This is a genomic window from Echinicola strongylocentroti, from assembly GCF_003260975.1.
Taxonomy (GTDB): Bacteria; Bacteroidota; Bacteroidia; order Cytophagales; family Cyclobacteriaceae; genus Echinicola; species Echinicola strongylocentroti.
In genome coordinates, this window is sequence record NZ_CP030041.1 from 4,078,187 (window position 1) to 4,193,529 (window position 115,343).

The window sequence follows — 115,343 nt, forward strand, 5'->3', positions numbered from 1 at the left end:
CCTTGGATATGGTCTGTCACCAGCGTGATGGGCGGGCGTTTTTTGGGCCGATGCCCGACAGCACTTTTGTAGATGCCAGTGGAGGTTGGCACGATGCAGGAGACCAATTGAAATACTTGATCACTTCCAGTTATGCCACAGCCCATATGCTGATGACCTATGAAATGTACCCAAGCCGCTTTCAGGACAGGGTGAATGCCTTGGGTCAAAAAGGCTCCAATGGTATTCCTGACATCTTGGATGAGGCAAAATGGGGGCTGGACTGGATATTAAAAATGCACCCAGAGCCAGATCAGCTGTTTCACCAAGTAGCCGATGACCGTGATCATAAAGGCTACAAAATCCCCGATCAGGACAATTCCGATTATGGCTGGGGAGCCAACAGTTACCGGCCGGTTTATTTTGCCACTGGGGAGCCACAAGGTTTGCAAAAGTACAAGAGCGAAGCAACAGGCGTGGCCAATTTGGCAGGCAGGTGTGCTGCGGCAATGGCCTTGGCTGCTAGGATATGGGGGGAGGATTTGGAGGATCCGGTTTTAGCAGAAAAATACCGAAAGGCGGCATTGAGCCTTTATGCCTTGGGCAGAGAGCAAGAAGGCTACCAGCAGGGCAATTCCTATAGCGCTCCCTACCGGTACAATGAATCCACTTGGGCCGATGATATGGAATGGGGAGCAGCAGAACTATTCAAGACCACTGGTGATGGAGACTATTTGGCACAAGCCAAGGACTATGCCCTTAAGAGTAACACAGCAGATTCATGGACCATGGTGGATTCGGCGGATCATTACCGCTTGTATCCTTTTATCAATATGGGGCATTTTGTCCTTCATGATTTGGTGGATGACGACTTTCAGAAGCAATTGGAAAGCTATTACCAAGCGGGAATAGAATACACCCTTAAGCTGGCCCATAAAAATCCTTTTCAGGTGGGAGTGCCTTTTATCTGGTGCTCCAATAACCTGATGACAGGCCTGATCACCCAGATGATATTATACCAGAAAATGACCGGGAGCGATCAATACAGTGGTTATTTGGCACAACAAAGGGATTGGTTGTTTGGGCGGAACCCTTGGGGGACGTCCATGTTTACCGGAATGCCCGCCCATGGAGAATCTCCTGAGGCGGTACACACGAGCTTATATGTTTTGTTAGGGTTGAAGATCCCGGGAGGATTGGTAGATGGGCCGGTTTATACGACCATTTACAGCAATCTTCTCGGGCTTCATTTGCAGGAACCGGATGAATTTGCCGAATTTCAGAACGAGAAAGTGGTGTACCATGATGATTCGGGAGATTACAGCACCAATGAACCCACGATGGACGGTACTGCCGGAGCGATCCTGATGATGACGCATTGGGCTAAATGAGGTGGTAAGATTGAAAAAATGGAATATTGGGAGATTTTAAAATTCTTAATTTTGATTATAGGCTTTCTTGCCAGTAGATTTTATTTCTCACGGAAGGCACAGAACACCCAGAATGAATTATGGGACCTGTGTGTCGCGCTTCGACTCCGCTCAGGGTGACACGGTAGGCGGTTTGGATATTCGCCTTCGACTTGCACGGAGTCGATAATTATTAAACAAGAAAAGGACAAATTATACATAAACAATGAACTACCGATTACTAAAAAGCGGGTTGATGGTACTGGCCATGGTCAGTGGGCTGAGTATGGTCAATGCCCAGTCCGATGGTACGGACAGTAAAATCCCATTTTTGCAACAGAAAAGCACTTGGGCAGATTCTGTGTTCAAGACCATGAGCGAGGAAGAGCGCATTGCACAGCTCATCATGATTCCCGTTTACTCCAATAGGGACAAGGCGTATGAGGACTCCATTGCCCAGTTGGTGGAGCAATATAAAGTGGGCGGCCTGATCTTTTTTCAGGGAGGTCCCGGCAGGCAGGCCAGCATGACGAATCGGTACCAACAGATCAGCAATGTACCTCTGATGGTCTCCATAGATGCCGAATGGGGGCTTGGCATGCGGCTGGACAGCACGATGAGTTTTCCTTATCAAATGGCCCTTGGAGGCATAGCGGATGAGCAGCTAATCCATGAAATGGGAGCCGAGATCGCCCGTCAATGCAAGCGCATCGGTGTCAATGTAAACTTCGCCCCAGTGGTGGATATCAATAACAATGCAAATAATCCAGTGATCGGCTTCCGCTCTTTTGGAGAGGACAAGGAAGAGGTCACTTCCAAGGCCATGGCCTATATGAAGGGAATGCAGGACGAGCACGTGCTGGCCAATGCCAAGCACTTTCCCGGACATGGAGATACCGACGTGGATTCCCATGTTGGCCTTCCGTTGATCAGCTTTTCGAGGGAGCGGTTGGAAAGCACCGAGCTCTATCCATTCAGAAAATTGATGAACAACGGGCTTGGCAGCGTGATGGTGGCGCATATGAGCATCCCCGTGCTGGATGATACGCCCAATTTGGCCTCGACCCTTTCCAAGCCGATTGTGACGGATTTGCTAAAAGGAGAGATGGGCTATGAAGGACTGGTGTTTACCGATGCGCTGAACATGCAAGGGGTGGCAAAATTCTATCCTCCCGGAATCGTCGATGTGAAGGCGTTGCTAGCGGGGAATGATATGCTGCTGAACACCATGGACGTGAAAACCACCATCGTGGAAGTAAAGAAGGCCATAGCAAATGGTGAAATCACCCAAGAAGAGGTAGACAAACGTGTGATGAAAGTGTTGCGCGCAAAGGATTGGCAAGGCCTGAGTGATTGGCAGCCCGTAGCTATGGAGGGAATCCACGAAGACTTGAACAGTTCCAAAGCAAAATACCTGAACCGACAGCTAGTGGAGGCCTCCATTACGCTATTAAGAAATGAAGAGGAAATACTGCCCATAAAAAAACTTGCTGATGAAAAGCTCGCCTATGTGGCCCTTGGTACTGATGAGGAGACCACCTTTCAACGAGGCCTCAGCCGCTACGTGGAGGCCGACCATTTTTTTGTATCGAAGGAAACTTCTTTGTCAGCGCTTGAGGGTTTGCTCGAAGAGCTCCAAGGCTATTCCAAAGTGATCGTAGGGGTGCATCATTTGGGGCTGAAAGCCAGTGTGAAGAACTTCGGTATTACTGCTGAAATGAATGTAATGTTGAAAAAGCTGATCGCCGCCCAGCCGACAGTGGTGGCTGTCTTTGGCAATGTTTACAGCTTGGATAAGTTGGAGGATCTGGAGAAGGCGTCTGCGGTGATCGCTGCTTATCAGGAGTCGGAGCTGACCCAAGATGTGGCCTCCCAGCTTGTCTTCGGTGGAGTAGGCGCCAAAGGAAAATTGCCTGTGACCATCAATCGTCATTTTGCTATTGGCGACGGGCTAACCACTGCAGGAGGTTTTCGTTTTTCCTATGTAGAGCCTGAGGCAGTCGGTATAGCAAGGCAGGACCTGGACAGCATCCAAGGATTGGTGGAGCAGGCCATAGCCGAAAAGGCCATTCCCGGAGCTTCTGTATTGGTGGCCAAGGATGGTAAGGTCTTTTACCAACAGGCGTTTGGTCATCATACTTACGAGGAGAATGTGCCAGTGCAAATCACCGATCTCTATGACCTTGCTTCTGTGACAAAAATCAGTACTTCCCTTGCGGCGTTGATGGAATTACATGGCGAAGGGAAGTTTGATGAAAATAATACGCTTGGTGATTACCTCCCCATGGCGAGGGGAACCAATAAAGAAAACTTGGTTTACAAAGATATTCTGACCCATCAGGCTGGGCTGACCTCTTGGATTGCATTTTGGAAAAATACCGTGAGGAAAAATGGTTCTTTCAAGTGGTTTACTTTTAAGGACCACCAAAGCAAGCGGTTTCCCATCAAGGTGGCCGATAATCTTTACATCCACCGACACTATGCGGACAAGATCTATAAGGAAATCATGAAGTCCCCTGTTAGCTCAGAAAAGGAATACGTCTACAGTGATCTTTCTTTTATCCTGGCTCCTAAAGTGGTGGAAAATATTACGGGTATGCCCTTTATTGATTACTTGAATGAAACGATCTATGATCATCTCGGAGCAAGTACCTTGACCTTTAACCCCTATCAAAACTATCCTGTGGACAGGGTAGTACCTACGGAATATGACAGTCTTTTTAGGCGGCAATTGCTGCATGGGACCGTTCATGATGAGGGAGCGGCGATGTTGGGAGGAATCAGCGGTCATGCCGGGCTTTTTGGTGATGCCAATGACCTGGCCAAGCTGATGCAGCTGTACCTGAATGATGGTGAGTATGCCGGAGAAACGTTGATCAAAGGGAATACGGTAAGTGAATTTGGGAAATGCCAGTTTTGCCCTGAAAACTACCGTGCATTGGGATTTGACCGTCCGCGGAAGCCGGGTGATCCCAATGGTAATTCAGCGCCCAGCGCACCAGCGAGCAGCTTTGGCCATACAGGTTTTACGGGTACGTACGCTTGGGTGGATCCCGAAAACCGGTTGGTCTATATCTTCCTTTCCAATAGGGTCAATCCGACGAGGGAAAATACCCGGCTTTACCAGCTGAACACCCGTACCAATGTGCTGGAAGTGGTGTACCAGGCGATGAAGTGAGTGGGGAGTATTGAGACTTGAGATGTGAGACTTGAGACAATTGTATATCGAATTCTTGCCCGTGGCGGGCAGGTTAGGAGGGATTACTGGGTTGTGCTGGGGCTTTGCCCCATCACTGCGAAGTTTTGGGTTGCTGACTCTATTAAACTGTTCCTAACTCCTGTCCTGAGCAAGTGGAAGGGTGAAGTCAATATGTCGCGAGAATAAATAACTTAAACCCGGAATATGCATTAGCCTATCTGTTGCGACCTGAAACTGCTTCAAAATCAGCCGTTTCACTTTAGTTTTCGGCACAACCGTAGCGGTGCTACGCTAATGCCTCCAAACTAACTGATTTTCTTGCAATTTCAGCTCTCACTACGATTCCTAATGCATAATCCGGGTTAAATAACCAATAACCATTAACTAAGCTATGAAAAATTTACTGGCATTGCTTCTCGTGATGCAGTTCGGGGCAGTCTTTGGCCAACACTTTAAGTTTGCCTTTGTGACGGACACCCATATTGGCTCGCCCAATGGCGCTGCAGAGGAGGATTTGGAGAGAACGGTGGAGGATATTAATGCGCAAAGCAACTTGGAATTTGTACTGCTCACCGGAGATATTACGGAGATGGGTACGGATGAAGAAATAGCGCGTGCAAAAGACATTATTACCAAGCTGAACATTCCGTTTTATGTCATTCCCGGCAACCATGATACCGGCTGGTCTGAATCAGGCGGGGTGAGTTTTATCAAGGCTTTTGGGTATGATAAGTTTGTGTTTGAGCACGAGGGATACAAGTTTATCGGGACAGCTTCTGGGCCTTATGTGCGCATGTCTGATGGGCACATCCCGAGGGATGCGGTGGTGTGGATGGACTCGGTATTAGCGGCCACGCCAAAAGACCAACGGATCATCAATGTGAACCATTACCCTTTGGACAATAGCCTGGACAATTGGTTTGAACTTACGGACAGGTTGAAGCAATACAATACGCAGTTTTCAATCTGCGGACATGGTCACCGTAACAAACCTTATGACTTTGAAGGTATCCCCGGGGTGATGGGAAGGTCAAACCTGCGTGCAAAAGATGAAGTAGGCGGATATAATATCGTTACCATCACGCAGGATACCGCTTATTTTGCAGAGCGTACGCCCGGGGTGAAGACGGACGAACCATGGCGAAAAGTAGCACTAGGAGAGCGAAATTACCCATCCGATACGGCTTATGAAAGACCTGATTTTAGCCAGAATCACCAGTATGACCAAGTGACCGCAAAGTGGAGCTATCACTCCGATGCCAATGTGATCTCTACCCCCGTGGAAGCAAAGGGAAAAGTGGTTTTCGGGAACAGCGTAGGAAAAGTAGAAGCGCTGTCCACCCAAACGGGGGAGGTGCTCTGGGATTTTCAGACAGGTGCAGGGATATTTTCTTCTCCAGCAGTCCATGATGATTTGGTGATGTTGGGGTCAGGTGATGGGAATATCTATGCGCTGGACTTGAACAGCGGCGAGTTGGTATGGAAGACGCCAACGGGAGCTTCCGTTTTGGGGTCTCCCATTGTCCATAATGAGGTGGTTTATATTGGTGGCAGTGACGGTAAATTCCGCGCTTTGGATGCTACGGATGGGAATGTGTTATGGGAGTTTGCTGGACTGGAAGGGCCCGTGGTGAGCAAGCCGCTGCTGTATGAGGGGAAGGTGTATTTTGGGGCATGGGATAAGCACTTATATGCCTTGGAGAGTGATAGTGGAGAGCTGGCCTGGAAGTGGGACAATGGTTCTGCCAACCGGATGTATTCACCAGCGATGTGTATCCCCGTGGCCCATAAAGGAGTAGTGTATATAGTGGCGCCAGATAGGTACATGACAGCACTGGATGCGGGCACAGGAGCTGAGCTATGGAGGAGTAACGAGGCCACTGTAAGGGAATCGATTGGTATCTCCGCAGATGGAAAGTGGGTGTATGGGAAAACGATGAACGATGAAATTGTGGCTTTTGAGACAGGGCAAGAAGCAGCCAAACTTGCATGGCGGATGGACTGTGGCTTTGGCTATGAGCACGTGCCGTCGATGTTGATAGAGAAAGGTGGGGCAGTTTATTTTGGGACAAAAAACAGCACGGTTTACAGTGTTGACCCAGTTTCCAGAAATATCAATTGGGTACACAAAATCGATAATTCCATGGCCAATACAGTGAACGTGATCAGTGATCATTCCCTGATTATAGCGACCATGGACGGTAAGGTGGAGCTATTGGAGTTTTAGGTTTTCGTTGGGAAGTTACAGCGAGTTAAACAGTTAACAAATTTAAATTAGAAGGCATGAAAAAATATAGGTTAATGAAAGTGTTGTTGTTTGGTGCAGTAGTAGGACTGTTTTGCGGTGGCTGTGGCGGTAAAGGGACGGCAGAGAAAGAGAACCAAACAAGTGGCGAGGAGGATCCGTCCACTCGAGTAGTGATTGGGGCGGAAAGGTTATTGGAACCGGACTTTTTTCCATTGGTAAAGGATAAAAAAGTGGCACTTGTGGCCAATCATACCAGCTTATTGCCAAATGGCAGGCACTTAGTGGATGTGCTTTATGAAAACAAGGAAGTTGATTTGGCCTTGCTTTTTGGGCCAGAGCACGGGATTCGGGGAGAAGAAGATACACATGTAGCAGATGGAAAAGATAAAGGTACCGGTCTGCCAGTGGTCTCGCTCTATGGCGAGGTGCGCAAGCCCACTCCTGAAATGCTGGCGGGAATTGATGTGATACTTTTTGATATCCAGGATGTTGGAGCGCGGTTTTATACGTATATCGCCACCATGAACCATGTGCTGGAAGCGGCTGCTGAGCAAGGGATTCCCTACGTAGTGCTGGACAGACCAAATGCCATTGGAGGTGAATACGTGGATGGGCCAGTGGGTGATAAGCAGCTGGAGCCAGTTGTTGACGTGGACCAGCTTCCTGTGGTGCATGGGATGACGGTGGGAGAATTGGCGCAGATGTTCAACCAAGAGCGGGGAAAGGCAGGTATGGCAGAAGCTGATTTGATAGTAGTGGAGATGAAGCACTACGAGCGGCATATGTGGTATGATGAAACAGGGCTGCCATGGGTAAAGCCCTCCCCAAATATGCTGACGCTGACCACTGCGACACTTTATCCTATGACCTGTCTTTTGGAAGGAACCAATGTCTCTGAGGCGCGTGGGACCATGTATCCATTTGAGCATATTGGTGCTCCATGGATCGATGGAAAGGCTTTAAGTGATCAGCTTACTGCTTATGGATTAGCAGGAGTGACGTTTGGGCCAAGCAAGTATGTGCCAGGTAGGGTGGTGGATGGTATTGAGATCTACCCGCCAAAATTCCTTGGAGATACCTGCAATAGTGCCAGTATTCATGTTACGGACAGGAGTAGCTTTGAATCAGCCAAGGCGGCTGTCTATATGCTGGATGCACTTTTTAAGGGCTATCCAGATCAATTGGAGTGGAAAGAGAAACGGATGGATGGTTTGTGGAAGACATCGGCTATTCGAGAGCAGATCAAGGAGGGGAGATCACCAGAGGCAATTATTCAGGATTGGGAAGAAGGGTTGCGTTATTTTTCTGAGCGAAGGCCCGGTTATCTCCTGTATTAATTTCGGGATAATCGGCCGATTTTAGTATTCCCAAACGAAATTCAAACAAAAAACCATGCGAAAGACCGCATGGTTTTTTGTTGTTAGAGCTAGGTGGAAATATACCGTAGGAAGTCTTCTTGTCTTATTTTCATATATGAATTATTGTTTGTTTACCTGTATTAATTGTTTGTCCCTAATTATTGCTAGTATTTTTACAATTGTTTTTATTAGCTTGTTATTGAAAAATATCAACTTTAAATTTAAACTAATTGATATTAACAATGCTATAATTCACCATTTCACTTTTATTTATTGCAAAATAGTTTAGAAACTTAATCTGTGTAAAAATTAAGGTTCTTTATAATGTCAGAATGTTCAGTAATAAAACATTCAGTGCGAGCTTTCAGGAGAAAGCAGGTCCTCAATTGGGAGAGTTGTTATAAGCGAATTACCGTTTTATGAGATTGATTTTTGCATGTTCAAACTAGAAATTAAAATTATTTATGGCGATTAAATTAATTCCAGGAGGTGTTGATTCTGATGTCTTCATGGTAGGAAACAGGACCTTTACCAAGGGTAAATTTTTTCTTTACAGGAAAGGGGAGACCGTGTTGGTAAACAGTAATGAAATGGGGGCTGTGGTAGCTTTTGGACATTACACCGACTTTGAAGATGAGCAGGGGAATTCCTTCACTTCCGTAGACGAGTTGATGGAGTATCTAAATGGGATGATATTCGGGAAGAGTGGGGCTAACATGAACCGAAGTCAGCTTGATTATCAATATACAGAAGGAAGTGTGTTGCAATATGATAGGAAGAGGATGTTTGGTTCACAATCCAATCCCCTCTCTGGACAGATTACCGATTATAATGATGGTTCGATTGACTCTACCAGAGGTGAAGGAATCATTTTTCACAAAGACGAGGAAGAGCCGATCTACCCAAGTGGTTTTGTGAAAGGAGAGGGAAGTTATGCCAGTGGTGAGTTAAACCTGATTCGTTACCAGTATTTTACCAAGGGATTTAAGCTGTACACCATTGAGAGCCTTACCGAATATGATGGTGTAGATGTTTTTGATGGGCTTGTGCTCTATTATGATTTCAGCAAAGGCGGGGATATTGAGAATTCATTGCTTGATCAGAGTGGGTATAATAATAATGGATATTTGGAACACCCAGAAGATGCCATTTGGGATATGGATGCAGGTACGGTGACACTGGGGAATAATGAAGATACTGAATTAAGGAGTTATTTCAGGGTTCCGTTCACCAAGAGCTTGGGATTCTTAAAGCATCAATTTACCATTTTGGTTGATTTCGGAAAGAGGGGACAGTTCTCAGGGGTGATCTTTGGCACTTGTACTGCAGGAAGCGGAAACAATGGTATCAATATGGGGATAGTCAGTGATGGTAGAGTGGAGCTGGAAGTAAACGAAGAGTCTCTTGGTTCAGGAGGTAGAGGTAGGTCCTCTTCTCCGGCGCTTTATCCTACCGATGGAAGTACGGAGAAATTTGTAATTACCTATGATGGACGATATGTACGATTTTATTACAATGGTACGCTGAACAAATCCAATGAAGTGTCTGAAGGAGAGTATATATACAATGAAGAGGATTGGTATATAGGGAAGCAAAATGGTAAAACGGTAAGTTCAATAACTATATTTCGGCATTTTGCAGCATGGGACCGGGTGTTGTCTGATGAGGAAATCAAGAATGTCTGGAATCATTTCGGGAGCACGGAAAGAGAGGAATGTTGATCTTCCGTTGTCTTTTTTTAGTTTTTATCACTTAAAAAAAAATCTATGGCTATTCAAATATCACCGGGAGAGTTAGGCTCTGGTATTTTCTGGGTGGGAGACGAATCATATCCCGCAGGGCAATATTTTATTTATAGAATACAGGAAATTGTTCTGGTCAATAGCAATGAATTGGGAAAAACGGCTCTATATGGTCATTTTTCAGAATTTGTAGATGAACAGCAAAATCCATTTTCCTCTATAGAAGACTTCATTAGTTACCTGAACAAAGTTGTTTTTTTAGACGAGAGAGAAGTGTCTGAGGGGAATCCGTATGATCTCGAATATACTGAGGGAAATGAAATAGCTTATGATAGGCGTAGACGTTATGGGTCGCATACCAGTCCGTTGACAGGCAGTATTACTGAGGACCTATCTGATGATTACCTTCCGGGGCAAGGTGAAGGGTTTATTTTCCATAGGGCTTCGTCAAAACCCAAATTCCCTGAAAGCTTTGTGAAAGAGCATGGAGAATATGTCGAAAATCAGCTTAATGTCATTAAGTATCAGTTTATAAATAAAGGTTTTGTACTTTATGCAATCATGCCCACGACTGATTATGAGCCGAATGATATCCATGATGGGGTGGTTATCCATTATAACTTTAATCAGGATCCTGGGTATAGGGACTATATAGAAGATAAAAGTGGATATGCCAATCATGGAGATATTGTCAATCCAGATGACATAGAGTGGGAGTCTACAATTACCGGCTTTAAGGTAAATATGGGGAATAATGAAGATGCAGATTTGCGAAGTTATATAACCATACCTTTTTCTAAATCCCTGAGCTTTGTTAAGGAGAGGTTTACTGTGTTGATAGAGTATGGAAAGGTAGTGAAAACGGCCGGTTCCTTCTTTGGGACATACAGCTCGGGAAGCGGGAATAATGGCTTTCGTTTAGGTACTGTGGCGGATGGAAGAATGGAAATGGGGATTAATCCCGAAACCGAGGGGAGTAGTGGTAGAGGAAGGTCTACAGGGACTTCTGGTTCATACCCAACAGACGGTAGTACACTGCAGTGCATCATTACTTACGATGGTGAAAATATGCGCTTTTATACAGATGGAAAGCTCAATAAAAGCAATGATGTGACGGATGGGGTGAATGTCTATAACGAGGAGATGTGGACCCTAAATAAGCTGATGGGGTCCACCACAAGCTATAAAAGCGTCTTTAGTAGGTTTGCCGTATGGAACAGGGTACTTACGGAGGAAGAAATTTCCTCGATAGATGTTTATACCTTGGATAAAGAGGTGATTGATGTAATTAAATATTGTCCTTTTCAAGATATTATTGAAAACAGCGAAATGGATGCGGAAGGAGTCAGTGACTCATGGGTGCAGAGACAATGTTATAATGATCCGGACGACATCATGGTGAGCTCTGAATATGCCAGAGTCGGTACCACGGGGGGGCGGTTTTACCTGAGGAAAGGGTTGCGTTATCAGCTTGAAAAGCACAGGACAGAAGTTTTGTCCATGTCAGGGATGGAGACAGAAATGTCCAAGATGAAGAAATGGATGTCTTATTCCATTTATTTTCCTTCGGATTATTATATAGACCCTTCACATACCATTGCCGAGGTGATCCAGCAGCTCCATGTAGGATTTAGTCAATCGCCTCCGATCAGTATTCGGACTGAGCTGGATGGGTTTTATATGCAAGTTTGTTATGGGGAGTTTGACCGGAATGTTGAAGAGCAGGCAGAACTTAAGGATACCATGAGGAAATATTACAGGTTTAAGGGGATTACACCAGGTGAATGGCATGACTTTATCCTGTACTATGAATTAGATCCTACAGATGGAATTGCGAAATTATGGCTCAATAGAGAGTTGGTGGTGGACCATAAGGGCCCAACCATGTATTCCAATGACCTTGACTATCACTATTCTTGGAAAGTGGGCTTGTATTGTTCCCAGTGGGGTGCAGGTAGTCTTGAGACCATTCCTGAAGAACGTTTGCTGTACTATGACGAAGTCAGGATTGCTAATAATGTCGCTCCGGCCTATGTTATGTTTTCTAAAATGGACCCTGAAGGAAGAAGAGCCCTAAATGGTGTGGAATATCCGGGGCACTATTGGGAACGATTAATTGAGTGAGGAGATGAAAATCAAACAATAGGTAAAAAGAGATCGGTGTTAAGCCGATCTCTTTTTGTGATTACAAGAAGTTAGGTTTGTCCAGTTTTTGACCGATACGGTAGGCTGCATTCATCAGCCCGACATGGCTGTAAGCTTGGGGGAAGTTGCCCCATTGACTGCCTGTCTTATGGTCGACATCCTCTGAGAAGAGCTGGAGATGGTTACAGTACTTAGTGAGGGTCTCAAAACCTTCTACTGCCTCATCAAGACGGTTGACGCAGGCCAATGCCTCTATGTACCAAAAGGCACAGATGAGGAAGGTCGTTTCTGGCACGCCGAAATCATCCATGTGCTTGTAGCGGTAAAACAGGTAATCTTTGGCAAGGAGGTCTTTTTCAAGCATTTTTAAGTGGTTGTTGGCCCTTTCGGTATCATTGCCAAAGTATCCCATTGTGATAAGTTGCAGGGTGCTGGCGTCCATATTTTTGGTGCCTATGGCCTGAGCGTATGCCTTCATTTCTGGGACATAACATGCCTCGATTTTCTCAATGGCTTGCAATCGCAATCTTTCCGCTTTTTCTTTCATTGAGCTGTCTTCCAGACGGTCGGCGATTTTTATTGCTGCGCAGGAGCCTGCCCAATGGAAAATAAAGGTATAGCAGTGTTCCTGTGCCAAATTCCTAAACTCCCAAAGCCCCGCATCCTTTTCGTTCATAGTTTCCTCTATTTTATCCAATAGGTTGTGAATAAAAGGTGCCGAGTGACTCTTTTCAGATTCTATAAAACGCTTATCAGCATAGAGCGGTAAAAGACTTACCAGTACCTGTCCATAGAGGTCGTTTTGTATGTGGGTATAAGCTTGATTGCCAAACCGAACGGGCTGGTTGTCAAGGTATCCCGATAGATCACTGAGCTCTTCTTCCAATAGAGCAGAACCAGTAATGGAATAAAGCGGCTGGTAACGGCCATTGGCATTGGTAGGTAGGTTTTGGATGTATTCAAAGTACCTTTCCAGCTCTTGGAAGTGGCCAAGGGAGTTAAATACATTTAAGGTATAGTAACTGTCCCGTATCCAGCAGTAGCGGTAATCCCAGTTTCTGGTAGATCCAGGGGATTCAGGAAGGCTGGTAGTGGAAGCCGCAATGATGGCTCCGGTGTCTTCAAACTGGTGGATTTTTAGCGCCAGCGCAGATCTAACTACCAGTTTTTGGTAGAAGTGCGGTATGCTGGTGGATTTGATCCATTCCCGCCAGTACTGGGTGGTAGCCTGTAAGAAGCGCTCAGCAGTGCTTTCTACGGGGGCTTCCAAGGGCTGACCGTAGGTAAAAAACAAATAAATGGGACGCTGCAGTCTAAATGCGCGGTCTTCCATAATATAGTTAACGGAACAATTTGCCGTCAGTCTTACTTCCTGTTCAGCACCCAAAAATTCAATGTGGTTGCTGTTCATGCTAGGTCTGAGCTTCTTTTTTCCTCTGTTGGTGACCGGTTTACAGTTGATTTTGATCTTTGGTTCACCAGAGATGGGTTCTATTTTTCTGACCACCATCAGTGGTTTGTGGTACCGCTCAAAATTCATGAAGCGTGGTGCAAAATCCGTCACGGAGTACGCTTCTTCACCATTGTCCAGCTTAACGGTGGTTTTAAGGATATTGGTGTTTTCAAGGTATTCCTGCTGCGTGGAAAAAGCGTTGTCTTCTGGTAAGATGCTGAATTCCCCTCCTTTTTCCCTGTCCAGCATTCCCCCGAAAATAAAATCACTGTCAAAACGAGGAAAACAAAGCCAGCTGATATTTGTGTTTTTTTCTATGTGGGCGATATAAGCACAGTTTCCGATCAGCCCTGTACCATAAAGATGTCTTTTTGTCATATGTTTTTGGTTGAATGGTGTAAAAAAGTAGGCAACTTTGGGTTAGCGCTGAATATAGTAAAAAAAATGAAAAGGTAAGAAGGTTGGGCAGCTGAAATGTTATATGGTTTGAAAGTTGGCAGTGATCAATAATGATAAATCGATGACCAATTTCAGCTAAATATCCCCATTGCACTTCCAGTAGAGGGCCGTAAAGTTTGCTCTTGATAGGCTAGGTAATAGGGAACACTCCTACCATCTATAGCTGTTTTGATTAATAGCTACCAGCTACCTCCTGCTTTGTTCTCTGTTGTTTTCTATATGTTTGATACTACCTTTTGCCTTCGTAGGGAATGTAGATGACTTTTTTGGTTTCAAAAAATGGCTCTTTGAAATAGTCTTCTAGGTGATAGGTGACATAGGAGATAGGGAGCTCTTCCATTTCTTCGTCCACATCGCCTCCTTTGAGATAAAGGATGCCATTGGCAAATTCATTGAAATCTTCTTTTTTGAACTTGCCTTTTACCCAAGGGTAGAAATTGGCCATGCGTGTGACGGCCCTGCTTACAATGAAATCATATTTCCGCTGGAGTGATTCAGCCCTTGCTTGTTGGGCTTCCACATTGCTAAGTTTGAGCGTTTTGGCAACGTCCTTCACTACGGTGATCTTTTTGCCTATGGAATCTACCAAGTGAAAATTGGTTTCTGGAAACAGTATCGCTAATGGGATGCCCGGAAAACCACCTCCTGTGCCAATGTCAAGCACCCAAGTGCCGGGTTCGAAACGCATGACCTTGGCGATGCCCAAAGAGTGGAGCACATGATGGGTGTAGAATGCGTCCATGTCCTTCCTGCTAATGACATTTATCTTCTGGTTCCATTCTCGGTAGAGCTCTCCTAAAGCGGTGAACTGTTCCTTTTGCTGGTCAGAAAGTTCGGGAAAGTAATCGAGGATTAGCGCTAGTTCCTGGTTCATTTTTCTGTTATGGATAACTATTGAAATGGGTACAATTGATCGCAGCAAATTATGCTGGAGCGTTGTTTGGTTAAAGTCACCGTCTGGAGCTTTTGGCCCAGTATTAGGCGACAAAAGGCTAAATGTGTTTCTGTTTACCTTGGGCTATTTCATAAAGAAGCTCCCTGGATCGGTGCAGTTGGGCCTTTACGGTGCCCAATGGTTTGTCCAGTTCTTGGGCGATTTCATCATAGGACAGCTCATCAAAATACCTCAACTTAACTAGTTTTCGATATTTAGCGGGAAGTTTGTCCACAAAAATCCGTACCATTTCGATGCGTTGGCTTTTGATGAACTCATCCTGGGGATTGTTGTCATCATCTTCCACATCGATATTGACTGAATTGCCGCCGTCATCGGTCAGGGTGTTGTTTAGGCTCATGGTTTTGAGCTTTTTCTTTCGGATAAAGTCGATCGTATTGTTCGTGGCGATCCGAAAAAGCCACGTACTGAAGGTGTAGTCCTTCTTGAATTTATGGAGGTTTCGAAAAGCCTTCGCAAAGGCCTCCATAGTGAGGTCTTCCGCATCATCGGCGTCGCGGATCATTTTTAAGATCATAAAGTAGACGGCCTTTTTGTAACGCTTCATGAGCGTGGCATAGGCTTGCTGGTCTTTTTGGTCTACTGCCTGGTCTATTAAGTCAAAATCTTCTAGCGCTTTGTCTGAGAACCCTCTTTCGTTTATTTCCATCTAACTGTCTTTGATAGGTAACCTTTAGCCCCAATAATCCAAAAATAACTTAAATACATCAAATCGAAAAACATGATCCATAACACTTTCTTCTGACCTTCGATTTTTTTAATAGCTCTGTCAAATGTGGAGAACTGAAGCAATGCCCTTGTTACTATAATACTGACAATAACGACAATTGGTTCCCATTTTTGTGTAATACTGATCAAAGCTATGGCAGTAGCCCAAAAAAACAAATGACTTATTGCATAAAGTCCTATTTTGGCTTTGTCAGTGGTCTTGTAGTATTTGCCTGCCTGATAGTGCCTGGTTTTCTGAAGGTAATATTCTTTAAAAGTTGTTTTTGGAATCGACCGGGTGATTGCCTCTGGATGGATGACCACGGCGGTATTGTTTTTCTTTGCGTGTTTGTTTACATAGAGGTCGTCGTCTCCTCCCAATACCTGCCAAAGGTCCTTGAAGGCCTTCTGATCCATGAAATACTGGCGGCGATACGCAAGATTACGGCCGACACCCATAAAAGGAGCTTTCCATAGGGCAAAGGAAAAGTATTGGATTGCTGTAAACCAAGTTTCGTACTGGATCAGGGCGTTGAGAAAGCCTTTGGCCTTGTGGTAGCCTCCATATCCCAAGGAAAAGATCTTTTGGTTGTTTCTGATAGGGGAGGTCATGCGCATGGCCCAATTTTCCGAAACAGGGATACAGTCTGCATCAGTGAGCAGCAGTACGTCATATTTGGCGACTTTTATGCCTAGGGTAAGCGCATACTTTTTTGCAGTGACATGTTCAGGGGTGTACTCCACCGTTACGGTCCTTAGTGGTGGGAATTCTTTCATCAATTCCGCCAATAAGAGCCTTGTTCCATCAGTGGAGCGGTCATTGATGATAAGTACTTCGAATAAGGGGTAGTTTTGCTGGAATAGTAGCGGGATGAGTTTACGAAGGTTCTCCTCTTCATTGTGCGCAGCAATGATGATACTTACGCCTTCTTGATTATGGTCGAGAGTGGTTTTTCTGGTTTCACGATACTGGAAGCTAAGCTTGCCGTAGATAAACAATAAGTAAGTGATTTGTATAAATGTAGCAGCTCCTAAAATGAGCCAGAGCAAATCGATGATCATGTGCAGTTTGATTTCCCGACAAAGATAAAATCAAAAACAGCAACTCTTTTAAGTATAAGCTTATATTTTTGTGCTTAAATTGATAACTAAATCAGCACAAGGTCGTTTGATCTTGACTGAAAAGCATGATTGATGAAATTCATTCTAGAAAATACAGACCCTAAGAGCAAAGCGAGGACGGGAGTGGTCAAAACTGACCATGGCGATATCCAGACACCGATATTTATGCCAGTAGGTACCGCTGGATCGGTAAAGGCGGTTCATCAGCGGGAACTTACCTATGATGTCAAAGCCCAGATTATCCTAGGGAATACCTATCACCTGTACTTGCGCCCAGGCCTGGATGTGTTGGAAAAAGCAGGTGGCCTACATAAGTTTAACGGATGGAATAAGCCGATCCTCACTGATAGTGGTGGATATCAGGTGTTTTCACTTGCCGGCACACGGAAAATCACCGAGGAAGGAGTGCTGTTCAAATCGCATATTGATGGGTCTAAACATAAATTTACGCCTGAATATGTCATGGACATCCAGCGGAGCATTGGTGCGGATATTATCATGGCATTTGATGAGTGTACACCTTACCCCTGCGAATTTGGCTACGCCAGAAATTCCATGGAAATGACCCATCGCTGGCTGAAGCGGTGTATTGAACAAGTGGACAACACCTCTGGGAAATACGGATATAGCCAAGCGCTGTTCCCGATTGTGCAGGGAAGCGTTTACAAGGACCTGAGAAAACAGTCAGCCGAATTTGTGGCTTCTTGTGGTCGTGAAGGAAATGCCATCGGCGGGCTCTCCGTGGGTGAGCCAGCCGAAATGATGTACGAAATGACCGAGCTGGTGACTGATATCCTTCCAGGGGACAAGCCACGGTACCTTATGGGAGTGGGGACTCCTGCAAATATTCTGGAATGCATTGCCCTAGGAGTGGACATGTTTGACTGTGTGATGCCTACACGTAATGCACGGAATGGGATGCTTTTTACCTCTGAGGGAATCATGAACATGCGTAATGAGAAATGGAAGGATGACTTCTCACCGATTGACCCCAATATCAACAGTTACGTAAGCAGTTTCTATTCCAGGGCCTACCTTCGTCACCTCACCGTGAGCAAGGAGATTCTGGCTGCTCAGATTGCCAGTGTTCACAACCTTAGTTTTTACCTTTGGCTGGTGGCAGAGGCGAGGGAGAAAATCAAATCAGGGGAATTTGCCGCTTGGAAGGATGAGATGGTGAAAAAAGTAAGCACAAGGTTATGATAAAACTACTGGATAAACTGATCATTAAGGATTTCCTGAAGACCTACTTTTTTGTGGTCTTGATGCTGATCTTGATTGTATTGGTGTTGGATTTCACAGAGAAGAATGATGATTTTATCCGGAATGATGTGCCCACTGGCGAGATCGCCAAGTACATGTTTAACTATGGACTGTACCTGAACAACCTGCTAACGCCCATTACGGTGTTTATCTCCGTGATTTTTATTACTTCGCGTATGGCCGGTAGGACAGAGATCGTGGCGATATTGAGTAGCGGGGTGAGTTTTATGCGGATGTTAAGGCCTTTTTTGGTCGGGGCTTCCATGATTGCGTTGGCGAGTTTTCTCCTCAATGGCTGGGTGCTTCCAGGAGCCACCGCCGGGGTGTACAGTTTTAAAGTAGAATACCTAGAGGATGATGCTCAGTACAACTATCAGAATTTTCACGTTAAAGTAGCGCCTGATGTATATGCCTATATCAGCAAGTATTATACTGGCCCGAAAACAGGCTATACATTTACGCTGGAGCATATCGAAGACGGTAAACTAATATCCAAGCTTTCTGCTGATCGTATCGTCTGGGATACGGCTGTCAACGCTTGGGAGATGAGGAATTATAAAATCCGGACATTAGAGGATATGGGGGAAGCGTATCAAGTGGGAGAGGAGTTGGATACGGTACTTTCTATTACCCCAGCGGATTTTGACCTCCCGCCCAATCACCATGAAACCTTAAACTTGCCGGAATTGAGCAGGCAAATAAAAGTCTTGGAGGACCGTGGTGCCGATAATGTGAATTTCTATAAGATCGAGCGTTATGTGCGTTTTATGTCTCCATTTGCGGCCATTATTCTGACTTTTATTGGGGTGATTGTCTCTTCTAAGAAGACGCGTGGAGGATCAGGATTTAAGATAGCTATGGGCTTCTTATTGGCTTTTGTATATATCATTTTGTTTTTATTGTCCAGAACATTTGCAGAGGCGGGTACACCCTACCCGATACTGGCAGTCTGGTCACCCAATATCATTTTTGCGATTACGGGATTGATTATGTACAAAACGATTCCGAGATAGCCCTATGGCCAGCACCACTGCCAAAGATTATTTGATGCTTCACCTTACGGTGTTGATTTGGGGATTTACCGCTATTTTGGGGCTCTTGATCGTCATACCTGCCGTAGAAATCGTGTTTTATAGGACGCTTTTAGCTTCCTTGATTCTTGGCATTTTGTTTTTGATCCAAGGGAGAAAAGTGAGATTGCCATCGAAGGAACTGGCCAAAGTGCTGGGGACAGGGATGCTGATAGGGCTGCATTGGATCTTGTTTTTTGGTGCGGTAAGGGTGTCCACCGCTTCGGTCTGTCTGGCTGGTGTGGCCACTTGCTCCTTATGGACAGCATTCATTGAGCCTTGGGTAAACAAGACCAACATCAAATGGTATGAAGTGATGCTGGGAATAGTGGTCTTGGTGGGGCTGTATGTGATTTTTAGATTTGAGGTGGAGCACTGGAAGGGACTGGCCATGGCTGTTGGGGCTGCTTTTTTGGGAGCATGCTTCACGGTGAGCAACGGCCAGTTGACCAAAAAGCATTCTGCTTATGTGATTACGTTCTATGAAATGATGGGTGCCTGTTTGTTTTCGCTGTTATTTATGCCTGTTTATGTGAAGCTATGGGCCGGTGAAGAAGGTTTGCAGCTTATTCCAGCTCCCATGGATTGGTTTTGGCTTTTGCTGCTAGGCGGGGTGTGTACTGTTTATGCTTTTTCTGTTTCGGTGGAATTGATGAGGCGTTTGAGTGTTTTTGTGATTAACCTCACGGTAAATCTTGAGCCCGTTTATGGGATTGCTCTTGCGGTGCTGATTTTCGGAGAACAAGAAAAAATGACGCCAGGATTTTATATGGGCACACTGATCATATTGGCTTCAGTGATCATGTATCCTGTTTTTAATTTCCTATATAAAAGAAAAAAGAACAAGCAATTGTTAAGAATGCAGTGAGCCAGAGCAATGCTTTTGTAGGTGTTTTAATACGAACACTACAGTTTCCCAACAAAAGTAAAGTACCCCTCTGGCCATTTGCCCGGGTTGGTTTCTTCCTCAAAAAGCCCAAAGACAGTAGAACCAGAGCCCGACATGGCGGCATAAAAAGCACCCTTTTCGTAGAGCTTTTCTTTTATCTGTGTGATTTCTGGATGCTTTCCGAGTATGCTGGCTTCAAAATCATTGACCAACCGATCTTTCCATAGGCTGCGGTCAGCAATGGTCTCCCTGAGGTCAAATTCAGGGTGTTTGGGCGTTACGCCCGCATAGGCTTCCTTCGTGCCAATGTGGATGTTTGGGTTGATCAGGATGATATGGTAGCCTTTTAGATCGATGTTGATATCTTCCAATATTTCCCCTCTTCCTGTGGCGATCTTAGGGCTGTTTTCGATAAAAAACGGGCAATCGCTGCCGACCTGTGCGGCATAATCCTCCAAGAACCAGTTCTCCAAGTGGAGGTCAAACATGCTGTTCATCATGGTAAGTGCAAAAGCGGCATCAGCGGAGCCGCCTCCAAGGCCAGCGCCCATGGGGATGGCCTTGTGCAAATGAAAGTGTACATGGGGAAGATCATTAAAATCCTTCCTCATGAGCTTGAACGCTTTAAGGATAAGGTTGTCTTTTTCTTGGCCGGGGATAGGCAGACCGGTACTTTTGAAGCTGGTTTTATCGGCAAAAGTGATTTCCAAGGCGTCCTGAAGAGGGACAGGAACCATGCAAGTAGAGATGTCGTGGTAACCATCTTTTCGTTTTCCGGTGATGGATAAACCTAAGTTGATCTTGGCGTTTGGAAAATGTACCATGGCTTGATTGTTTTTTTATCTAGAATGGGTAAAGATAATAGCAGATGGAGAAAAAGTGTCAACAATAAGAAATAAAGCTCGTCAAAGTAGTTTAGGTAAATGTGTGTTCTGTCTAGAACAATAGATGTGAAACCATGAGAAAGTGCGTATTAATTTTTGCGAAATTTTTAAATTGTCATGAAAATGTTGGGGATTGATGTGAAAAAGGGGCTAAAAGTTGGTTTTACACCTCGATATTCGAGATTTTTTTAACAAAAATTTAATTTTTTTGGAAATCAGAAGAAAATTTCGAAAATTGAAAAAATATTTTTCTAAAAAAGCATAAAAAAGCGCATTACATAAAAAATTGGCCTAAAACTAAAGTGTTTTATTAGGTACGCAATAGTTTAATTTTTAATTCATTTTAAAAAAAGAAATAAAATATTGTAAGTCTCAAAATAGGGTTTTACTTTTGTTAAGCAATTAGAAAAAACGAAGATAAGATACCACTAAACACAAAAAACATGTTAAGAGTAGTCAGCGTCATTAACCTCATTGTCATTCTCATTTTCAACTGTAAATGAGGCGCTAGACTATTGTAAAACATCCATAAAACAATAAAGTGCCTCATATCGTGAGGCACTTTTTTTTATAAAGGAATAACAGAAGATCGTATATATAATGAGTAATTCTAAGAAATATAGTTGGGAAATCAGTGATAATGAGGAGAATCCGGCAGCCATGGCCATGTTATATGCCACGGGCATCACTGATAAAAAGATGAAGCAACCCTTTGTGGGGGTAGCAAGTTGTGGCTATGAAAGTAACCCGTGCAACATGCACTTGAACAGTTTTGCGGAGGATATCAAAGCATCCACAAATGAAGCAGACCTTTCAGGCTTTATTTTTAACACAATAGGTATTTCCGATGGTCAGTCCATGGGAACATCCGGGATGCAATACAGCCTTCCCTCCAGAGAGGTGATAGCAGACTCGATCGAGTCATTCATCTTGGGACATTCTTTTGACGGTGTGGTGACCATTCCTGGATGTGATAAGAACATGCCGGGTGTGGTGATGGGAATGCTTCGCGTAAACCGTCCGGGGATCATGGTCTTTGGCGGGACGATCAGGTCTGGAAACTATAAAGGGGAGAAACTGAACATTGTTTCGGCTTTTGAAGCATACGGTAAGCGGATCAATGGCCAGATTTCCGATGAGGATTATATGGGTGTGATCAAGAATGCCTGCCCAGGTGCTGGCGCATGTGGCGGCATGTACACTGCCAATACCATGTCCTCAGCGATTGAAGCCATGGGGCTGTCCCTGCCTTTCAGCTCATCCTATCCAGCTACTTCCAAAGAAAAGAGAGAAGAATGTAAGAATATAGGCAAATACATCAAGCAGCTATTGGCTTTGGATATCAAACCAAAAGATATCATCACCAAAAAGAGCCTTGAGAATGCCGTGAGAGTTACCGTAGCGCTTGGTGGTAGTACCAATGCTGCACTCCATATTCTGGCGATAGCCAGAACAGCAGAAATTGATTTTACCCTTGAGGACTTTAAGCGAATCAATGCTGAGACACCTGTGTTGGGGGACTTCAAGCCAAGTGGTAAATTCATGATGGAGGATCTTTACGAAATGGGCGGTTTGCCTGCATTCTTGAAGTACTTCCTGAACGAAGGATTGCTTCACGGCGATTGCTTGACCGTTACCGGTAAAACATTGGCCGAGAACCTTGCTGACATAGAGCCGGTAAATCCGTCCAAGGAAAGTGTGATCCACCCGCTGGACAATCCCATCAAAGAATCAGGGCATTTGTGCGTACTTCATGGTAACTTAGCTCCTGAAGGTGCCGTGGCCAAGATTTCCGGTAAAGAAGGAAAGTCCTTCACGGGAACCGCCAAGGTATTTGATGATGAGCCTTCTGCAAATGCAGCCATGAAAAACAAGGAAATCCAAAAAGGTGATGTGGTGGTCATTCGCTATGTCGGACCAAAAGGTGGACCTGGAATGCCAGAAATGTTGAAACCTACTTCCATTATTATCGGTGCAGGCCTAGGTTCGGATGTGGCGCTGATCACAGATGGTAGGTTCTCTGGAGGTACCCATGGTTTTGTAGTAGGACACGTAACGCCCGAGGCGTATGTGGGCGGCCCAATAGGCTTGATCCAGAATGGAGACAAGATTACTATTGATGCCGGAACGATGGAGATCAGGGTGGACGTAAGCGAAGCTGAATTTGCAGAGCGTAAGAAAAACTGGAAAAATAAAGACTTGAGCCATCTTCAAGGCACGTTAAAGAAATATGTCCAATTGGTGTCTACCGCATCTGAGGGTTGTGTTACTGACAAGCAGTGAGACAATAGACCAACCAAGATGAGACCTAAACCTCAAATATAATTTAGTTACACATGAAATCAAGCATGACGTCAACGACACGTAGAGAGGTGACATTATCATGGGAGATGCCATGTGATCTTTACAAATCAATTATAAACACATGAAAGATTCGAGAATCAGAGGAGCTGAGATCGTGATCAAATCCCTGGTAGCTGAAAATTGCGATTACATTTTCGGATACCCAGGAGGTGCTATCATGCCTGTGTATGATGCACTCTATGATTACGCGGACCAAATCAAACATGTACTGACGAGACATGAACAGGGAGCAATCCACGCTGCACAGGGGTATGCACGCGTCTCCGGAAAAGTCGGTGTATGCATGGCTACTTCTGGGCCTGGTGCGACTAACCTGATCACAGGTATAGCCGACGCCCAGATTGATAGCACTCCTCTGGTCTGCATCACTGGCCAAGTAGCCTCGCCGCTGTTAGGTACAGATGCTTTCCAAGAAACCGATGTAGTGGGTTTTTCTATGCCGGGGACCAAGTGGAACATCCAAGTAAGAAAAGCAGCGGATATAGCCCCAGCCATTGCAAAAGGCTTTCATATAGCGAGGTCGGGAAGACCGGGGCCTGTACTGATAGATATTACCAAGGATGCCCAGAATGAATTGTCAGAGTTTAATTATGTACCTTGCTTGGGCATCAGATCTTACCGTCCATATCCTATAGTGAAGGACAGTGAAATCACCGCAGCCGCTGAAGTCATCAATGCCGCCAAAAAACCTTATGTGCTTTTTGGGCAAGGTGTTGTAATCGGTAATGCTGAGGAAGAATTCAAGGCCTTTTTGGACAAGACAGGAATCCCCGCAGCTTGTACCTTGTTAGGGTCAGGAGCACTTTCTGAGGACCATCCACAATATGTAGGTAAGCTCGGAATGCACGGTAACTATGCTCCCAATCTGCTGACCAACCAATGTGACGTACTGATCGCGGTGGGGATGCGTTTTGATGATCGGGTGACCGGTGACCTGAAGCGATATGCCAAGCAGGCCAAAGTGGTCCACCTAGAGCTTGACAATGCAGAGATCGATAAAAACGTGAAGTGTGCAGTGTCTGTACTGGGGGATTGCAAAGAAAGTCTTCCAATGCTGACCGAAAAAGTCAACGAAGGAAAGCACGATGAGTGGTTGGCAGCGTTCAGGACATTGGAAGAAAAAGAGAAAAGTGCAGTGGTATCCCTTGACTTGCTTCCTACCAAAATCGGCCTGACTATGGGGGAAGTAATTCGATATATCAATGACTATAAGAAAGATGACGCTGTATTGGTCACCGATGTAGGACAGCACCAGATGATAGCATGGAGATATTTTAAATATAAAACTACCAGGACACAAGTGACTTCCGGTGGTCTGGGGACCATGGGCTTTAGCTTGCCTGCTGCCCTCGGAGCACAGTTGGCGGATCTAAGTCGACAAGTGGTCTGTGTGGTGGGTGATGGTGGTATCCAGATGACCATTCAGGAGCTGGGTACCATTATGCAGACCAAAGCACCGGTAAAAGTAGTCTTGTTGAACAATGACTTCCTCGGGATGGTACGGCAGTGGCAGCAGCTGTTCTTTGATAAGCGGTATTCGTTCACAGAACTGGACAATCCTGATTTTGTCAAAATTGCTGAAGCCTATAATATGAAGGCCACCAAGGTGACCGAAAGGGAAAATCTAAGTGATACAGTGGCAGAGATGATGATCCATGAAGGTCCTTATTTTCTTGAGGTAGTGGTAGAAAAAGAGGATAATGTATTCCCAATGATTCCGACAGGATGTTCTGTAGAGGAAGTCAGACTGAGCTAAGTGGTCATGACAGGCCTCCCGGATTCCGGGTGCCTGAATGGAGGATAGTCCAAAAACACCAGTTACTTGATACTAGATACTAGATACTAAATTATGAATCGATATACCGTATCCCTTTTTACCGAAAATTTCATTGGTATCCTGAATAGAGTTACCTTGATCTTTACCAGAAGGGGAGTGAATATAGATGCCCTTACCGCTTCGGAGAGTAAGGAAGATGGTGTGCACAGGATCACCATTGAGGTGACCACCACAGAAGATCAGGTCCTCCAGATCGTCAAGCAAACCGAGAAGATCATAGATGTGATCAAGTCGTTTTATTATAAAGATGACGAAGTGGTGTACCAGGAAATTGCCCTGTACAAAATACCGATCAGCAGTCTTGACCCGGGATTGGAGAAAGTGATCAGGCAATACAATGCCCGGATCATATCCGCCGAGAAAGAGTTTGTAGTGATCGAAATGACCGGTCATAAAGAAGACACCAAGGCCTTACTGGAGATTTTGAAGGATTTTAACATCCTCGAATTTGCCAGATCAGGTAGAGTGGCCGTGGCCAAACCAATGGGAACAATTGAACAATATTTGAATAATTAAATTTAGAAACAATGAAACTGAAATTCGGAACAGTTGAAGAAGATGTAGTAACAAGAGAAGAATTCCCTCTTGAGAAAGCCAGAGAAGTACTTAAAGACGAGGTGATTGCCGTACTTGGTTATGGTGTGCAAGGCCCAGGTCAAGCCCTGAACCTTAAGGACAACGGTTTTAATGTCATCGTCGGACAGCGTAAAAACTCCAAAACATGGGACAAGGCTGTCGCTGATGGCTGGGTTCCTGGCGAGACACTTTTTGAGCTTGAAGAAGCTTGTGAAAAAGGCACTATCCTTCAGTTCTTACTTTCTGATGCAGGTCAAATTGCATTGTGGCCAACTGTTAAGAAGCACCTTACTCCAGGGAAAGCCCTTTACTTCTCCCACGGATTTGGGGTGACATACAATGACCAGACAGGTATCGTGCCACCAGAAGACGTGGACGTGATCTTGGTAGCACCTAAAGGTTCTGGTACTTCCTTGAGAAGAATGTTTGTAGAAGGTAGAGGATTGAATTCTTCTTTTGCCATCTATCAGGATGCCACTGGCAAAGCACGAGAAAAAGTCATTGCGCTTGGTATCGGTGTAGGTTCAGGATATTTGTTTGAGACTGACTTCTACAGAGAAGTTACTTCTGACCTTACTGGCGAAAGAGGTACCTTGATGGGAGCTATCCAAGGGATTTTTGCTGCCCAGTACGAAGTGTTGAGGGAAAATGGTCACTCTCCATCTGAAGCATTTAACGAAACAGTGGAAGAATTGACGCAAAGCTTGATGCCACTTGTAGCCGAAAACGGCATGGATTGGATGTATGCCAACTGTTCTACTACTGCCCAAAGAGGTGCCCTTGACTGGTGGAAGCCTTTCAGAGATGCTTCCAAGCCAGTATTTGAGCAACTTTACAAAAGCGTAAAAGATGGCAAAGAAGCTGCTAAATCCATCGAGTCAAACAGTAAAGCAGACTACAGAGAGAAACTGGAAGAAGAACTCAGCGAATTGAGGGATTCTGAAATGTGGAAGGCCGGCGCTACTGTACGTCAGCTGAGACCAGAGAATAACTAATTTTAACTTGACGGAAAGTCTAACACTGGGAATTAAAATAAACTCCTATTGTGTTATGAATTATAGACTTTCCCAAAAGTGTACTTTTGGGAGGAATAGGTAAAAATTGGAGATGTTTTGTACCTGTTCCTCCCGAACTTTATGACGATTGACAACAGAAGCGATGGAAAAGAAAACATTATTTGACAAAGTATGGGACGAACACGTAGTCAAATCCGTTCCGGGTGGGCCTGATGTGTTTTTCATAGATAAGCATTTTATCCATGAAGTCACCAGTCCTGTGGCATTCCTAAACCTTGAAAACCGAGGTAACAACGTGCTCTTTCCTGAGCGCACGGTAGCCACTCCTGATCACAACGTACCGACCATCGATCAGGACAAAACCATTAAAGATAAGCTTTCCCGCATGCAGGTGGAAAAGCTACGCGAAAATTGTAGCAAATACGGAATTGAACTGCACGACCTGGGGACAAACCACCATGGTATCGTGCACGTTATTGGTCCAGAATTGGGGATTACCCAGCCGGGTATGACCATTGTGTGTGGAGATAGCCATACGTCTACGCACGGTGCTTTCGGGGCGATAGCCTTTGGGATAGGTACCAGTGAGGTGGAAATGGTGTTTGCTTCACAATGCATCATGCAGTCCAAGCCCAAGCGTATGCGGATTACCGTAAACGGTGAGCTTGGCAAGGGAGTGACCTCTAAAGATATTATCCTTTACATCATCTCAAAAATCTCTGCCAGCGGTGGTACGGGATATTTTATAGAATACGCAGGTTCGGCCATTCAAAGCCTCAGCATGGAAGCGAGAATGACCATCTGTAACATGAGTATCGAGATGGGTGCAAGGGGTGGACTGATCGCTCCGGATGAGGTAACTTTTAACTACCTTAAAGGAAAAGAGCATGCACCTAAAGGAGAAGATTGGGATAAGGCCTTAGCCTACTGGAAATCCCTGAAAACCGACGAGGGTGCTGAATTTGATTTGGAATATACCTATGATGCCGAGGACATCGAGCCGATGATCACTTATGGTACCAACCCTGGTATGGGCATCAAGATCAAAGATATCATTCCTACCACAGACGGTATGGAAGGCAGCAACAAAAAGACCTACCTGAAGTCATTGGATTACATGGGCTTTCAGCCTGGTGAGCCCATCAAAGGTAAAAAGATTGATTATGTCTTCGTGGGAAGCTGTACCAATGGCCGAATCGAAGATATCCGTGCAGTAGCGGAATTTGTGAAAGGAAAGAGAAAGGCGGACAATATCACAGCGTGGATCGTACCAGGATCTAGAGAGGTGGAAAACCAAGCCATTGAAGAAGGGCTGGTAACTATCCTTGAGGAAGCTGGTTTTAAATTGCGACAGCCTGGATGTTCTGCTTGTCTGGCCATGAACGACGACAAGATTCCTGCTGGTAAATACGCTGTATCTACCTCCAACAGGAACTTTGAAGGTCGTCAGGGACCAGGAGCAAGGACCTTGCTGGCGTCACCATTGACTGTAGCGGCTGTGGCCATTACCGGTGAAGTGGCAGATCCTCGTGAAGTTTAATTAAAAAATCGATCTAAAAATGGCTTACGATAAGTTCAATTTATTAAAAAGTACAGTGGTTCCGTTGCCTACCGAAAATGTGGATACGGACCAGATCATCCCTGCAAGGTTTTTGAAAGCTACCGAAAGGAAAGGTTTCGGAGAAAGCTTGTTCATGGATTGGAGATATGACAGTGATGGGAAGCCCAAAGCTGATTTTGTGCTGAATGACCCTACTTACTCCGGTAAAGTATTGGTAGCTGGCAAAAACTTTGGTTCAGGATCCAGCCGTGAGCATGCTGCTTGGGCGATATATGATTATGGATTTAGATGTGTGGTGTCCAGCTTCTTTGCGGATATCTTTAAAAACAACGCCCTGAATGTTGGTATTCTGCCAGTGACAATTACTCCAGCGTTTTTGGATGAGATTTTTGCGGAAGTGGAGAAAGATGCTTCTACGGAAGTGGAGATAGATATCGCCAAACAGACCATCACTCTTCTTAGTACCGGAAGTTCAGAATCTTTTGATATCAATTCTTACAAGAAACAAAACATGCAAAATGGTTTTGATGATATCGATTACTTGCTGAACATGAAAGATCAGATCGTTGAATTCGAAAAAACGAGAAAATAATAAGTCTAGCAATGTTTATTCAAGCCATGGTAACGTTTACCTTGGCTTGAATACCTTATTCGTCTAGCTATACTTGATTCCTCAATACTAGCTACTATTACATTATGCGTCTTGATAAGAAAATAGAAATCATGGATACCACGCTGCGGGATGGTGAACAGACCTCAGGCGTGTCCTTTTTGCCTTCTGAAAAACTCCAGATAGCTAAACTGCTGCTGGAGGAGCTGAAGGTGGACAGGATAGAGGTGGCATCCGCAAGGGTTTCTGAAGGAGAGCTTGAAGGGGTAAAGAAAATTACGCATTGGGCTGCTGAGAGAGGGTACTTGGACAAGGTAGAAGTGTTGGGTTTTGTGGACACGCCGGCATCGGTGGATTGGCTGACAGAAGCAGGTGCCAAAGTCCTTAACCTCTTGACCAAAGGTTCTCTCAATCACCTCACCCACCAGCTTAAGAAAACTCCAGAGGAGCATTTTGCCGATATCCAAAAGTGCATTGCTTATGCCAACGAGAAGGATATCGCTGTGAATGTCTACTTGGAAGACTGGAGTAGCGGAATGCGCCACTCCAGAGAATATACCTTAAAACTGATTGCATTTTTAGCAGGGCAAAAGGTAGAGAGGGTGATGCTACCGGATACATTGGGGATTTTGAAGCCTGCGGAAGTAGCGGAATTTGTGGGATTGGTAAGCAGTTCTTTTCCTGATGTGCACTTTGACTTTCATGCACATAATGACTATGACCTGTCTGTGGCCAATGTCATGGAGGCCATTACCAATGGGGCTTCTGGCGTCCATACGACTATAAATGGCCTTGGAGAGCGGGCAGGGAATGCTCCACTGGAGAGTATTGTAGCCACTATTACTGATTTTACAGGTGTAAAGCTGAATGTCCAAGAAAATAAAATCTACCGTATCAGTAAGTTGGTAGAGCAGTTTTCGGGACTTCATATTCCTTCCAATAAGCCGGTAGTGGGAGAAAATGTATTCACCCAGACCGCAGGAATACATGCCGATGGGGACAATAAGAAGAATCTTTATTTTAACGATCTCTTACCAGAACGTTTTGGCCGGACCAGAAAGTACGCCTTGGGCAAGACTTCGGGCAAGGCCAATATCCTCAAAAACCTGATGGAGCTGGGTATCGAACTGGAGCCGGAAGAGCTGAGCAAAGTCACCCAAAAGATCATCGAGCTGGGAGATCGTAAGGAACGAGTGACCACGGAGGACCTTCCTTATATCATTTCTGATGTGCTTCAGAACAACTCCATCAAGAAGGACATTAGCATAGAAGGGTACCACATGACGCATTCCAAAGGGCTTAAGCCCACGGTACAGCTGAAATTGAAATTTTATGACGAATTCTATGAGGCTCATGCTTCAGGCAATGGGCAGTTTGACTCATTTATGCTGGCCCTGCAAAGTATCTACAAGTCGCTCAATAAAAAACTTCCCAAGTTGACTGATTTTAGCGTAAGTATACCTCCAGGTGGCAAAACTGATGCCTTTGTGGAAACCGTTATCACCTGGGACTACGGAAGGATCATCAAGACCAAAGGACTGGACAGCGACCAGACTGTGGCTGCCATGATGGCCACAGAAAAAATGCTCAATATCATCGAACAAATCAATACAGGAAATCGAGCAAGACAAGAGCATCTCACGAAGGCTTGATTATCAAGCAAGCGAGATTCAGTGTGACCATAAGAATTATAGTACATTAAAACAAGAAAATAAAAATTTGTATGGAAATGAATATAGCGCTGCTACCAGGTGATGGTATCGGCCCCGAAGTGATCGAACAAGCGGTAAAAGTGGTCAAAGCTGTAGGAAAGAAATTTGGCCATACCATAACTTTTAAAGAAGCCATAGTCGGAGCGGCGGCCATTGATGCTACTGGAAACCCTTACCCTGACGAAACCCACGAGGTATGTCTACAGGCAGATGCGGTATTGTTCGGTGCCATTGGCGATCCAAAATACGATAATGACCCCAAGGCCAAAGTTAGGCCTGAACAAGGGCTGCTGGCCATGAGAAAGAAACTGGGACTTTTTTCCAACGTTCGGCCTACATTTACTTTTCCTTCATTGATCCATAAATCGCCATTGAAGAAAGAGCGAATTGAGGGTACTGATTTGGTGTTCTTGAGAGAGTTGACAGGTGGTATTTACTTTGGAGAGCCGAGAGGCCGTAATGAGCAAGGTACCAAGGCCTTCGATACCAATGTGTACACCAAAGAGGAAATCACCAGATTGGCACGAATGGGCTTTGAGTTTGCCCAAAAGAGAAGAAAATTATTGACCTGTGTGGATAAGGCCAACGTGCTAGCCACTTCCCGCCTGTGGAGAGAAACTGTACAGGAGCTGGAGCCAGAATATCCAGATGTAAAAGTGGAATATGAGTTTGTGGATGCCGTAGCCATGCGACTTGTCCAGTGGCCAAAGGCATATGATGTGTTGATTACCGAAAATCTCTTCGGGGACATCCTTACCGATGAGGCCAGTGTGATCAGCGGATCCATGGGATTGATGCCTTCAGCTTCTCTGGGGACTGATGTGAAGTTGTTTGAGCCGATCCACGGTTCTTATCCGCAGGCAGCTGGAAAAGACATTGCCAATCCATTGGCTACAGTACTTTCTGCTGCGATGATGTTTGAATATGCGTTTGACTTGAAAGACGAAGCGCAGGCCATCACTGATGTGGTGAACCGTTCACTGGCCGAAGGTGTGGTGACCGAAGATATCGCAGAAGAGAGCAAGCCTAGCAAAACCTCTGAAGTAGGTGATTGGCTGGCAGAGCAAATATTGAAGTAAAGGAGATTTAATTGATATGAATAGTGGAAAACGGAACTCATCTTTGGGTTCCGTTTTTTATTGATGGAAGGTTTTTGATGGTGCTTATGCTCGATCATGCGGAAAAGTTGCGGAATTGTGGTTGGTTCTAATAGTACGCTGATGACGCGGATTGATAAGATATGCACTGATTTTTTTATGGAGTTCCCTATTGCTAAAGATAAATACACTGACTAAACGGTATTGAACCCGATGGGTGTAATAGGAATTTTGCTGTTCGGGATTTGAAATCCCGAACCGTAATATATGGGGAATTGAAATTCGGATATGTGAAAAGCTTAGACAGGGATATGGAATTACATTTCCTTATATGTGGTGTTTGAAAGGGGCAAGCTTCGGTTTGTTTTCTGGCATCACTGCACCAAGTGTTGTCTGTTTTTTTACTAACTTCATCTTTATGACCAAAAACCTTATCAACACGATACAGTCACTGATTGACCTTGATGAGACAGGAATCAAGGGACTGAAAGCGATAAGTCAAATTAGGCGGTTTTCCAGTGGGGAGCACTGGATTAGAGAAGGGCAGGTGCCCCGCTCGTTTGGTTTTGTGGACAAGGGGCTGTTTCGGATATATTATGCAGATGCCGATGGTAATGAAGTCACCAAAGGCTTTTTTCAGGAGGGAAGTTTTCCTACCGCTTATACTTCTATGCAGACAGGAAAGCCTTCTTATTTTTTTATTCAAGCATTGGAAGATGCCCAATTAGTAACCATTGATTATGAAAGGTGGTTGGGGATGTACCGCGTCGATCCCGTTTGGAAGGATTTTTTGATTGCCATGCTGACGAAAGGGTACGCCAAAAAAGAAAAGCGGGAAAGGGAACTTTTGCAGCTTTCTGCGGAGGAGAGGTACCGAGGGTTTTTGGAGGAATATCCTGATTTGGAGAAAAGGATCAAGCAACATTTTATTGCCTCCTATCTCGGGATTACTCCTGTGGCGCTTAGTCGCATTAGGAGAAAAATGGGGCTCGTTAACCTAGGTTAATGTAAAGGTGGTCATGAAGGGCGAAATTGACGGAAAAATGATCCGTTATGAAACTTCACGACAACACGATTTTGATCACTGGGGGAAGCTCAGGAATAGGGCTAGAGTTGGCCAGTAGATTGTCCAAGAATAATAATATCTTGATTTGCGGTAGATCAAAAGAAAAGCTGGCTGCGGCCAAGCAAAAGATTCCCCTCATACAGGTCTTTTCCTGTAATCTCGCCATAGATGCAGATCGACAATCGCTTTTTGAATGGGTTCGCGATCACCATCCAGACTGTAATGTGCTGATCAATAACGCGGCATTGGTGCATAGGACAGGCTTTGGCAGTGACCCAGCGATGATCCAAAAATCAATACTAGAGATCCAAACCAACCTGGTTGCTCCTATAGTCCTTTCCAAGCTGTTTTTGCCCATTTTGGAACAACATCAAGACCCTGCGATTATCAACGTGACATCAGGTTTGGTATATGCCCCAAAAAGTGCTTATCCCATTTATAATGCCACTAAGGCAGCTCTCCACAGTTTTACCCAGACCATTAGGATGCAGCTTGATGATTCACCAGTAGCGATCAAGGAAGTGCTGTTGCCAGTAGTGGACACGCCTTGGCATGAAGGGAATGTCCCCAAGATGGCCATAAGCCCTGAAGAGGCGGTGAGCAAGATGCTTAGGGGATTGGAAAAGGGTAAGGGAGAAATCCGTGTAGGAAAGGTGAAGTTGCTCCACTTGATTTCACGGATCGCTCCTAGCTTGGCTTCCAAAATTATTAATCCCGGTTTATGCAATAGATAGGCTAGTGCATATTCCGGGTTTAATGCCGTTTAGCTTCTCAAATGGCGCATCATTTCTTGTACTCCTTCCAGGTACCTATCTGTTACATCAGTATCCGGTGTCGTGTCCCAGTTGTTGTTGATACCATTTCCTCCGAGCATGACTCCATCCTGGCGGGGGATAAAGTAAACACCTGACATGCTCGCTCGGTAGTTTAGCTCTGGCTGGGGCACAAGGAATGCGAGCTGACCAGAAATGGGCATAAGTTCCTCGTCACCAAATAGCTCCCGCGACCCCAGGCCTGTGCAATTGGCAATGCAGGATTGAGGTAGCGCATCAATATCTTCTTGGCGGCCAAATGCTCTGATTTCGATTTTTCCACCAGCCAAAAGGAAATCATCTCGCAACATTTTCATGTAAGTTGGGATGTTGAATATGGTGGTAGGGGAGCGATAAACAGTGGAGAGCTTAAATGGATTTTCCTTTTTGGCAAGTAACGTCGGTCGTGGATAAAAATCCATTGAGGGAGTATAGAGGTTGTTATGGAGCTCATGGTGGTTGTAGTTACCCACGGGCGGTTTCTCACTTCTGATGCTATAGCTTTCCATCCAATCCACCATGTGCTGGATTCCCAGAAGCCGCTGGAAGGTGTCGTAGGAATACTGACAGGCCGTCTGAAACATTTCGGCAAATTCTGGTGTGAGCTTTTCAGGATCCAATAACCTAGATGCCGGTGACCAAGTGCCTGTAGCTAATGCCGAGGTGACATTGGGGTATACCTCTTTGGTGTAAATGGTGACTTGATACCCTCGGTTTTGCAAGGTTCTGGCGGTGGATAGCCCGCTGATACCACAACCTATCACGGCGATATCTTGGGAGTTGGCCTTTTCGATGAGTTCTGTTGCCAGCATGGCCGTGCCCCAAGATAGTGACCAGCCACTACCTCCATGACCATAATTATGCACGATGGTTTTTTTGCCTAATTCCTGAAGTTCTACCCGAGGGCCACTCTGACGGAAAGGTCTTAATCCTACGGTTTCTTTGATGACCCGTTTTCTGGATACGACCACTTTGGGCAGTTTGGGATGGTTAATGTAAAAATTTGCAGTGGATCCAGATGGCAGGTAACGTGTACAAGCTCCTAAGCTTGTCGCCCCGATACCTAGCAAGGCTGTTTTTTTGAGAAAGTCTCTTCTGTGGTTTTTCATATAATTCCCCTTTGGTAAAGTAAATGGTAAGGTGATTAGTAATGGGGAATTCCTCAAGAAGATCGAAATGGGTATTGCTATGGATAGCAGCTACTAAGCTAGGGTTTTTATTCGAAAAATGTAAAAAGTATAAAATGTAACTAATGAGTTTTTGACTCAATAGTACAGACTTTGCTTATTCCTTTTGAAACCACCTTCTGGCCTGCAGGAAAAAAAGCTTAGTGCCTTAGCGATTTTGCAGTAAATTACCGATATCGCTAAGGCACTAAAGCATTGTTATTTATCAGCAAATTTTTCCATGATCTCTTCAGAGATACCCGTGTTGGAATACCCTCCATCGTGGAAGAGGTTCTGCATGGTGACCATTCTGGTGAAGTCAGAGAATAACGATACGATGTATTCTGCACAAGCTTCTGCGGACGCATTTCCCAGTGGAGATACGGAGTCAGCGAAGTTGTAGAATGCATCAAATCCACCGATTCCGGATCCTGCTGTGGTTACTGTAGGAGACTGGGAGATGGTGTTTACCCGTACTTTTTTGTTTTTGCCAAATCGGTAACCAAAGCCTCTGGCTATGCTTTCCAAAAGCGCTTTGGCGTCAGCCATGTCCGTATAAAAAGGAAATACACGCTGGGAAGCAATATAAGAAAGCCCTACGATCGATCCCCATTCGTTCATAATGTCTTTTTTCTCTGCCACTTGCATCATTTTATGAAAAGATACAGCAGAAACATCATAGGACTTCATCGCCCAATCATAGTTCAGGTCGCCGTAAGCTCGTCCTTTACGGATATTAGGAGACATTCCTATGGAATGCAATAGAAAGTCAAAGTTGCCTCCCAAGTATTCCTTGGCTTCATCATAAAGTTTTTCAAGGTCTTCTACAGAAGTGGCATCAGCCGGAATGACAATGGTGTCACATTCCTTGGCCAGTTCGTTGATGGCACCCATTCTCATGGCGATAGGGGCATTGGTCAGTACAAACTTGGCACCCTGCTCTTTGGCTTTCAGTGCAGTTTTCCAGGCAATGGAGTTTTCATCCAGCGCACCGGTGATGATTCCTTTTTTTCCTTTCAGTAGGTTCTCAGGCATGATTTATTTTTAAATTGATTATTCTCTAATTGCTAAGCGGTAAAATTAATTAAATTTTCTCCTTTTCTAACTGTAATGTGCTGAATATTGCCATTTTCGGGTTCCCTACACCGTTAATATCCCATTATCTAAGTAAATCCATGGCGCTTTGCACAGCGCTTTCAGAAGGATTGGCTCCTGCGATCATTTTGGCAATTTCCGTTATTCGTTCTTCCTGGTCCAAGGCACGGATTTTACTCATGGTTTTGGCGGCACTGTTGTCTTTGTATACGAAGTAGTGCTTATCCCCTTTGGCAGCGACTTGTGGAAGGTGACTGATGCAGATTACCTGGTGTCTTTTGGCAATTTCCTGCATCATCTTGACCATTTGAAGGGCTACTTCACCGGAGATTCCTGTGTCGATTTCATCAAAGATCAAGGTTGGCAAGGCGACCTTGTCGGCCATGATGTACTTGATGGCAAACATCAGTCTGGAGAATTCACCACCTGAAGCCACTTGACGGATGGGTTGGGGCTTCACGCCTTTATTGGCGGTGAAGAGGATTTCCACTTCATCCATGCCCGTGGCGATAGGATCCACTTTCCGGTGTGATATTTCAATAGTGGCGTTTTCCATGCCCAAATGGACCAATAGTCCCGTGATTTCCTTGGCAAATCCCGCAAAAGATTTTTGACGCTTTTGGGAGAGTTGTTCTGCTGCTTTGGTAAGTGTTTGCCAAGCGTTTTCTGTGTCAGATTTTAACTGCTCCAATTCCTCGTCGAGGTTGCCTATCTGAAAGGCTTTGTCCGCCAATTCTTTTTCCAAAGTCATCAGCTCTTCCACTGTTTGCACTCCATGCTTTTTTTGGAGTTGGTAGATTTTGCTGAGGCGTTCCCTGATTTCTTCCAGTTTGTCAAAATCTACCTCAACTTTGCTGTCCTCATCTTCCAGCGTGGCGGCGATATCGTTCACTTCAATGCATACGCTGTCAAATCGCTCTCTGAGCTCATTAAAGCGGTTACTGTACTTGGTCAGTTGCTGAAATCCTTGGTTGATCTGCATTAGTAGGGTGGAGACTCCTATCTCATCACCTTGGAGCAATTGGAGGTTTTCGTTGATTTTGGACTTGATTTCCTCGGCATTGTCCAATACTTCCTGATCGTTTTCCAGTGTTTCCTGTTCTCCATCCTGAAGTTGCAGCGCGGAGAGTTCCTCTAGCTGAAACTGATTGAAATCGGCTTCTTTACGTAATTCCCTTGCTTCATGAAGTAGCTTTTCGTACGCTTTCTTTAATTTTTTATAGGCTTTGAAGGCTGTCAAATAGCTTTCTTTTACCGCTTGGGTATTGGCAAAAGCATCAATCAGGCTCAGCTGGTACTCGCCAGCGGCCAATAGTAGGGTGTCATGCTGGGAATGAATGTCCATCAATGACTTGCCCAGGGATTTGAGAATATCCAGCTTTACGGGAGTGTCATTGACAAAGGCCCTTGATTTTCCCGAAGGGGTGATTTCCCTGCGAATGATGCATTGTGCTTCATAGTCTAGGTCTTCAGTCAGGAAGTAGCTTTCGAGGCCATAATTACCGATTTCGAACACCCCTTCAATAATGCATTTTTTTTCGTCATCGAAAAGTGCTTTGGTATCCGCCCTGTTTCCAAGGAGTAACCCAATAGCGCCTAGCATGATGGATTTACCAGCTCCGGTTTCTCCAGTAATCATGTTCAGCGCAGGGGAAGGTCCCATTTCCAGCGTTTCGATCAGCGCATAGTTAGTGATGCTCAGATTTTTTAGCATAAAATAGTGTCGGTTTTCAACTTAACGATGTAAAGTTACAAGGAATTTTATGGTTGTAAAGTTGAATGGTGGTAAGGTTGTAAAGTAGTCAAGGTTCACTACGGAATTTTAGTCTTATTGCTCCTTATTCCCACCTTCGTTAAGGGATGTTAACTCCGTTATATTCCTTTACAGGATGTCATTGTATTTTCTGGCATTGTTAGGATCTACCTGCAGGAGGTGTTCCACAGCTTGTTCCTGGATGTCCAAGGGAGCATTTTGGAGAATTTTGGAGATTTCATCCGATTTAGCATCCATAAAAGTAATGGTTAGTATGCTGTTGGGTTGGGTGTTATTGACCTCAGCGAGTTTTTCCAGTGCTTGAAGGATGTTTTTATAAGCGTCTTCTGGATTACTGGTGAGCTGGTCCAGACCTTTTCGGTGGTAGAGGTAGGAGGCTTCCCTGATGGCTCGGGTTACTTGCGAACTGTAGAGTTCGTCGATCAACCAATACCGGTTTCGTCGGTTACCAGGATCTTGGTCCCAGCCCGATCTTCCTGATTGTAAGGCGTTGGAAACGATGTTGTTGGCAATCTCGAAATAGGGTTCTCCTCCTTCCTGTGAAAAAGTATCATAGTCTAATCCTATGACAATGTGGGCATAATATGCCAATAGCGATGTGATTTCATTTAGGTAGGAGTACCTGTTAAACTCCATGGGCTGTGACTCCTTGAATTCAAAGTTCCAGTTTCTATCCACAAAATTAAAGGATAAGGTCTCGTAGCTGGTGCCATATACGGGCCGTACTGCTTGAATTTGGACAGTAGCCTCGAAATAGCCCACTTGTGGCATATCGTTTATGGTGACCAGGATATTGCCCTTAATCCTTTCACTTGCATCGTATTGATCGTTGGTCCAGCTTCGTCCATTGAGAAATTGCTCAAAGGAATTTTTCATCTGGTCAAAAATATCCTTGTTCTGCGTTCTCGCACGTTCGCTGTTGATAGTGACCGTAAAGTTGAGCTCCTGTGCTGTCACCTGAAATGTAACGCCTAAAAATAGAAAGAGTAAAAAGAGTCGATTTCCCATATGCGTTGAATGTTGCCTATAAATATAAAAAATAAAGTCGGAATGGTCTTTCCTCTAAAGGCCTTTTACAATGTTGTCTACTATCAAAGCAGCAATGTCCACTTTTGATAATAATGGAGAGGCTTCTTTTTCACCGGTTTTATGGTAGGTGGTGATTTTATTTGTGTCGTGTTTAAAACCCGCTCCTTCATCTTGCATGGAGTTGAGCACAATAAAATCAAAGTTTTTCTTTTTTAGCTTTGCCAAGGCATTTTCTTCCTCGTGATTGGTTTCTAAAGCAAATCCTACATGAAACTGATCAGGGGATTTTTGTTCTCCCAAGGACGCTGCTATATCAATGTTCTTTTTCAGCTGGATACTGAGCTCATTGGCGGATTTTTTGATTTTTTCCTTGGCTGGATTGGCAGGCGCGTAGTCTGCTACCGCTGCCGCAAAGACACAGATGTCTGTGGTGTGGTGTTCTTTTACAGCTGCATCGTACATTTCCTGGGCACTGGTTACAGGGATCGTAGTGATGGATGGATGCGCTGTTTTGATTTGGCTTGGTCCCATGATAAGTATAACCTTTGCCCCTCTTTTTGCCATGTTTTCGGCGATGGCTACGCCCATCTTTCCACTGGAATGGTTGCCTATGTAGCGTACGGGATCGATGGCTTCCTGTGTCGGGCCTGCAGTCACTAAAGCGGTTTTGCCAGTAAGGTCATGTGATTCATGAAAGTGCGCAATGGCCTTTTGCAGGATAAGCTCGGGCTCCATCATCCTTCCTTGTCCACTAAGACCACTTGCCAATTCTCCGCTTTCGGCATCCAAGAGGATATTACCGTAATTTTTGGCGATGGATAAGTTGCGGACTACCGATGGGTGCTGGTACATGTCCAGGTCCATGGCGGGAGCCATCATCACGGGACATCTAGCTGATAGGTAAGTGGCGGTAAGCAGGTTGTCTGAATTGCCATTGGCCAGCTTGGAAAGGGTGCTGGCACTTAAAGGGGCAATAATAAAAAGGTCTGCCCAAAGTCCTAATTCGACATGGTTGTTCCATTCACCTGTCTCTCCCTTGTGAAATTGGTGAAAGACGGGTTTTTTGGATAATGTCGAAAGGGTGAGAGGGGTAATAAAGTCAAGAGCAGAAGTACTCATGATGATCTGTACTTCTGCTCCTTCTTTGACCAATAATCTGGTCAGATGAGCTGCTTTGTAGGCGGCAATACTGCCTGTAATACCCAGTAATATGCGTTTGCCTTGCAGCTGCATGGATTATTATAGTTCGTCTTCGCTTTCCTCTTCAGGCTTTCTGAAGTGTACTTTGTCTTCCATGAACTCTTCCATGGCCAAAGTAGAAGGCTTAGGCATTCTTTCATAAAACTTGGAGATTTCGATTTGTTCTTTGTTTTCGAACACTTCCTCCAAGTTGTCCACAGTAGAAGCAAACTCGGACAGCTTAGTGTTGAGCTCTTCTTTAGTGGCCAAAGAGATTTGTTTTGCTCTTTGCGAAACGATGTGGATAGACTCATACAGGTTGCCGGCTTTTTCGGCTACTTTGTCCAAGTCTCTAGTGATGATTGAAGGATTAACTGCCATATAGTTCAACTGTTTATTTGCTCTTATTTATTGGAATTAACTCCTGTTTCTGGAGTAACGGCTTGCTCAAGATCTGGGTTTTCTTTTTCTTTCTGCTCTTGCTTTTCCCTTGCTTCTTGTTCCAGTTTTCTAAGCTCGTCGTATTGTTTCTTTGTTTTTTGATGAGCATCCAGTTCTTCTTGAGTCTGTGTGATCAAGCTGGATATGTCATTGTTGTATTCGCTTTTGGGGTATTTTCTTTGAAACTCATCTCCAAATTCCAGCGCTTGGTTAAGTCGTTCTTCTTTTTTGCTAAAGACACTGCGTTCTGCATATGCAGAGCTAACTTCCACTAACTTATAAGCCAATTCTTCATTATGCTCACTATTGGGATATGATTTGGCGAAGTTTTGGAAATTGACGATACAAGCCAAGTAAAACTGGCCCGGAAAGAGACCTTCGGTCAATCTATAGTACATACTGGCTTCTTCATAAGCCTTTTTCTCAAAGCGGGACTGGAGATTGTCGATCATCCCCATTGCGCGCTCATAAGAATCGGACTGGGGAAACCTGTTGATAAATTGCTGGATAGCAGAAACTGCCTCCCTACTGCTTTGTTGGTCCAAGTTGTAGTCAGGGGCATCTAAGTACAGCGAGTAGGCATGCATAAAGAGGGATTCCTCTGCTAGTGGACTTCGACTGTAACTTTCATAGAAGGTATTAAAGTAACTTGCCGCTTCGATGTACCGCTTGAGCCTGAAGTGGGCATAGGCGTAGTTGAATTGAGCCAATTCTGACTTCTCACTCCCGCGAATGACCGGTAGTACCTTGTCGTAAAGGATAATGGCTTTATTGTACTCTTCCTTTTCGTAGTATTCATTGGCAGCAGTATACACTTCGTCCCAGTTGGTGCTTTTTTCTAGCTTGTAGAACTTACCACAAGCCCCAAGTGAGACTACCATTGCCAATAGCAATATATGTTTAATAGTGTTCTTCATATTTTCAATCTGCAAATATAGGGGAATTTGATTCGGTATCAAAGTTACTTTTTGGCGATGTGCGGAGACTTACTTTTTGACAACGAACTTCTTGGTGACGATATTTTTACCGTTCACGATTAAAGTGTAAAAATAAATCCCGGGATCAAAATCGCTTACATTGATAAGTGCTGTCTTTTGCTGTGGTGATAGGGTGAGCTCCTCAATAGGGTTGCCAATGACGCTGTTGACATGTAATTTAATGTTCGCATTAGGATTTTTTATTTGGTAATCAATTTGGGCAATTCGGTTGCTCGGGTTGGGGTAGATGCTGCCGAACGAAATATCTTCATGATTGGTGTGTTCACTATCCTCTGGGGCAAATGCTTCGTAGACGCCTTCTATTATAAACACGTCTCGCAAATTGTCCATATTGGAGAAGTGCAGGTCAAATGTGCCTTTGGTCTGGGTGATGCCCAGGTCAAATTCTATGTATAAGTCGGTGAAGATTTCATTAGGGGCCAAGGCGAGCTTTATTTTAGCTAGGTCTTGTCGCGGATCATAACATTGGTCGCCAATACAGACTTTGATATCCTGAGAAGAGCCGATTTCTCCTCTCATGAATTTCAAAACATATTCCTTTGGCTCATCAGCGTTGTTTTGTAGGATGATTGATTTACGCTGGGTATCGTTTATTTTACCGGTAAATTGAGCCCTCTCGCTAAGGACATGCACCTGCTGTGCTCCAGCTGAAGACAGTTGGAATAACGTGAAAATAAAAATGATTAGCGATAAAAAATTTTTCATGTAGATTGTCTGTCGATATGATATTTGTTTAATTGTTTGACTATCTAAATCTTATACGTATAAAAATACCGATTAGATTCGTGGTTTTAAAGTAAAGTGGGTTAAAAAATGTTAACCTTTGTAAAATTTTTTTTAAACGGTATCGTTTCTTAAAAATTGTTAATTTTCACCAGTCGCTATTTTTCTTCTTTTTCTTTGCTTTTAGCCCATTCGTCGATAATCTGTTGGACTTCATCTTCATCCGGATAGGGGAGGCGGATGTTGGGCTCATTGAACAAGTTTTGAGGGTTTTGGGGTTGTTCGATTGGTCGTCGCCAATCCATGATCATTTTCATGGTGGGCCGCTCTTCTGCCCTCCATACAAAACCCTCTAGCTTGGTATTTTCTTCATTGAGCATATGGGGAGGGGTGAAGGATGCTTCCGGATTGATAGTGTGGTTGATTTTGGCTACATTTCCGTTTTCAAAGTACATGATGATTTTGCCGCACAGTAAGGAGTTGGTCCCCTGTAAGGTGGTGTCATTTTCCAATGCGAAGTAGAGGGATTCTCCGTTTCCTTCCACTTCCAATTTATCCATATCACCATCTGAAAAATACCCGATCATTTCCCGGCCTTTGATTTGGTTATAATTGGCAATGGTGTCAGTGGTGATGGCAAAGGCATTGTCCTTCAGAAAAGCCCTGTCAATATCTTCATTGGCAATAAGAAAGTGAATGCTGTCAGCAGATATCTGGCTCTTGTTGTTCCATAATAACGGATCCCCGTAGAGGTAGATGGTAGAGTCTGCATATACGTAAACGGTGCTGTCTGCCCTACCGGACATTTCGCCTTTGATCATGCGGGTGTTTGGGAAAGCCAGCATGTGGCGGTTTTCAGCTGCTTCACTGTCTTTGCTGATCAACGTGTCAGCGGTCATGTACATGGTGTCAGCTTCAAAATATTTTTGGACCAACGCATTGCCGAATACTTCGGAATATTTTTTTTCTTCCCAGTATTTGCCTACATCCCCAAATACTTCGATGTTTCTTTCCTTGTTGTAAATACTTACATTGTCTTGTCCCTCGTAGTACTTTTTGTTTTCATCGTAAAAGAGCTCGTCCCCCGTTACTCTGGAGGTTTCGTTTTCTACATCTCCTTCATAGAAGCGGAATTGCTTGTTTTGGGTGTCATAATAGCTGCCCTTTTTGGCGTTGAGCTCGTCCCCTTTTTCAGAACGGATGTTGGTGAGTCCTTCTGTTTCGACAATCTTTGGAACGGTAAAATAATAGAGCTTGTTGGACTTCAGTGTATATTCTGGATTGACCAGTATGACATTGTCTGTGAAGGTGATTTTTTCTTCCTGCGTTTGGTAGCGTCCCGTTTGGCTGGTCAGGACATTGGTGCTGTCGACGACTTTACCGAAGTTAAAATAATCGGCGACGCCTGACCTTCTGTTGTAATCCAAAAAATCGGTGTAGAGCGTGGTTCCAGCTTTGACAAAAACCACCTTGTCCCGAAGTTTGGCCATTTGGGTGTTTCCATTGTAGTCAGCGTAAAAGCTGGTTACCGTTACGGTGTCTTTGGGGTTTTCTATTCTGACTTTACCAAAAAGCTCAGATTTGTTGCCTTTTTGATTGTAATATGCCGAATCGCAGTAAATAGTGATTTCCTTTTGTGTCATTACCACATTGCCCAATACCCGTTGAATGTCCGTACCGTCGTTTTTGATGCTGTCAGCTCTGTTGATATTTAAAAATTCCCGCTGGTTTTGAGCATGGGCCAGGAGGGTGCCCAAAAATAAACAAAGTAGGATAAGGGGGTATTTGATAGTCTTTTTTAGCATTTGGTTTTATATGAACGACAAAATTAATCAAAAATGGTATTTTTGGATTATGCTTGACCAGTTTATCAGTCATATACGGACAAAAAATCTTTTAGATGCCCATAAGCGTTATTTGTTGGCCATGAGTGGTGGTATTGACAGTGTTGCTTTGGCATGGTTGCTCAAAAAAGCAGGAGTTTCATTTTGTGTGGCCCATTGTAATTTTGGGTTACGGGGGCTTGAAAGCGATGGTGATGAGCAATTTGTCAGGAGCTTGGCCAAAGCCCATGGGGTGGAGGTTTTCGTAGAGCGTTTTGATACCAAGGCCTATGCTGTATCAAAGGGCGTGTCCACACAGATGGCTGCAAGAGATCTCAGGTATGCGTGGTTTGCGAAGCTGGTGCATAAGCACCGGTTCGGGGGCGTGGTCGTGGCCCATCATGCAGATGACCAGTTGGAAACGGTGCTTCTAAACCTCATGCGTGGCACTGGTATCGAGGGTATTTATGGCATGGCGGAAATCAGGGAGCAGGTGATCAGACCACTTCTTCCCTTTTCACGAGAGCAATTGACCGAGTTTATGGCGAGGGAAAACCTCACATGGAGAGAGGATAGTTCCAATAGCCAAAGTGACTATAAACGGAATTTTATCCGAAATGAGGTATTGCCGCTGATGAAGGGGTACGATAGCGGAGTTGGAGAAAAGTTGAAGATGAGCTTTGAGCGAATGAAAGATACCGGGAAGGCTTTTTTTTACCTTTACGATGAATGGAAGAAAAAAGCAGTTGGCCAAGAAGGGAAGCTCCTGTATATGGAAAAATCTTCTTTGGAGAATGTCCCGGGAAGATCCAGTCTTTTATATTACTGGTTGCGGGATTATGGTTTTAATCCTGTACAGGTGGATGATATGTTGGCGGTGATGTGGTCTGGAGAAGTGGGGCAGCAATTTGTCTCGACAGATTATCTGGTCAATATCGACCGGGAATATTTATTGTTGGGAAGGAGACAGGAAGCTTTTGCGGAGCTTGAATTTGCCAAGACTGATGTCGCACTTTCGTTTGAAGACAAAGAATACGATGTGCTCATCCTGCAGGGAGAAACGGCCTTGGACGTTAGAAAGGAGAATGCCATGCTCGATAGGGAAACGATGGTGTTTCCGCTGACGCTACGCAAATGGCAGGAAGGTGACCGGTTTAGGCCACTGGGAATGAAAAAATTTAAGAAAATAAGTGATTTTTTAATAGATTTGAAAGTACCTATAATTGTCAAAAATAACGTAAAGGTGCTTACAGATGCCGAAGGGAATGTGATTTGGGTGGTAGGTTATCGAGTGGATGACCGATTTAAGGTAACTTCTACCACTAAAAAGGTAATGTATTTCAAGTTAAAATAGGATCTCTATGCTTAATCCTTTTAAGAGGACGTATACTGAAGAAGAGTTAAAGGTTTTTGAGTTTTTGTCAAGAACCCAGTTTTTCAATTACCTGAAATATTCAGATATGTACCGGTTTCTGCCAGCGATTCATTACCGCAAGTACCTGAAAGATGAGGTGGTGTTTTTCAGAAATGACCCAAGTCAAGCGCTTTATATTGTTAAGAGCGGCACAATCAGCCTAAATGTGGATGTTAGGGAGAGTTTTGAGACTATATTTAAGGTGCGGGAAGAGGTGGCTTTTGGAGAAAATTCCCTTTTGGATGATGCAAAAAGAATCTATACGGCAGTGGTAGAATCAGAAGAGGCCGAACTTATGGTGATACCCAATTATGCGATCAAAGAGATTTTTGACAGCTCTCCAAAAGTGAAAGCCAAAATGTTGACCTCTTTGGCCAATTACTACGATACGAGAAATCACCAATTGTTCTCATCCTACCGTAAGTCTTTTGGTTTTTTTAATCTCAGCCAAATGTTTGAATGATGGTCGAAGGTAGAAGTCCGAAGTGGGAAGTGGGAAACAACGTCCAAACCTTCCATTTTTCAAACCTTATAACCTTCCAACCTCTAAACTATCCCCAACTAATCAATTGATTGCTTTAATTAATACCCATTCTTTAATATCTTAGCGGAGCTTTTCAAAAAATCTACAAATTATTAAACAAATCATAAATCATGACTAAAGTAACCGTAGTTGGAGCTGGTAATGTGGGCGCTACTTGTGCTGACGTATTGGCCTACAGAGAAATTGCTGAAGAGATCGTATTGGTAGATATCAAAGAGGGTGTTGCCGAAGGGAAGGCGCTTGATATTTGGCAGAAAGCCCCCATCAACGCATATGATAGCAGAACAGTAGGGAGTACAAATGATTACGCCAAAACAGCAGGCTCTGATGTCGTAGTGATCACTTCAGGATTGCCGCGTAAGCCAGGCATGACCCGTGATGACCTGATCGAGACCAACGCAGGAATTGTTAAGTCAGTTACTGAAAATGTGATCAAGCATTCCCCTGAAGCCATTATCATCATTGTTTCCAATCCATTGGATGTGATGACTTATCAGGCGCACATTACTTCCAAAATGCCTCGTACCAAAGTCATTGGTATGGCGGGTATCTTGGATACAGCGCGTTACCGTGCATTCTTGGCAGAAGCGCTTGATGTGTCCCCTAAGGAAATCCAAGCGATCCTAATGGGTGGACATGGAGATACTATGGTGCCACTACCAAGATACACCACGGTAGCAGGTATTCCAGTGACTGAACTGATCGAAAAGGATAAATTGGATGCCATCATCGAGAGAACCAAATTCGGTGGCGGAGAGCTAGTGAAGCTGATGGGTACTTCTGCTTGGTATGCTCCTGGATCAGCCGCAGCCCAAATGGTGGAAGCAATCTTGAAAAACCAACGTAGAGTATTTCCTGTTTGTATTAAACTGGATGGCGAGTATGGAATTGATGATTGCTACTTGGGTGTTCCGGTTATCCTTGGTAAAAACGGTGTGGAGAAAGTTATTGAACTCGACCTTAATGAAGAAGAAAAAGCACTTCTTGAGACTTCCAGAAGTCACGTAAAAGAAGTGATGAAGGTATTGGAAAGTGTCAGTTCTAAATAAGCCAATGATAAGGCAAGCATGAATTAGTTAAATGAATCCCGGTCAACGACCGGGATTTTTATTTTTTAAACGGCGAATTATTTGTAAGAACATTTTCATGTCTTTAATTTACACCTATAAGTAACTATACATTTTCACGGGTTAAGTATGCTAAAGCGTTTGTTGGTGATCCTTCTGGTCATAGTGATTGGATTGGCCGGTTATCTTTTTTATACATCCAGGGCTTTTACGGGGGAGGTCGATGCCATCGAATTAGTTTCGGATGATGCTGTTTTTGTGTTCGAGACCAAGGAGCCGGTTAAGGCTTGGAACCAATTGGTAAGTCAGCCGATCTGGAAGCGGCTTTCTGCTGTTCCTTCGCTGAAGGATGTAGAAAACCAGCTCGTGGTGCTGGATAGCCTAACGGGTAGGGCCGGTAAGTTGGAGAGTACGTTAAGTGGCAACAAGTTTATCGTGTCGGTTCATCCCACAGCGAAATCAGAATTTGACTTTTTGTTTTTAGTGGCCTTTGAGGATAAAGGACAAGACCAGTTTATTCAGTCCATTCGCGACAAGGTCGCTCCTGGGCAAATCAAGTCAAGAAATCACAGTGGGGAGACAATCTATGAATACAAGAACCCTGACAGGAATTCAACACTCTCCTATACCGTATTGGAAAATGTCGTAGTGGCAAGCTACAATTCCTTTCTGATCGAAGAAGCCATTCGCTATATCCAATCTGACAATCTTAAGAGCTTTAAAGATACTTATAAGGAGCTTTATGCTTCGCAAAATGAAGCCAAGGACGGATTAGGGCTTTTCAGGGTGGGCAGTGCAGGTTTGGCCAGCTTCATGAACGGGGTAGCGCAGGAGGATAATTTGGAATTCCCCAATAATTTTGCCCAGCACCGTTTATCAGCCAACTTGGAACTGAAATTTGCGGAGAACAAGATTTTTCTTGATGGATTTACTTTCTACAGGGATGGAGAGAAGGTGGATTTTGCCAACGACAAGCAAGGAGGAGGCAATCTTTTTAGCAATTATATTTCCAACAGGACGGCGGTTTACTTCCAGTATAATGTTAATGGCACCGAACAGATAGAGCGTATCGCCAATCCTGCATTTAGGCCTAAGAATACATTGATGGGTGAAGTGGAGAAGAACTTGAAGGGAAAGGGCTTTATGGAAAATCTTAGTGGAGAAGTCGGCTATATGGTTTTAGAGAAGCTTCCTAATGCGGATACCGATAAAGTATTGATCATAAAGGCGGTGGATCCTCAAAAATCCCTTGACCTTTTGAAGCAGTTTAGCCTAACGCTTAGCCAAGGAGATTCCTCCAAGCTCCTGAGTGATCATTATAAAGAACAAGAACTTTTCTTGATCAACCAACCAGAATTTCCCGCCCACCTATTCAATGGACAATTCTTGGGTTTCCCACATACTTTTGTGACGTTATATAAAGACATGCTGGTCATGGGGAATACCGTGAAAGCAATCAAAGTATTCGTGGATGATATTTATAATGACAATACTTGGGGGAGATCACTTAACCAACGCCGGTTTTTGGAAGGTATATCAAAGAATGCAGGGTTTAATTTTATCGTCAATATCCCGCGGTTTTGGAATTCCCTTTTGGAAACCAGTTCGCCCAGATGGGGCGGATTATTCCAGAAGTATGCACCCCAGCTGAAGTCCATTGACCTGGTGGCTTTGCAGCTGAGCGAAATTGGAGATGAGCAATATGTCAACCTGGAACTAGGATATAATCTCAATCCCATAAAATCGGTCAAGGATATTCTTCTCACAGAAAGTATGGGGCTGCAGTTTGCAGAACCGCTCACCTATGGACCAAAGACCTTGGAGAATTTCAATGATAAAAGCACCGATTTTATAGTACAAGATGCCACAGGGAAGATTCACTTTTTCAATGATGAGGGAGAACGGATTTTTTCCAAAGAGGTAACTGGTAATATCAAGAGTGACATTTATCAAATTGATTATTATAAAAATGGCAAGCTCCAGTTGGTTTTTGCTACGGACAGCATGATTTATGCTTTTGACAGGTTGGGGAGTCCTTTACCTGCTTACCCTATCCGGTTGCCTAGAGGGACGGCTATTGAGCAGATGAGCTTGGTGGATTATAATAACACCAAGGATTATCGTTATTTCACAGCGACTACCAGTGGAGACCTTTATATTTTTGATAAAAAAGGCAATAACCTAGAGGGCTGGACCCCACGAAGTACATCTGGGGTATTGGCTGTATCTCCCCAGCACCACCGGCTGTCAGGGGTAGGGGACTATATGCTAGCGCTAAACAGGAATGGCGAGCTGTATATCATGAACAGGAGGGGAGAACTCCAGACAGGTGCTCCGATCAACTTGGGAGAGGGAGTTGCCAGTGATTATGCATTGATCCAGCATGGGGACAGAGGGGATACACAGCTGGTGACCGTGACTGCGGAAGGGGAAGTGATTCGCGTCAACTTTAGAGGGGAGTTGACCTATCGGAACCAATTATTACGTCCGGATAAAAACACCCGGTTTAGCTTGGTGAAAGACCAGATGGGGGATCGCTACTATTTTGTTGTCCAAGAGTATAATAAAATCACGGTAATGGACAGTGACCTGAATACCGTATTTGAAAAGAACATGGTTTCTGATGACCTCGATTTCCAGTTTTTTAGTTTTGGAGGGGACAAGAATATCTTTGTGGTCATCGATCGGGTACAGGAGTTTATTTTTCTATATAATCTAGAAGGAGAGCTGCTCAATACAAGGCCACTCAATGGTAAACACCAAGTGGAGATAAAGTATTCAGGGAGTAAAAATGAATATACGATCTATGCTGTCCACCAAAATCAATTCTCAGCATATAAGCTTCCACTTTAATAGAGGCTTGGGATGGTTACACGTAATTGCGTAGCTTTGCAACGGATAAAAAAGCAACAACCATGAGGTTACAACTAAGGCTGCTCTTACTAGGGCTTACATTGTTATTTAGCACTGCTGTTTTTGGAGCAGAAGGCGTTGACGGGAAGTTTCCCCAAATAGAAGATACAGCTTCTTATGTGAATCTTTCCACTCCCTACACTACCACACTTACATTTTTCCTTAACCTAGAAGAAAAGAACTATCGACCAGAGAATGCCGCCAAAACATTGGGAGGAGATCTAGCTCCTAAAGAAGCGCAAAAACAGGTGGTGAAGCTTAAGCAGGTGTTTGATGGTCAGGGGGTCTTTGTGGAGGTAGATGGTATACCCAATGAGGCCAATTATACGGACTCAACAAGAAGTTACCAGTCGAAATACTTTTTTGACAATAACCGTCTTCCTCAGATTTTCCTCGAAAAAACGGGAGACCAATGGAAGTTTTCCAGCTATACCGTTTCCCAGATCGATGAGCTTCATAAAGAAACGTATCCCTACGGCACCGCTAAACTCCTTAACTTGTTGCCTAAAATTGGCCAGCAGGTTTATTTGGGATTACATTTATGGCAGTTGTGCGGAATGTTCCTATTGGTGCTTTTTGTTTTTACGGCGCATAAGCTATTTACTTTTATTGTGGATAGAGGGATGTACCATGTATCCCTAAAGCTGGGCTATAAGCAGGTCGCCGAGACCTATTTGCTCCCTGTGGCACGGGTGATCAGTATTTACCTAGTCGTGCTGTTGGTAGATATTTTTATCCGTGTATTACAGCTTCCGATTGAGGTGGTTTCATGGATTGTGATCCTGCTGAATGCAGCAAAACCACTGATCATTACCATTGTTTTTTATAAACTGGCGGATTTATTGTCTGCATATTTCGAAAGACAAGCAGACAAGACAGCGTCCAACTTGGATGATCAGTTAGTGCCATTGATACGGAAGACGTTAAAAGCATTCATCATCATCGTAGGCTCGTTGTTTATCCTGAAAAATGGCTTACAGGTGGATATTTGGCCATTTCTGACAGGCCTTTCCATTGGTGGCTTGGCTTTTGCCTTGGCCGCCCAGGATACCATCAAGAACTTCTTTGGTTCGGTGATGATCTTTATCGACAAGCCTTTTCAAGTCGGGGATTGGATTACCAGTGGAGATGTGGACGGTACGGTGGAGGAAGTTGGTTTTCGCTCGACACGGGTACGGACATTCCGAAATTCCCTGATGTATATTCCCAATGGCCGTATCGCTGATGCCACGGTCGATAACCATGGTTTGCGACAATACCGGAGGTTTTATACGACCATCACCATTACTTACGGTACACCACCAGAGCTTATAAATGTTTTTGTGGAGGGCTTGCGGGAAATCGTCAAGAACCACCCACAGACCAGAAAGGACTATTATAATGTGTACTTTAACAATATGTCAGCCTATAGCCTTGACATCATGTTCTATGTGTTTTTTGAGGTGCCCACTTGGGGGGATGAATTGCAAGGGAGACATGATCTTCTTATCCAAATCGTCAAGCTGGCCAACGAACTAGGGGTGAACTTTGCCTTCCCTACCCAAACGCTACACATGGAAACATTCCCAGAGAAGGAAGGCCTGTCGCCAATATATGAAGGTAATGAAGGCACTTATAAGAAACGATTGGATGAATTTATCCAGCGGGAAATGAAAAAGTAACGTTATCTAGCCGGGGATCTAAAGAACCGACTGATCCCCCATACGCTTAGCGCCAATAGAACCACAAAGGCCACCACTTGAAAGGTATTGGTTCTGTTGTCAAGAGCTTCAGCAAAAGAACTGGCGACCAATCCTAGTCCAAAAGCTGTCAGCGTCCGTGGAAGCATTCCTAAAAAACCATAGATAAGGATGTTTTTCCATCCCGCCTTGATCATGGCAAAGAGAAGGTTAGAAAGAGCAAAGGGAATCACGGGGCTGATTCTGGTGAAAAACACCAAATTGCCTGTTTTATTACTTTTACTATTGAAGAGCTGTTTTGCTTTGGGATAATTGTTCAGGATAAGCGCAAGGCTGTTTTTGTCCAGTTTCATCCCTAGAAAGTACCCTAATAGACTCGCTAGGGAGTAGGAAATGATGACAGCTGGAAATACTGTCCATCCCCACCAATATCCCAATAGAATGGCAAGGATAGTGGTAGGACATAATGCCAATCCCATCATAATGGTGCTGGTAAGGATCAGAAGCAGGTATAAGCTAGGAGGTAGTGAGCTAGGAATGTCATGGTTAAGGTAGGCAAAACTGACCAACATAGTACTGCCAATGGCCGGGATCACCATTACCCAAAGCATAGCCAAGGCCATGAGAGGATTTTTTTGGTATAGGGAGCTGATATTGGATAAGAAGGCAGTGTGTCGAGCCATGGGTAAATAAAATCTGTTTCGAAATTAGGGAAAATTATTTGGTTAATGGAAAGGCTTTGCTCCGAGAAAGACATACACTTCTAAATAAAGCGGGTGAATCAATGGAGGTGACTATCCTTGATAGGTGCCTACAGGCAATCTCTTTGATGTCATGAAGCAGCATTTACCCTTTCCAGAATCGGCTGGATATTTCCATTGAGATAGTTTATCAATGAACTAGGAGTTTTGATATCGCCTGATTAACAAATTGGCACCATTGTAGATGTAGGTTTTTTTATAACGTATCTGAATTTTTATGAAAAAAACGGCACTTTTCGCGACACTGTTATTTACTTGGTGCATTACCACGTTTGCAAGGAACATAACTACTGGATAGGGCTACAAGGAGAGGAAATCGGAGCATCTACCACCTTGGAGCATATAATGGAAATCTTAAAGGATAGTGAAAGGGTTTTTGTAGCCGAGAATGGCGGGAATATCGAGTGGTTTAAATCAACGTTAGATGATGAGAATACGAAAGTGAAATGTGTACACATTTGGATGCAGGATGATGCTTTTCGGTTTTATTTTAGCAATGGGTTGTTGTGTTATGTCGAGTATTGGTCGCCCTGCTAAAGCAAAATACCTTAGGGCTACTTCAAATAAATCGATTGATTTTGTTCGCAATGGATCAGGTCGCAATACCTGAGCGATGTGGCGTAGATAGGCTTATGCATATTTCGGATCCAACAGCGGCAGGTGGTCGCATATGTCAGCTAACCACGAGAGGATTTCGTAACTCACCCGAACCGGACAAAGTTGGGTTAGAATAAGTATTTTTCAGATTTTAGTGGTGCGGATAGGCGGAAATTTATTTTCTTTGGTTTACCATCATTACCAAAAAAGAAGCAATAAACATGAGCAATATGAAATTCGGAACGAAAGTAATTCATGCAGGCGTGGAGCCAGATCCTAGCACTGGCGCCATCATGACACCCATTTATCAAACGTCCACCTATGTGCAGTCGTCACCGGGCCAGCATCAGGGATTTGAATATTCCAGGACCAATAACCCTACCCGTGATGCGCTTCAGAAGAGTATCGCAGCACTGGAAAATGGCAAACATGGTCTTTGCTTTTCTTCAGGGATGGGCGCCATAGATGCTGTGATCAAATTACTCAGTCCAGGCGATGAAGTCATCAGTACCAATGACCTGTATGGGGGCACTTACCGGATTTTTACGAAGATTTTTGCGAAATATGGCATCAAGTTTCACCTGGTATCCATGGATGACCCTACTTCCATAGAAAAGTACATCAATGATAAAACCCGGTTGATCTGGGCGGAGACACCTACCAATCCGATGATGAATATTATCGATATCGAGGCTTTGGTCCAGATTGCCCAGAAGCACGATTTGATTTTGGGAGTGGACAATACTTTTGCGACACCTTTCCTTCAGAACCCGCTGGATATGGGAGCGGATTTAGTGATGCATTCTGTGACTAAGTACTTGGCGGGTCATTCTGATGTAGTAATGGGTGCCTTGGTCGTCAATGATGATCGTTTGGCGCAGGACCTGGCCTTTATCCAGAACTCCTGTGGAGCCACTCCGGGGCCACAAGACAGTTTTTTGGTGCTTAGGGGGATCAAGACACTTCATCTTCGAATGGAGCGGCATTGTCAAAATGGCAAGACCATAGCTGGATACTTAAAGCATCACCCGAAGGTGGACAAGGTGTATTGGCCTGGATTTGAAGATCATCCCAATCATGCCATAGCGGCCAAACAGATGCGCGATTTTGGAGGGATGATCAGTTTTTCGATCGTGGGAGACAAGCAGGAAGATGCGGTAAAGGTGTTGGAAAACCTGCGCTATTTTTCGCTAGCCGAATCTTTGGGGGGTGTGGAGTCGCTCTGTGGCCATCCTGCATCCATGACCCATGCCAGTATCCCAAAAGCAGAAAGGGAAAAAGTCGGACTGACCGACTCTCTGATCCGGTTGAGTGTAGGGGTAGAGGATGCTGAAGATCTTAAAAATGACCTGGCACAAGCATTGGGTTTGATTTAGGTCATTGAACCCGGAATATGCATTAGGCTATCTGTTGCGACCTGAAACTGCTTCAAAATCAGCTGTTTCACTTTAGTTTTCGGCATAACCGTAGCGGTGCTACGCTAATACCTCCAAACTAACTGATTTTCTTGCAATTTCAGCTCTCACTACGATTCCTAACGCATAATCCGGGTTGAAGGACTGGGCGCTTCTATGTCCTTATCCAAGAATATCAGAGAAGAGATGTTGACATTGGCTGACCGCTTTGGCGGTCAGCTTTTTTTTATTGCTTTTTAGTTTTTGAATGAGGACCTGGTGTTTTTTGGAGGGGAGTTCCTCGGTGTTGGAGAGGCTAAATGTAAGGTGTTGGAGGAAAAGGTGATTTTGATACCACTTGTAGAGCAGTTGGCTTAGATCGTTCATGTGGTCGTGGATCAACTCGGTAAAGGTGGCGTTGAGGCCGGAGACAATACGGACGTTTTCCAAGGTGATGATCAGTTGGAGGCCTTCGTAAATATCTTTGATCTCTTTTGCTTCCAGCTGTTTTTCGCTGTCAAATTTAAAATACCCCAGTTCTTCATTGATTAACTGCGTGGTGGCCGTATTGATCTGCAAGGGTTTTAGCTGCCTGCTATGCTCAAAAGACTCTCGGTACAATTCCTCCCAGATCTTGGTAGGAGTAGCCATGATGGCGTCATAGGCTTCTGAGAAAATGGCCTCTTTATCCTTGAGCAGTGATTTTCTATAACTCCCAAATTGTACTCCTGATTTGGTCGTTTCCTCATCGAGTGCAAGGATCACCAGCTTGATATGAAGGGCTTTTTTGAGGCTTTTGAAGAGAGGCTTGTAAGGGCCAAAAAGGATGAACTTGAGCTTCTCCTCACTGAAGTGCACGCGGCTTAACAGGTCAATATAGATCTCCAAAAAGATCAGTTTTTCCTCCAACTCAATGGCCTTTTTGGATTTGAAAACCTTTGTCAAATTGACAAATAGCCGTTTTGCCAAAGTGTACTGTTGGTCAAAGAGCTGGAAAATAGGGGAGATTTGTTGAACCTGCATAGGCGTTTAGTTTATACGTACAAAGGTAGCACCATATCCAAACCGGCTCTTTTGGGTGTCTTGAAAGTACTTAATATTTTCCAATTGGCTCAGGTATTTGTGGATTTCTTTTCTCAATACCCCATTGCCAATGCCGTGGATAAAGCTGATTTCGTCCATTCCTGATGCAATGGCATAGTTGAGGTTCTTTTCGAAAGTTTCCATTTGTAGCCGCAGCATTTCGCTGTTGCTCATGAACTCATGATCATCGGCCAGCTTTTCGATGTGCAGGTCGATCTCCTTTTCCGGTCGCTTAAATTGTTTTTCGTTAGGCTGCGGGGCACTCTCCTCATTAAGATCTTGGTTGAGTTCTTTTATGTTTAGGTCTTTGGTTTGCTGGTTCAGGGTAAAGAGATAGCCTTTTTTGCCTGTCAACGGGGCTGTTTGCTGGCTTTTGAAAAATGATGAAGCCTTGAACTTTACTTTTTTCTCAAATGCTGGCTGTGTCTTTTCTGCCTTGTGGTTTATAGGGATAAAACGAAAGAACAGTTCTGGCCATTTCTCAAATTGAGCAATGACTTTTTCGTCGATTTTTAAGCTGGTTTTGGCAGAAAAGTTTCCAGATGCCAGTGTCCTGGAGTTGTCACCGAAAATCTCGGATGCCATAAAAAGGTAGTCTTTGTCCGTATTATTGATCAGGTGGACACTAAGGTCTTTGTCATTGAGGGGGATGTAGCTGATGAAGATTCCTCCTTGTGGCTGGGAGCTTTTTGGTGCTTCCAGTGGTGCAGTTTGGGGTATGGCGCTTTGCCCTTCGCCAAAATACTCCTTTTCTGTTTGGTGGATGACGACCACCTCGTTTTTCATCGCAGGGATTTTAAAACCATCTTCGATTTCTATTTCTATTCGTCCACTGCCAGATATTCTGGTGATGGTACCTTCTTCATTGCCGTGCAGTAAGCGCACCTTGTCTCCGATGTTCATTTGTCCAATGCTGATTTATAAGTTTTCAAGGCCCTTTCCCGGGCCATTTTGTGTTCTACGATAGGCGAAGGATATTGGTCACTGCCATATTCCTTGACCCATTTCTTGATGTATTTGAGGTCTTTGTCAAACTTCTCTACCTGTGATGCTGGGTTAAATATCCTGAAGTAGGGTTGGGCGTCTGTACCCGTTCCTGCTGCCCATTGCCAGTTACCATTGTTGGCTGCCAGTTCATAGTCCAGCAATTTCTCTGCAAAATACGCTTCTCCCCAACGCCAGTCAATTAAAAGATGCTTTGTTAAAAAACTAGCGGTAACCATTCGGACTCGATTGTGCATGTACCCAGTGGTATTGAGCTCGCGCATACCTGCGTCCACAAGGGGATAGCCTGTCTTCCCTGCGCACCATTTTTTGAATTCCTCTTTGTCGTTGCGCCAAGGCACTTTATCGTAGGCTTGTTTAAATGACTCAGTGACCACGTGAGGGTTGTGGTAAAGGATCATCATAAAGAATTCCCGCCATATCAACTCGCTTAAGTAGGTGTCGTTCAGCTTTGCGGCCGTCAAGACTAGTTTTCGTACGCTGATCGTGCCAAAGCGAAGATGGATTCCCAAATGGCTGGTGCTGTCCAATGCGGGAAAATCCCTGGTTTTGTCGTAAGTTTTGATTGATGACTGGTTGATGTCCAGCGGTGGTATTTGAATAGCAGAAGGGGCGAAGCCAATATCGGAAAGGCTGGGAAAATCCAAGGGATGGGTCGGGTACAGCTGTTGGAGGTTTGGCTGCAAAAGGGACGGTGGGGTCTTCTTGAATTTCTTTAACCAAGCGTTTTTATAAGGGGTGAATACTTTATAAAAAGTACCTTTTTCATTTAATATTTCCTCTTTTTCAAAAATCACTTGATCTTTGAAGTCCATGAAATCAATGTTCTGTTTTTGCAGGAATTGGTCGATATTCTTGTCCCGCAAACGGGAATAGGGTTCGTAATCCCTGTTGGTATAGACTGCTGCTATATCATATTCCTTGACCAGTTCCTTGAATGTCTCCAGTGGGGTACCGGTCTTGATGAGCAGTGAGGAGCCATGCTGAGTGAGTTGGTCTTGGATCTTTTGGAGCTGGGAGTGGATAAATTCTACACGGGCATCTTTTTTGTTTTCTAACTCATCCAGTATTTCCGTGTCAAAAATAAAGAGGGGCAATACATTTTCTTCATTTTGGCAGGCGTAAAACAAACCAGTATTGTCCTCCAGTCGAAGGTCTCTTCTCATCCAAAACAAGGTGATCTTTTTCATGTCAAAATTAGTTGTTCATGTTACTGAAGTTGGTTAGGTGAACGAAGCGGGTGAGCTGTTTTTTATACTCGTGTTGCTGTCATTAGGCCCGTTCTGGGTCACCATTTATTATTAAAGTGAAAAAGACCTTTAATTGTTTGGGGTTCCTTTGGGCTTTTGCTCTTCTGGTTTGGTCTCGATGATATTTATTTTTACAGGATTTTCGGGGCTTTCAGGCTCGTTGGGCTCTTGAGGCTTGGGCAGGCTGTTGTCCTCGAGGTAGTTGTACCGCAAATATTCGTCGGAATCGTTGATGAGAATACGTTCTTTTTTCTTCTTTTTGCCAATGTTCTGGAAGAGTTCTTTAAACGAGCTGAAGAGGAGTGTTTGGGAAAGGGATACTCCGTAGGTATTGACACGCTCGGCAAGCTGGAGGGAGGTGAAGGTGTTAAAGTTGTTTTTGTTGTAAATGCGGATGCGGTAGCGTCCATCATCCGTTAGAAGGTATTCGGCCTGCCAGTCTCCTGCTATACTTCCTAGGTCGGCATTGCCTTGGGGATCGGTGAAGCTACCGTCTCTGCTGACCCGAAGACGGCCATCCAGAAACGTATAGGCCACACTCAACTGGAATGTTTCCAGTGCGGTTTCGTCCAGGGAGGCCAAGTCAATGTTGATTTCCAAGTTTTGGTCCACTTGGGAAATTAGTGCATTTAGCTGGGAGGATACCAACTGGCTGAGGTTGGAGAAGCCAATGCCCGCGCTATTAAACTGGCCTTCTGGAGAAAACCTCCGCAACATGATGAGGGAGAATACTTGCCTGTTTTTTTCCTGCTCGTCATTGGCAATGCGGTTTTTGAAAGCGGAGATGGTGGTCTGCGCTTCTCCATCAGGAAATTGGGAAAAGTCAAAGTCAAAATTGATTTCCGGTGACATCAGCGGTCCGTCCAGGTCCATGATGACTTCGACAGGATAGCGACGGTAAAGTTGGGCGTCTTCAAACTCAGCGGATGTCTGACTGGTTTGGAGACTGGTCAAGGATACATTTTCCCGATAAGTAGCTGTGATGTCCATTAAGCCCTCATACGGATCTCCAAACCATGAAATCCTTCCTCCTGGTTGGATGGTGAATTGGCGGTTGATGATATTGTAGAGCGAAAAGTTGTACTTGGCATCTACTATTTCGTAATTCCCAGTCATGTTGAAATTCCCCTGCGTGTCGATATTTAACGTGAGATTTCCACGGCCACGGCCTTGGATGTTTTCCCCCGTCCTCGGGTCAATCTGTATTTCAGTATACGCATCAGGAGTGACGTCCAATACAAAATTCATCCGGACATTTTTGATTTCCAGTTTTTCGACTGTTTCCTCGATACTGATTTCCCTTGTGGTGTCACGGACATTGATGATATTGATGAATTCTTCCTGGGCTTGGTTTTCGGTGGAGCCTAGTGGGATGTAGATTTTGGTATTGGGCTGTGTGGTTGCCTTTGCAGTGATGTCCAGGTTTTGGGCAGCACCGAAGATATCCAAGGTGCCGGAAGCATAGGCGGTCCCATAGAAGAGGCTGTTGTCTTCGAGGGTAGTGTTCAATACTTGGAAGTTGTTGAGGTTGGAAGAAATGTCAAGTATAAAGTCCCTGAACCCATCATGGGCAATGCCCCCTGTCATTCGAGCGGTGTTGCCTTGTGTGTCAGTCACGTTGAGGCCTTTGAAACTGATTTCGTTGGGATTGAAGTTGATGTTGCCATCCACTGTATAATAGGTGTTGAGGTAGTTGACCCGCATGGTGCCACCAGTAAGCGTGCCCATTCCTTGGACGATCGGTTGTTCTGCTGTGCCGGACACATCTATATTACCAGAGACTGTCCCCCCAATTCGGTCAGGTATTCGGAGAGAAACGGCTCCAAGATATCCAGTTTGGTTCTGCTGAAATCCCCATTGAGAGACAATTGGTCATTTTGGGTGTTGATGAAGCCGGTAACTTCTATGTTTTTTTGTGCTTCCCTGGTATTGGTAAGGCTGAGGTTGATCTTGTCATTTTCAAAATAAGTAGCTGCTTCCACGTTTCCTATAAGAAAGTTATTGACTGATAGGCTGTCCAGCATCAAGCTTCCATACGCTCCTGTTCTTTGCATGAAATTGTTGAAGGCAAAGATACCATTGGCGGTGCCACTGTACTTTCTGATCGCAAAAGTATTGATGAAGTCGAGGTTTACGTCGTTAATTTCAAAACTTAGGATTTCATCTGGATTTTCGTTGACTCGGCCATTGAGGGCGAGAAACTGCCCGTTGTTGGATAGCTTTAAATTGTCCACGTCAATCCGGTCTTGGGAAATGATGATGGAGTTTTCAGGATCAAACTCCCAGTAGTTTTCCAAGATCTTGATGTCGGAAGGTTCAAAAACGATCGATGTTTGGTCTTGGGACAGTTCTATTTGGCTGCTTATTTGTGCATAGCTGTTGGTTTTTAACTGGTCGATTCCGAGGTTTACATCCATGGCAGATTCATCCCAGATTGCCTCCATACTGAGGTTATTGAACACTATGTCAGGGGTGAGCTGCTGTTCTTTGGAATTGACATAACAGGCAGCCAAGACTTCCCTAGAGTCTTTGATCTTAGCGGTATTAAAATCCAGGTCATTTTGTAGAAACAGCTTATTGTCGTACTGGATCGTGTCTATTCCAGCATAGAAGTTGAAGATGGTGTTATCGGCGGTTTGGTAAAAGGCCCCTTCCACGGAGGTGTTTTTTGAAATATAAACATTGGGGACGAAGAGCTGCAAAATGGGGTTGATATCATGCAAACTCATGTTAAGGTCGAGGTTGTATTCATTAAGGCCATTGCCTCTGTCGCTCGGATCTTCCAATTCTGAATTGGTCAGAATGGCAGCATAGTCTTTTAGCAGGTATTGAATGTCTGTGTATACTTCTTTCGCCCTGAACTTCCCCGAGATACTTGCGACGAGAAGGTCGGAGTTAAGGGAGATCATTCGAGTGTCATCAGCAAAGACCGATTGGAAAAAGAAATTATCAATAGCTAGGCGCCGTCCTTGGTGGCCAATAACAAGGTCTTTAAACCGGGCAATACCTTCGACTTTGTCCAAGTCAGTTCCTTTGGTGTCCAGTTCCACTCCACCGCTTACGAAATACTCTTCCTGAGTGATGTTCAGGTTTTGGAGCAATGCGGTGTCCAGCTTCATCTTCAATCGAGCGGAGTCCTTGGCATTTCTCAGGTCAAGAGTCCCCGAAACATTCATTCTCAAATTGGGATCCTCGATGGCTAGTCGGCCTCTGAAAAAATCCTTGCCAAAGATAGCATTGGTGGTGATGCCTTTGTAATTGTATTTGTTGATACCAATATTATTGACTTTTGCGTCCAAGTTGAGAAGGATCGTTTCCAGGTTGGCACCTGTGCCTCGGAGATTTCCTTTGAGGGATATTTTTTGGAAAGTCTCCTTATTGTTCAGCAATACGCCTAGATCTAGGCTGTTGATAGCTAGTTGACCATAATATCGAGGTTGGTTTTCCTCAAAAAGGTAGTCCAACCTGCCGGAAACCTCGCCAATGGCCGTCCTGAATTCACCTGTAGTCCTAAAGCGGGACAGGTAGCCTGAAAAATCCGTATCAAAATGGATGTCTTTAAACTTGGCGATTTCCTTTCTGGGTTTCTCATCCAGATAGGGCGAAAGGTCCTCACTGGTGACCATGGAATTGACCAATGAAAGTTGGAAGAAGGTACTGTCTATTTGGGGAAGCCCGTCGATGTGAAACTGGCCGAACAAGGCGCTTCTCCGTCCAAACCTGATCAGCAGTTCTTCCGAGTTGAGGTCACTGACTTTGCCGGAAATATCACCGCTAAGGAATATCCGGTCATCAAAATCCGGTATTTTACTGGTAAAATACTTTAAATCTTTGATGTCGAGAACAGCTTCGTCCAAGCTGGCATCCATGGTTACTTGGTTATTGAAATCACTGAGGGACCCGACACTGTCATAGCTGAATTTCAGGTAGTTTTTAATGACCGTTTCGTTGGACTTAAAGAATAAATCTTCAAACTCCATGGCTGTTCTGGAATAGTGAAATTTGGTCAATAGCTGCTGGATTTCCACGCCAGAGTTGGCTTCGGTTCCTCTAAGGTACCGGATGTCAAGGGAGATGGTGTGGTCTTTGGATAGGAAGTTCTTGGCGCCCCCTATCAGGTTTCTAAACCGGAGGCGGGTATAATCGAAGCCGTTTTCGATGGGTGATTTTCTAAAATCCATGATGTCAAGAGACACCTCCTCAAAGGACATGTTTTGGATCGAAAATTGACTGGTGCTTTCGTCCGTGTTTTTCTTCTTTGGGGCAAAAAGGCTGTTCAGTTCATTGATGAAACGGGAAATGTTGGGGATTTTTTTTCCTTGATGTGTCAAAAAACGGAGCTGTCCACCCTTTAGCTGGATCTCATCGATACCGGGCTGCTCAGGGTCCAGTATGGTGGAGGGAGAAAAATCCACGTATACACTTTCCAGGTTGGCCATCAGGCTGTCCTGCGGATCCCTTACCGTCAGCCCATTTAGACTGAGGGCATCCCACCAACGGACATGGACATTTTGTATAGTGGTTTCGAAGCCCGTTCGTTCGCTGAGCTGGCTTGCCAGAAACTGGGAAGCGATCGTTTGGATAAAGGGGATGTGCAAGGAGCCTGCCACCAATAAAAACAAGATCAACAGGTAAACGAGAACTTTTAGTATCCTTCTGATGGTTTTCTTCAGGAATAAATTAAAGAAAACATAAGGAACCGATAAGATGCGTGCAGCTCCCCTCCATGCTTTCTGCAAAAATTCCGTAACTTTCGATTTCTTTTCCAAAGGATTATGAAGAATATTAATATACTCGCTATAGAGTCCTCTTGTGATGAGACCTCCGCCTCCATTATATCTGACGGCAAAATACTTAATAATATTGTCGCCACGCAATCCGTACACGAAAAATATGGAGGAGTAGTTCCTGAGTTGGCTTCTAGGGCTCACCAACAGCACCTCATTCCGGTCATCCATGAGGCGATCTCCACTGCTGGGATAGCGCGGGAAGACCTGTCTGCAGTGGCTTTTACACGCGGTCCGGGGTTGATGGGGGCCTTGATGGTCGGTGTGTCTTTTGCCAAGTCGTTTGGCTATGCACTGGGCATTCCGCTGATCGATGTGAATCATATGCAGGCACATATTTTGGCCCATTTTATCGATGAGCCCAAGCCGTCGTTTCCGTTCATTTGCCTCACGGTGAGTGGAGGGCATACCCAGCTGGTTTTGGTGAAGGATTATTTGGAAATGGAAGTAATCGGAGAAACACTGGATGATGCGGTAGGAGAGGCTTTTGACAAGACCGCTAAGCTTTTGGGACTGCCATATCCCGGTGGCCCGTTGGTGGATAAATATGCCAAAGAAGGTAACCCCCATGCCTATCAGTTTCCGCTTTCGGAAATGCAAGGGCTGAATTATTCCTTTAGTGGCATCAAAACTGCGGTGTTGTATTTTCTCAGGGATCGGCTGAAGGAGGATGCGGATTTTATTGCGAAGAATATGGCCGATATCTGTGCTTCAGTCCAGTTTACCCTGATCAAAATGCTGATGCAAAAGCTGAAAAGAGCAGCAAGGGAACATAAGGTGAAGGAAATTGCCATCGCCGGAGGTGTTTCTGCCAATTCTGGACTAAGAGCCGAACTGAATAACCTCGCAGGAGAGTTGGGGTGGAAGGTTTATGTGCCCAAGTTTGAGTATTGCACGGATAATGCCGCCATGATCGCAATGGCTGCACATTATAAATACCTGAAAGGTGAATTTTGTGAGTTGGATGTTAGCCCTATCGCCAAGATGAAGTTGTAAGGTGGGAGAGATTGTAAGGTTGTAAAATTGTAAGATTAGATGAAAAAGGAAAATAGATTCAGTAAGATCATTAATATCAAAAACCGTAAAGCAAGTTTTGAATACGAGTTTATAGATAAGTATGTGGCGGGCATTTCCCTTAAAGGAACGGAGATCAAGTCTATTCGCGAAGGGAAAGTGTCCCTGAAAGAGGCCTATTGTTATTTCAAAAGGGGAGAGTTGTTTATCAAACAAATGCACATTTCGCCCTATACCCAAGCGGCCCACTTTAACCATGACGCTGTCCGTGAGCGTAAACTGTTGTTAAATCGAAGAGAGCTTGATAAATTGGAAAGTAAATTGACCGAAAAAGGTCTTGCAGTGATCCCTGTTCGTATATTTATCAATGACAGGGGATTGGCAAAAGTGGAGATAGCCCTTGGAAAAGGTAAAAAGCTCCATGATAAACGTCAGGATATAAAAAAGAAAGATGCAAAACGAGAACTTAACCGAATGGCCTATTGAACATCAGTATGGAGTTTGCAGGATGAGCCTGGTGAGCGTTTACTTGGCGCCAGGACCGGGAGCAGGCCTGCTGACACAGTTGCTTTTTGGAGAAACTTACGAGGTGCTTGGGATCACAAGCGATGAGAAATGGCTTAAGATCAACACTGCCAAGGGGGTGACCTCTGGCTGGATGTTGAGGGCCCAGCACCATAGTATTAGTGAGGACGATTTTTATTATTATAACCACGAGGATTATCAGGTGGTTATTTCTCCCATTTCTACGGTAAAGTACAAGGGGGAACTGATCCATATATTGGCAGGAAGCCATGTTCATATTGGCTCAAGCGAGTTGTTTGACATGGGGGGAGTGATGGAGTTTACAGGTGCTTCCAGGCATGTCAAGGAGAAAGCTTCCCGGGATGAGCTGGTATCTCTGGCCAAGCTATTTATTCATGTGCCCTTTCTGTCTGGCGGAAGGGGCTTTTTTGGTATTGGGGCCGGGAGTTTTATTCAGTTGGCCTACAAAATGGCAGGATATAAGGCACCGAGGTACATTTCGAAGTTAGTGGAAACAGGGAAAAATGTGGAGCCAAGAAAAATTCAACTTGGAGATATCGTAATATTTGGAAATAACAAAGATATTCCCCATCATGCAGGAATATATGTGGGTGAAAGTCAGGTGATTCATGTGTGGGGGCTGGTGAGAATAGATAATATAAAGCTCGATGGCTCCATAATGGTAAGAAACAATTCGCCTTTATATAGGGTTTTGGATATCAGGAGTTTATTATAACAATGGAAAAAAAGGTACTTGTGCTCAACCTGGACCATACGCCCATCGCCGTGGTCAATGTGCAAAAAGCGATGATTCTCACGCTCTTGGAGAAAGTGAGTGTGCTAGCTGATTACCCTTTGCTCAGCATTCGCACGATTGACAGGGAGTTCAAGTATCCTGCTGTTGTCCGCTTGGATGAGTACAAGAATGTCCCGTACCGTGGGGTTTTACTTACTAGGAGCAATCTCTTCAAAAGGGATGATAACGAATGCCAGTATTGCGGATCCCCCAAGCACCTAACGGTGGACCATGTCATTCCACGTTCCAAAGGCGGTAAAAGCAGCTGGACCAATCTGATTACCGCATGCCACCGTTGTAATGTCCAAAAAGGGGATAAAACCCCGGAAGAAGTAGGGATGTTGATGCGAAAAAAGCCCTTTAAGCCTACTTTGGCGTATTTTTTAGCAGAATACGCAGAAAGAAATGCTGAGGAGTGGGGTCCCTTCCTTAGCTCCAAGGCGGTGGAAGCAGGATGATTTTTGATTTTAAAAGCCCCATTAGGATGAGGCTCGTAGCCAAGCCTACAAGCCTCATAGTATTATTAGGGCAATAACATTGGATTTTTACTTAATTTACGTTTTGTTTCAGAAAATAGAATAGCCGAAAATTAAGGAAAAGGAACTGTAGGCAGAATTGGTGTTAAGTTCAAATAAAAGTCCCTTGTTCATGAGATATCTCGTTTCTACAGTTATTCTGTTGTTGTATTTATACCCTATTCCGCCAGCAAAACTGATGGTCGATAATTCATAATTGTACTTTTCAATTATACTGCCGTCTTGCCGTGTAGATGTGATGGAGGAATCAAAACCTAGATCCATTACCAAGGCTGCATTGATGTAAAATTTGGACTTTTCGTTGAGAAATAAATAGTAGCGAACACCTGCAGGGATTTCAATCGATTTATAATCGACCTCTCTAGTTAGTACGCCTCCTGAAATGATCGAGCTTTCTTCGGTTGTTAGGTTGTTTAATTGGCGGTATGTCGGCTCTATGAAGAGTGACCACTTTCTTTTATTACCGGGCAATATGTATTCGAGCTCTAGACCGAGTGCCATGGAGAGATGGTTTTTAATACTAAAGCCCCTGATTGCAGAAACACTTTCTGTCTTAAGATTGGCCATATTTATACGAGGCCGTATGCTTAGTTGAAAATCACCGGCATGCCGGCTTTCTTGGTAAATATTCTTTAAATCATTGTTCCAGTTGTTATAATCCACAAAGTAATTCACCAAGTCTTTGTTTTTATACTCAATACGTTGGAGCTTGTCCGGAGTGATTTTAGCGTACTTTAGATCGCTCCATAGTTGTTGCCTAAACCTACTGTTCTTGCCGATTTTGTTTTCGTTGTTTCCAGTTGAGTTGGGGTTGTCAATCCTAAATTTTTTGTAGATAAGTTGCCTTATGGAATCATTCTCGACACTGTAGAAATACCTTCTGATATTGCTGTCTTGGTAATACATCAGGTTTGCCTTCCCTTCCACCAATAATTCTAAAAATAATCGTTCCCTTTTGAATAAAGGTGCGCGAGAGTGGCTAAGGGATGTTACGTTATCACTAGAGCGGTCTATGTTAACGGTACTCCTTATGTACCGTCCTTTATTATAAATATAGAACTCCTTTGTAGAATCAATTGAGATTGTTTTGATTCCGCTTTGGTGGCTTCGTTTAAAATCAAATCTGTCAGGGGTATTCGTCCAGTCTTCATTTTTGATCAATCCTTCAACTTTCTGGCCCGCTTCGTTTATGTAATAGCCTTCTTCGTAACTGATTTGCGCATACGTTTCTATGGCAAAAAAAATAAGAATGGGAATGAACAGTAGTTTCTTCATAATAAGTGATAATAAAAAGTAAAAATTGATTAAGATGGAAATTAACGCGAAAAACTTATGATAAACAAGGTGTAAAAAACCAGTTTTACTGCTTTTGTGCCCTAATTATCTTATCTGATCCCCGGTAGCGCCCATGGCAAACGCGTTTAGTATATTGAAGGGAAACAATTTTCGTGTAGGTTAGGTATCATCCGTGCCGCTGGCTCTTGAACCTGGTTTATGCATTAGGAATCGTAGTCGCTTGTCCCCGCTGATGTCGGGAGGAGCTGAACGTGCAAGAAAATCAGTTAGTTTGGAGGTGTTAGCGTCAGCGACGGCGGATGATTCCCCTGTCTAGCTGCTAGATAGCGCCGAAAACTAAAACGAGGCGGATGATTTTAATACAATTTCAGGTCACAAACCTAAAGGCCGTGGCAAAGATAGACTAATGCATTTTCCCGGAGATTGCTCCGGTATATTGGTTGATTTTCCTTGGAAATTTTTATATTGTTTTTTTAACCAAAACCCAGACAGCCAGTGACAATCCTCTTTGTGCTCCTAAGCATTTTATTACTTGTATTACTTATCGTATGGGCCAAGCTCAATCCCTTTTTGGCATTTTTGATTACTTCTATTGTGGCAGGGTTGCTTTTGGGGATCCCGCCGGAGCAAGTGGCCGTGTCGGTGCAGCAGGGAATGGGAAGCCTCTTGGGGGATTTGGTGATTATCATAACGATGGGCGCCATGCTCGGCAAGCTAGTCGCCGAAAGTGGTGCTGCGCAGCGGATAGCGGACTTTCTGATGCGGGTCTTTGGTAAGAAATATATCCACTGGGCCATGATGGTGACTGGCTTGGTAGTGGGGATTCCGTTGTTTTATAATGTGGGATTTGTGTTGTTGGTGCCGTTGGTGTTTACCGTGGCACATCAATATAAACTCTCGGCGGTATATGTTGGGATTCCATTGTTGGCGGCACTATCGGTGACACATGGGTTTCTTCCTCCTCATCCTTCGCCCGCGGCACTCGTCGCTCAGTTTGATGCCAATATGGGAATGACGCTGCTGTATGGTATGGTGATAGCGATCCCTACTATTTTGGTAGCAGGGCCATGGTTTGCGAGGTTTCTGAAAGACATTCCTGCCAGCCCTCTGAAGAGTTTCCGTGCCAGTAGCAAGCCCGAAGAGGAATTGCCGGGTACTTTGAATAGCTTTTTGTCTGCCTTGCTGCCCGTAGTGTTGTTGGTAGGGACCACGGTGATGCTGATGCAGACGGAGGAGGGAAGTGTGTTTTACGGTTATATTGCATTTATGGCAGACCCGGGGATGGTGATGCTGTTTTCCTTGCTGGTAGCGACATTTACACTGGGGCTGCATCAAGGGATGAAGATGAAGCATTTGATGGATATTTATGTGGATTCGGTGAAAGATGTGGCCATGATCATTCTTATAGTGGCAGGTGCTGGGGCCCTGAAGCAGGTGCTGATGGACAGTGGGGTGAGCCAGGTGATTGCGGATGGTTTGGAAGGATGGAATGTCCACCCACTGGTATTGGCCTGGACGATCACTGCCGTGATCAGGGTTTGTGTGGGATCAGCGACTGTGGCTGGCCTGACCACTGCTGGGATCATTGGTCCGTTGATTCAAGATACGGGAGTAGATCCCAATTTGGTGGTTTTGGCCATTGGAGCAGGGAGCTTGATGTTTTCCCACTTTAACGACGCTGGGTTCTGGATGTACAAGGAGTTTTTCAATGTCAGCATAAAAGACACCATCAAATCATGGTCTGTCATGGAAACGATCGTGGCCGTGGTAGGACTAGCGGGAGTGATGGTGCTGGATGGCCTGATAGGCTAGGACGCTCCCATGTAGGAAGGTTGTGGAGTTGCAAGGTTTAAATGTTGAATAGATTTTAGAGATGGTAAGGTGGACGTGTCAGGAAATCGAAGTAGGGTGTTTTCTGCTGGTCTGAGGACAGTCGACTGTAGGCCATTACTCCATAATCCAATAGCAAATAACTCATTAACTATTAACAGATATGTCAGCAGAAGAAAATTTCAAGAAATTGGGACTTAACCTACCTCCGGCTCCAGCGCCAAAAGGAGTGTACCGGCCATGTCTTATCGATGGTAAATATTTATACCTTTCGGGACACGGTACAGTGCAAGATGATGGTAGCTTGATCATGGGGAGAATAGGGGAAGCGCTTGACGAAGAAGAAGGCAAGATGGCAGCCAGGCAGGTCGGATTGGCGATGCTGTCTACGATCAAAGCGAATTTGGGTAGCTTGAACAAGGTCAAAAGGGTCATTAAAGTCTTGGGTATGGTCAATTGTGTGTCGGATTTTGAGCAACACCCTTATATCATCAATGGCTGTAGTGAGCTTTTTGCAGAAGTGTGGGGAGAGGAAAATGGGGTCGGCGTGCGCAGTGCCGTCGGTTTTGGTTCATTGCCCGACAATATCCCCGTAGAGGTAGAGGCAATGTTTGAATTGCATTAGACAATTAAAGAGAAAGAAATGGATTGGTATGAGATAAAGGATGTGGAGACCATTGATTCACCAACGCTTGTTGTATATCCAAAGCGTGTGAAATCAAATATTGGAAAACTAAAATCCATGGTAAAAGAAGTGTCCCAGCTGCAGCCGCACATCAAGACGTTCAAATGTATCGAAGTGGTGAAAATGCTGATGGACGCCGGGATTGATAAATTCAAATGTGCAACCATTGCTGAAGCCGAAATACTAGGCATGGCCGGGGCCAAAGAAGTGCTGATCGCCTATCCAATGGTGGGGCCAAAAGTCGACAGGATGATTAAGTTGATGTTGGTTTATCAGGACACGGAGTTCTCCTGTTTAGTGGATTGCCCAGAGCAGGCCCGGCACCTTTCGGCACAAACCTACCAAGCAGACGTTTACCTCAGGGTATTTGTCGACTTGAATGTGGGAACTGACCGTACAGGGGTAAGGCCTTTGGCAGAAGCCATGGAGTTATATGATTATTGCAAGGCCACCAGCCACTTGATCACCATGGGGCTGCACATCTATGATGGCCATATCAGGCATAGGGAGTTGGGAGCAAGAAAAGAAGCCTGCGATGCTGCTTTCACGCCAGTGGAGGAATTGGCCAAGGCTGTGCGGGAAAAGTACCCCGTTAAATTGAAGATTATTGCTGGTGGCTCACCCACTTTCCCGATTCATGCCCTCCGAAAAGGAGTGACCTGTAGTCCTGGGACATTCGCTTACTGGGACAAGGGGTATCAAGAGGGACTGCCAGAACAATCATTCGATTTTGCTGCAGTATTGGTTTGCCGGGTGATTTCCCGTCCGGGGCCTCGGCTTATCTGTTTGGATTTGGGGTATAAGTCGGTGGCTTCCGAAGGGCCACTGGAGAAACGTGTTTGGTTTCCTGCTCACCCTTCTTGGGTTCCAGTAAGCCATAGCGAAGAGCATTTGGTACTGAAGGTACCTGAAGGGGAGGAGCCGACTATAGGAGAGGTGGTCTATGGAATTCCCTATCATATTTGTCCCACAGTGGCCATGTATGATCGTGTGCTGACCGTGGAAAACCATCAAATCAGCGGATGTTGGGATACTGTAGCCAGGAAGAGGAAAATTAATATTTAGTATTGAGATAGGAGTAGTGATACTTGAGACATGAGCCATGAGATTGGAGAAAAATCCGTTAGGTGGGATTGTGGACTCCATTATACTGTCGACTTCATAAACAGGGTTAAACCTTAGCGCCTTTTTACTTGTGGACATGATAGTAAAATGAATAAAAAACGATGAAAGCCTTAGCTACAATTATAATATTGCATGTTTGCCCAGTTTTGTTGTTTGGTCAAAATTATCAAAAAATTGTCTTTAATGAAGATATTGAAGGCGGGTATTATTTGGCGGTTCCGCCAAGGTCGGAAAAGCCTATTGGTGTGCTGCTCTTAATGCCGGGGTTTGGACAGACGGCTGAAAGTGTTTTTCCAGAAACCAAAATTCATAATGTAGCTTACCTTCATGATGTTTTGACTATTGTCGTAGCCGGAGGCAGAAAACTTTATGCGGATACTGATGTGGTCAAAAGGCTGAATGAAGTAATTGATCATGTATTAAAGAAATACCCTGTGGACAAAGAGGGGTTTGTGATTGGCGGGTTCTCTGCTGGAGGAACCATTGGTCTTCGTTATGCCGAATACTGTTTTGAAAAGCCTGGGGGATTCCCCATTCAGCCAAAAGGTGTCTTCAGTATTGATTCCCCCGTTGATTTGTTTGGTATTTGGAATTATTTCCAACGGGAAATCAAGAAGAATTATTCAGATGTAGGAGTAGGAGAAGCAAAGTTCGTGACTGAAATAATGGAAAGTGAAATTGGTAACCCGGACGAAAATGCAGATAATTATAATAGGTTGACTCCCTTTAATATGGAGCTTGAAAATTATGGGAACGAGAAATTTCTTAAAGATATGAGCGTAAGGGTATATCATGACCTGGATGTGGTTTGGCAATTAGAGAACAGGAGAAGAAGTTTGTTTGACTCGAATGCCTTTGCTTCTTCCGAGATGATTAATAGGCTTTTGTTAATGGGCAACGAAAGAGCAGCATTTATTCCTTCAAAAAGCCCAGGATACAGGAGCTCAGGCACCAGACATCCCCATTCTTGGTCGATTGTGGATGAAGTGGGATTTATTCAATGGGTAAAGTCCCTTTTGACCAATGCTGATATGGAATAATGATCTGTCTGTGATCGGTATGCGAGCCATGTTAAGGTGACCAAAACCAATATCCATTATACAACAACCTTTTAACAATTAAAACCTTTAAAACCCAAGAAAATGTTTACAATTGATGCCCATTTGGACCTCAGTATGAACGCCCTGGAGTGGAATAGGGACCTGAGACTGTCTGTATCCGAGATCAATTCCCGTGAAGCCAAGCTGACCGATAAGCCTGACCGAGGTAAGGCTACAGTTTCATTACCAGCTCTTCGGGAAGGGGGGGTAGGGTTGGTAGTGGCCACGCAGATAGCCCGGTATGTAGCGCCAGACAATCCCCTTCCTGGGTGGCGTTCTCCTGAGCAGGCTTGGGCCCAGACACAGGGGCAATTGGCTTGGTACAGGGCGATGGAAGATGCCGGCGAGATGGTACAAATTACCGACTTGGATAGCTTGGAGAAGCACTTGGATGATTGGAATTGGGGTGGGGATAAGTTGCCCGTCGGTTATATACTTTCCTTAGAAGGGGCGGATTCTATTGTGGACCTGAGTTATTTGGAAAAGGCCTGTGCCTATGGGCTGAGGGCTTTGGGGCCAGCGCATTATGGCCCCGGGAGATATGCTCAGGGGACGGATGCCACGGGGGGTATGGGGCAGAAAGGCCAAGACCTGCTAAAGGAAATGGAACGACTGAACATCATTCTGGACGCTACGCACTTGTGCGATGACAGCTTTTGGGAAGCCATGGAGCACTTTAATGGCCCGGTGTGGGCAAGTCATAATAATTGTCGTGCGCTGGTGGACCATAACCGTCAGTTTAGCGATGATCAACTTAAAGAGCTGATCGCCCGAGATGCGGTGATAGGAGGAGCGCTGGATGCATGGATGATGGTGCCTGACTGGGTAAGGGGTAAGTCCACGCCTGAAGGTACTGGCTGCAACTTGGAGATAATGATCGATCACCTGGACCATATTTGTCAATTGGCAGGAAATGCAGATCATATCGGTATTGGGTCGGATCTGGATGGGGCTTTTGGCAAGGAGCAATGTCCACATGATCTTGAAACCATCGCAGACCTGAGCAATGTCCCAGATCTATTGCGCAAGCGAGGGTATAAGGAAAAGGACATAGAAAAAGTCATGCATGGCAATTGGTTGAGGTTTTTGCGGAATGCTTGGGGGTAGTGTTGGGGAGATTTTAGAGCCAAGTACCACTTGGACAGTGGTGTGATGATTGATCCTGAAAAGGAGTGATTTTGCTATTTACGGGGTACAGAGTGGTGCTTAAACCCGGAATATGCATTAGCCTATCTGTTGCGACCTGAAACTGCTTCAAAATCAGCCGTTTCACTTTAGTTTTCGGCATAACCGTAGCAGTGCTACGCTAATGCCTCCAAACTAACTGATTTTCTTGCAATTTCAGCTCTCACTACGATTCCTAATGCATAATCCGGGTTAAATTTAGGAGGAGGCTAAAGCGGTTTTGGCTGGATAAGATAGTCTGGTCTTTTAACGATTGTTGATATTTTTATGGTTAATGAGCTGACAGTCAGTGGTTGCCCAAGACTTAATTTTTTTATCGAAATTGTTTTAAGTCGTAAAAAATCAGTACTTTTGCAGTCCGTTCAGGAGGACGGTTTCCAGTGATCATGTTGATAGCTGGAGATATCTATAACTAAAAACCTCAGCCTGAAGACACTAGGGCTGTTGAAAGTCAGTGTCAATTTACTAATATGTCTAATAACGAAGATTTTAACTGGGACAAGTTCGAAACCAAAGGTTTTGGTGAAGGCTACACTTCTGCAGAGAGAGCAGAGATGGAAAAGCTGTACGACGAGACTTTGACCGAAATCAGCGAAAAGGAAGTTATCAAAGGTACTGTAGTAGGTGTCAATGATAAGGATGTTATCATCAATATCGGATTCAAGTCTGATGGTCTAGTGCCAAGAACTGAGTTCCGTGACCTTCCTGACTTGAAAATCGGTGATGAAGTAGAACTTTTCATTGAAGAGCAAGAGAATTCATTGGGTCAATTGGTTCTTTCTAGAAAGAAAGCCAAGATGGTACGTGCATGGCAGGACATCGAAGATGCGCTTGAATTTGACAATGTGATCGAAGGTCTTGTAAAGAGAAGGACAAAAGGTGGTCTTATCGTGGATATCTACGGTGTGGAAGCCTTCTTGCCAGGTTCTCAGATTGACGTGAAGCCTATCAGGGACTTTGATGTCTATGTAGGTAAGAAAATGGAAGTGAAAGTGGTTAAGATCAACCACGCTAACGATAACGTAGTAGTTTCTCACAAAGTACTGATCGAAAAAGATCTGGAGAAGCAAAAAGCAGAGATCCTCAACAACCTGGAAAAAGGTCAGGTATTGGAAGGTGTGATCAAGAACATGACCAACTTCGGTGTATTCATCGACCTTGGTGGTGTGGATGGTCTACTTCACATTACGGACATTTCTTGGGGACGTATCAACCATCCAGAAGAAGTGCTTAATCTTGACGACAAAGTTCAGATTGTGGTACTTGACTTTGATGATGACAAGAAACGTATCTCTTTGGGTATGAAGCAGCTTACTGCTCATCCTTGGGACTCTCTTTCTGCTGAGCTTGAAGTTGGCTCTAAAGTAAAAGGTAGAATCGTAAACGTAGCAGATTACGGTGCATTCCTTGAGCTTGCTCCAGGTGTAGAAGGACTTATCCACGTATCTGAAATGTCTTGGTCTCAGCACTTGAGAAACCCTGCTGACTTTGTGAAAGTAGGAGACGAAATCGAAGCTGTAGTACTTACCTTGGACAAAGAAGATCGTAAGATGTCTCTTGGTATCAAACAACTTACTGAAGATCCATGGACTAAGCAGGACATGGTAACGAAGTATGCCGTTGGTACTAAACACAAAGGTGTCGTTAGAAACTTGACCAACTTCGGCCTGTTCCTAGAACTGGAAGAAGGTATCGACGGTCTAGTTCACGTATCTGATCTTTCTTGGACCAAGAAAATCAAGCACCCGTCTGAATACGTAAAAGTAAATGACGAGCTTGAAGTGATTGTTCTTGAACTTGATGTGGACAACAGAAGATTGGCCCTAGGCCATAAGCAACTTGAAGAGAATCCTTGGGATACTTTTGAAGGTGTGTTCCCTGTAGGGTCTACCCACAAGTGTACTGTAGTGTCTAAAAACGACAAAGGTGCTGTCCTTGAGCTTCCTTACGGACTTGAAGGATTCGCTACCATCAAGAACCTTGACAAAGAAGACGGTTCACAAGTAGAAGTAGGTGACGCGGTTGATTTCGTGGTAACTGAATTCTCTAAAGATGATAAGCGAATTGTACTTTCTCACACAGCTACTTTCAGAGAGGATGCGATGCCTTCTAAGCAACCAGCTAAGAAGACTACTTCCGCACCTAAGAAGAAGCCAGCAGGTGGAGATGCGCAAGAAAAATCTACCCTAGGTGATTTGGATGCACTTTCTGCATTGAAAGAGAAAATGGAAGGTGGAGACAAGAAATAATTCTTAGTCCATCCACTTAATGAAAATAGAAAAGCATCCGCCACGGCGGATGCTTTTTTTGCTTCTATTTGATTTGTTTTATCTTTAGGGAAATTCATCGCACATATGGTTAAGGTCTGTTTTCTCATTACCACATTTTTATCATTCTACAGTTTCTTTGTAAGGGCGCAATTATCCATTCAGCCTCAACCAATAGATGCGGAAGTAGATCTGGCCAATTCCAGTCCCATCTTAAAAGGTGCATCAGTACTTGGTAATGAAGGGTATTTTGTTTGGGGAGGCAGTGTCACCAAGGGAGAAGATGGGAGGTACCACATGTTTTATTCCCGGTGGCCCTCTGGTCAGGAAAATGATAAATTCACAGATGGTTGGCTGACGAGTTCTGAGATTGCGTATGCTGTCTCCAAGTATCCTGATAAGGGATTTCAATTTGTAAAAGTGGTCATCAAAGGTAAAGGGAAAGAAGGAAATCCTGAAGCATGGGACGGGCAGTCGGTGCATAACCCTCACATCCAGCACTTGGATGGGAAATACTATCTCTATCATACCGGAACCAAGTACCCCGGAGAGCAAGCACCCGGAAGCGCCGGGGAACACCTCAGCCCAAGAGACCTCATTCAGCAAAGTCAACAAATCGGTTTAGTTACCTTTGATAGCATAGAGGAAATGCTAAAGGGCAATGTGAAACGGTCCGATGAACCGTTATTAAGCCCTAGGACACGTGTCAAAGATAAGGATGTGCTGAATCCATCCCCCAAGGGAACTGCCACAGTCCCAGATAATTTGATTGTGGTCAATCCCGCGGTGGTACAGCGAAGGTCAGATGGCAAGTACCTGCTTTTTTTTAAAGGCAATATCTACGTCCCTAGCTGGAGAGGAGTCCATGGAGTAGCGGTTGGAGTTAATCCCTCAGGGCCTTTTGTGGCCAAAGATAAATTTGTTTTTGACGTCAGGGACGAAGACGGTAAACTGGTTTCGGCCGAGGATCCTTATGTGTGGTACCACGAGGGAAGTAAAAAATATTACGCCGTTTTTAAGGATTTTACTGGGAAGATTACTGGCGGAGAACCTGGGTTGGCCATTATGTACTCCGTAAATGGTGAACGATGGGAGAAAACTGAAAATGCCATGTTCATGCCGCTTGAGCTTACCCTTAAAAATGGACAAAAGGTACCAGTAAATCGCTTGGAAAGACCGCAGTTCCTAATTGGCGAAGATGGTCTTCCCAAAGTGCTTTATGCCGCCTGCTCCTTAAGCCCACTTGGAGACAAAAGAGATGGAAGTACCTTTAATGTCCAAGTGCCATTAAAAAGCACTTTCAAGCCGGAATAGATGGCTAATGCATATTCTGGGTTCATGTAGTGCGACAAGGCCTTAAAAAGGTGACGTAAACAGCTATCTTATGAGGGCAGCCCATTCCATGGATTAAAAGCCTCTAGGCTGATTTTCAGGTTGAGGCGACTTCTGAGGCATGACGGGGCCAGTACCTCTTTTGTTTTTATTCATTCGGGATTTTTAATTCGAGGCCAAACTCCTTGTTAAGTTTTTTGATGAAATAGGCCGAGAGCAAGGGTGATTCCTTTTCGGTATTTTGATGGACGAAGAAATAGAGTTTTTTCAGGCCTTGTTTTCTCCACTGTATGATTCGTTCTAGCCAATCGTCCAGTCTCGAATAGTCACTGTCAGCATTGGCGCCTACATACCGGATAAAGGCTGCGTCACTGGTCAGCCGCATGTGGAGCATGTCTCTCCTTCCAGCAGTATCGACTATGATGTTGGTACGGTCGTTTTCGACGAGTAGTTTACAGTAGTTGTCCATCTCTTCGTCGGCAAACCATTCTTCATTGCGTAGCTCAAGAGCGAGAGGGATCTCTGGAGGGAATGCGGTGACAAATTTCTCCACGCGGTCAAAATCCTTCGGTTTGAAGTTATTGTGCATCTGAAGAAAGGCCATGCCCAGCCGGTCTTCAAAATTGGCAATGGCATCGCCAAAAGCCATTACGGGCTCTTGTACATTGATCAGGCGCTTGAAGTGACTGACGGAGTTGGGGATTTTCGGAAAGAATTTAAATCCTTCAGGAGTTTTGTTCGCCCAGGTCTTTACCTGCTCTATGCTGGGAGAGCTGTAGAAGGTCGCATTAAGCTCGATGGAGTTAAACTGTGTCGAGTAATACGTGAGTTCGTCTTTGGTGCCTCTTGGATAAAAACCCTTTAGGTCTGACCTGTTCCATTTGGCACAGCCTACATATACCTCAAATGGATCATCAGACTTGTGTTTTTGGAGAATGGTACTGGTCGCTGGGTGGTCAGGCGGTAAGGTGAAATCTACTGATGACGGATCTTCTACGCTTCCAAATTTCATGGCTCAATGATTAAAGTTGGGATAAAAATATAAGTTAGCTAATTATGTGAAAATTTGAAACGGAAGAGCAGGTGAAAAGTTTTAGTTGGTGCAGGTGGATAACCTGATTTATGCCTATTTCAACCCTCTAGAAATGGCTCCTTTCCCAGGCTTGGAACGTGATCGGATATTTATTAATTCATGGATCCAGCATTATTGCTGAGGAGATAATTTGCGACACACTTTCTTAAGACACTTTTTTCCTATTGATTATTGGATATGTATACCATGGTGCCGCCCATGGCTATTGCGCCCTTCAAAAAAAATCCGCGCAAATCATAATCATCTGCGTCATCAGCGTTCCATCAGCCCTTCAATTTTTCCGCTTGATCCCCAACTTCCCCCTTTTTTAGGGTGTTAACAATAAGATAAAACGAAAAAAGCATCCGCTTCGGCGGATGCTTTATGATGGAGGTCGAGAGCGGATTCGAACCGCTGTACAAGGTTTTGCAGACCTCTGCCTAGCCACTCGGCCACTCGACCATCTAAATCGAGATGCAAATGTATGTATATTCTCTTTTTATGCAAAATTAACGGCTTAAATTTTCGGTAAATAAATCCACCATTAATTCGGAAAATGTTAATCAATCAGGACAGATCATGGCAAATTCATTGCCTAAAAGCCGTGTTTTTAACGATAATTAGGTAGTTGCGGTTATTTATAAAGGTTCTAAATAGAATTTGGTTCATGTATTTGCCTGTTAAATGGTTGATATTAAGCTTTTTAATTGATTTGTTTACAACCTGTATAAATAAGCGTCCTGCATTATACGGGTTTGAAAAATAGAAGTTGGGTAGTACATTTGTGGGGAGTTTTAAAAACCGTGAAACAAACTGATTAAAGAGTTATAAATATGTCAATCAAACGCTCGTTATTAAGTGTTCCCTTCAGATTTTGCAACATGGCGTTGATTTTTTCCTTTTTGTTATTAGGAATTAATGCTTTTGCTGCTGACCCTGAAGTTTCTGATAGTGAAGATGCCATCAAAGCTGGTGAGTCACTATTTAACGCCAACTGTAAGACCTGTCACAAGCTAGATCAGAAATTTACCGGCCCAGCGCTACGAGGGGTTAGTGACCGAAGAGACATAGCATGGATTCAGGAGTTTGTGAAGAATTCTCAAAAAGTGATCCAAAGTGGTGATGCCGCGGCGACGAAGCTTTTTGCTGAATATAACAACACGGTAATGCCCGCTCACCCCTTCTTAAGTGATGAGGATGTAATGAGCTTACTTTCCTACATTGAGTACGGAGGCCAAGAAGAAGCTGCACCAGCCGAGGGTGGTGCAGGAGGTGCTGCTGCTGGTGCTGCCAGCAGTGGAGTGCCTAGCGAATACCTCACTATTATTTTAGCGGTTTTGGTAGTGGTGTTATTGCTGATCCTTATTGTCTTGGGATTGATCGTTTCGGTATTGACCAAATACCTGAACAAGCAGCCCCTTGATGAAGAAGATAAGGAGTTTATCAATCAGAAGACGGACTTCAAGAAAGTCTTAAAGAGCGATGCCTTTATTATTATCATCACGGCTATAGTGGTAGCATTGGTGGCCAAGACAGCTATTGATGGTTTGTATACGGTAGGTGTGCAGCAAGGTTACCAACCTACGCAGCCCATTGCTTTTTCCCATAAATTGCACGCAGGTGACAAGGAGATCCCTTGTCAATACTGTCACACAGGAGTGGAGATCGGCAGATCAGCTAACATTCCTTCTCCAAATATCTGTATGAACTGCCATATGCACGTTCAGAACGTAGCAGGTAAAGAAGGAGTTTCTCCTGAGATTCAGAAAATTTACGACGCAGTAGATAATAATCAGCCTATAGAATGGGTAAGGGTACATAACTTACCTGATCTGGCATACTTCAACCACTCTCAACACGTGAAAGTGGGAGGTATTGAATGTCAGACTTGTCACGGTCCTATTGAGGAGATGGAAGTAGTGCGCCAGCACAGTGCCCTGACCATGGGGTGGTGTATTGACTGTCACAGAAAGACAGACATAAAAACTGCTGGTAATGAATACTATGACAAGTTGGTACAGCTGCACGCAGAATCCAAAGATGCGCTGAAAGTAAAAGACATTGGCGGTCTGGAGTGTGCTAAGTGCCACTATTAATTAAAAAATCTTTTAAGAACATTCTTTTCTTTAATATAAAATGAAAGAAAATAAAAAGAAATACTGGAAGGGATTAGAACAGTTGACAAACGATCCGGAATTTGTGAAGAATGCAGATAAGGAGTTTCCTGAGTACCTTCCAATCGGCGGACAACAAGAAGGGGGCGCATCCAGAAGAGATTTCCTGAAAGTGATGGGATTCAGCCTGGCAGCAGCATCATTGGCTGCTTGTGAGGCTCCTGTGAGAAAGGCTATTCCTTATGTGAACAAGCCAGTGGATGTCAATCCATCTATCCCTAATTATTACGCATCTACTTTCTTCGGAGGTGGTGAATACGCTTCTGTAGTAGTGAAGACAAGGGAAGGTAGACCCATCAAAGTAGATGGCAATAAACTCTCTCCAGTGACCAAAGGTGGTACCAGCTCTATCGTAGAGGCTTCTGTACTGTCTTTGTACGATAAAGAAAGATTGACAGCCCCTTATAAAAACGGTGAAAAATCCGATTGGGCAACTATCGATAAAGAAGTAACGGCCAAGCTTAAGGCTGCAGGCAATGTGAAGGTGGTGACCAATACCATCATGTCTCCTTCTTCCGAAAAAGCACTGAAAGCCCTTACTGATGCCATTGGTGGTGCTGAAGTCATCACTTATGACTCGTCATCAGCTTACGGTATCGTAAAAGCCAACCAAACGTATTACGGTACTTCTGTACTACCAAATTATAGTTTTGACAAAGCCGATGTGATCGTCAGCTTTGGGGCTGATTTCTTGGGGACTTGGATTGCTCCAATTGAATACTCCAAGCAATATGCCCAAGGAAGAAAAATAAGCAAGGAACATCCAGAGATGTCCCGTCACTATCAATTTGAATCCAACCTGTCACTAACAGGAGCCAATGCCGACTACAGAACGCCTATCAGGGCCTCTCAGAGTGGATTGGCTGTATTGGCACTGTATAACTTGCTAGCCAAAAAGGCCGGTGCTCCTTCCGTGAAGAGCGCTGGAGTAGAAATTGCCCACTTGTCAAAAGCTGCAAATGAGCTTTGGGCAAATAGAGGCAAATCTTTGGTGGTTTCAGGTTCAAATGATCCTAATGTGCAAGTGGTGATCAATGCGATCAATGACTTGCTAGGCAATAACAATAGTACTATAAGCTACACTAAGTCTGCTAATTTCAAACAAGGTAATGATGCGGCAATTGCCCAGTTTACCAAAGAGTTGGCAGCAGGAAGAGTTGGCGGTGTGCTGTTTTATAACTGTAACCCCGTGTATGACACTCCACAAGGTGAAGCCTTGGGACAAGCCATCGCTAAAGCGAAAGTATCCGTGGCCACTAATGGCACCATGGATGAAACAGCTTCAATGGTACAGTATGTAGCTCCAGACCACCATTACCTGGAGTCTTGGAATGACTTTAACCCCAAAGCGGGTGAGTATAGCTTGTCTCAACCAGCTATTTCGCCACTGTTCGATACACGACAGGCACAGGAATCATTCCTTACTTGGGCAGGTGTAGCCACCAATTACTATGATTTCCTTCAGGACAACTGGAAAGAGTTTTTCGCTGGGCAGTCAGCAATCAGTACTTTCCAAGAATTCTGGGACAGGGCCTTGTATAATGGTTTCTATTCCACTCCCCTAGCCAGCGAAACTGCTGAGCTTACTCCGGTAGGTAATGTTAGCAGTGCTGCTGCTGCAATTAGCAAAAGCTATTCTGCATCCAACAGTGGTGCTGAACTTGTGATGTACCAAAAAATCGGTATTGGAGATGGAGCATTTGCCAACAACCCTTGGCTGCAGGAAATGTCCGATCCTATTTCAAAAGCCACTTGGGATAACTACCTAACCGTATCACAGAAGTGGGCCAATGAAAATGGCCTTAAAATGATAGAGGGCAGGACTCAAAAAGCAAAGATCACTGCAAATGGCAAGTCACTGATAGTGCCAGTATTGATCCAGCCGGGTCAAGCAGATGGAACGATCGGATTGGCATTGGGATACGGTAGGACCAAAGCTGGTCGGGTGGCCAATGGAGTAGGGGTAAATGCTTACCAGCTCTTGGACAATTCCAAAGGTTTTGTCAACAATGAAATCACCTCAGGAGTGAGTATTGAGCTTACTTCAGATACGTATAGAATTGCCCAAACGCAGACTCACCAGACTTATATGGACCGCGGTAACGTGATCCAGGAATCAACCTTGCCTGAGTACAAGGAAGATGCTTCAGCTGGTAGGGAAAAGCCAAAAATCTATAAAGATGGGGAATTTGTAAAACCATCTAAGATTTCCCTTTGGAATGGCCACAAATACAGCCAGCACCACTGGGGATTGGCGATAGACATGAACTCCTGCGTAGGCTGTGGTGCATGTACAGTAGCCTGTCAAGTGGAAAACAACGTGGCCGTAGTAGGTAAGGAAGAAGTGCTGAACAGAAGGGAAATGGCCTGGATCCGAATCGACCGTTACTATAGCTCAGATGCGGAAGCAGGTGATCTTGAAGGATTAGAGAAAGCTTCCGATAATCCGGAGGTAACCTTCCAGCCGATGATGTGCCAGCACTGTAACAATGCTCCTTGTGAGACGGTTTGTCCAGTGGCTGCTACCACGCACAGCTCTGAAGGGCTTAATCAAATGACTTATAACAGATGTATCGGTACACGTTATTGTGCCAACAACTGTCCTTATAAAGTAAGACGATTCAACTGGTTCAAATACCACGATAACAAAGATTTTGCACAGGTCAATGTCCCTCAAAACGATGACCTAGGTAAGATGGTACTGAACCCAGACGTAACCGTACGGGCAAGGGGTGTGATGGAAAAATGCAGCATGTGTGTGCAGCGTATCCAAGCTGGTAAACTTGCCGCTAAGCGTGAAAACCGCAAAGTGAAGGATGGAGATATCAACGTGGCCTGTGCAGTAGCTTGTTCTACTGATGCCTTGGTATTTGGTGATTTGAACGATCCGAAGAGTAAGGTTTCTGAGATGTTGAAAATCGAAGAGAATACCACCTCGGCAACAAAAGAGGTCAATGAGGAAAGAGCTTACCATGTGCTAGAGGAAATCAACGTAAGCCCTAACATTTGGTACTTCACCAAGATTAGAAATAAGGACAAAAACGAAGCGTAAATAATAATTTTATAAGATATGCAGGTTACTTCATCCGTACGCGAGCCGTTAGTTACGGGCGGTAAAACATACAAGGACGTTACCCATGACGTCTCCAGACAAGTGGAAGGAAAGCCGACCATCGGCTGGATGCTTGGTCTGGCGGTATCCATTGGGGTGCTGTTATTGGGCAGTATTGCCGTGGGTGCCACGGTCTGGGAAGGTATTGGCATGTGGGGACTGAATAAGACTGTAGGCTGGGCATGGGATATCACCAACTTCGTGTGGTGGGTAGGTATCGGTCACGCAGGTACATTGATTTCAGCGGTATTGTTGCTTTTCAGACAGAAATGGAGAACATCCATTAACCGTGCTGCAGAGGCGATGACTATTTTTGCCGTTATCTGTGCAGCGATGTTTCCAGTGCTCCACATGGGTAGACCATGGCTTGGAGCTTACTGGGCTCTCCCGCTTCCAAACGTTTTTGGGTCCCTTTGGGTAAACTTTAACTCCCCATTGCTTTGGGACGTGTTTGCGATCTCGACTTATTTCTCTGTATCACTCGTGTTCTGGTACATAGGTCTGATTCCTGATTTCGCTACCATCCGTGACAGGGCTACAGGGCTGAGAAAAGTGATATACGGAGCTTTGAGTTTTGGATGGACGGGAGCTGCAAAAATCTGGATGAGGTATGAAGCCGTTTCGTTGATCCTTGCTGGTTTGGCGACACCATTGGTACTTTCGGTTCACACCATTGTATCCTTTGACTTTGCGACATCGGTGATTCCTGGATGGCACACGACGATCTTTCCGCCTTACTTCGTGGCAGGGGCGATTTTCTCGGGTTTTGCGATGGTACTTACCTTGATGTTGATCACCAGAAAATTATTTAAACTGGAAGATTACATTACAATGGTGCACATCGAGTTGATGAACATTGTGATCATCATCACTGGATCCATTGTAGGTATCGCCTATATCACGGAATTCTTTATCGCATGGTATTCTGGAGTAGAAGCAGAGCAATATGCATTTATCAACCGTGCATTTGGGCCATACTGGTGGGCATACTGGTCGATGATGACCTGTAACGTGATTTCCCCTCAGCTTTTCTGGTTTAAGAAAATCAGAACATCCATCGTATTTACCTTTGCCTTGTCAATAGTAGTAAATATCGGGATGTGGTTCGAGCGATTTGTAATTATTGTAACCTCACTTCATAGGGACTACCTTCCTTCGTCTTGGGCGATGTTCTACCCTACTTGGGCGGATGTTGGAGTTTACCTGTTCACTTTTGGTTTGTTCTTTACACTCTTCCTGTTGTTTGCGAAGTTTTTCCCAGTGATCAACATGGCAGAGGTGAAATCTGTATTGAAGTCTTCATCTGAAAAAGTAAATAAATAATGGAAAGAGATACGAATTTTGTCCTCGGTATTTATGATGATGAGGATGTTTTGAAAGAAGCGGTAACCAAGGTGCGAGATAGTGGAGTGAAGATCCATGAGGTATTTTCTCCATATCCTGTGCATGGTTTGGAAGATGTGCTGGGATATAGAAGAAGTAGATTGCCTATAGCAGCTTTTTTGTTTGGATTGTGTGGAACCTGCTTGGCCTTGACGATGCAAATACTAATGATGGCCGTAGATTGGCCAATGATCATTGGTGGTAAAGACCATGCAGCGATTCCTGACTTTATCCCGGTTACTTTTGAGCTTACGGTACTATTGGCCGCATTTGGTATGGTTGGGGTATTTATGATAAGCAGCGACCTTAAGCCTTGGGCCCAGCCTAGGATCTTTGATAAAAGGAGTACTGATGACAAGCATGTGATGGCCATCGATATTGCGGTGAACGCAGGTCATGAAGAGAACAAAATAAAAGAGTTGCTTCAAGCTTCAGGCGCTTCAGAAGTGAATAATAAAAGTTTTGAATAGTAGGTAACGAAAAAGATATGAAAATTTTAAAGTCCATATATTTAGTTGCGCTTTCCGCTGCTTCATTGGGAGTAGTATCTTGCGGAGCTTCAGGAGATGATCAGGGGCTTGAATATGCTCCTCAAATGTATCACTCCGTCGCTTACGAACCGCTTACCCAAATTCAAAATGAAGAAGCTGGTAGCTGGTTATCTAATCGTGAAGACGAGAAAGGTGAATTTTACAATAGTAATATTTACAATCCTCATAGTATGAACATGAGGGAGCCTGCTCCCAATACAGTAGCAAGAAATAAATACGATATGCTTCCCTATAGATTGGGTGTAGCTGATCTCGCTGCCTCGGACAGCATTGCCAACCCTGTTGAATTGAATGACCAGGTTTTGGCTGCTGGTGAGCAATTATTTATGCAATATTGTCTTCCTTGCCATGGTGCTGGAGGAGAAGGTGACGGTAAAGTAGGTGAAGTGATTGGCGGTGTGGCCAACCTAAAAGGTGGTGCATACATTAACCTTACAGAAGGACACATTTTCCATGTGATCACGCACGGAAAAGGTAGGATGGGAGCTCATGCTTCTCAGATTTCTCCTGAGAGAAGGTGGAAAATTGTTCACTATGTTAAACAAGAAATTCAGAAACAATAATAATGGCGCACGTTACAAATTTTAACCTGGATCAGAAATTTGACTTCACGGCAGCCCTGAAGAAGACCATCTTTATCACAGGAGGTATTGGGTTGCTCTTGTTAGTCGTTGGGCTTTTTACAGCAGGTGGTGGAGATCACGGGCATGAAGATGCCGGTCACCAAACTGAGCATGTAGCACCTGCAGTGGGACATGGTGATGACCATCACGCGGAAGCTGCAAGCCATGACGAACATGGTGGTGATCATGCAGAAGCGGGACATGAAGAAGGCGCACACGGAAGTAGCGTGACAATGAAGCGTTTCTTTGCTAATCTTTGGATCAACAACGTTTATTTTGCAGGAATCGCCATTATTGGGGTATTCTTCTTTGCTATTCAGTATGCTGCACAGGCTGGCTGGGCTACGGCCATCTTGCGGGTGATGATCTCTTTTGGTAACTGGCTGCCATTTGCTGCCATTGCGATGATAGCGACTTACCTAATAGCTGGACATGATTTGTTCCACTGGACTCACAGTGATTTGTTTAATCAAGAAAGCAGTCACTACGATAGCATCATTGACGGTAAAGGAGGATTTTTCTATTGGCCATTGGCCAAGGGAAGCTTCCCGATCTTCTGGTTGGCCAGAATGGTGATTTTCTTTGGTTTGTGGATTTTCTTTTTCAACAAACTTAAGAGCCTGTCTTTCCAAGAGGACATTAACGGTGGTGATAGCTACTGGTACAAAATCAGAAAATTCTCTGCTATTTTCTTGGTGATCTTCGCTGTATCTTCTTCAATAAGTGCTTGGGATTGGGTGATGTCTATTGACACGCACTGGTTCTCCACCTTGTTTGGTTGGTATGTGTTTTCATCTTGGTTTGTAGCAGGATTGTCAGCCATTTGTTTGGTGACCATTATGCTGAAAGAAAGAGGTTACTTGGAGATGTTCAATGAAAACCATCTTCACGACCTTGGTAAGTTTATCTTTGGATTCTCTATATTCTGGACTTACCTGTGGTTTTCCCAGTTCCTATTGATCTATTATGCCAATATTCCTGAGGAAACTGTTTACTTCATCGAGCGGTTGACAAGTGACAAATACAGTGGTTTTTTCTTCGCTAATCTGATTTTTAACTTTGTGATACCATTCTTGGTGTTGATGACAAGAGACTCTAAGAGACATTTTGTGTTCTTGAAGGTGGTTTGTACGATCATTATCATTGGTCACTGGCTTGATTTCTTCTTGATGGTCCAGCCAGGTACATTGGGACACAATGGCGGCTTTGGCCTTATGGAAGTAGGCATGTTCTTATTATATGGTTCTGTGGTGATCTTTGTGGTATTGAATGCTCTTTCTAAGAAAAATCTTATCGCTAAGAATCATCCAATGCTGGAAGAGACATATCATCATCATATTTAATACGTATCCGAAAAAGATAGAATTATGTACGGATTTCTTATAGCACTAGGTGTTTTAGTATTAGTTTCCATCATTTGGATGGTTTATAGGATACAAACGTTGGTTTCTGTAGTGAAAGGCTCTGATAAAAAAGTGGCTACAGGAAGCAATAAAGTCAATGCAGCTTTGTTTATTGTCTTTTTGCTAGGAGCTGGAGGCTTGTTTTTTTGGTATTCTTTTAAAGAATTCGATAATTATCACTTGCCAATTGCTTCCGAGCATGGCGTGGTAACCGACAACCTTTTTTGGGTGACTACGGCCATTACCGGTGTGGTGTTTATCATTACCCACATTCTCCTGTTTTGGTTCAGCTATCGCTACCAATATAAGGAGAGCGCAAAAGCTTCTTACTTTCCAGATAACAACAAGTTGGAGATCATTTGGACGTTGGTGCCTGCTTTGGTGCTTACCGTGCTGATCGTTTATGGATGGAAATCTTGGACTGATATTACAGCTCCTGCACCTGAAAACGCACATGTGGTAGAAGTGATGGGATATCAGTTTGCATGGGAATTTAGGTACCCAGGCAAAGACCAGCAGCTGGGGAAATATGACTATCGACTTATCGATCCTACTAATTCTAGGGGAATTGATTTCTCCGATAAGAATTCCTTGGATGACTTCCCCGCCCAAACGGTAGTGATTCCAAAGGGTGAGCCTGTGCTTTTTAAAATCCGTTCCAGAGATGTATTGCACTCTGTATTTGCTCCGCACATGAGATTGAAGATGGATGCCGTTCCGGGTATGCCAACACGTTTCTGGTTTGTGCCTACGAAGACCACTGCTGAGATGAGAGCGGAGCTAGGTGATGAGGAGTTTGTGTATGAGATCGCCTGTACCGAGGTGTGTGGTGGTGGCCATTTTTCCATGAGAAGAGAAATCGAAGTGGTAGAACCAGAGGAGTATCAAAAGTGGTTTGCAGAACAGCAGACATTTATTGAGATGGATCCATCGTTGGTAGCTGATGCTCCTGCAGAAATAAAGGAACTGGCTCAGATACAAAGCGGAGAATAAGATATTAATTGATATAATAAAATAATTATGGCAGTAGCTAACATATCAACACACGGTACTACGTCGCATGATCATCACGACGATCATCATGAGCATAGTGATAACTTTATCACGAAGTATATCTTTAGTACCGACCATAAGATGATCGGTAAGCAGTTCTTGGTTACCGGGATTGTATGGGCGCTTATCGGTGGTTTTCTATCCATTCTTTTTAGGCTGCAGTTAGGTTTTCCAGATATGGACATGACTTTCCTGAAGCCTATTCTGGGAGGATGGATTGATGAATCTGGTTCATTGGACACCAATTTTTACCTAGCTTTGGTAACCATGCACGGAACCATCATGGTGTTCTTTGTATTGACAGCAGGGTTGAGTGGTACGTTTTCCAATTACCTTATCCCACTGCAAATCGGTGCAAGGGATATGGCCTCTGGCTTTATGAATATGTTGTCATATTGGTTGTTTTTTCTTGCCGGCGTGATGATGTTTATTTCATTGTTTATTGAGACCGGTCCTGCAGGTGGTGGATGGGTGATTTATCCGCCTCTTTCCGCATTGGAGCAAGCTATTCCTGGATCCGGTTTAGGAATGACCCTTTGGTTGGTATCCATGGTGTTTTTTATTGCTTCTCAGCTAATGGGAGGTATTAACTACATCACCACTGTCATAAACCTCCGTACGAGAGGAATGTCTTTCAGTAGGCTTCCGTTGACCATTTGGTCATTCTTCCTGACTGCGGTGATCGGTTTGCTATCATTCCCAGTACTGTTCTCTGCTGCTTTGTTATTGGTGTTTGATAGAAGTTTCGGTACTTCTTTCTACTTATCTGATATTTATATTGGTGGTGAAGCATTGCCTAACACTGGCGGTAGTGCCGTGCTATTCCAGCACTTATTCTGGTTCTTGGGACACCCTGAAGTTTATATCGTATTGCTTCCAGCATTGGGTATCACTTCTGAAGTGATTGCGACAAACTCCAGAAAGCCAATTTTCGGTTACAAGGCCATGATTCTTTCCATGCTTGGTATCACGGTGTTGTCTTTCGTTGTATGGGCGCACCACATGTTCGTGTCCGGTATGAACCCGTTCTTGGGATCGATTTTCATGTTCTTGACATTGATTATTGCGGTACCTTCAGCAGTTAAAGTATTTAACTATCTGACCACACTTTGGAGAGGTAATTTGGTGTTTACACCGGCGATGCTGTTTTCCATTGGTTTGGTATCGTTCTTTATCTCCGGTGGTTTGACAGGGATATTCCTAGGTAACTCAGCCGTGGATATCCAGTTGCACGATACTTATTTCGTAGTAGCTCACTTCCACCTTGTGATGGGATCTGCTTCATTCTTCGGATTGATGGCGGGTGTTTATCACTGGTTCCCTAAAATGTTTGGTAAGATGATGGACGCCAAATTAGGCTATGTCCACTTTTGGTTGACCTTCGTTGGGGTGTACATGGTATTCTTCCCAATGCACTATATCGGTATTGCTGGATTCCCTAGAAGGTATTACAGTTGGACCAACTTTAACTTTGCAGATATGTACACAGACCTTAATATGTTTGTCTCTGTAGCTGCCATTGTTACTTTTGGTGCCCAGTTTATTTTCTTGTTCAACTTCTTCAACAGTATGTTTAGGGGAAGAAAAGCGCCTTTGAACCCTTGGAGATCCAATACGTTGGAGTGGACTACTCCGCTTCATCCTGGACATGGCAACTGGCCAGGAGAGATCCCTGCTGTTTACAGGTGGCCATACGATTACTCCAAGCCTGGAGCCAAAGATGATTTTATTCCACAAACGGTGCCATTATCTTCCACTCCAGAATCCAATCTTCCTCATGAAGCGGAGCAAGTGCAACTCGAGCGTGAGATCATGGCCGAAGAAGGAGGAGATGTTTTGGTAGCTGATGAATCAAAAGAGTCATAAAAATATCCGCAGCTTTCGCAGGATCAGTTTGATCACTTCGATCGCTGTATATTTCCTGATACTGGTCGGTGGAATTGTCCGCAGTTCAGGGGCTGGAATGGGCTGTCCTGATTGGCCCAAATGCTTTGGAAGCTGGATACCACCTACTGCGGTGAGCCAACTTCCGGAGAATTATCAGGAAGTCTATCTCAACAAACGGTTAGAGAAAAACGACAGGTTTGTTAAAATGCTTCATAGCCTTGGGTTTCACAAGAAAGCTGAGGAGATCAAGCATAACAAAGCTATACTCGTAGAAGGTGAGTTTAATGCCATCAAGACCTGGATTGAATATTTGAATAGGTTGACGGGAGCTGTGATTGGCTTATTGGTCATCGCTACCTTTGTGTATGCTTATAGGCTGCGAAAGGAAGATAAGCTGTTGGCCATATTGTCATTTGCCAATTTGCTGTTGGTAATATTCCAAGGATGGATCGGGTCTATAGTCGTATCTACCAATCTACTTCATTGGATGATTACCGTGCATATGATATTGGCGTTGTTGATTGTCTGTTTACTGCTATATGTGCATTATAGGGCGTATAAGTTAGGTCATGAATTCCAACAAAAGACAGAAAAGCCACAGCAACTTTATCGTTTATTGATGATAGGTTTTGTACTAATGATCGTCCAAGTGGTTTGGGGTACTCAGGTGAGGGAAGAGATCGACATGATTGCCCTTCGGTTTGGTGACCTCTTCAGGTCAGAGTGGATATCACACCTTGGAGTGGATTTCATGATTCACAGATCATTTTCTCTGGTGTTATTGGCAGTTCACCTATGGTTTGTTTATAAGGCATACGTTTTCTCCTTAAGGAGATCAAGTATATTTAAATGGTCACAAGTGCTGTTGGTATTGATCTTTATTGAGATCATTACTGGGGTAAGCATGGCATACTTTGGTATTCCGGCGTTTTTGCAACCCGTTCACCTTTTGGTGGGATCGTTGATTATCGGGGTGCAGTTTGTGATTCTATTACAGTTAAGTGATCAAAAAAGAATAGTGTTAAATATATCCAATTCATGAGGACAGTTAATTTATCAGAAGCGTCCTTTATTGACAGCATAAGTATTCGGGCAAAGGCCTATTACGAACTGATAAAGTTCAGGCTTTCTGCTTTGGTGACATTCTCTGCTGTTTTCGGATTTGTTCTAGGAGACAGTGGAGCCTTGTTTTCATGGGGCACTTGTTTTGCCCTGATGATAGGTGGGTTTCTAATAAGCGGTGCATCTGGTGCTGCTAATGAGATCCTCGAAAGAGACTATGATAAGTTGATGAAGCGGACCCAAAATAGGCCGCTTCCATTGAATATCATTTCCGTGAATGAAGCGTACTGGTTTACCGTTTTGGTGGCCTTGGTTGGTGTAGGGATATTATGGTTCTTTACCAATCCCCTGACCACAGCACTCGGTGTACTCAGCATGCTGCTGTATGTGTTTGTGTATACGCCATTGAAGCGAGTGGGGCCAGTGGCGGTATTTGTAGGGGCTATCCCTGGAGCTATGCCTCCTCTTTTGGGATGGACAGCGGCTACAGGAGGTATATCTTATGAGGCATTGATCATCTTTGGGATCCAATTTATCTGGCAATTCCCCCACTTTTGGGCCATTGCATGGGTAAGTGATGAGGATTACAAAAAGGCGGGGTTTAAGCTATTGCCATCTGGGGGGAGAAAAGATTTGAATACAGCTATTCAAATCATGATATATACGCTGTTCTTGTTGCCATTGGGACTACTGCCTAGCTATTTTGGCTTGACAGGGCTTAATTCAGGCATTGTAGCCACAGTATGTGGTACGTTGTTTCTGGCGCAGACCTTTTCTTTGATGAGGGACTGCTCTAGAAAATCAGCCTTGAAGATTATGTTTGGGTCGTTTTTGTATTTGCCAATAGTGCAAATCGCCTATTTGTTAGATAAAATACCATAATGGAAGAAAGATTAGCATATACCGAAGGTGCAGAGCAGCCTATTGCCATGCATCCTAAGAAATTTGCCTTGTGGTTATTTATCGTCAGTGTAGTGATGATTTTTGCTGGTATGACCAGTGCGTTCATCGTAAGACAAGGAGAAGGTAACTGGTTGGATTATAACCTGCCTGGCATTCTATGGTTTACATCCGGTATCATATTGCTGAGTAGTGCAAGTATGCATTGGGCATACCAGTCTGCCAAAAATGATCGGATACCTAACCTTAAAATAGCACTTTCCTTAACAACATTACTGGGGATGGTGTTTTTGGTAGGACAGTGGTATAGCTGGGTGGCTTTAGTGGCAAATAATGTTTATTTTGTAGGTAACCCGGCAGGTTCATTTATGTATGTATTGACGGGATTGCATGCAGCGCACTTGATCAGTGGTGTGATATTTCTGATTATTGTATTAATTTCGTCCTTTAGGTATAAGATCCATTCCCAACGAATGAATACCATAGAGATGTGCGCTACATATTGGCATTTCCTTGGTGGCCTGTGGATTTACTTGTTTGTGTTTTTGTTATTGAATCATTGAAAATATTAAGTTAAAACCTAGAATATATGTCATCGACTGCAATTGAAATCAACTCCAAGAGAGGAATCTGGGGTGGTGGAAATGAGCCCTTAAAGGCTAGTTACGGAAAGCTTATGATGTGGTTTTTCCTCCTTTCCGACATCTTTACTTTTGCCGCTTTCTTGATTACTTACGGCTCCATCAGGGTAAGTTATCCTGCTTTTGAGGGGCACGTGTCCGAATTTGTAAAATCCAATGAACATTGGCCTATCCCAGAAATGATTTTCAATGCATTTCCGTTTTTTCATGGTGTCCATCTTCCGTTGGTATTCGTAGGGTTAATGACCTTTATCCTGATCATGAGTTCGGTGACCATGGTGCTAGCTGTGGAAGCAGGACACAGAAATGACAGACAAGATGTGGTGAAGTGGATGCTTTGGACTATGCTGGGTGGCGTTACTTTCCTTAGCTGTCAGGCATGGGAGTGGAGCCACTTTATCCACGGAAGTGATCAGGGAACGTTGATGACCTATGTAAACACCTTAGGAGAAACAGTCAAAGAAGTAGTTTATGGTGCTAATTTAACGGTCAATGAATATGGTCCTGCACCCTTTGCACAATTGTTCTTCTTTATTACAGGCTTCCATGGTTTTCACGTAACTATAGGAGTAGTACTGCTTTTCTTGGCTTTCTATCAAGCTGCAGTGGGCGTTTATGAAAGAAGAGGACATTATGAAATGGTAGAGAAGATTGGCCTTTACTGGCACTTTGTAGATTTGGTTTGGGTATTTGTATTTACCTTCTATTACCTGGTCTAGATTCACTTAAAAATATTATTAGCTATGTCATCACACGGAAATAACAGCACACTAGAAGTATTACCTAGGAACAAGGAAAAGATCAGAAAGATCTGGAAAACCGCAGGCATTCTTTTGGCCATTACCGCGGTAGAGTTTTTCTTGGCCTTTACCATGGAGCGAGGTATGTTGCTTTTCGCCATCTTTATAGGTCTTACACTTGTAAAAGCAGCCTATATCATGATGGAGTTTATGCACTTGAAAGATGAATCCAAAGCATTGTTTTGGTCCATTATGCTCCCATTGATCTTCTTGGTGTGGCTTTTGATCGCTCTTTTCAAAGAAGGAGCTGAGATATTTATGTATCGATGGTAATACCATCATTAAAAAGAATTAAAAAAGTAGGTTGGAAGGAATGTTTTCAACCTACTTTTTTGTTTGTATTGGAGTTATGAAAATGATTCGAGTTTTACAGGGATTGGTATTGGTATGTATACTGATGGTACCTGTACTGATAATCCTGTTTCTTCGAAATTTCGGAGAAAATACCTATGAAATCCCCGTGCTGTACGAAAATGGAGTAGAGGATCCTTTTGGGGATTGTAACTATTCCAGCCAAGGTCAACATTATATTCCTGATTTCACCTTTGTGAGTCAGGATAGTGTGTCTATAGGACGTCAGGACATGGAAGGAAAAGTCACCATAGTGGATTTCTTTTTTACGAGTTGTCCGAGCATTTGCCCAACAATGTCTTTGGAGATGGAGAGGGTTCAGGATGCTTTTAGAAATGAAGACCTGGTCCAGCTGTACTCTATCAGTATTGATCCCGATTACGATACTCCTGCTGTGTTAAAAGAATATGCGCAATTGCACGGAGCCACTTCAGGAAAATGGTTCTTTCTTAATGGTAAAAAGGAGCTGGTCTATGACCTGGCCAGGTGTGGATTTGTGCTGCCTACTATTGACGGAAATGGTGTACCGGAGGATTTTATCCATAGTGATAAGTTGGCATTGATTGATAAGCAGGGGCGGATAAGAGGTTATTATAGCGGTACCAACCGTGAAGATGTGGACTTGCTGATATTGGAGACAAAAATATTATTACATGGACAAAAATAGTGTTTCAAAAGAACAGGAAAGTAGCGGGATTTACCGCTTGATTACGGTGGTATCTATTGCTGTTCCTCTGGTGGTGGCGATATTGTTATTTATGCCTGCCAAACTGGACCTTGCCAGTGAATGGGTATATTTCCTTCCACATTTAAATGCGGTAATCAATTTCACGGCTAGCTTGGCATTGATTGCGGGGTTGTTCTTTATAAAAAGCAATATGATCAACTATCACCGTACCTGTATGACCATTGCGTTTGCGTTAGGGGCCATCTTTTTGGTTTCCTATGTGGTTTACCATGCATCAGCCGAAAGCACAAGCTATGGCGGAGAAGGAACCATCAGGACAGTATACTTTATTATTTTGATTAGTCATATTATATTGGCGGCAGTGGCGTTATTCCCCATTTTGTTGGCCTATTATTATGGGCATAAAGGAATGGTGGAAAAACACCGGAAAATTGTACGGTACGCATACCCCATTTGGCTATATGTGACCATTTCCGGGGTAGTGGTTTATTGGATGATCAGTCCATATTATAATCATTAGAACCAAAAAAGAAGTAAGACGTATTAATAAGGGATATGAAGAAGTACGTAACCAGTGCCTTATTGGTGATCATGATGGTCTTGTTACCAAAGGCCTTTGCTGTCGCACAATGTGCAATGTGTAGGGCGTCCGTAGAGAACAATGTGTCCAATGGCGATACCACAGTGGGAGCTAGCCTAAACTTAGGGATATTGTACCTGTTTGCGGCACCATACCTTTTGGCTGCCATTATCGGTTTCTTGTGGTATAGAAATTCCAAAAAGAAAAAGCTCGCGAGAGCATCATAATAAGTAAATCAGAAAGCAAAGTTTGAAATTAGACTTTGCTTTTTTACTTTTAGAGCTATTGTAAGGTGACATATGCTTAAGAAGAGAAGGCTCATTATCGTTTTTGCGATCATTTTGATGGCGGTTGTATTGGCTGTTAATTTTTTTTCGGGAAGTCCCGATGCGTCCAAACTGGGGCTACAGCAGATAGAAGAAAAGACCCAAACAGTGGCAGAGGAGTTTGATGAGGATTTTATCCAGCTATTGATGAACAATAGACCAGAGAAACAAGTATCCTTTTCAACACTAAATTTCGAAGCGAAGCACCCTTTTTACCTTTACAGTGAGGATGGGAAGTTGCTTTTTTGGTCCAATGTTTCGATGATCCCCGATTTTGGCGATATCAATACTGGTGATGGCTTTCGTCCTTATCAATTGATCGATAATGCCAAGGGGACCTATTTCTCGAGGATAAGGAGTATCAGCCGAAACAATCAGGTCTATTGGATGGTGCAGGTATATTCCCTGTACGATAAGGTAGAGATTGATAATGAATACTTACATGCCGGTTATAACGATGAGGTTTTTGGGAATGATAGGTTTATTCTCTCAGCAGCCCCTCATCAGGAGTATGACCAGATTACCGGCCAGGACGGAGCGTATTTCTTTTCGGTGTCCTTACGGAATGGTTACACCCCTATCGGGCATAGATCAAATACGGCTTTACTATTGTTTTTTTTCTCCCTGACAGGCTTGGTTTTTATCTTGGGAGGTGATTTTGTGATTCGGTTATGGAAGCACGGTAAGAGAAAGTTGTCATTTATTTATACCGTGTCGATTTTGGTTAGCGTAAGAGGAATGATGCTGATATTTCATTTCCCTCAGGATTATTTTGAAGTGCCATTGTTTGATCCTGCTTATTATGCCTCTTCCTTGCTTAACCCGAGTTTGGGCGACTTGTTGTTGAATGTGGTTGCCTCGGCGATTGTTTTGGCGATGTTGATCAGTATGTTGGGAAGGAGAGAGGTAATTGTGGTGTTTGCCAAAATCCGTAAACGATATTATCAGTGGGTGTTTTATCTATTGGCGTATTTGCTTTCTGCTCTTTTCTTGTTTTTGTTTTTTCGTTTATTTATTAATATATCCAATAATTCCCAGTGGAACCTTAACATCCTGGATATACCTACTTTTGACTACTTTAAGGCCATCAGTATATTAATATTGTTTTTTGGGGGAGCAGGCTATTTGCTGTTTACCTTAATGTCCCTCAATTTGGTTTTTTATCAGGCCCGAGCTAAAAAGGTCTATGCCTTGAAGCTCTTGTTGGGAATATCCGTGCCTTTTTTGGTAGTGGCAGCTTGGATAGACCTGATCTACCTGATCGTATATATCTCACACCTGATCTTGTTAGTGGCCATCATTTCCTTTGAGCTGTACGACAATGTCCTGAAACTGCAGCTGAATACCTTTCTGACTTTCTTTTTTGGATGTTTGGTAGGCGCGATTATTACAGGGGCGGCCTCCTATCAAGATTATGAAAAACGCGAAATCTTGCAAAAGAACCGTTTGGCCAATCAGATCCTGATGGAAAAAGACGTGATGGCCGAATTCCTGTTGAGTGATGTGATGGAAAGGATAAAGGGGGATTTGTTTATAAAAAACAGGATAGTCAACCCATCCCTGTCCAAAGACCCTGTAGAGCAAAAGATCCGCAAGATCTATATCTCTAATTATTTTGATCAGTATGACCTTAATGTCATGATCTTTAACACTGCCGGAGAGGATGTCCTGCATAGGAATAATGACCAAACACTGGATGATTATCGATTTCGGTACATGAACAGTGATTATGCCACAAGTGTGAGAAACCTCTATTTCGTAAAAAGTGGCGAGGGGGTAGAAGGAAATAAGTTTTACACCTTTGTCCCGATGGAGAAAGACGGTGATTTTATTGGTACCATTGTCATGGAGTTCGTGCAGCAGCGCATACAGTCCACCAGTGTATTCCCTAAACTGCTCTTGGATAAAAAGTACGTTGATGATATTTATGATCATAACTTTGACTATGCCTTATTCAGGGACAGCGTTTTGCAGTACAGTGTGGGGGTGTATAACTATAGGGATCCGGATGTGAGTGGACTGCTGGAGAATGATAACCTGTATGTGGGAGGAGTCTCCAGGGACAAGTACCACCATTATGGGGTGGTCAATGGCTCCAGTACGCTGGTGATATCCAGTCCGATTTATCCTCTTAGTTATATTTTGGCGGATGTGTCGTTCTTCTTTATAGGATATATTGCCTGTACACTGATTTTCATCATATTTTATGCCTTGCTCAATGGGCTTAATAAGGTGCAGTTTAACTATGCAACCAAGCTCCAGTTTTACCTGAATTTCGCCTTTTTCGTTCCCATGTTGGTGATCAGTGCCATAGCTATTGGTTTACTGAGCAAATCGTATTTGGAAGACCTCCATCGCCAGTATTTTGAAAAGGCCAATATCATTCGGGACAATCTTTTCCAATATTTGGAACAAGAAACCCAGGGAACCATGGACAAGGACGATTTCTTGGCCGAGGTTTATCGACTGGCAAGTACCACAGCGACTGATATCAATGTGTTTGACCCGGATGGTAAATTAATGGCCACCAGCCAGCCGAATATTTTTGAAAAAAAGGTGTTGACAAAATACCTCGATCCACAAGCATATGCTGAAATCTTGGAGGCACAAAACACCCGTGTGATCTTGGACGAACAAGTCGGGAAGTTAAAATACAAGACCGTTTATATCAGCCTTCGAGGCATCAAAAGGCAACAAGTCTTAGGCATCATCTCTATTCCTTTCTTTGAGTCAGAGGAAGAGTTGAATGTGTTGATTGTAGATGTATTCAGCACCATTATCAATATTTTTGTGGCCATTTTTATCGTGTTTTTGATAGTCTCCTACTTTGTGTCCAAACAGCTGACCGATCCCTTTAAACTGTTGACACAGAAACTAAAAGTGACCAATCTGGAGGATAACGAACCGATGTATTGGCCCATAAATGATGAGATTGGCCTGCTGGTCAATGAATACAATAATATGCTGTTTAAACTCGAGGCGAGCCGAAAGGTGTTGGCACTGAACGAGAAAGAATCCGCTTGGCGTGAGATGGCCAAGCAGGTCGCCCATGAGATCAAAAATCCACTCACTCCAATGAAGCTTACCCTCCAGCATTTGCTCAGGTTACAAGCGGAAGGGCGGATAGACGATCCCGAAAAGCTCAAGAAGCCTATCAATAACCTGATCAACCAAGTGGATACCCTCAGTGATATTGCCACTTCTTTTTCCACCTTTGCCAAGATGCCACTGCCCAAAAATGAGCTAATGGACTTTGAGCAGGTCGTAGTGGGAGCTGTAGAACTGTTTAAAAACAGTGAGCGTGGAAAAGTGGGTTTCTATAACCATGTTAATGAGCGGCTACTAGTGATGGGGGATGACAAGCTTTTTGGAAGGGTTATTTCTAACCTCATCATCAATGGTGTCCAAGCAGTGCCTGAGGATAGGTCGGCGGAAATTACCGTGATACTGACAAAAGAAAACGAATGGACCAGGCTGGAAGTGAAGGATAATGGCACCGGTATTCCGGAAGAGCTTCGTGATAAGATTTTTATCCCTAATTTCAGCACCAAAAGTGAAGGATCAGGGTTAGGGTTGGCGATCGCGAAAAGAGGTGTGGAGACGGCCGGGGGAAATATCTGGTTTGAGACGAAAGATGGACAAGGGACCTCTTTCTTCTTGGCTTTTCCCGTGGTCAATGATGCTGTTGGAGCCCCCAGATAAGTAACAATGAGGGAGCGGCGAGCAAATATTCTGCTAGGCAAATGGGAGATGGTCATGATATTGGTCGCCTTTTGCTGTTTTCCAGCGTTCAGCCAAGTGGAGGTGTGCAAATGGGTGAAAACGCCATCGAATGCTGATTCACTTTACTTTAAGCTGGATTCTCTTACGGCGCATGAACATTCCATCACCTTTATGGGTGACGATAGTTACCCGTGGAAGTATGATTCCGATACGGGTTTTATCACCATCTATCAAGGGGATGGTTCATTTGCCGATTCGTTGGAAATTTGCTATCGACGCTTTCCCTATGATTTCGGTAAGCAATTTGCCAATCGTACCTTGGAGGATGATTACGACTCCATGGCCTATTTCAAAAAGGTCCAATCTGTGGAAGCAGCGGTCTACGACTTTAGGGAAGAGATTTTTCCCTCAGGAAAACTGAACAAATCAGGAAGTTTGACACGGGGGATTTCCTTTGGCAATACCCAGAATGTTTTTGTCAACTCTGCCCTTAATCTCCAAATGGATGGCCAACTTACCGATGACCTTTTTGTTCGCGCCAGCATAACTGACCAAAACGTCCCTTTTCAACCCCAAGGAAATACCCAGCAGGTGCAGGATTTTGACAATGTACTGGTAGAGCTGTACAATGACCACCTCAGTCTGAAAGCAGGGGATGTAGTGTTTCGGGAGAGAAAATCCACCTTTTTGAAGTACTATAAAAACGTACAAGGGCTTCAACTGACAACGGATTATAATGTCAATGATAAGTGGAAAGCATCCACTCAGGTGGGAGCGTCTATCGCCAAAGGCAAATTCAATTCCGTTCAAATGGATATTCAGGAAGGGGTCTTGGGGCCTTACCGGATTCCTGGACCGGAAAATGAACGATACATTATCGTAATGGCCAATTCCGAACGAGTGTTTTTAGATGGCAAGCAGCTAAAAAGAGGGTTTAACCATGATTACATCATTGATTATAACCAAGGCCAGATTACCTTTACCACCAATGTGCTGATCACCCAATACACTAGGGTAAGAATAGATTATGAATACTCAGAACGGAATTTTTCCCGCTCCATTTTGACAGCAAATCATATTCAGCAAAGCGAAAAGGCGAGTTTTTATATCAATTATTACAAAGAGCAGGACAACCGAAACCGCCCATTGTTTGATGAATATTCCGAAGCAGATAAGCGGTTACTATCGGAGGTAGGAGATGACCTTACGGCAGCAGCAGTTCCCCGTGTGGACAGTGTGGGATATGATGTTAATCGGATTTTGTACCGAAAAATCACCGATTTGGATGCGGAAGGAAATCTCCTGACGTATTTTGAATATTCCACGGATAAAGAACTCGCCCATTTTGAGGTGACATTTACGGATGTAGGTGCCGGCAATGGGAGCTACCGACGAAAGGAACAACTTGCAAACGGCTTTGTCTATGAATATGTGGCTCCGCAAAATGGGCAGCTACAGGGAGATTACACCATTTATTCATTGCTTCCGGCTCCCAGTAAAAAGCAAATGATGACTGCGGGTGGAGAAATAAAGTTGAGCCCCTATGAAAAAATCTATGGAGAAGGAGCGGTGTCCAACCAAGATGTGAATTTGTTTTCTGAATTGGGCAATCAGGACGATAAAGGTTATGGGCTGAAAGGGGGGATGGTATCTGAGGGGAGAAAAATGAGCTGGCTACAGGGCTACCAATTGAAGGCGGCTACAGAACTCGAATATAACTCCTTGGACTTTAGGTTTATTGATCGACAGCGATACATAGAGTTTGATAGGGATTGGGGGCTGTCACCAGAAGATATGGAAGTGCCGACTAGTGAAAAACTAGCGATGGCCAATGTGGGTTTTTTTAAGGATCCCTCCAACGAATTTTCTTATCAGGTCAATTACCGGAAACGTGGAGAGCAGCTGGAGGGAACACAGCATCGAGCCAAATTATACCATCAACTGGGAAAAAGATGGTTTACTCGTCAGGACCTCTTTTTGCTAAACAGCCAGGCGCTATCGACTCTTTCTGAGTGGGCCAGGTACGATGCAACTGTTTTTTACCGCTCCAAAATCCTAGTACCAGGATATGAGTTTAATGTGGATAGAAATAGGGTGATGAATAGTGAAGAGGATTCTGTGATCAGTAGCGCAATGAACTATCTATCACATAAATTTTACGTTCGCTCCAATGATACGTTGCCCTATAGTTTTTTTGCGGATGTCAGTTGGAGAGAGGATAGGTTTCCTGTGGATGGTAGCATGCTTCCCGACACCAAGGCATTAACGACCAATTACGGTTTGCAGAAGCGGTTTGGTCAGCACGATATTAAGGGGACGCTGACGTATAGACGACTAAATCACTTAAGGGGAAGTGAGGCTGAAGAAAGTACCGTGATGGGAAGACTGGATTACTTTAGCAATTTGCTGGAAAATAATATCCGGAATGAGTTGAGCTATGCCATTGGGAATGGTCAGGAGCTAAGGCGGGAGTTTGTTTACCTTCCGGTGCCGACGGGAGAAGGTACGCACACTTGGCGGGATGATAATGAGGATGGCGTTCAGCAATTGGAGGAATTTTATCAGGCCATCAATCCCGAGGAGAAAAACTATATCAGGGTTTTTACACCAACAGACGACTATATCCAAGCGTACACCACGCTGTTTAACTATCGCCTTAACGCCCAATTTCCGGGCCAATGGAGAGATGAAACTGGGGTGAAAAAACTGCTGGGAAAGTTTTCGAATACGACTAGTTGGAATGTAGAAAAGAAGATCACTGCTGGGGATTTCTGGGCTCGGGTAAGTCCTTTGGCCAAGGGTGTTGCACCAGAAGACTTGGTGTCCCTGAGGGAGGTGTTTCGTTCTACGCTGTTCTTTAACCGTACATCTGCTGTCTATGGGGCTGATATCCGTATATTATCGAGCCGCAATAAGCAATTGCTGACGGGAGGTTTTGAAGAGAACAGTCAACAGGACTGGCGGATCACTGGTCGGGTGAATTTTAATAGATTGGTTAATCTACGGATATTGGGCAGTATGGGCCAGAGAGTGGCGCTTTCGGATTATTTAGAAAATAGGAATTACCATGTGGACCAGTTTGGCTCTGGGCCAGAGCTTACTTGGCAACCGTCTACTTTTTTTAGAACATCTTTAAATTATCGCTACACACATAAAGTGAATGTAGAAAACAGGGAATACGAGGAAAAAGCCGGTCTCCATGAGTTGACCATAGAAGCACGCTATGCCAAGGCCATCAAAACTACTGTGAATGCCCTCTTGAAATACACGCAGATCGAATATAATGGGCAGGCAAACTCTCCTGTGGGCTACGAAATGCTGGAGGCACTCACCGTAGGCAGTAATATTTCCTGGAGCCTTAATTGGATCCAGAAAATAGGGGAAGGCCTCCAATTGAATTTGACCTATGAAGGCAGGGACTCGGAAGGCTTGGAGCGTTTGGTCCATACCGGCAGGATGCAGGTTTCTGCGCTGTTTTGATAGCTCTTATTCATTTTGGGTCAAAGGTAAATCCTGTTTAAGCCATCCAGTTCACCATCGAAGACGATGAATTTTTCACCTGTTCTGAAGTTGATTTTCTGTTGATATGTTGTGAGGGATTTCCAAAACACCTCATGATCGGGCAGTTGGATTTCATCGAAGGTTTTCTGCGGTAGTGCATGAAAGGCCAAGTTATAAAGCCCGTGAGGGATCAGTCCGAGTATCTTCAGGAAAGGATTGTGAAATTCATGGACCCATGTAGCCCTTCTGTAGCCAGCACAAATTTCTGCCAGCTCTCGAGACATGGCTGGCGTATCTTTTTCAATAAGTGCCAATAAATACTGAATAAGTGAACGGTCAAATTTGCCCACCTTCTGTGTAAGGTGTTTTTTGGCCTTTCCGGTACTTTCATCAAGCCATTTGGGATCCTGATGGATAATGGAAATCAGGAGATTGGCACAGGTGACGGAGAATTTATGGCCGTTTTTGGTCAATCCTGCTTCCTTCGGAAACATTTTTAGTGCCAGCGCTAGGTCATTTCCGGCATAACTTTCCATCACCTGATTGAAATGGATGCAATGATCCGTCCCAGAGGCAAGCAGCCGATGGCGATAAAAGGATAGCCTGTTATAGCTGTAAAGTGCATCGTTTAGCAGCTTTAGGTCTTTTTCATAAAAAGCATCATGGATCCCGATATTTAATAAAGCTTCGACATCTGAGGGCAATGTTATTCTAAATATGGCATCAGTACGGTCCAGCTTGCTCAGGTGTTCAGGGACCTGCTCCCGGGCTAGAATTTCGTCCAATTTTTGGTCACGTTTTCGGAAACGGACTAAGCACTCTTCTACAGATTTCTGATCCAATGAAGCATATAGCTTATCCAACAGCCTTTTGTCGACCTTGGGGTTGGTAGTCATAATTAAAAAACTTGGTATATCCTTCAAATATAGTTGATATCCATCTTCATCCAACAAAAGGTGGGATATAGTCCAGGTCAAAGGCATTTAAAAAAAATGTTCCTATTTGCATTTATATCTGCCGTTCCTACGGAACTTACCCTTTTGTGTGTAATCATTTTTGGTGCAGGTGGTCACTTGCACCTTCTATATGTCCCTCCGCCAAAGGCGGATTAGGCAGGATGCTCAGTTGCTAACGCATATTTGGGTTTCAATGCCGTTTAGTTAGTGTGTATCTGGAAAATATGGGTTCTATATTTTTTCCTTGGGCAGTTATTTTTCTAGCTAAATTCCTAGGTGTTTTTCATCCCTTTACCTTTGTTACTTTTTTGCTTCAGGTCAAAAAAGTAACCAAAAAACCCCGCCGCTGTGCATCTATTGGCCTAAAATTAAAACCTCCCCTTATGCAGGCAAACTCCTCCTTTTCTAGCTGCCAACATTCTTTTTGGCCAGCATTTCGTCAAACAAGCCTGCCTTCTTGCCCCCGCTTTTTAATTTCTTAACGCCCAATATCTGCAAGGCGGATCCATTTTATACATGTAAAAAAAGGCTATGGATTAAAACCATAATTCTCTCAAAGGACGATCCGTATTGGAAAACCTTCTTAACTAAACGATATTGATATTCCGGGTTAAACTTATCTAAATCATTCTCTCCACTTGGACAGACAGGTGCGATGCTTTATTCGTCCTCTAAATCAACTGATGTCCTTGCTCTTTCAGCATTTGCCGCGACAGGCTGCTGCTATTCCTAATGTACAAACTGGGGCTAAGTGCCAGCGGCACGATAAATTTAGTAACCTGCGGATTCATCCGCAGGAGCTCAACTTCTCCTCAACCTCCCGAAGGAGTGCCAGCGGCACGGATGATAGCTATGCCTATACGAAAAGTGTTTCCCTTAAACCCGGATTATGCGTTGGGAATCGTAGTGAGAGCTGAAATTGCAAGAAAATCAGTTAGTTTGGAGGCATTAGCATAGCACCGCTACGGTTATGCCGAAAACTAAAGTGAAACGACTGATTTTGAAGCAGTTTCAGGTCGCAACAGATAGGCTAATGCATATTCCGGGTTAAAAACACTAAACGCATTTGCCCAGGGATATAGTCATCAGTTGGGAACTGATTGGTTAGTTAAAAAAATAAACAAAGGTGGTTATTGATGATAAAAATTTTTAATTTAAACTTTTGATAATTAATAACCCATTACATTAAACACTATGAGGAAAATACTTACCCTATTGTTTGCTGTCAGCGTGTTGGTGAGTTGTTCTGGCAACAAGCAACAGCAAGAGACCGAAGCGCAGGAAGCAGCAATCACCAAGATACCGGTCCATGCGTGGATGGGCGGCTATAACGACAAGCCTGAATCGGAAATCCGAGAGGCCTTTACCAAGTTTAAGCATCATGGCATAGATGCACTGATGTACAATGGCGGCCATAATCCGGAAGATTATAAGAAAGTAGGCAGGATCGCCAAGGAGGTGGGGCTGGGCTTTCACGCTTGGATCCCCACGATGGTGCAGCACAAGACTGATGAACTCAAGGCGGAGTGGTATGCCGTTAACCGCAATGGAGAATCAGCCCTCGAAAAGCCTGCATATGTGCCTCATTATACCTTTCTGTGCCCGAGCAAGTCAGGAACCTACGAGTTTCTAGAAAAAATGTACAGCAGTGTGGCCGAGGTGGAGGAAGTGGATGCCATTCACTTGGATTATATCCGGTTTCCCGATGTGATTCTTGCGAGAGGGCTGTGGGACAAGTACGGCCTAACGATGAATAAAGAACACCCGCAATTTGATTATTGCTACTGTGATCAGTGTACTGGTGACTTTAAGGCCAAGACAGGAATCGATATCAAGTCCGCAGAAGACCCCACGCAAGTGCAGGAATGGAAACAGTTTCGTTATGACCTCATTACCAGTATCGTCAACAGGCTCTCAAAGAAGGTGCACGAACATGGTAAAGAAATCAATGCTGCCGTCTTCCCTGGCCCTTCTACAGCCATGAAACTGGTACGACAGCAGTGGAACAAGTGGAACCTAGATGCAGTGTTTCCCATGAACTATAATGACTTTTACCTAGAAGGTACAGATTGGATCGGTGAAGTGGTCAAGGAAGAAGTAAACAGCGTAAGCGGTGAGCGTCCCATTTATAGCGGCTTGTTTATTTGCCCAGATCCAGAGAAGAAGGCCGAAATAGAAGACCCGGAAGGTCACGGGCTGCTACCAAGTGAGCTGGGAGCTGCCATCCATCAATCCATGGAAAATGGGGCTACAGGAATTTGTCTGTTCACACCCGGGAGGATGACAGATGAGCATTGGGTGGAGCTGGAAAAAGCGATTTACCCAAGTGGTAAGTAGTTGATATTTTGTACTAGGTATAGGGTATCTAGAATGATCAACTCAATAAAAAACCATCCAGTGCATAGCTTCAGCGCTGGATGGTTTTTAAATTATTTATTGTTGTTCGAATTACGGTTGATTACCTAGTTATGCCGGGTCTCCGCCCCGGCATTTGGTAGCTTTGAGTCTCTGACTCAAGTAAGTCAATAGCAGTATCGGGACTCCACTTCTGTTACCTCACTACAAAGTCGGCGGGACAATGGGATAATCAGCCAAGTTGTAATTCAAACAGGAAGTGGATCTACTAAAATTTCTCAAAACTCAAGCTGTCAGCGGTTATGGTAACCCAGTATTCGGCAGACCCTTCTAATAACCTATTATTGGTGTAATATCCAGCATTACGTTTGAGGTTATCATTACCTTCTACCTCAAAGGAAAATGTACCGTCACTTCCTTGGAGGTCTGGTGTATAGTTATATTTAACAACCGTACCGTCAGCTGGCAAGTGAATGACTTCAGTACCAAACATTTCCGCAGAATTTGTAGGGGTTATGCTTAATTGGACCTCTCCGATTTCACTTTTAGCGTGAATTTCCAATTCCTTAGGAGATTCGTAAATATGTCCACAAGACATGCAGGTTAATATTGCAAATGCATTTATAACTAATCTATTAATCATTTTAAATTATTTATTGTTGTTCGAATTACGGTTGATTACCTGGTTATGACGGGTCTCCGCCCCGGCATTTGGTAGCTTTGAGTCTCTGACTCAAGTAAGTCAATAGCAGTATCGTGACTCCACTACTGTGATCCCACGACAAAGTCGACGGGACAATGGGATAGTCAGCCAAGTTGTTATTCAAACAGGAAGTGGATATGCTAAAATTTTTCAAAACTCAAGCTGTCGTCGGTTATGGTAACCCAGTATTCCGGATCTATCAGTACACCGCTTGGATAGGAAATATAATAATGGTTTATGGTGTCGGTCAAATTCTCTTCCCCTACTACTCCAACCACGAGAAACCCTTCTCCATTACTCCCTTTGAAGCTTGGTTTCCACTTGAAGCTGCCGGCAGAACCGTCTTCCGACAAGTGGAAAGTCGTCGAATCAGTCGTGGAATCATAACCCGTGGTGATGACCCAGAGCTGTGCTTCACCAATGTCACTTTTCGAATGGAAAGCTAATGTAGGCTTCCTCTCTTCACTGCTTGTATGACAAGAAAAGCAAAGGATTATTAATGAAATAACGATCAGTCTCATTTTTTATAATTTATCTATCAATAAAATATATCAAATTTTCGCCTCTTACTGCATCTAATCCGGTTTAGTAGATCAAACAATGCGTATTTGCTTGCCCTGTTCAGTACCTACGGCACTGCTGGGATGCTTTATCCGCTTTCTGTTACCAAGCTAATGCTCCTAACGGGGCATCCCTGCTGACCACCGTTGTTCCGACAGCTATGCTGCTGACCCATTAGCATTGAGTTTTTAACTCAAAACCACCTATTGGTTGGTTTTATGAGAAGCTAGGTACGGCGTATTCCAATACCTTTACCATAGGCTTAGGAGCATCATGCCGTAGGTATGAAAGCTTGGTAATGGCTGTAAACATCAGTCTCCTGTAATGTGCCGTAGGTACATCACTTTGGATCAATTAGATTTCTCAAGAAGATCAAGCAATGCATATTTGCTTGCCCTGTTCAGTACCTACGGCACTGTTGGGATGCTTTATCCGCTTTCTGTTACCAAGCTAATGCTCCTAACGGGGCATCCCTGCTGACTCTTCTGCCGGCTAACCTGAGTTCGATAATATTAAATAACCATGATACCAAGTCTCGGAAAAAAAAGCAGGGCAAGCAAGCGACGGATGTAAAATAGGTTTTTGGTGCCGATAAAAGTTGTTTTATACTATTTTAGGGTGTCTTTTTACTCGTGATTTTCAGTGGTCTTCACGTACTCGTCCAGGAGATTTTTTATGGATGCATTGGAGGGGTTGAGGGAGTGTCCTTGCTGAAGGACTGCAATGGCTTCATCCATTTTTCCTGATTTTTTTAGCGTGGAAGCATATAGCGCATACCCGTTATATGAACTTGGATAAAGACGGGTGATGACATCGAAGATGGCTAATGCTTCTTGGTTTTTGGAAGCATTTTTTAGTCGGAACCCAATATTGATCAGCTTGTTCTCAGAGACGTCATAATCGGCACTTTTGCCTTTCTGAAATTCATACTGGATGAGTGCTATGGTCTTTTCGATGGATTGGCTGTTTTCGTAAACATCTTCAATGTTTTTAAGGTTGTACCGTCGTTCTCGTTCCCGTTGTTCGGAGACGGTTGGCGTGCCATAGTATTTCCGTTCTTCATCAGAGACTTGGCTGGTGTCTATCTTGTAAAAAAACATACGATCGTTTTCGTCACGATAGAATTGCGTGCCATAAATCTGTGGTTTCCCTTTTTCTTTAAGGTACCGGTCCACAGCAGCAGGGTAAAGCGACCTGTTTATCGTAGAGTCCATTGCGATGGCTTTCCCAAAGTACATGATAGCTAATTTGTAATCAACACTATCGTTGCCATGGTGAAAAATCAATCCGGCATTGTAAAAGTCCTTTGCCGTTTTGAGTTGTCCCTGTTTTATCAGTTTTGATACGTTGGTCCTTCGCAAGCTGTCATCCTTCCCAATCGCTTTCCAGTTTTTACTGCCCATCGAGGTTCTCGCATTTTGATCTTCGTCAGCCATTTGCTGTAGTTCGGCATTGTCTTGGCCAAAGGTAATGCCCGTCATGGACAGCAAGACCAAGGCTAAGATGATAAGGAATTTCATAAGGTGAGAATTTTAACCCGGAATATGCATTAGCCTATCTACGCCACGGCGCACAGGTGTTGCGACCTTAAACTGCTTCAAAATCAGTCGTTTCACTTGAGTTTTCGGCATTAGCGTAGCGGTGCTACGCTAATGCCTCCAAACTAACTGATTTTCTTGCAATTTCAGCTCTCACTACGATTCCTAACGCATAATCCGGGTTTAACAGTAAAAAGACTTTGGTGTATTAAAGGTAAAAAATATATCTATGTTTGAACATGATATATCTCAGTGGATTTACTGATTGTTTTATTAAGGGATGAATGTCAGAATGAATTTTATGCAGAAGCCTAGCACCAAGGAGGTGGTGAAATTTACCATTGTTCCCGCCAGGAAAAATCCCGCATTGTCATTGATGTCTTTTTGTCGGGCGAGATTTTTGGCTGCAAATATTAAGGCTAGGCCTGTGATCTCTCCTGCCAATACAAAACTTAAAATGATAATGTTCTCACATTTTCCAATGATGTATCCATCGCGGATGATTTTCTTATCAGCTTCGGCGATTTTTCCATCTTTATCTACGTCAGAAGCCTCTTTATCCTTAAGCACTATTTTTTTTATCAGGTAGTTAGTGATGAGAAATGTCAGAAAATAACCACTGATAATAATAGCTGCCTTAATCAGGTTTGGGTTGGTGGTGAAGTAGTTTATGATGAATTCCATCTAGTAGTGTGTTTAGATTGCTTTCAGCTTCATGGATCAATTCCATTTTTGAGGATTTTGTGATCTTGGAAATATACTGCTGGGACACCCCTACACTTTCGGCCAATTCCTTTTGTGTTAGGTTTGATTCCCGGTTATGATAGATTTTCCATTCTATTTCTTTCCAATTATCTCTGATGGCCAAGACCAAGTTAAGAATGGTGTTGATGGTCATTGATTCTATTTGATCATTAAAGCGAGCAGCGAAAAACAGGTTGCTTTTTTTTAGCCTTTCCATTTGCTCTTGGCCTTTCCAGAGCGCTGGCCCTTCAAGGGACAGGAAGTTTTTCTCGTCCATACCAAAAGAAACTTCATCTTCTATCAATACTATTCTTGACTTTTGATGCTTTTGGTATTCCTGGATGGCAAGGATGACCTTGGCCGCTGACATTGGATCCTTACAGATCCCTCCAAAGCTATCTCCTGAGTAGATAGTCAAGGGGATTTTAAAATATAGCGCGAATTTTTCATTTATCCGCTTGATTGCGGTATGAAAATAGTTCCATTCCTCTGGATTGAATTTTTTACGAGATTTGATTACATCGCCAATAAGTACAATTTCATTGTTCTTCATACAACAAATATAGTTGTATTTTATAATACAACCAAATAAGTTGTTTTTGTTATTTACAACTATTTAGGTTGTTTTTTGTCTAGACAAGTAATGATATCGGCCTAATGATGGGAGATAGCCGTTAGTCGGGATCGGTAATCTCTATTCCGGAAAGCTTCCTTACAAATGCGGGGTGCTTTGGTTTTTTACAGGTGAAAGAGTTACGTTTTTCGGCTTTTTTTCATGCCAAACCAATAACCTATCCCAAGAGAAAGCATGGTCCGGTCTCCGTTAAGCCACCCAATGTAGGCGTTAAGGTCCAGAAAGCTGTTATTATACCTTCCCCCATAGCGCAGCCCCGCCTGTAAAAGGGATGGGGCGGCATCGTCCAGCCCAAACCCCGTCCGGCCACTTAGGTATAGCCCACCGTTTTTCTTTGATGGCAGTACCCTTAGGTCTCCTGTGAAAGTGATATAGGAATAGCCCATATACTTGGAAGACCTTTTTTCTTCCTGAAAAAAGGTCCGTTGATAACTGACTCCCGCTATATAACGCTCATTATAGACCCATTGGGTTCCGATGGAAAAGGTTTCGGTTACCAAGTTGTCTTTTAGTGTCATGCCCCCCGAATAACCCAGCCCCGTATAGGGTCGCCAGAGAGATTCTTCTGTCTGCGCAAGGAGCTCCACGGACAGAAGACCGCAAAGCATAAACATCGTACCCAAATGGCACATGGTCTTGATTATTTTCATTTCAATTAATTTTCTCGGGAAAATAGATCTGCCGGGATATTACGTCCTTTTATTCAGGTGTATAATTGCTTTCAATAGGTCTTCATGAATGCTACGCATTTCCATTGATGAAAAGGACCAAAAATCTAGTCCGGTGGTGAGCCCTTTAAATTGGGGCTGGCAAGTTTTCTAGCGAGAACAATTCGGAGCCCCATTTAATTTAAGAAAACTGCTCCGACCTAAAAATGAATGGATCTCCCTGTTCCACGACGCGAGCTAATTCATTTTCTTAACGGCCTGCTCATTATTCTTAAAACGGTCACACCAAAGGACATCCTTGACTTTCGAAACCAAATTTTATAATGGTTCCATTACCTGCAATATCACGGATAGCCATTTAAGATTAAATAAAAAACAACAGGTCGCAAGTGTTTGGTAGTAAATAGGTTGTGTTTGAATATAAAAGGTTGTATATACTGGTTTTACGTATATAATGCACAGGTGATCTGGATGTGCAACGCATATTCCAAGTTTATACAGTCCGAAAGCTTATAAACCTCAGTTCGATTATAAAACCGTCACTGCGAGGCTAATGAGGAGATTTGAGGGGTGGAAGCCGTGGCAGCTCGCCGCGGCGAGTTGCCACACCCTTTTCCAGCCCACATCCTCCTAAAAAGGGTTCGCAATGACGCTTTTTATACTAAAAATAAGTCGAGCTCAGCTTATAAATAAAGCATTGCCCTGTGCCAAAATTCATGATTGGATAGCCCCTCGTTGCAAGCGAGTGTCTTTTCCTTGCGTTTCAACAAGGACATGTACTAAGGCCAGTATCTGATTTTTCTTAACAGAAACGAATAGTTTGGATAATAGCGATTCCTGTAAAAAAATGTAACTTTGTGAATGAAAATTTAGTTGTCATACTAATTAATTGACATTGAATAATTGCTTGTTAATTAGCGTTATAAGGATGTTTACCGTTGGGGCTGGTGTGAATTCCAATATTTTGTGAACAGATAAAGAAAAACTACCCATATGCCAAAGAGTATATTAGTGACAGGAGGGACCAAAGGAATCGGCAAGGCCATCATCCGTAGATTTGCATCGGAGGGATTTGCTATTTTTACCTGTGCGAGAGGGCAAGAAGACCTAGCGCAGTTGAAAAGAGAGATAGAGAGCGATTTTCCTGCTGTTGAGTTTGCTTATAAGGTCGCCGATCTGTCCAAGAAAGAAGAGGTAAAGGCATTGGCCGAAGCGGTGAAGGAAGTCTTCGTCCCCGATGTTTTGGTGAATAATACCGGGGTATTTCTCCCAGGAGCCATTCATGATGAGCCTGATGGTAATTTTGAGCTGATGATGCAGACCAACCTGTACAGCGCTTATTACCTGGTCAGGGAGTTTGCACAGGAGATGATTTCCCGTAAGTCGGGGCACATCTTTTCGATGGGATCGATCGCCGGTCTGACCGCATATGCCAACGGCGGCAGCTATGCGATCTCCAAATGGGCGATGCGGGGCATGACCCAATGCCTGCGTCAAGAGCTACTGCCGCACCAGATCAAGGTGACATCTGTCATGCCCGGAGCCACGCTCACGGCAAGCTGGGAAGGAGTGGATATTCCTGAAGAGCGCTTTATGAAAGCCGTGGATGTGGCCGAGTCGGTATGGTCGGCTTATAACCTTTCGCCCCAATCGGTAGTTGAAGAGATAGTCATCAGGCCTCAATTGGGAGACTTGTAAACATAATTGAAGATGGACAGCAAAGAAACCATTTCGAATACCAAATATTGCGATAGCTTGACCAGCTATTCCCGCAGGAAGACCATCCCGGTAAAGATCGGTGATGTGGTCATCGGAGGGGAAAACCCAATCGTGGTCCAGTCTATGACCACCAAGGATACCATGGATACAGAAGGCTCTATCGAAGAGTGTATCCGTATGATCGATAGTGGCTGTGAACTCATTCGCATCACAGCGCCTAGCATCAAGGAAGCCGAAAACCTTCGCCACATCAAAGAAGGGCTGGCCCAGAGAGGCTATCATGTGCCCTTGGTAGCGGATATCCACTTTACGCCAAATGCTGCTGAAATTGCGGCGAGGATAGTGGAGAAAGTACGGATCAATCCCGGTAATTATGCAGACAAAAAGAAGTTTGAGGAAATCGAATATACCGATGAAAGCTACCAGGCTGAGCTGGAGCGGATCCGTGAGCGTTTTTTGCCCTTGGTAAAAATCTGCAAGGAACACGGCACAGCTATGCGGATCGGTACCAACCATGGCTCGCTGTCCGATCGGATCATGAGCCGTTATGGAGATACACCTTTGGGAATGGTCGAGTCTGCACTGGAGTTTTTGAGGATTTGCGACGAAGAAAACTACCATGATATTGTCATTTCCATGAAATCCTCCAATACCCAAGTAATGGTGCAGGCGTACCGTTTATTGGTGCAGAAGCTGGATGAAGGAGGCTTCAAGCCTTATCCGCTCCATCTTGGTGTCACGGAAGCCGGTGATGGGGAAGACGGTCGGGTAAAGTCAGCCGTGGGGATAGGGACGCTCTTGGAAGATGGCTTGGGCGATACCGTACGTGTGTCCCTGACAGAAGACCCGGAACTGGAAGCGCCGGTGGCACGGGCATTGATCGACCGCTATGCCAAACGCCCTGGGCATGATGCCATAACGCCAATTGATGAATATCCGCTTAACCCTTATGAATATGAAAAAAGGGAGAGCGTGGAGGTCTTTAATTTTGGAGGATCAAATGTTCCCCGTGTCATTACTGACATTTCCCGTGTGGAGAGTATCACGGAAAAAGAACTGAAGAACGTCGGTCATTTCTACCTGCCGGAACTGGACAAGTGGAAGATGAATGATGTAGGCTGTGATTTCGTTTATTCAGGTGAAAACCCCATCTCATTCATGCTGCCCAATGGCCTGAAGGAGATTGTCGATGTAGCAAAGTGGCAGGTCTTGGAAGACCACCATAACAAGTTTCCTGCGTTTACTTTGGCAGAACTGGAAGATGCTGACGAGCTGCATAGGACGTTGAACTTTCTGAAACTGAAAGATACAGAGGTGGAGCAGGCCATTCCGGTATTGGAAGGGCGAGCGGACCTCGTAATCATACTTCACAGCGATAATAAGCACAATATGCCGGCGTTAAGGCGGGCTTACATTACTTTGATCAATGCTGGTGTCCAGCTGCCCGTGGTGTCTGAAGCGGGCTATAAGGAACAAGACGCCGATCAGACCATGCTCTATGCCGCCACTGATCTGGGAGGATTGCTGATTGATGGCCTGGGAGATGGAGTGATGCTTGGGCTGGAAGAGAAGGCGTCTCCAGACCGTGCCGCACTGATGGATACAATCAAGCTCCATAATTCGGTGAGTTTTGGCGTGCTCCAAGCAGCGAGGACCCGGATGTCCAAGACGGAATACATTTCCTGTCCATCTTGTGGGCGGACGTTGTTTGACCTTCAGGAAACTACAGCGATGATCCGTAAAAGGACCGACCATCTGAAAGGCGTGAAGATTGGAATCATGGGCTGTATCGTTAACGGCCCTGGTGAAATGGCCGATGCGGACTATGGATATGTGGGTTCCGGTAAAGGAAAAATCACCCTTTACAAAGGAAAGGAAGTGGTCAAAAGAGCCGTTCCTTCCGAACATGCCGTGGACGAGCTGATCAATATCATCCGTGAAGACGGACAGTGGATTGAACCCGAAGCGGTGGAGTAGTTGTTAGTAGCAAGTAGGAAGTAGCAAGTAGCGGATATCAAGCAACTAGATAAGGGAGTGGCAAAGGCAGGATTCCCCAGCGCATAAAAGGGCTCAATGTACTTCCCTGATTAGTGTTGACCGGATTAATATTAGTTTTCATTATCAATTATTGTAATCGCTAGTCATTTACTAAAATCCTATTGTGTTTCTCTTTGCTCCAAAATAACCCCACCTAACCTCCCCTAAAAGGGGAGGGTTATCCCATGACTCATGACTCATATCTCACGTCTCAATACTCACGACTCACAACTCAATACTATAAACGAAAAAACATGGCCGATAATAAATTCAAGGAATTCTTTCAGTTGGGTGAAGTAGGAAACTACTTTGTCAGGGTGTTCAAAAAGCCAGATCCCAACCAAAAATCCAATTTTAACCTTCGGATGATGCACGGGATCAACAAGATATCGATCTTGGTGTTTTTGGCAGCGCTGATCATCTGGATTGTGCGAAGATTAATGTAGGACTGGAAGGGCAAACCGCTGAATTGCGGGGAAGTTTTTGTTTCCAATTCATTGCAACAAACCCTGCCACTCTATCAGGGATGCTTCAATAGACCAATTCCAGACGAGTTTACCAATTACTCTAGTCTCAAGGTTCACTTCTCTATATTCATACCTCACATCTCAATACTACAACCATGGATATCGTATTTTTCAGGGATTATTGCCTCAAAAAAGCCGGGGTGACGGAGGATACCCCTTTTGGGCCGGATACGCTTGTTTTTAAAGTGGGCGGTAAACTATTTGCCCTGATCGATATTGAGAAGTTTGAGAGTGTCAACCTGAAATGTAACCCTGAACGGGCAGTGGAGCTACGGGAGGAATTTACGGGAATCATTCCCGGTTACCATATGAATAAAAAGCACTGGAATACGGTGTCCTTTGGTGGTGCTGTTCCCGATCCGTTGATCTTGGAACTAGTAGACCATTCTTATGAGCTGGTGTTCCAAAGTTTGCCCAAGAAACTCCAAAACGAAATTGCAGGATGAGCTATCTCAAGGTGAGTGAGGTGAGTAAGCGCTACGACGAGCAAAACGTGGCCCTGGAAAAATTTAGCCTACAGGTACAGCGTGGCGGCGTAGTATCCATGGTGGGTGAAAGCGGCTCTGGCAAAAGCTCCCTGCTTCGGATCATAGCCGGACTGGAAGTACAGAGTGCAGGTGTCGTCCACTTGGGAGACCAAAAAATCCTTAATCCAGAACAAAAGCTGGTGCCTGGCTACGATGAGATTCAGCTCATCCATCAGGAATATAAGCTTTACCCCAACTCCACGGTCGAGGAGAATATCGCTCGTCCCTTGCTTTTATATGATAAGGATTATCAGCGGGAGCGTACCGAAGAGATTTTGGAGTTATTGTCCCTGGGAGACTTTAGGGATAAAAAGCCACGGCAGCTTTCCGGTGGTCAGCAGCAGAAGGTCGCCATCGGCAGGGCGCTGAGCATAGAGCCAGAAGTGCTCCTCCTGGATGAGCCGTTCAGTAGCTTGGATGTTATCCAAAAACGTGAACTGATCGAAGAACTGAAAGTGATTTTTGACTCCCTTGAAGTGACCGTAATTTTTGTGACCCATGATGTGGATGATGCCTTGCTGATGAGTGAAGAGCTCCTAATTATCCAAAAGGGAAAACTCGTGCAGCATGGGAATGTCAGGGAGATTTTTTGGAAGC

90 protein-coding genes and 1 tRNA gene (2 of these 91 running past the window's edge) are annotated in these 115,343 nt (G+C 44.2%); 61 read left to right on the top strand and 30 right to left on the bottom strand.

Annotation, left to right across the window (positions count from 1 at the left end; translation table 11 throughout):
* The 6 genes from DN752_RS15850 to DN752_RS15875 form a co-directional block, all read left to right on the top strand.
* Positions 1–1,370: the 3' portion of a glycoside hydrolase family 9 protein gene (locus DN752_RS15850; protein WP_112784851.1), read on the top strand. The gene continues 415 nt to the left of window position 1, outside the view; 1,370 of the gene's 1,785 nt are visible here — the last part of the coding sequence; its start codon lies off the left edge, out of view; the stop codon is at positions 1,368–1,370.
* Between the two features lie 244 nt (positions 1,371–1,614).
* A complete protein-coding gene (locus DN752_RS15855; protein ID WP_112784852.1) occupies positions 1,615–4,566 on the top strand; it encodes a glycoside hydrolase family 3 N-terminal domain-containing protein in 2,952 nt (983 codons plus the stop codon).
* Between the two features lie 412 nt (positions 4,567–4,978).
* Positions 4,979–6,814: an outer membrane protein assembly factor BamB family protein gene (locus DN752_RS15860; protein ID WP_112784853.1), complete on the top strand. Its 1,836-nt coding sequence runs from the start codon at positions 4,979–4,981 to the stop codon at positions 6,812–6,814.
* Between the two features lie 56 nt (positions 6,815–6,870).
* Positions 6,871–8,172 (top strand): exo-beta-N-acetylmuramidase NamZ family protein, encoded by a 1,302-nt coding sequence (locus tag DN752_RS15865; RefSeq protein ID WP_112784854.1) that lies wholly within the window; start codon positions 6,871–6,873, stop codon positions 8,170–8,172.
* A gap of 485 nt (positions 8,173–8,657) precedes the next feature.
* On the top strand, positions 8,658–9,914 hold the full coding sequence (locus DN752_RS15870) for a LamG-like jellyroll fold domain-containing protein (RefSeq protein WP_112784855.1): 1,257 nt from the start codon (positions 8,658–8,660) through the stop codon (positions 9,912–9,914).
* A 45-nt stretch (positions 9,915–9,959) separates the two neighbouring features.
* Positions 9,960–12,059: a heparin lyase I family protein gene (locus DN752_RS15875; protein ID WP_112784856.1), complete on the top strand. Its 2,100-nt coding sequence runs from the start codon at positions 9,960–9,962 to the stop codon at positions 12,057–12,059.
* Between the two features lie 61 nt (positions 12,060–12,120).
* Here DN752_RS15875 and DN752_RS15880 read toward each other — a convergent pair whose 3' ends face one another.
* The 4 genes from DN752_RS15880 to DN752_RS15895 form a co-directional block, all read right to left on the bottom strand.
* Positions 12,121–13,911, bottom strand: a complete 1,791-nt coding sequence (locus DN752_RS15880) for a glycoside hydrolase family 15 protein (RefSeq protein ID WP_112784857.1) — start codon at positions 13,909–13,911, stop codon at positions 12,121–12,123.
* Between the two features lie 310 nt (positions 13,912–14,221).
* Complete coding sequence (gene rsmG, locus DN752_RS15885) at positions 14,222–14,866, bottom strand: 16S rRNA (guanine(527)-N(7))-methyltransferase RsmG (protein WP_112784858.1); 645 nt, start codon at positions 14,864–14,866, stop codon at positions 14,222–14,224.
* A gap of 118 nt (positions 14,867–14,984) precedes the next feature.
* Positions 14,985–15,596, bottom strand: coding sequence for an RNA polymerase sigma factor (locus DN752_RS15890; protein WP_112784859.1), 612 nt, complete (start codon positions 15,594–15,596; stop codon positions 14,985–14,987).
* A complete protein-coding gene (locus tag DN752_RS15895; RefSeq protein WP_112784860.1) occupies positions 15,587–16,717 on the bottom strand; it encodes a glycosyltransferase in 1,131 nt (376 codons plus the stop codon). Before DN752_RS15895 ends, DN752_RS15890 begins: the two co-directional genes overlap by 10 nt.
* A gap of 132 nt (positions 16,718–16,849) precedes the next feature.
* Between DN752_RS15895 and tgt the strand changes: the two genes are divergently transcribed.
* From tgt to DN752_RS15910, 3 genes are read left to right on the top strand one after another with little or no spacing between them, the layout of a single operon-like run.
* Positions 16,850–17,980: a tRNA guanosine(34) transglycosylase Tgt gene (gene tgt, locus DN752_RS15900; protein WP_112784861.1), complete on the top strand. Its 1,131-nt coding sequence runs from the start codon at positions 16,850–16,852 to the stop codon at positions 17,978–17,980.
* On the top strand, positions 17,980–19,053 hold the full coding sequence (locus DN752_RS15905) for an LptF/LptG family permease (protein ID WP_211324247.1): 1,074 nt from the start codon (positions 17,980–17,982) through the stop codon (positions 19,051–19,053). Before tgt ends, DN752_RS15905 begins: the two co-directional genes overlap by 1 nt.
* Positions 19,054–19,057: 4 nt before the next feature.
* Entirely contained in the window at positions 19,058–19,978 is a 921-nt protein-coding gene (locus tag DN752_RS15910) for a DMT family transporter (RefSeq protein ID WP_112784863.1), read from the top strand.
* 38 nt (positions 19,979–20,016) lie between these two features.
* Here DN752_RS15910 and ispE read toward each other — a convergent pair whose 3' ends face one another.
* On the bottom strand, positions 20,017–20,823 hold the full coding sequence (ispE, locus tag DN752_RS15915) for a 4-(cytidine 5'-diphospho)-2-C-methyl-D-erythritol kinase (protein ID WP_112784864.1): 807 nt from the start codon (positions 20,821–20,823) through the stop codon (positions 20,017–20,019).
* A 660-nt stretch (positions 20,824–21,483) separates the two neighbouring features.
* Between ispE and ilvD the strand changes: the two genes are divergently transcribed.
* From ilvD to DN752_RS15965, 10 genes are all read left to right on the top strand, one after another.
* Positions 21,484–23,166, top strand: a complete 1,683-nt coding sequence (gene ilvD / locus DN752_RS15920; protein WP_112784865.1) for a dihydroxy-acid dehydratase — start codon at positions 21,484–21,486, stop codon at positions 23,164–23,166.
* A gap of 142 nt (positions 23,167–23,308) precedes the next feature.
* Positions 23,309–25,003 (top strand): biosynthetic-type acetolactate synthase large subunit, encoded by a 1,695-nt coding sequence (gene ilvB / locus DN752_RS15925; protein WP_112784866.1) that lies wholly within the window; start codon positions 23,309–23,311, stop codon positions 25,001–25,003.
* Positions 25,004–25,096: 93 nt separating this feature from the next.
* On the top strand, positions 25,097–25,600 hold the full coding sequence (ilvN, locus tag DN752_RS15930) for an acetolactate synthase small subunit (protein WP_112784867.1): 504 nt from the start codon (positions 25,097–25,099) through the stop codon (positions 25,598–25,600).
* An 11-nt stretch (positions 25,601–25,611) separates the two neighbouring features.
* Positions 25,612–26,655 carry a ketol-acid reductoisomerase gene (gene ilvC / locus DN752_RS15935; RefSeq protein ID WP_112784868.1) on the top strand — a complete coding sequence of 348 codons (1,044 nt, stop codon included), beginning with the start codon at positions 25,612–25,614 and terminating at the stop codon, positions 26,653–26,655.
* Between the two features lie 163 nt (positions 26,656–26,818).
* The gene (gene leuC, locus DN752_RS15940) at positions 26,819–28,216 is read left to right on the top strand and encodes a 3-isopropylmalate dehydratase large subunit (protein WP_112784869.1); all 1,398 of its coding nucleotides are present in this window, start codon (positions 26,819–26,821) and stop codon (positions 28,214–28,216) included.
* A gap of 19 nt (positions 28,217–28,235) precedes the next feature.
* Positions 28,236–28,829, top strand: coding sequence for a 3-isopropylmalate dehydratase small subunit (gene leuD, locus DN752_RS15945; protein WP_112784870.1), 594 nt, complete (start codon positions 28,236–28,238; stop codon positions 28,827–28,829).
* A 104-nt stretch (positions 28,830–28,933) separates the two neighbouring features.
* Positions 28,934–30,499: an alpha-isopropylmalate synthase regulatory domain-containing protein gene (locus DN752_RS15950; protein ID WP_112784871.1), complete on the top strand. Its 1,566-nt coding sequence runs from the start codon at positions 28,934–28,936 to the stop codon at positions 30,497–30,499.
* A 71-nt stretch (positions 30,500–30,570) separates the two neighbouring features.
* Positions 30,571–31,638, top strand: a complete 1,068-nt coding sequence (gene leuB, locus DN752_RS15955) for a 3-isopropylmalate dehydrogenase (protein ID WP_112784872.1) — start codon at positions 30,571–30,573, stop codon at positions 31,636–31,638.
* Positions 31,639–32,074: 436 nt separating this feature from the next.
* Positions 32,075–32,662: a Crp/Fnr family transcriptional regulator gene (locus tag DN752_RS15960; RefSeq protein ID WP_112784873.1), complete on the top strand. Its 588-nt coding sequence runs from the start codon at positions 32,075–32,077 to the stop codon at positions 32,660–32,662.
* Positions 32,663–32,709: 47 nt separating this feature from the next.
* On the top strand, positions 32,710–33,456 hold the full coding sequence (locus DN752_RS15965; protein WP_112784874.1) for an SDR family oxidoreductase: 747 nt from the start codon (positions 32,710–32,712) through the stop codon (positions 33,454–33,456).
* 29 nt (positions 33,457–33,485) lie between these two features.
* Here DN752_RS15965 and DN752_RS15970 read toward each other — a convergent pair whose 3' ends face one another.
* The 9 genes from DN752_RS15970 to DN752_RS16010 all read right to left on the bottom strand — a co-directional run bounded on the left by DN752_RS15970 (position 33,486) and on the right by DN752_RS16010 (position 43,744).
* Positions 33,486–34,643: an FAD-dependent oxidoreductase gene (locus DN752_RS15970; protein ID WP_112784875.1), complete on the bottom strand. Its 1,158-nt coding sequence runs from the start codon at positions 34,641–34,643 to the stop codon at positions 33,486–33,488.
* A gap of 276 nt (positions 34,644–34,919) precedes the next feature.
* On the bottom strand, positions 34,920–35,735 hold the full coding sequence (locus tag DN752_RS15975; RefSeq protein WP_112784876.1) for an enoyl-ACP reductase FabI: 816 nt from the start codon (positions 35,733–35,735) through the stop codon (positions 34,920–34,922).
* 124 nt (positions 35,736–35,859) lie between these two features.
* Complete coding sequence (recN, locus tag DN752_RS15980; protein ID WP_112784877.1) at positions 35,860–37,509, bottom strand: DNA repair protein RecN; 1,650 nt, start codon at positions 37,507–37,509, stop codon at positions 35,860–35,862.
* Between the two features lie 168 nt (positions 37,510–37,677).
* Entirely contained in the window at positions 37,678–38,577 is a 900-nt protein-coding gene (gene porD, locus DN752_RS15985; protein WP_112784878.1) for a type IX secretion system protein PorD, read from the bottom strand.
* Between the two features lie 54 nt (positions 38,578–38,631).
* On the bottom strand, positions 38,632–39,831 hold the full coding sequence (gene coaBC, locus DN752_RS15990) for a bifunctional phosphopantothenoylcysteine decarboxylase/phosphopantothenate--cysteine ligase CoaBC (RefSeq protein WP_112784879.1): 1,200 nt from the start codon (positions 39,829–39,831) through the stop codon (positions 38,632–38,634).
* A gap of 6 nt (positions 39,832–39,837) precedes the next feature.
* Positions 39,838–40,158 (bottom strand): DNA-directed RNA polymerase subunit omega, encoded by a 321-nt coding sequence (locus tag DN752_RS15995; protein WP_112784880.1) that lies wholly within the window; start codon positions 40,156–40,158, stop codon positions 39,838–39,840.
* A 23-nt stretch (positions 40,159–40,181) separates the two neighbouring features.
* On the bottom strand, positions 40,182–41,135 hold the full coding sequence (locus DN752_RS16000; protein ID WP_112784881.1) for an outer membrane protein assembly factor BamD: 954 nt from the start codon (positions 41,133–41,135) through the stop codon (positions 40,182–40,184).
* A gap of 69 nt (positions 41,136–41,204) precedes the next feature.
* Positions 41,205–41,921, bottom strand: coding sequence for a T9SS type A sorting domain-containing protein (locus tag DN752_RS16005; RefSeq protein ID WP_112784882.1), 717 nt, complete (start codon positions 41,919–41,921; stop codon positions 41,205–41,207).
* Positions 41,922–42,097: 176 nt separating this feature from the next.
* The gene (locus tag DN752_RS16010; protein WP_112784883.1) at positions 42,098–43,744 is read right to left on the bottom strand and encodes an OstA-like protein; all 1,647 of its coding nucleotides are present in this window, start codon (positions 43,742–43,744) and stop codon (positions 42,098–42,100) included.
* Positions 43,745–43,754: 10 nt separating this feature from the next.
* Between DN752_RS16010 and tilS the strand changes: the two genes are divergently transcribed.
* The 5 genes from tilS to DN752_RS16035 all read left to right on the top strand — a co-directional run bounded on the left by tilS (position 43,755) and on the right by DN752_RS16035 (position 51,361).
* Positions 43,755–45,116, top strand: coding sequence for a tRNA lysidine(34) synthetase TilS (gene tilS / locus DN752_RS16015; RefSeq protein WP_245949256.1), 1,362 nt, complete (start codon positions 43,755–43,757; stop codon positions 45,114–45,116).
* Positions 45,117–45,123: 7 nt separating this feature from the next.
* Positions 45,124–45,639 (top strand): Crp/Fnr family transcriptional regulator, encoded by a 516-nt coding sequence (locus DN752_RS16020; protein WP_112784884.1) that lies wholly within the window; start codon positions 45,124–45,126, stop codon positions 45,637–45,639.
* A gap of 191 nt (positions 45,640–45,830) precedes the next feature.
* Complete coding sequence (mdh, locus tag DN752_RS16025) at positions 45,831–46,769, top strand: malate dehydrogenase (protein WP_112784885.1); 939 nt, start codon at positions 45,831–45,833, stop codon at positions 46,767–46,769.
* Between the two features lie 147 nt (positions 46,770–46,916).
* Complete coding sequence (locus DN752_RS16030; RefSeq protein ID WP_112784886.1) at positions 46,917–49,640, top strand: hypothetical protein; 2,724 nt, start codon at positions 46,917–46,919, stop codon at positions 49,638–49,640.
* Between the two features lie 62 nt (positions 49,641–49,702).
* A complete protein-coding gene (locus DN752_RS16035) occupies positions 49,703–51,361 on the top strand; it encodes a mechanosensitive ion channel family protein (RefSeq protein WP_112784887.1) in 1,659 nt (552 codons plus the stop codon).
* A 2-nt stretch (positions 51,362–51,363) separates the two neighbouring features.
* Here the strand turns inward: DN752_RS16035 and DN752_RS16040 are convergent, their stop codons facing one another.
* Positions 51,364–52,062 (bottom strand): VTT domain-containing protein, encoded by a 699-nt coding sequence (locus DN752_RS16040; protein ID WP_112784888.1) that lies wholly within the window; start codon positions 52,060–52,062, stop codon positions 51,364–51,366.
* Between the two features lie 336 nt (positions 52,063–52,398).
* Between DN752_RS16040 and DN752_RS16045 the strand changes: the two genes are divergently transcribed.
* Complete coding sequence (locus tag DN752_RS16045) at positions 52,399–52,677, top strand: hypothetical protein (RefSeq protein ID WP_162633231.1); 279 nt, start codon at positions 52,399–52,401, stop codon at positions 52,675–52,677.
* A 281-nt stretch (positions 52,678–52,958) separates the two neighbouring features.
* On the top strand, positions 52,959–54,113 hold the full coding sequence (locus DN752_RS16050; protein WP_112784890.1) for a trans-sulfuration enzyme family protein: 1,155 nt from the start codon (positions 52,959–52,961) through the stop codon (positions 54,111–54,113).
* Positions 54,114–54,314: 201 nt separating this feature from the next.
* Here the strand turns inward: DN752_RS16050 and DN752_RS16055 are convergent, their stop codons facing one another.
* From DN752_RS16055 to DN752_RS24980, 5 genes are all read right to left on the bottom strand, one after another.
* On the bottom strand, positions 54,315–55,154 hold the full coding sequence (locus tag DN752_RS16055; RefSeq protein ID WP_112784891.1) for a hypothetical protein: 840 nt from the start codon (positions 55,152–55,154) through the stop codon (positions 54,315–54,317).
* Positions 55,155–55,160: 6 nt separating this feature from the next.
* The gene (locus DN752_RS16060; protein ID WP_112784892.1) at positions 55,161–56,117 is read right to left on the bottom strand and encodes a Smr/MutS family protein; all 957 of its coding nucleotides are present in this window, start codon (positions 56,115–56,117) and stop codon (positions 55,161–55,163) included.
* Positions 56,114–57,409: a cryptochrome/photolyase family protein gene (locus tag DN752_RS16065; protein WP_112784893.1), complete on the bottom strand. Its 1,296-nt coding sequence runs from the start codon at positions 57,407–57,409 to the stop codon at positions 56,114–56,116. Before DN752_RS16065 ends, DN752_RS16060 begins: the two co-directional genes overlap by 4 nt.
* 129 nt (positions 57,410–57,538) lie before the next feature.
* Positions 57,539–59,233, bottom strand: a complete 1,695-nt coding sequence (locus tag DN752_RS24975; protein ID WP_245949259.1) for a translocation/assembly module TamB domain-containing protein — start codon at positions 59,231–59,233, stop codon at positions 57,539–57,541.
* Positions 59,234–59,235: 2 nt separating this feature from the next.
* Positions 59,236–62,238, bottom strand: a complete 3,003-nt coding sequence (locus DN752_RS24980) for an AsmA-like C-terminal region-containing protein (RefSeq protein ID WP_245949261.1) — start codon at positions 62,236–62,238, stop codon at positions 59,236–59,238.
* A gap of 6 nt (positions 62,239–62,244) precedes the next feature.
* Between DN752_RS24980 and tsaD the strand changes: the two genes are divergently transcribed.
* The 4 genes from tsaD to DN752_RS16090 are packed head-to-tail and all read left to right on the top strand — an operon-like array spanning position 62,245 to position 65,049.
* Positions 62,245–63,252, top strand: a complete 1,008-nt coding sequence (tsaD, locus tag DN752_RS16075) for a tRNA (adenosine(37)-N6)-threonylcarbamoyltransferase complex transferase subunit TsaD (RefSeq protein WP_112784894.1) — start codon at positions 62,245–62,247, stop codon at positions 63,250–63,252.
* Positions 63,253–63,291: 39 nt separating this feature from the next.
* The gene (gene smpB, locus DN752_RS16080) at positions 63,292–63,756 is read left to right on the top strand and encodes an SsrA-binding protein SmpB (RefSeq protein ID WP_112784895.1); all 465 of its coding nucleotides are present in this window, start codon (positions 63,292–63,294) and stop codon (positions 63,754–63,756) included.
* Positions 63,722–64,531, top strand: a complete 810-nt coding sequence (locus DN752_RS16085; protein ID WP_112784896.1) for a C40 family peptidase — start codon at positions 63,722–63,724, stop codon at positions 64,529–64,531. Before smpB ends, DN752_RS16085 begins: the two co-directional genes overlap by 35 nt.
* A gap of 2 nt (positions 64,532–64,533) precedes the next feature.
* The gene (locus tag DN752_RS16090) at positions 64,534–65,049 is read left to right on the top strand and encodes an HNH endonuclease (protein WP_112784897.1); all 516 of its coding nucleotides are present in this window, start codon (positions 64,534–64,536) and stop codon (positions 65,047–65,049) included.
* 108 nt (positions 65,050–65,157) lie between these two features.
* On the opposite strand, the gene DN752_RS16095 is transcribed toward DN752_RS16090, so the two are convergent.
* On the bottom strand, positions 65,158–66,402 hold the full coding sequence (locus tag DN752_RS16095; protein ID WP_112784898.1) for a tRNA modification GTPase: 1,245 nt from the start codon (positions 66,400–66,402) through the stop codon (positions 65,158–65,160).
* Positions 66,403–66,918: 516 nt separating this feature from the next.
* Here DN752_RS16095 and DN752_RS16100 point away from each other — a divergent pair.
* The 7 genes from DN752_RS16100 to DN752_RS16130 all read left to right on the top strand — a co-directional run bounded on the left by DN752_RS16100 (position 66,919) and on the right by DN752_RS16130 (position 75,929).
* Positions 66,919–68,235: a gluconate:H+ symporter gene (locus DN752_RS16100; RefSeq protein WP_112784899.1), complete on the top strand. Its 1,317-nt coding sequence runs from the start codon at positions 66,919–66,921 to the stop codon at positions 68,233–68,235.
* 181 nt (positions 68,236–68,416) lie between these two features.
* Entirely contained in the window at positions 68,417–68,878 is a 462-nt protein-coding gene (locus DN752_RS16105) for a RidA family protein (protein WP_112784900.1), read from the top strand.
* A gap of 18 nt (positions 68,879–68,896) precedes the next feature.
* Entirely contained in the window at positions 68,897–70,003 is a 1,107-nt protein-coding gene (locus tag DN752_RS16110) for a D-TA family PLP-dependent enzyme (protein WP_112784901.1), read from the top strand.
* Positions 70,004–70,164: 161 nt separating this feature from the next.
* Complete coding sequence (locus DN752_RS16115; protein ID WP_162633232.1) at positions 70,165–71,103, top strand: hypothetical protein; 939 nt, start codon at positions 70,165–70,167, stop codon at positions 71,101–71,103.
* Positions 71,104–71,205: 102 nt separating this feature from the next.
* Positions 71,206–72,270, top strand: a complete 1,065-nt coding sequence (locus tag DN752_RS16120; RefSeq protein ID WP_112784903.1) for a dipeptidase — start codon at positions 71,206–71,208, stop codon at positions 72,268–72,270.
* Between the two features lie 548 nt (positions 72,271–72,818).
* The gene (gene rpsA, locus DN752_RS16125) at positions 72,819–74,597 is read left to right on the top strand and encodes a 30S ribosomal protein S1 (protein ID WP_112784904.1); all 1,779 of its coding nucleotides are present in this window, start codon (positions 72,819–72,821) and stop codon (positions 74,595–74,597) included.
* Positions 74,598–74,702: 105 nt separating this feature from the next.
* Entirely contained in the window at positions 74,703–75,929 is a 1,227-nt protein-coding gene (locus DN752_RS16130) for a glycoside hydrolase family protein (RefSeq protein WP_112784905.1), read from the top strand.
* 166 nt (positions 75,930–76,095) lie between these two features.
* On the opposite strand, the gene DN752_RS16135 is transcribed toward DN752_RS16130, so the two are convergent.
* Positions 76,096–76,959, bottom strand: coding sequence for a DUF72 domain-containing protein (locus DN752_RS16135; RefSeq protein ID WP_112784906.1), 864 nt, complete (start codon positions 76,957–76,959; stop codon positions 76,096–76,098).
* 448 nt (positions 76,960–77,407) lie between these two features.
* Positions 77,408–77,481: transfer RNA gene (locus tag DN752_RS16140), tRNA-Cys, on the bottom strand.
* A gap of 371 nt (positions 77,482–77,852) precedes the next feature.
* Between DN752_RS16140 and DN752_RS16145 the strand changes: the two genes are divergently transcribed.
* The 18 genes from DN752_RS16145 (at position 77,853) to DN752_RS16230 (ending at position 101,756) form a co-directional block, all read left to right on the top strand.
* Entirely contained in the window at positions 77,853–79,115 is a 1,263-nt protein-coding gene (locus DN752_RS16145; RefSeq protein ID WP_112784907.1) for a c-type cytochrome, read from the top strand.
* A gap of 40 nt (positions 79,116–79,155) precedes the next feature.
* A complete protein-coding gene (locus tag DN752_RS16150) occupies positions 79,156–82,245 on the top strand; it encodes a TAT-variant-translocated molybdopterin oxidoreductase (protein ID WP_112784908.1) in 3,090 nt (1,029 codons plus the stop codon).
* 18 nt (positions 82,246–82,263) lie between these two features.
* Positions 82,264–83,628 carry an NrfD/PsrC family molybdoenzyme membrane anchor subunit gene (gene nrfD / locus DN752_RS16155; protein ID WP_112784909.1) on the top strand — a complete coding sequence of 455 codons (1,365 nt, stop codon included), beginning with the start codon at positions 82,264–82,266 and terminating at the stop codon, positions 83,626–83,628.
* On the top strand, positions 83,628–84,158 hold the full coding sequence (locus DN752_RS16160) for a DUF3341 domain-containing protein (protein ID WP_112784910.1): 531 nt from the start codon (positions 83,628–83,630) through the stop codon (positions 84,156–84,158). The genes nrfD and DN752_RS16160 overlap by 1 nt, the downstream gene beginning before the upstream one ends.
* 17 nt (positions 84,159–84,175) lie before the next feature.
* Positions 84,176–84,802 (top strand): c-type cytochrome, encoded by a 627-nt coding sequence (locus tag DN752_RS16165; protein ID WP_112784911.1) that lies wholly within the window; start codon positions 84,176–84,178, stop codon positions 84,800–84,802.
* A gap of 2 nt (positions 84,803–84,804) precedes the next feature.
* Entirely contained in the window at positions 84,805–86,205 is a 1,401-nt protein-coding gene (locus DN752_RS16170) for an urease accessory protein UreE (protein WP_112784912.1), read from the top strand.
* A gap of 24 nt (positions 86,206–86,229) precedes the next feature.
* On the top strand, positions 86,230–87,258 hold the full coding sequence (locus DN752_RS16175) for a cytochrome c oxidase subunit II (RefSeq protein WP_112784913.1): 1,029 nt from the start codon (positions 86,230–86,232) through the stop codon (positions 87,256–87,258).
* 27 nt (positions 87,259–87,285) lie between these two features.
* Entirely contained in the window at positions 87,286–89,184 is a 1,899-nt protein-coding gene (locus DN752_RS16180; protein ID WP_112784914.1) for a cytochrome c oxidase subunit I, read from the top strand.
* Positions 89,165–90,247: a COX15/CtaA family protein gene (locus DN752_RS16185; protein ID WP_112784915.1), complete on the top strand. Its 1,083-nt coding sequence runs from the start codon at positions 89,165–89,167 to the stop codon at positions 90,245–90,247. The genes DN752_RS16180 and DN752_RS16185 overlap by 20 nt, the downstream gene beginning before the upstream one ends.
* Entirely contained in the window at positions 90,244–91,149 is a 906-nt protein-coding gene (gene cyoE / locus DN752_RS16190; RefSeq protein WP_112784916.1) for a heme o synthase, read from the top strand. Before DN752_RS16185 ends, cyoE begins: the two co-directional genes overlap by 4 nt.
* Complete coding sequence (locus DN752_RS16195; protein ID WP_112784917.1) at positions 91,149–91,730, top strand: cytochrome c oxidase subunit 3; 582 nt, start codon at positions 91,149–91,151, stop codon at positions 91,728–91,730. The genes cyoE and DN752_RS16195 overlap by 1 nt, the downstream gene beginning before the upstream one ends.
* 26 nt (positions 91,731–91,756) lie before the next feature.
* Complete coding sequence (locus DN752_RS16200; protein WP_112784918.1) at positions 91,757–92,527, top strand: cytochrome c oxidase subunit 3; 771 nt, start codon at positions 91,757–91,759, stop codon at positions 92,525–92,527.
* Positions 92,528–92,551: 24 nt separating this feature from the next.
* Positions 92,552–92,881, top strand: a complete 330-nt coding sequence (locus DN752_RS16205) for a cytochrome C oxidase subunit IV family protein (RefSeq protein ID WP_112784919.1) — start codon at positions 92,552–92,554, stop codon at positions 92,879–92,881.
* A 76-nt stretch (positions 92,882–92,957) separates the two neighbouring features.
* Entirely contained in the window at positions 92,958–93,626 is a 669-nt protein-coding gene (locus DN752_RS16210) for an SCO family protein (RefSeq protein ID WP_112784920.1), read from the top strand.
* Complete coding sequence (locus DN752_RS16215; protein WP_112784921.1) at positions 93,613–94,167, top strand: DUF420 domain-containing protein; 555 nt, start codon at positions 93,613–93,615, stop codon at positions 94,165–94,167. Before DN752_RS16210 ends, DN752_RS16215 begins: the two co-directional genes overlap by 14 nt.
* 71 nt (positions 94,168–94,238) lie before the next feature.
* Positions 94,239–94,454, top strand: a complete 216-nt coding sequence (locus DN752_RS16220; protein ID WP_112786582.1) for a hypothetical protein — start codon at positions 94,239–94,241, stop codon at positions 94,452–94,454.
* A 72-nt stretch (positions 94,455–94,526) separates the two neighbouring features.
* Entirely contained in the window at positions 94,527–98,255 is a 3,729-nt protein-coding gene (locus DN752_RS16225) for a sensor histidine kinase (RefSeq protein WP_112784922.1), read from the top strand.
* Positions 98,256–98,261: 6 nt separating this feature from the next.
* A complete protein-coding gene (locus tag DN752_RS16230; RefSeq protein ID WP_245949263.1) occupies positions 98,262–101,756 on the top strand; it encodes a hypothetical protein in 3,495 nt (1,164 codons plus the stop codon).
* Positions 101,757–101,776: 20 nt separating this feature from the next.
* On the opposite strand, the gene DN752_RS16235 is transcribed toward DN752_RS16230, so the two are convergent.
* Positions 101,777–102,673: a hypothetical protein gene (locus tag DN752_RS16235; protein ID WP_162633233.1), complete on the bottom strand. Its 897-nt coding sequence runs from the start codon at positions 102,671–102,673 to the stop codon at positions 101,777–101,779.
* Positions 102,674–103,927: 1,254 nt separating this feature from the next.
* On the opposite strand from DN752_RS16235, the gene DN752_RS16240 reads away from it, so the two are divergent.
* Positions 103,928–105,070, top strand: a complete 1,143-nt coding sequence (locus DN752_RS16240; protein ID WP_112784924.1) for a glycoside hydrolase family 10 protein — start codon at positions 103,928–103,930, stop codon at positions 105,068–105,070.
* A gap of 286 nt (positions 105,071–105,356) precedes the next feature.
* Here the strand turns inward: DN752_RS16240 and DN752_RS16245 are convergent, their stop codons facing one another.
* From DN752_RS16245 to DN752_RS16270, 6 genes are all read right to left on the bottom strand, one after another.
* Positions 105,357–105,731: a hypothetical protein gene (locus tag DN752_RS16245; RefSeq protein ID WP_162633234.1), complete on the bottom strand. Its 375-nt coding sequence runs from the start codon at positions 105,729–105,731 to the stop codon at positions 105,357–105,359.
* A gap of 200 nt (positions 105,732–105,931) precedes the next feature.
* Entirely contained in the window at positions 105,932–106,312 is a 381-nt protein-coding gene (locus DN752_RS16250) for a hypothetical protein (RefSeq protein WP_112784926.1), read from the bottom strand.
* 666 nt (positions 106,313–106,978) lie between these two features.
* On the bottom strand, positions 106,979–107,872 hold the full coding sequence (locus DN752_RS16255; protein WP_112784927.1) for a tetratricopeptide repeat protein: 894 nt from the start codon (positions 107,870–107,872) through the stop codon (positions 106,979–106,981).
* Between the two features lie 291 nt (positions 107,873–108,163).
* Positions 108,164–108,574 (bottom strand): hypothetical protein, encoded by a 411-nt coding sequence (locus DN752_RS16260; protein ID WP_112784928.1) that lies wholly within the window; start codon positions 108,572–108,574, stop codon positions 108,164–108,166.
* Positions 108,528–109,187 carry a SatD family protein gene (locus tag DN752_RS16265; RefSeq protein ID WP_112784929.1) on the bottom strand — a complete coding sequence of 220 codons (660 nt, stop codon included), beginning with the start codon at positions 109,185–109,187 and terminating at the stop codon, positions 108,528–108,530. Before DN752_RS16265 ends, DN752_RS16260 begins: the two co-directional genes overlap by 47 nt.
* A 200-nt stretch (positions 109,188–109,387) precedes the next feature.
* The gene (locus DN752_RS16270; RefSeq protein WP_112784930.1) at positions 109,388–109,918 is read right to left on the bottom strand and encodes a hypothetical protein; all 531 of its coding nucleotides are present in this window, start codon (positions 109,916–109,918) and stop codon (positions 109,388–109,390) included.
* Positions 109,919–110,929: 1,011 nt separating this feature from the next.
* Between DN752_RS16270 and DN752_RS16275 the strand changes: the two genes are divergently transcribed.
* From DN752_RS16275 to DN752_RS16295, 5 genes are all read left to right on the top strand, one after another.
* Entirely contained in the window at positions 110,930–111,634 is a 705-nt protein-coding gene (locus tag DN752_RS16275; RefSeq protein WP_112784931.1) for an SDR family oxidoreductase, read from the top strand.
* Between the two features lie 12 nt (positions 111,635–111,646).
* Positions 111,647–113,632 (top strand): (E)-4-hydroxy-3-methylbut-2-enyl-diphosphate synthase, encoded by a 1,986-nt coding sequence (ispG, locus tag DN752_RS16280; protein WP_112784932.1) that lies wholly within the window; start codon positions 111,647–111,649, stop codon positions 113,630–113,632.
* Between the two features lie 314 nt (positions 113,633–113,946).
* Positions 113,947–114,138, top strand: a complete 192-nt coding sequence (locus DN752_RS16285) for a DUF6728 family protein (protein ID WP_112784933.1) — start codon at positions 113,947–113,949, stop codon at positions 114,136–114,138.
* A gap of 176 nt (positions 114,139–114,314) precedes the next feature.
* Positions 114,315–114,665 carry an MmcQ/YjbR family DNA-binding protein gene (locus DN752_RS16290; protein ID WP_112784934.1) on the top strand — a complete coding sequence of 117 codons (351 nt, stop codon included), beginning with the start codon at positions 114,315–114,317 and terminating at the stop codon, positions 114,663–114,665.
* Positions 114,662–115,343 carry the 5' portion of an ABC transporter ATP-binding protein gene (locus DN752_RS16295; RefSeq protein ID WP_112784935.1) on the top strand. The gene runs 275 nt beyond the window's last position, so the window shows 682 of its 957 coding nt (coding positions 1–682); it begins with the start codon at positions 114,662–114,664; its stop codon lies off the right edge, out of view. The genes DN752_RS16290 and DN752_RS16295 overlap by 4 nt, the downstream gene beginning before the upstream one ends.

Bases quoted from the DNA above. Each gene is read 5' to 3' on its own strand.
- DN752_RS16265 (WP_112784929.1), bottom strand. From the start codon at position 109,187: ATGAAGAACAATGAAATTGTACTTATTGGCGATGTAATCAAATCTCGT.
- porD (WP_112784878.1), bottom strand. From the start codon at position 38,577: ATGGGAAATCGACTCTTTTTACTCTTTCTATTTTTAGGCGTTACATTT.
- DN752_RS15950 (WP_112784871.1), top strand. From the start codon at position 28,934: ATGCGTCTTGATAAGAAAATAGAAATCATGGATACCACGCTGCGGGAT.
- DN752_RS16145 (WP_112784907.1), top strand. From the start codon at position 77,853: ATGTCAATCAAACGCTCGTTATTAAGTGTTCCCTTCAGATTTTGCAAC.
- DN752_RS15995 (WP_112784880.1), bottom strand. From the start codon at position 40,158: ATGGCAGTTAATCCTTCAATCATCACTAGAGACTTGGACAAAGTAGCC.
- DN752_RS16175 (WP_112784913.1), top strand. From the start codon at position 86,230: ATGTACGGATTTCTTATAGCACTAGGTGTTTTAGTATTAGTTTCCATC.
- DN752_RS15965 (WP_112784874.1), top strand. From the start codon at position 32,710: ATGAAACTTCACGACAACACGATTTTGATCACTGGGGGAAGCTCAGGA.
- DN752_RS16170 (WP_112784912.1), top strand. From the start codon at position 84,805: ATGGCGCACGTTACAAATTTTAACCTGGATCAGAAATTTGACTTCACG.
- DN752_RS16060 (WP_112784892.1), bottom strand. From the start codon at position 56,117: ATGAACATCGGAGACAAGGTGCGCTTACTGCACGGCAATGAAGAAGGT.
- leuD (WP_112784870.1), top strand. From the start codon at position 28,236: ATGGCTTACGATAAGTTCAATTTATTAAAAAGTACAGTGGTTCCGTTG.
- mdh (WP_112784885.1), top strand. From the start codon at position 45,831: ATGACTAAAGTAACCGTAGTTGGAGCTGGTAATGTGGGCGCTACTTGT.
- DN752_RS16110 (WP_112784901.1), top strand. From the start codon at position 68,897: ATGGATTGGTATGAGATAAAGGATGTGGAGACCATTGATTCACCAACG.
- DN752_RS16130 (WP_112784905.1), top strand. From the start codon at position 74,703: ATGGTTAAGGTCTGTTTTCTCATTACCACATTTTTATCATTCTACAGT.
- DN752_RS16050 (WP_112784890.1), top strand. From the start codon at position 52,959: ATGAGCAATATGAAATTCGGAACGAAAGTAATTCATGCAGGCGTGGAG.
- ispE (WP_112784864.1), bottom strand. From the start codon at position 20,823: ATGGTACATTTTCCAAACGCCAAGATCAACTTAGGTTTATCCATCACC.
- DN752_RS15860 (WP_112784853.1), top strand. From the start codon at position 4,979: ATGAAAAATTTACTGGCATTGCTTCTCGTGATGCAGTTCGGGGCAGTC.
- DN752_RS16245 (WP_162633234.1), bottom strand. From the start codon at position 105,731: ATGATTAATAGATTAGTTATAAATGCATTTGCAATATTAACCTGCATG.
- DN752_RS16240 (WP_112784924.1), top strand. From the start codon at position 103,928: ATGAGGAAAATACTTACCCTATTGTTTGCTGTCAGCGTGTTGGTGAGT.
- DN752_RS16205 (WP_112784919.1), top strand. From the start codon at position 92,552: ATGTCATCACACGGAAATAACAGCACACTAGAAGTATTACCTAGGAAC.
- DN752_RS16165 (WP_112784911.1), top strand. From the start codon at position 84,176: ATGAAAATTTTAAAGTCCATATATTTAGTTGCGCTTTCCGCTGCTTCA.
- DN752_RS15855 (WP_112784852.1), top strand. From the start codon at position 1,615: ATGAACTACCGATTACTAAAAAGCGGGTTGATGGTACTGGCCATGGTC.
- DN752_RS16230 (WP_245949263.1), top strand. From the start codon at position 98,262: ATGAGGGAGCGGCGAGCAAATATTCTGCTAGGCAAATGGGAGATGGTC.
- DN752_RS15970 (WP_112784875.1), bottom strand. From the start codon at position 34,643: ATGAAAAACCACAGAAGAGACTTTCTCAAAAAAACAGCCTTGCTAGGT.
- rsmG (WP_112784858.1), bottom strand. From the start codon at position 14,866: ATGAACCAGGAACTAGCGCTAATCCTCGATTACTTTCCCGAACTTTCT.
- DN752_RS16055 (WP_112784891.1), bottom strand. From the start codon at position 55,154: ATGCAGGTTCAACAAATCTCCCCTATTTTCCAGCTCTTTGACCAACAG.
- tgt (WP_112784861.1), top strand. From the start codon at position 16,850: ATGAAATTCATTCTAGAAAATACAGACCCTAAGAGCAAAGCGAGGACG.
- DN752_RS15890 (WP_112784859.1), bottom strand. From the start codon at position 15,596: ATGGAAATAAACGAAAGAGGGTTCTCAGACAAAGCGCTAGAAGATTTT.
- DN752_RS15875 (WP_112784856.1), top strand. From the start codon at position 9,960: ATGGCTATTCAAATATCACCGGGAGAGTTAGGCTCTGGTATTTTCTGG.
- DN752_RS16275 (WP_112784931.1), top strand. From the start codon at position 110,930: ATGCCAAAGAGTATATTAGTGACAGGAGGGACCAAAGGAATCGGCAAG.
- DN752_RS16210 (WP_112784920.1), top strand. From the start codon at position 92,958: ATGAAAATGATTCGAGTTTTACAGGGATTGGTATTGGTATGTATACTG.
- DN752_RS16020 (WP_112784884.1), top strand. From the start codon at position 45,124: ATGCTTAATCCTTTTAAGAGGACGTATACTGAAGAAGAGTTAAAGGTT.
- DN752_RS16250 (WP_112784926.1), bottom strand. From the start codon at position 106,312: ATGAGACTGATCGTTATTTCATTAATAATCCTTTGCTTTTCTTGTCAT.
- DN752_RS16115 (WP_162633232.1), top strand. From the start codon at position 70,165: ATGAAAGCCTTAGCTACAATTATAATATTGCATGTTTGCCCAGTTTTG.
- DN752_RS15975 (WP_112784876.1), bottom strand. From the start codon at position 35,735: ATGCCTGAGAACCTACTGAAAGGAAAAAAAGGAATCATCACCGGTGCG.
- DN752_RS15865 (WP_112784854.1), top strand. From the start codon at position 6,871: ATGAAAAAATATAGGTTAATGAAAGTGTTGTTGTTTGGTGCAGTAGTA.
- DN752_RS15880 (WP_112784857.1), bottom strand. From the start codon at position 13,911: ATGACAAAAAGACATCTTTATGGTACAGGGCTGATCGGAAACTGTGCT.
- DN752_RS16120 (WP_112784903.1), top strand. From the start codon at position 71,206: ATGTTTACAATTGATGCCCATTTGGACCTCAGTATGAACGCCCTGGAG.
- coaBC (WP_112784879.1), bottom strand. From the start codon at position 39,831: ATGCAGCTGCAAGGCAAACGCATATTACTGGGTATTACAGGCAGTATT.
- leuB (WP_112784872.1), top strand. From the start codon at position 30,571: ATGGAAATGAATATAGCGCTGCTACCAGGTGATGGTATCGGCCCCGAA.
- DN752_RS16035 (WP_112784887.1), top strand. From the start codon at position 49,703: ATGAGGTTACAACTAAGGCTGCTCTTACTAGGGCTTACATTGTTATTT.
- DN752_RS16260 (WP_112784928.1), bottom strand. From the start codon at position 108,574: ATGGAATTCATCATAAACTACTTCACCACCAACCCAAACCTGATTAAG.
- DN752_RS16215 (WP_112784921.1), top strand. From the start codon at position 93,613: ATGGACAAAAATAGTGTTTCAAAAGAACAGGAAAGTAGCGGGATTTAC.
- DN752_RS16255 (WP_112784927.1), bottom strand. From the start codon at position 107,872: ATGAAATTCCTTATCATCTTAGCCTTGGTCTTGCTGTCCATGACGGGC.
- DN752_RS16030 (WP_112784886.1), top strand. From the start codon at position 46,917: ATGCTAAAGCGTTTGTTGGTGATCCTTCTGGTCATAGTGATTGGATTG.
- DN752_RS16225 (WP_112784922.1), top strand. From the start codon at position 94,527: ATGCTTAAGAAGAGAAGGCTCATTATCGTTTTTGCGATCATTTTGATG.
- DN752_RS16000 (WP_112784881.1), bottom strand. From the start codon at position 41,135: ATGAAGAACACTATTAAACATATATTGCTATTGGCAATGGTAGTCTCA.
- DN752_RS16065 (WP_112784893.1), bottom strand. From the start codon at position 57,409: ATGAAAAAGATCACCTTGTTTTGGATGAGAAGAGACCTTCGACTGGAG.
- DN752_RS16200 (WP_112784918.1), top strand. From the start codon at position 91,757: ATGTCATCGACTGCAATTGAAATCAACTCCAAGAGAGGAATCTGGGGT.
- DN752_RS16150 (WP_112784908.1), top strand. From the start codon at position 79,156: ATGAAAGAAAATAAAAAGAAATACTGGAAGGGATTAGAACAGTTGACA.
- DN752_RS16090 (WP_112784897.1), top strand. From the start codon at position 64,534: ATGGAAAAAAAGGTACTTGTGCTCAACCTGGACCATACGCCCATCGCC.
- DN752_RS16085 (WP_112784896.1), top strand. From the start codon at position 63,722: ATGCAAAACGAGAACTTAACCGAATGGCCTATTGAACATCAGTATGGA.
- DN752_RS16185 (WP_112784915.1), top strand. From the start codon at position 89,165: ATGAATCAAAAGAGTCATAAAAATATCCGCAGCTTTCGCAGGATCAGT.
- rpsA (WP_112784904.1), top strand. From the start codon at position 72,819: ATGTCTAATAACGAAGATTTTAACTGGGACAAGTTCGAAACCAAAGGT.
- DN752_RS16285 (WP_112784933.1), top strand. From the start codon at position 113,947: ATGGCCGATAATAAATTCAAGGAATTCTTTCAGTTGGGTGAAGTAGGA.
- tilS (WP_245949256.1), top strand. From the start codon at position 43,755: ATGAACGACAAAATTAATCAAAAATGGTATTTTTGGATTATGCTTGAC.
- tsaD (WP_112784894.1), top strand. From the start codon at position 62,245: ATGAAGAATATTAATATACTCGCTATAGAGTCCTCTTGTGATGAGACC.
- DN752_RS16135 (WP_112784906.1), bottom strand. From the start codon at position 76,959: ATGAAATTTGGAAGCGTAGAAGATCCGTCATCAGTAGATTTCACCTTA.
- DN752_RS15895 (WP_112784860.1), bottom strand. From the start codon at position 16,717: ATGATCATCGATTTGCTCTGGCTCATTTTAGGAGCTGCTACATTTATA.
- leuC (WP_112784869.1), top strand. From the start codon at position 26,819: ATGGAAAAGAAAACATTATTTGACAAAGTATGGGACGAACACGTAGTC.
- DN752_RS16270 (WP_112784930.1), bottom strand. From the start codon at position 109,918: ATGAAAATAATCAAGACCATGTGCCATTTGGGTACGATGTTTATGCTT.
- DN752_RS16095 (WP_112784898.1), bottom strand. From the start codon at position 66,402: ATGAAGAAACTACTGTTCATTCCCATTCTTATTTTTTTTGCCATAGAA.
- DN752_RS15960 (WP_112784873.1), top strand. From the start codon at position 32,075: ATGACCAAAAACCTTATCAACACGATACAGTCACTGATTGACCTTGAT.
- ilvC (WP_112784868.1), top strand. From the start codon at position 25,612: ATGAAACTGAAATTCGGAACAGTTGAAGAAGATGTAGTAACAAGAGAA.
- DN752_RS16010 (WP_112784883.1), bottom strand. From the start codon at position 43,744: ATGCTAAAAAAGACTATCAAATACCCCCTTATCCTACTTTGTTTATTT.
- DN752_RS16005 (WP_112784882.1), bottom strand. From the start codon at position 41,921: ATGAAAAATTTTTTATCGCTAATCATTTTTATTTTCACGTTATTCCAA.
- DN752_RS16105 (WP_112784900.1), top strand. From the start codon at position 68,417: ATGTCAGCAGAAGAAAATTTCAAGAAATTGGGACTTAACCTACCTCCG.
- ilvN (WP_112784867.1), top strand. From the start codon at position 25,097: ATGAATCGATATACCGTATCCCTTTTTACCGAAAATTTCATTGGTATC.
- smpB (WP_112784895.1), top strand. From the start codon at position 63,292: ATGAAAAAGGAAAATAGATTCAGTAAGATCATTAATATCAAAAACCGT.
- recN (WP_112784877.1), bottom strand. From the start codon at position 37,509: ATGCTAAAAAATCTGAGCATCACTAACTATGCGCTGATCGAAACGCTG.
- DN752_RS16160 (WP_112784910.1), top strand. From the start codon at position 83,628: ATGGAAAGAGATACGAATTTTGTCCTCGGTATTTATGATGATGAGGAT.
- DN752_RS16235 (WP_162633233.1), bottom strand. From the start codon at position 102,673: ATGACTACCAACCCCAAGGTCGACAAAAGGCTGTTGGATAAGCTATAT.
- ilvD (WP_112784865.1), top strand. From the start codon at position 21,484: ATGAGTAATTCTAAGAAATATAGTTGGGAAATCAGTGATAATGAGGAG.
- ispG (WP_112784932.1), top strand. From the start codon at position 111,647: ATGGACAGCAAAGAAACCATTTCGAATACCAAATATTGCGATAGCTTG.
- DN752_RS16290 (WP_112784934.1), top strand. From the start codon at position 114,315: ATGGATATCGTATTTTTCAGGGATTATTGCCTCAAAAAAGCCGGGGTG.
- DN752_RS16220 (WP_112786582.1), top strand. From the start codon at position 94,239: ATGATGGTCTTGTTACCAAAGGCCTTTGCTGTCGCACAATGTGCAATG.
- nrfD (WP_112784909.1), top strand. From the start codon at position 82,264: ATGCAGGTTACTTCATCCGTACGCGAGCCGTTAGTTACGGGCGGTAAA.
- cyoE (WP_112784916.1), top strand. From the start codon at position 90,244: ATGAGGACAGTTAATTTATCAGAAGCGTCCTTTATTGACAGCATAAGT.
- DN752_RS16040 (WP_112784888.1), bottom strand. From the start codon at position 52,062: ATGGCTCGACACACTGCCTTCTTATCCAATATCAGCTCCCTATACCAA.
- DN752_RS16180 (WP_112784914.1), top strand. From the start codon at position 87,286: ATGGCAGTAGCTAACATATCAACACACGGTACTACGTCGCATGATCAT.
- DN752_RS15910 (WP_112784863.1), top strand. From the start codon at position 19,058: ATGGCCAGCACCACTGCCAAAGATTATTTGATGCTTCACCTTACGGTG.
- ilvB (WP_112784866.1), top strand. From the start codon at position 23,309: ATGAAAGATTCGAGAATCAGAGGAGCTGAGATCGTGATCAAATCCCTG.
- DN752_RS15870 (WP_112784855.1), top strand. From the start codon at position 8,658: ATGGCGATTAAATTAATTCCAGGAGGTGTTGATTCTGATGTCTTCATG.
- DN752_RS16195 (WP_112784917.1), top strand. From the start codon at position 91,149: ATGGAAGAAAGATTAGCATATACCGAAGGTGCAGAGCAGCCTATTGCC.